Raw genomic sequence first — 115,343 nt, 5'->3', positions numbered from 1 at the left:
TATAATAGTATTTATGCATCGCCAGATAATTTTAAAAAAGACGTAAAAAAATTAGATTCGTTCCTTACTGAAATTACAGGTAAAAAGCCTAGTCATATTTTAAGATATCCTGGTGGCTCTAATAATACTATTAGTCACAGTTACGGTGGCATGGAAATAATGAGCACTGTAATTAGTGAAATGAATAAGGATGGTTATAAATACTTTGATTGGAATGTTGATTCTAGTGATGCTTCCGCTTTTTGTCAGCACAAACATAAGATTATAGAATCAGTTTTAACTCAATCTAGTCGGACTAAACACGCCATTATATTAATGCATGATTTAAATCCAAAAACCACAACAGTTGAAGCCTTACCTGAAATTATTGAGGGTCTTACAAATCAAGGTTTCATCTTTGATGTACTCTCTGAAAATACTTATCCACCACAATTTAAAGTAGTAAAATAGAAAATCTTACCTACTATTTATTTTGTTGAAAACGCCTAAATAACTTTATTTGCTACCTTGACATCTTTAGTGCAAGTGCTATAATTAATATAAATATAATAATTTAATTCTACGAAGAGAAAAGTAAGCCATGGCACATTTACAGAGAAAGGATACCTTAGCTGGAAGTATTCTTAAATGAAATTGGCTGAAGACTGCCTCTGAGTGACTTCAATAAAGTCCGGTAATTCCGTTATAATTATTAAGTGGTTTATTTTATAAACAATTTGGGTGGAACCGCGGGAAATTATAATCTCGTCCCAATTCTATAATTAGAATTGGGACGGGTTTTTTTTGTTTTATAAAAATATAGGTTTAAAGAATTGTGCATAATATTTATGCTAGTGTTATTTCTCAAATATGACTTAACCCTATAAGATAAAAGAAAGGAGCAATACATATGATAAACATTAAATTAAAAGATGGTTCAATTAAAACTTATGAATCTGAAATGACTGTAATTGAAATTGCGAAAGATATTAGTGAGGGCCTTGCACGAGTTGCTTGTGCTGGAATGGTTAATGATGAAATCGTAGATTTACGTTATAAAATCACTAAGGACTGCGATGTTAGTATATTAACCTTTGATAGCGAAGAAGGTAAAAAAGCCTTTAGGCATAGTGCTACTCATATTTTAGCTCAAGCAGTAAAGAGATTGTTCCCTAGTACAAAACTTGCCATCGGACCTGCTATAGATGGGGGTTTCTACTATGATTTTGATAAACAAGATTCTTTCTCAGCAGATGAAATTAAACAAATCGAAGTAGAAATGAAAAAGATTGTTAAAGAAGATCTTCCAATAGAAAGATTCGAGCTTGAAAGAGATGAAGCTATTGCTTTTATGGAAGAAAGAGATGAAAATTTCAAAGTTCAATTAATTGAAGACCTACCAGTTGACGCAAAATTATCATTCTACAAACATGGCGAATTTACAGATCTTTGTGCGGGACCACATTTAATGTCTACAAAGTATGTAAAGGCATTTAAACTTACTCAAGTTGCAGGAGCTTACTGGAGAGGTAACGAGAAAAACAAGATGCTTAGCCGTATATACGGAACTGCCTTCACTAAAAAATCCGATTTAGATGCTCATATAGAGAAGATGGAAGATGCTAAAAAAAGAGACCATAACAAGCTTGGCCGTGAACTAAAATTCTTTACAACATCAGATGTTATAGGTCAAGGTTTGCCTCTACTTATGCCTAATGGCGCAAGGGTAATCCAATTATTACAACGTTTTGTTGAAGATGAGGAAGAAAAAAGAGGTTATGTTTTAACTAAGACTCCTCTTATGGCTAAGAGCGATTTATATAAAATGTCTGGTCACTGGGATCATTATAAAGATGGAATGTTTGTCCTTGGTGATGAATCTAAAAATGAGGAAGTCATGGCACTTCGCCCAATGACATGCCCATTCCAATTTACAATTTATAATGCAGATCAAAAGAGTTATCGTGACCTTCCAATTAGATATGGGGAGACTTCAACTTTATTTAGAAATGAATCTTCCGGTGAAATGCATGGTCTTATGAGAGTACGTCAGTTCACTATTTCAGAGGGTCATTTAGTTGTTACCCCTGAGCAATTAGAAGAAGAATTTAAAGATGTTATAAATTTAATTAACTATGTAATGAAAACACTTGGAATCGAAAATGATATTACTTACAGATTCTCTAAATGGGATCCAAAAAATAAAGATAAGTATATTAACAACCCTGAGGCTTGGGCAGAAACTGAATCGAAGATGAAAGATATACTAGATCACTTAGGAATAAATTATAAAACAGCTATTGGTGAAGCTGCTTTCTACGGTCCTAAGCTTGACCTTCAATTCAAAAATGTTCATGGTAAAGAAGATACTATAATTACAGTGCAAATTGACTTCGCACTGCCAGATAGATTTGACATGACTTATATTGATAAAGATGGAGTTAAAAAGCGTCCATATGTTATCCATAGAACTTCTATTGGTTGCTATGAGCGAACACTTGCAATGCTTATAGAAAAATATGCTGGTGCCTTCCCAACTTGGCTTGCACCACTACAAGTTAAGGTATTACCTATTTCTGAAAAATATCATGATTATGCAGAAAAGGTAGTTGCAAAGCTTAAGGAATCAAGAATCAGATCCTCTGCAGACTTTAGAGCAGAAAAAATTGGCTACAAGATTCGTGAAGCTCGTAATGAAAGAGCCCCTTTCCTATTAATAGTTGGTGAAAAAGAGGCAGAACTAAATGAAGTCTCTGTTAGAAGCCGCAAAAATGGTGATGAAGGTGCAACTTCTTTAGACTCATTTATTTCAAGAATTAAAGAAGAAATAGAAACTAAACTATTATAATTAAAAAAAGCAAGTACAGGATAAAATCTTGTACTTGCTTTTTTTATTAACTTTTATTTATTAATTTTAAATGAACTTTTTAAAGATGCTATTCTGTTAAACACTATTTTATCATCGGTTGTGTATCTAGAATCTACATTAAAATATCCATGTCTGAAGAATTGAAATTTATCTTGTGGTTTTGAATTCTTCATATTTGGTTCTATAAACCCTTGTAATATTTCTATAGAATCCGGATTTATTTGATCTATGAAAGTTTTTCCTTCTTCTTGCTTCTCATCTAAAATTAAAGGCTCATATAACCTAAATTCTGCAGGCACTGCATTTACTACATCTACAAAGTGAATTGTTCCTTTAACTTTTCTCCCTGTAAATCCACTACCACTCTTAGTCTCTGGGTCATAAGTACAATGAATTTCACATATATTTCCGTCAGCATCTTTAATCATTTCATTACATTTTATAAAGTATGCTCCCTTAAGCCTTACTTCGTTACCTATGAACAATCTAAAGTATTTCTTAGGTGGATTTTCCATGAAATCTTCTCGTTCTATATATATTTCTCTTGAGAATGAGACTTGGCGAGTTCCCATTTCTGGATTTTCTTGATTATTCTCAATTTCAAGCATTTCCACTTGAGCTTCTGGGTAATTTGTAATAACTACTTTTAATGGTCTTAAAACTGCCATAGTTCTAAGCGCCTTTGGACTTAAATCTTCTCTTATAAAGTGCTCTAGCATTTGTCCATCTACAGTGCTGTTACCTTTTGCAACGCCAATTTCTCTGCAAAAATTGCGTATAGCTTCTGGTGTGTAGCCACGACGCCTTAGTCCTGCTATAGTTGGCATACGTGGGTCATCCCAAGCATCTACAATTCCTTCGTCTACTAATTGCTTAAGATTTCTTTTACTCATTACTGTATTTGTTATATTTAATCTTGCGAACTCTATTTGTCTTGGCTTACTTTCCATTTCGCATTGATTTACTACCCAATCATATAATGGACGATGGTCTTCAAATTCTAAAGTACAAATCGAATGTGTAATACCCTCAATTGCATCTTCTATTGGATGCGCATAATCATACATAGGATAAATACACCATTTATCTCCTGTATTATGATGCACCGCATGAGATATACGATAAATTATTGGATCTCTCATGTTTATATTAGGAGAACTCATATTAATTTTAGCTCTTAGAACCTTAGATCCATCAACGAATTCACCTTTTCTCATACGGTCAAATAGATCTAGGTTCTCTTCCACAGTTCTATTTTTGTATGGACTTTCTTTACCTGGCTCTCTTAAAGTACCTCTGTACTCTTTCATTTCCTCAGCTGTAAGATCGCACACATAAGCCATATTCTTTTTTATTAATAATACAGCACGTTTATACATTTCATCAAAATAGTTTGATGCAAAAAATAAATCATCCCACTTGAATCCAAGCCATTTTACATCTTCTTCTATAGATTTAACGTACTCTTTGTCTTCTTTTGCTGGGTTAGTATCATCAAAACGTAAGTTTGTCTTACCTTTAAATTCATCTGCTAATTCAAAATTTAAAATAATTGACTTTGCATGCCCAATATGCAAATATCCGTTTGGCTCTGGTGGAAAACGAGTAATTATTTTTTTGTGTTTTCCGCTTTCTATATCTTCCTTAACAATATTTCTTATAAAATTTGATGAAGTCGTTTTATTTTCCATATTTGACACCTTCCTTTTAATCTAGCATACTTTATGCTAATCATATCTTGTATGCTTATCATACCTTGTATACCTCACATACCTTGTAAGTCTTACCTATATGCTAATAAATATATCACAAAAACAGTTTTTTTTCTACGTAGCGCGGTATTAAATGTTATGCTTTTTAAGTATCCCGTTTTGTTTATAGTGGTTTAATGCCTATCTCCCATACACCTTATCAATTATTCTCTGGCATTTTAATGCATCTGAGAAATCGCCATCAATGCCATCGCTGCAATTATTATAAATTTTATTAGCAAAATTTATAAGTGAAGCTGTATGACAATTTTGGAAAAATCCTAGGGAGTTCCTTTTGTCAGCATAATATTTTAATAGACTATCTCCTGATGCTACATTTTTAATTTCTGTTGAGCTACTTTCATATCTATATATTTCAATTTCATAAGGATTATTAAAATTAATTTTTATACTACCTTTGCTACCATAAACTACGAAATCATCTGTTTGTTCTCTTTCAGTAAATACTCTTGAAACCTCTAGACTTCCGAAAGTTCCATCTTTTAATGTAAAATCACAATTTGCAATTTCATCAACCTCTGCTCTTTCCTTAAAATAAATCCTAGTCTTCGCTTCTACTTCTTCTATATCTCCCATAGTAAATTGTATCATGTCAATTAAATGAACACCTAAATCCAGTAGTGCTCCTCCGCCAGAATTTTTCCCAGTTCTCCAAGTGCCCTTTTTCTTTTCATTTAAATAACTGTCATGATAAGTTCTAACTTTAAAATCTATAATCTTCCCTATGGTCTCTTTTTCAAGTTCTCTTTTTAATAGAGAGAGAGCGGGCATAAATCTATAAACTAAGGCTACAGAATTTATTATATTATTTTTCTTAACAAGTCTCTCCATTTCCATAGCATCAAAAATATTCGTTGCTAGAGGCTTTTCACAGTAAATAGCTTTTCCATACGCAGCTGCTTTTTTTACAATATCAAAATGTGAATCATTCGGGGTACATATATCTATAAAATGAACTTGTTCATCCTTAAGGACCTCTTCAATGTCCGTAACATTTCTCACACAACTTATGGGTATGTTTGTAGGCTTTCTAGTTACAATATGTGTTAAATTTAACTCATAAGGGAGTGAAAACCTTACGTTAGCGTCGTAAACTGCTAATAAGTGAGTTTTTGCTATACCACCATATCCTATTATCGCAAAGTTTATTTTTTTCATAGATTTATACCCCGCTTTCATTTTATGTAAGCTCTACGTTTGTCTTTTCTACAATTTCCTCTGCAAACATAGTATCTCCACCTTACTATATATAATGTATACATAATGTAGCTCATATTATTTTTGATAGAACTTGTCTATCCCAAGATAGAACTGATCAATTATCACATAATCAGCGTTTTTTTTAATTTCCACAAAGGCATTCCCCATTACCACTCCAAGTCCTACATACCCAATCATTTGTTTATCATTCCCTAAAGCCCCTATGCATATAATTTCATGTGGCTTTATTTCTAATTCCCCTGCAAGCTTTTCTATGCCTGACCTTTTACTAGAGCTTTTGTTCATAACTTCTACAATAAAAGGTGCTACTTTTCAAACAGTGAATTTTGTAATTATATATTAAATTCTTGTTAGTTTAATTATACAATAGGAACAAACAATAGACTATAGACATCAAATAGTATATAAGGTTATCTGCTGATAACATTAAGAAATTAAAATTAATTAACCCCACCTTAATTAATCTAAGATGGGGTTAATTATTATTTTAAGCTATTATATATATTGGATAGATTTTCTTTCATACTCTCTATATATGTTTTATTTCCTTCATTACTTTCTATTGTGTATATTTTTTGCACCTTAGCACCTGAATCTTTTGCAATGGCTTCAGATACTCTTCCACTTGCAAGTTCTTCCATAAAAATAACTTTTATTTTATTTTTCTTGGAAAAATCTATTATCTCCTTTAATTTTTGAGGGGTAGGCTCACCTCCTGCAAATACACCTTCTACACTGTTTTGCTTTAAACCAAAATCTCTGCACAAATACCCAAAAGCAGCATGACTTGTAACAAAATTCTTATTTGTTACCGCATCAAATTTTACTTTATATTCGTTATAAAGCTTATCAAGTTCACCTGATAATTCTTGGAAATTTTTCTCATAAAAATCTTTATTTTTTGGATCAGCCTTAACTAATGCTTCTTTTATGTTTTTAGTTTGAATTTTCGCTTCTCTTAGACTCAGCCATATATGTGGATCATATTGACCATACTCCTTAATTTTTTCGCCCTCGTTTTTTATTGGATTTACCCCAATAGATGAATCAACTACAACTAAATTTTTATTATCTATAGCCGTTAAAGTTTTATCTACCCAGGATTCCATTCCAAATCCCGTATAGACGAACAAACTAGCTTTACTTATGTTTTCCATATCCTTTATTTTCGGTTCAAATTCATGTGGTTCAGAACCTTCCGGTACTATTGTTCTCACTTCTACTTTATCTTTTCCAATAGCCTGCACAAATCCCTTTAATGGATTAAAAGACACTACCACTTGTAGTTTTGACTGGTCACTTTGCTTACTGGTTGTAGCATTTGAACACCCAACTAATGTACCTATCATACATGTTAAAAGTATGGCATTAATAATTTTTCTCAATATTTTTTCACTCCTTAAACCTTCACCTGTAGTGCTGTTATATTATTGTTGCTTGTTGCAAATGATTTGCATTTACCTTTATACTATATCCAAGTATTTGCAATCTGTCAACATTTTATTCGACTTTAACAAAAAGTATATAAAAAAAAGTATGTATTATTATAATACATACTTTTTTACTTATTTAAATCATCTCCTGCGAAGCTGAACAGCTGCAACGGAGCTGAATTAACGACTTCAAAAGGAGATTTATACGCCCACTTATAAAAGTGGGCGACTTCCTTGTGAAATATCGTTAAAAATAAAGAACATAAAAATTTAGTTTTCTTAAATTTCCATTATTATTGGTATAATTATAGGTCTTCTCTTAGTTTTTATATATAAGAACTGGCCTAAAGCGTTTCTGATACTAGCTTTTATTACTACCCACTCTTTAATCTTATTATTTAAGCACTGTTCTAATTCTTTTCTCACAATGTCTCTGGCCTCATTAATAAGTTCATTGGATTCTTTCATATATACAAACCCTCTAGTTATTATATCTGGTCCTGCTACTATACTATAAGTTTCTCTTTCTATAGTAACTACCACGGTAAGTATACCTTCTTCTGCTAAATGCTTTCTATCTCGAAGAACGATATTCCCAACGTCCCCTACTCCAAGTCCATCTACCATTACGGCTCCCGTTTGAACTCTTCCTGCTATTCTACATTCGCTTGGGGATACTTCTAATATTTGTCCTGTTTCTGCAATAAAAATCTTTTCAGAATCCATTCCTAATTTCTCTGCAAGCAACGCATGTTGTTTAAGATGTCTATATTCACCATGAACTGGCATAAAATATTTAGGACGAACTAGCGTATGGATTAATTTTAATTCCTCTTGACACGCATGCCCGGAAACATGAATTTCCTCTGTAGTATTATATATTACATTAGCTCCCTTTTTGAATAGTTCATTTATAACATTGTATATGAACTTTTCATTCCCTGGAATAGGAGATGCAGATAAAATAATCAAATCACCTTTTTGTATTTGGATACTTCTATGAGTTGATGATGCCATTCTTGTTAATGCAGCTAGCGGTTCACCTTGACTACCAGTAGTTACTATTGTTACCTTATCATCAGGGTAATTATGAAGATCTGATACAGTAATTATAGCTTCCGGCGGTATATGTAAATATCCGAGATTCATAGCTACTTCAGAAATCCTCTCCATACTTCTTCCACTAAATGCTATTTTTCTTCCATTCGAAACTGCAGCATTAGCAATTTGTTGTATTCTATGAATATTTGATGCAAATGAAGCTACTATTACTCTGCCTTCTGCCTTATAAAATATTTTATTTAGAGTTTCTCCAATTACTTTTTCAGATATAGTAAATCCAGGGCGTTCTACATTAGTACTATCAGCCATTAGTAGTAGTACTCCTTGCCCACCTAATTTTGCAAATCGCTCTAAATCGATAACTTCTCCATCAATTGGAGTATAGTCTATCTTAAAGTCACCTGTGTGTATAATTCTACCAATAGGCGTGTGTATACAAATGGAGCAGGCATCTGCTATGCTATGACTAACTCTTATAAATTCTACACTGATTTTATCTAGCTTTATAATATCTCCCGATTTTACTACATTTAGGGTGCAATCTGCCAATATTCCATGTTCTTGCAACTTATTTTCTACAAGTCCGAGCGTTAGACGTGTTCCATACACTGGAACATTCATTTGTTTTAAAACATATGGTAATGCGCCTATATGATCTTCATGACCATGGGTTAGAAAAATCCCTTTTATCTTATCTTTATTCTCTAAAAGATATGTTATATCAGGAATTACTAAATCCACTCCATACATATCCACGTCTGGGAATGCTATTCCACAATCTATTATGATAGTTTCTTCTTTGTATTCTATCGCAGTAATATTTTTTCCAATTTCTCCAAGTCCACCTATTGGAATAACTCTAATTTTATTTTTACCTTTACTTTTATAATTATTATTCAATACTTCCCTGATTCCTAAATATTTGGCAATCTATCCATCCAATATTTTCGTTTTGTCGACTAAACATAATGACAGTATCACAGGACTCAACTACTTAGGTCAGTACCACTATACTAATATTAACTTACTATTCCAAGTATTCTCTTCCTATTACCTAGCCATAAATCAGGTTTTTCACCTACCTTTTCTTTTATATTTTTAATAAAATTATATTTCAAAGCGCCGCTTATTATATAAACACCACTCTCTTTATTTAACTATATATTTTATAACACTTTTCTTATCATACTAAACGTTAAATCATCTCCTGCGAAGCTAAACATCTTTGAAGAAGATGAATCGTCGACTCCGGAAGGATATTTATACTCCTACTGAAGTTTTCTATTTGTTAGGGTACGTAACTTCCACTTATAGAAGTGGGAGCCTCCCTTTTGAAATGTCGTTAAAATAATAAAATGTTTGTAATTTCCTAATAAATACATTAACCATGGTTACCTTTACTCTAGTTAAATATAATTATACCATATAACAATTGATTATATCCAATTATTATATAAAAAAGGTTGAGAAGTAATTTCTCAACCTTAAATCATCACCTACGGTGCTATTAAATTATCATCTTTGATGATGTTAGATCAATTTCGTTATTTTCTATTCTTTTCTTTAAGCTTTTAACCTTTTCTTCGATTATCTTCGCCACTATTATAAATTCTTCATCAGCTTTCCCAGTAGGATCTTCTAGACCCCAATCTTCCTCATACTTGTGTGCCATAATTGGACATGATACATTACATCCCATTTTTATTACAATATCAGCTTCTGGTATATCATCTATTAATTTTGATGCATGAGTTTCATTCATGTCTACATTGTATAAATTCTTTATTATTCTTACCGCATCTTGGTTAATTTGGGGCTTAGTTTCAGTACCTGCTGAATAAGCTTCAAACACAGATGACCCAAATATCTTTCCGAGCGCTTCTGCCATTTGTGATCTACAAGAATTATGAACACATATAAATGCTACTTTTAGTTTCATAACATCATTCTCCTTCTAAAATTTCTATATATAAATATAAGAAAATAACTAGCATAATCACTAGTCATTTTCTTAAAAAATTTTATTCTAAGTTAGTTATTTATCTAACATTATTTGCTTTTTAAATATACCGCCTTGCTTAGTGTAGTGCAAAATATATTCTTTGTCATAAACATTATGTATTTCTAAATTAATAATTCCTTTTGTTACTAGGACTAATTTTATTTTTTTAAATTCATCAAGTTCTTCTTTTTCAAGCATAGTGTAGATAAGCTTTTGTGAATACATAGCCCATGTTTTTAACAGGTCATCTGTTGGCGTGTTTACGTCTATATTCATTTACATTCCTCCTCGTATAATACTAATAATATTATTATATATATTATGATTTTTATCCTACACTCTATTATATATAATTGTTCATATATAATCAACTTTCATTGATATATTATATTGTATTTATTATAATATTTTTTTATAAAGTTAATAGTTATGGTACCCATTTATAATTATTAACCATATTTTTAAAAATAAAACAATTATTATTTAATTTTTATTCTAAAATCTATAAATAGGACGTCTTTTAAGGACATTTCAGAAGGAAAGTTTTCCACGTCTATAAGTGTGGGTTACCTACTCTAACAAATAGAAAACTTCAGTGGGATTATAAATCTCCTTCTGGAGTAGTCAATCCATCTTCTTTGAAGCTGTTCAGCTCCGCAGGAGATGATTTAACACAGTAGTAATATAAATATGAAATCTAGTCGTCTGGCAATAACTTTTCCCCTGCTACTTTAATACCTATAGCTCCAAGTGGTGCGGTTACAAATATGGACAATACAGCAATTGCCAATATAAGTTCTCCGGATTTAACTCCAGCAGCTAATGGTACTGCGCCCATGGCCGCCTGCACAGTCGCTTTAGGAATATATGAGATCACACAAAACAGTCTCTCTTTTGCATTTAAATCAGTACCCATTAATGATACTAATACCCCTATACTTCTTGCTACTAGTCCACCTGCAATAATAATTAAACCTAATACACCTGATGATGAGGCAACATATATATTGACCTCCGCTCCAACTAATACAAAAAGTAAAATTTCTGCAATTACCCAGACCTTTTTAAGTTTTAAAGATATTCTATTAGCTACTTTAGCGTATTTTTCTAAAAGGATAAAACCAATAGTCATTACGCCTAAAAGACTTGCAATGGGTACTATATTTTTAAAAACATCTTCAATTCCTGTTATCATAATTGCTGCAGCAATTATTATTAAAGTTTTTTTAGTATCTCTCATGTGATATTTTTCAAATGTCACTACTAATAAAGCTCCTACAATGACACCAATTGCAATCCCAATAAAAATAGATATGGGAATATCCAATATTTTCATTGGTATATTTACATTTTTACCGCCATATAAACCTAAGAAAGTTGAAAATATAGTTATTGCAAAAACATCATCAATAGAAGCTCCTGCGAGTATTATGGTTGGTATGCCTTTTTTTTCTCCTTTCCCTCTGGATATAAAATTAAGCATAGGTGGAACAACTACTGCTGGTGAAACTGCAGCTATTATAAATCCAAGCATTCCAGCCTCAATTTTTGTTATTCCAAGTACATAGCTTGCTATAAACATAATACTAAGCCCTTCAAAAATACCAGGTATGCAACTCATTTTTAAGGCAGGAACCCCGACTTTGTTTAAAGTATCCTTTTTAATCCCAAGGCCCGCTCTTAGCAGGATAATAATAAGTGCAATTTTTCTTAAATCTGGTGAAATTCTAAGTATATCCGAACTTATTATATTTGTACCATAAGGTCCTAGTAACACCCCCAAAATTAGCATTCCAAGCAGTCCTGGAAGTTTTAATTTTTCAAATAATTTATTGGCCATTAGTCCTAGAATAATTATAATCGCTAAACTCATTGCCATATTACAATCCCTCCCTTTTCTTTGATGTTTTTTACAAAACAAAAGACTCCTACTTAGCATAAACCACTAAGTAGGAGTCATTAATTGCAAAATTGCAATGGTTAAGGTGAACTCCATCACCTATCTTATAAATATATTATACTCCACAAATAAATTAAATCAATAGTTAGGCACATGAAAACGAATACCAATTCCACCAAAGTTCCTGATATCTAGAATTTATAGTAATAACTCATTTAACTTGTCACCTTTAATTTCATCAGGACTCCACGCGATGAGCGCAAATTTACCGTTTGCATGCGCATCAACCTTGTTAATCCATTCAATTTCATTGCTTGCCTTTGCGGCTAACAATTTATTGGTTGTACCTGTCGCATGTAGTGATGAGTTTATAACCCACCATTTTGTCGCAATTTTTGCACGTTTTAAATCTTCTTCAAGACGAATTGCTTCATATACAGGTGTAGCTTCAGCAAGAGTTACAATGATGACTTCAGTTTCATCAGCATTTCGGAGCCTTGGCAACAGTTTTTTCACAGATTGTGGAATATCGCCTTGTGAGCGTTTGATTTCTTGGTTATAGCTTTGAGTTGACTCAAGTAGCAGTAAAGTATGCCCTGTTGGAGCGGTATCGATGACAACGATCTGATCGACCGCTTTTTCTACTATTTCTGCAAAGGCTCTAAATACTGCAATCTCCTGTGTACATGGAGATCGGAGGTCCTCCTCAACATAGGCAATATCATCATCTGCCATAGTTTCTCTTGCCTTAGACAGCACTTCATCCTTATATTTTTTAAGTTCAGCCTGCTCATCAATGTGGCTCATCGTAATATTACTACTCTCATTAATAACAAATTTGAGATGGGCTGCAGGGTCAGTTGTGGTAAGATGTACTTTTTTGACCTTTGCCGATAATCCCAAAGCAATCGCCGCCGCAATTGTAGTTTTACCTACGCCACCCTTGCCCATAGCGAAGATTACCTTTTTGTTGCTTTTATACAGTTCTTCAATAACATCTTTTAACTGAGGAATGGTTTCAGCGTTTATCTTTTCATTGCTGACACTATAATTATCTTTGGTAAGAAGTGCCCTGACATTTTCCATCCCTGTTATATTGTAAGCCCTGAGGGGTACCATGTAGGCAGTAATTCCCTTAAGTCCCTGTGGCATTTCCTTAAGTGACTTTTGCTGTTTTTGATACAGCCTTTCGGACACACCGTCATCATAAGAACTCATCACACCATTAATTATCATTGTTTGATTGTTTACACCAATCTGCGAAAGTTCTTTTGATGCTCTTTCCGCTTCTTTAAGCGGTGTCATTTCAGGCCTAGAGATAATCATAAGTGTTGTTAATTCTCCATCGGATAATGTTTCTACTGCTTTTTTATAGATTTCTCTTTTACTCTCTAGACCAGAAAGCTGGCCTAAACAGGATGCACCATGTGTGTTTTCGCTAATAAAATTACTCCAAGCCGATGGTAATTGAAGCATTCTAAGTGTGTGACCAGTAGGCGCAGTATCAAATATAATATGGTCATATTCCTCCTGCAATCTTTCATCGGTTATGAATTTTGAAAATTCATTGAACGCTGCGATTTCAACAGTGCAGGATCCAGAAAGTTGTTCTTCCATGTTTTTAAGCACTGCATCTGGCAACTTACCACGGTAAGGTGCGATTACGCTCTCTCTGTGCTGGGCTGCCGCTTGAATTGGGTCAAGATTAGCAACAACGAGATTTGGAACTTCCTTAATTGGGATACCTTTATTTGTAAGCTCAGTGTTAAAAACATCCTGCAAATTTGACGCAGGATCAGTGCTTATAAGAAGCACCTTTTTCCCACCGTCTGCAAGGATGACTGCTGTAGCGCAAGCGGTTGAAGTTTTACCTACACCACCTTTGCCTGTGTAAAATAAATATTTTGTAAGTTTAATATTTTGCGGATTAAAAATTCCCATGTTTATTTACCTCCAGCTTCATTATTAAGTACTTTTGTAATTTGGCTTGTATTTGATACGCTTCGGTTACATTATTAAATCATCTCCTGCGGAGCTGCATATTAACGACTTCAGAGGAGATTTATACTCCCGCTGAAGTTTTCTATTTGTTAGGACATGTAACTCCCACTTACAGAAGTGGGAGACTTCCCTTCTAAAATGTCGTTAACAGCATTTCCCACCAGAACAGCCACAATCCCCTGATTTAGGAGTTACTTTTATTTTGAAAGTCTTTCGCTCTTGACCTAAAAAGCTAAATTCTATATTTAGAAATTTAACTAGTTCTTCATTGGTTGGGTACTTACCTATTAACACGATTTCACCGTCCAAAACAGTAACAGGCAACCCATCAATGCCTTTTTCATTTATAAAGTCATTAACTACTTTGTTATTCACAAATTCCTGTGGTGAACTTGTGAGGTTAAACCTCTCAACCTCAACTCCATTTTTCTTTAATGCACTAAGGACAGTCGAAATCCTAAGAAGCTCTGGATCTACGCCTACGCCGCAAAGTCCTGTTGAGCAACACATAGCTGGTTCAAATATTTGCATTTTTTTCATTAATAATCTCTCCAATCATTTTTATTATTTTAATACTTTTTATTATTTTATTACTTTTTATTATTATTATCACTTTTAATATTTTTAATATTCTTAATTATTATGAACTACTGGTTGTGGAAACCAATGCTTGGTTTTGTTTGCTATTCTTACAAGAATCAGCATTACTGGCACTTCAACTAACACTCCTACCACTGTAGCTAGAGCTGCAGGAGAATCCATGCCAAACAGAGAAATGGCAACAGCAACTGAAAGTTCAAAAAAGTTTGATGCCCCAATCATTCCAGCAGGTGCGGCAATATCATGCGTTAGCCTTAACTTTTTACTTGTTAAATAAGCAATAAAGAAAATCAGAAATGTTTGAATAGTTAGTGGTACAGCAATTAGTAAAATGTGCATTGGATTGTTTATTATAGTTTCACCTTGGAATGAGAATAACAATACCAACATAAGTAGCAATCCAACGGTAGTTGCATTATCAAACTTGTGGAGGAATGTATTTTCAAAGTACTCTGTGCCTTTTTTCTTTGTTACCGTAATTCTAGTTAAAATGCCTCCAACTAGTGGAACAACAACAAACAAAACAACTGATAAAATGAGTGTATTCCAAGGAACTGTGATGTTACTGACACCTAAAAGAAATTTCACGATAGGTATAAATGCAACCAGAATGATTAAATCATTTGTGGCTACTTGCACAACAGTATATGCAGGATTACCTCTAGTAAGGTGGCTCCACACAAATACCATAGCAGTACATGGAGCGGCCCCAAGTAATATGGTTCCTGCAAGATATTGTGTAGCTAGTTCCGGTGTTATAAATGCTTTGAATACTACAAAAAAGAAAAATGAAGCTATTGCATACATACTAAATGGTTTTATAAGCCAATTCGTTATCCATGTTACATATAACCCTTTAGGGTTCTTTCCTACATTTTTAACGCTTTGAAAGTCTACCTTCATCATCATGGGATAAATCATTACCCAAATGAGTATAGCAGTGGGGATGGAAACCCTGGAGTACTCAAACTTATTTAAGAATTCCGGAATCCCTGGAATAAACTTGCCAATAAGCACACCTACGCTCATACAAATAGCTACCCAAACAGTCAAGTATTTTTGAAAAAATCCAATCTCTGGTGTTTTAACTTCACTCATAATTAATCACTCCTCCTAAGATCATCACCTGTGGTACTGAAATGTCGTTAACTTTGTGTTTTACAATCACATAAATTTTGTAGTTTACATTTATCCCGTTTTTCACAATCGCTATTATAACAAGATATCTGTTTGAGTTCCTTTATTAAATAAGCAAATAAGTCTGGGTTTTTCTCTATAAATTTATTATCTATTTTGTAGTATGTCCATTGTGCCTTTTTGTAACTTTCTAATATCCCACACTTTTTAAGTGATGTTAAATGCCGTGAAACATTTGACTGCGTCATATTTAGACACTCTTCGATTTCGCATACACACATTTCACCTTGAATAATAAGTGCCATTATACGAAGTCTGTTTTCTTCCGCTAATGCTTTAAATATATCAACCACTCTTTTCCCTCCTACTTTTTCTTGTATCTTTATATGTTCCTATAATCATATAGTATGTCTCTAAAACCCCATTTGTTACAATGGGATCTAACCGAATATTATTTTGTTACTAATTCGTACATGAACATCTACTCATATACTATACCACATAGAATTTATTGTCAATAGCTTCTATGTGATTATTTAATACATATTAAATAATTTACTTTCCTAACATTCCCACAGTTGTCAATTATTTAACAATATAGTATAATCTAATATTGTCAGCATCGCTAAGCAAACCCAAAGCAAAAGGAAGGGGTTTTTAAATGAAAGTTTGTAAAATATGTATATTTATCTTAGCTTTATTTTTTATTATAATAGAATGTTCTATTAAGCCAAAAGAAGCACTAAAAATGACGGCACAGGTAGCTGTGCATACAACGGATCCCATTAATTGTAAGGTAAAAAAATTAGACTCATCAAATGCTATTTACGATAAGCCATTATCTAACCATATTCCTATTACAACTAAAAAAAACGAATATGAACTACTATTTGATTTACCAGATACAGGTGTTATGCAAGGGCTTACATTCCATAATGGATATTTTTATTGTAGTTTTGATTTAAAAAATGGAAGTGGGAAAATAGTTAAATATAATCTAACAGGAAATAAAATCTCTGAAACAGACCCTATGGCTATGGGTCATTCTGCCGAAATTGCATATAGAGCTAGTACAGGAAAAATTTATGTTGCAAATGGAGGCGGCATTAATCTAACTCATGTTTATGTAGTTGATTATGATTCAAGTACAATACAAGCTGATTTAAATTATTCAAGTTTAGGAACATCGGCATTACTTGCAATAGATAATGTCCATGATTATTTAATATTGCATACCGTTTTAAATGGTGGTGATAATGGAACCCCTATGTTTACTATTATAAATTTAGCTGATATGAGTACAGTGACTACCTTTCGTATTCCTAATCAAGGCGTTCCACAAGGTTTAGATGTTGATGGGATGTATATTTATTTATATACAGATAATAAAGTTACAGTATTTAACTATGAGGGTAAAATAATTACCTCTTATCCTATAAATAAAGCAGGAGAAAGTGAAGGCTTAACAATGGCAACAGATCACGGAACTTCATATCTAACTATGGGATATAATCACCCAAATAGAATTTATATTCTAAGAAGCAACGAAAATAAAAAACTTCATAATTCGCAAATACTTAATAAATCAACGCGAAAAATCTAAAGGAACATATCTTTAATTTATATCAATTTCCCTATTAAAATAGGGGTACTTAGACAACTAAGGGGTATTACTATGTCAAATGGAAATGATACTTTAGATACAGAAATAATTGTAAACGAAATATTAGAGCAAGGAGAGATTTTTAACGATATTGAAGAAGATCTATTGCATGACTTAATAGGAAATAAGATATCCAAAGATACTACGATTACTCATAAACAAACTCTTACTTTTGGAAACAAGATGGCTGATAAAATAGCCGCATCAGTAGGCAGCTGGGGTTTTATAATTGCAGCATTAGCAATTATAGGAATATGGATAGTATTAAATATCATCTTAAAGAATTCATTTGATCCCTTTCCATTTATACTTCTTAATCTAGTACTATCGTGTACTGCCGCTATACAAGCACCTGTAATAATGATGAGTCAGAATAGACAGGAAGATAAAGATAGAATAAAATCAAAAAATGATTATAAAATAAATCTGAAATCAGAGTTGATCGTTCAAGATTTGCATAAGAAAATAGATTTATTAATTGAAGATCAAAAAATGTTAGTTAAGAATCAATCTATAATGCTTGAATATATTGAAAGTTTACAAAAAACAAAATAACTGAGTAAAAACCCAAAATTTCTTGAAAGCGATACTCGCATTGTTGATACAAGTTTAGTTCAGTGTTTACTTTAAATCTATTGAATTCATATTTTGAGTTATATTTTAATTTTTAAAATCTTCATCAGATCTATTTTTTATAATTTTTTCAAGTTTGTCTGCACGTTCATTGTAATTACTACCAATTGTGTTTTTAACATAATAAGCAAACCGTTTTTTCATGCCTTTCTCATAGCCAATTCCATCCTCTGGATATTTATGATTGGTAATTTCAATTCCATTCTTACCATTCTTGATATATAGAACTACGGGAATTGCTATTCCACTTTCTAGGATTAGCTTATCTCCCTCTTTAAAATAACCTTCCTTTAATAACCAAATATATATTTTATCTTTATCTTTCCCCAGAACCGTAAATGCACTGTACATTTTCCCTTCTCTTGCTACATTAATATATGTCGTTAAATAATTTACACTGAATATTTATACATTACAACTACCAAGTCAAAGCGTGATATAGAACAACCCCCAAATTAATTAAATCAAAATGGGGGTTGTTTTTATTTTTTATATTAAGAATCCACGAAGGTTGCTACGGCATTTTTAATACTGCATCATTTGAAATGCTATTAATATTTTTCAGCGAATATTTCAAAATATGCTTGAGGATGTACACAAGCTGGACATATTTTCGGAGCACTTTTTCCCTCAAAAATATAACCACAGTTTCTACATTTCCAAATAACTGATTCTTCTTTATTAAATACTGTATTATTTTCTATATTACTTAATAGTTCTCTATATCTTTCTTCATGATGCTTTTCAACATCAGAAATTTTTCTAAAAACAAACGCGATATCATCAAAGCCTTCCTCCTGTGCAACTTTCGCAAATGCTGGGTAAAGATCTGACCACTCTTCATTTTCTCCATTTGCTGCTGACAATAAATTTGCTTTAGTATCTCCAAGACCTACAGGATATGTGGCATTAATTTCTACCACTTCTCCATTTAAACTTTCATTTAAAAACTTAAAAAATCTTTTAGCGTGTTCTTTTTCATTATCTGCTGTTTCTATGAATATATTAGCTATTTGTACATATCCCTCTTTTTTCGCTATAGATGAATAATAAGTATATCTATTCCTAGCTTGTGATTCACCTGCGAATGATTTCATAAGATTTTCAGCTGTTTTTGTACCCTTTAATGTTTTCATAAAATGCCTCCTTGTTTTTCTACTTAAAGAAAATAATTACCTCTATTAGAGTATACCCTAAATAGTATACTTTGCTTCTTTTAATCCATACTATTTTAAGAAAGTTTACTAAATTACCTATTAATTAAGTTTATTCTAAGTATGTACCTTATTTCCAAACATCAGTATCAACACCAATAGATTTTGATTTGAATTTAGTTCCATCGGTTTTTTTATAATTTTTCAATATTTTTAATGCATAGTTAGACCCAATTAATATAATTGGAACATTTACATAAACTAAAACAATATTTACAAAATCACCTATGTACCATAAATTTGTAAGTTCTAAACCAGCGAGAACTGTTAATGCGCCAAATGGAACAAAGAATAATGCACCAACCAAACGTATTCCCATAATAAATTTCTTATTTCTAGATATTAAATTTGCGGAGACTTCTGCAAACAATATTAAACCGAGCAATGTTGTAAATGCAAACATTCCATAGCATAGCGAAACAATAATTGTAACTGTTCCATCTAATGCAGTACCAGGAACTAAGTATTTGATTGAGGATAGGTAAACTGTAAGTTTTGACGCTTCTATACTTTCCCATGAAACCCCAGCGGTGCCTGTCCAAACATGTGCCATAACAATAACAAATCCAGTCATACTACATATTACCATTGTGTCAAGAAAAACTCCTAGACATTGTACAAAACCTTGTTCTGCAGGATGTTTATTCTCCGCTGTAGCAGCCGCCATTGTAATTGTTCCTTGCCCAGCTTCATTGGACATTAACCCACGCTTAATTCCTTGAGCTAAAGCTACACCAAATGCCCCACCAAATAATGCATTGGGCTTAAATGCTCCACCAATCACTTCTTTAAAGAAATACGGAACTTTATCTAAATTAACTAATATTATTAAAACAACTATAATTGTATAGATAACCGCCATAATAGGTACTATTATGTCTGTAACCGCCGTAACTCTTTTTATTCCTCCAATTACAGTCAAAAGAACAGTAATTATTAAGACTATTGCTATACCATAATAAACTGTGGATTGACGTCCAAAGGTTTTTCCAGCTATAGTATCAGCTATTGAACCGAAACTTGTAAATAAATGAAAAGCTTGAGATGGGATAACAAACAGTGCATATATTATAAAAAGTGAAGACAGTATAATACCTACCCACCGTTTATTTCCCAAAATCTTTTGACCATAAAATGGAAGTCCACCCACGAACTCCTTGCCATTTTTCTCTTTAAAAAGCTGTGCAAGTACAGATTCTACAAAAGCCGTGGACATACCAAAGAAAGCTGAAACCCACATCCAAAATAGTGCCCCTGGTCCGCCAACAGATATTGCACCTGTAACCCCCATAATATTACCTGGACCTACACGCATAGCAGAACTTAGTAAAAATGATGCTAATGAACTAACCCCAGTATCTGTTTCCTTTTTTGTAGCAAGAATCTTAATTCCTTTTTTAAATGCCATAACTTGAATAAATCCAGTTTTAAATGTAAGATAAATTCCTGTTCCTAAAAGTAAAATAACTGCAAAGGCAAAATTACCTAAAACCGGGATGTTTTGATACCACTTAAAATTAGTTGGAAATTCCCATAGAAAATCCGCAATAGGAACTATAAAATCAAAAAAATTATTTATTGCTTGAAATAATACACTCATTTTTAAACCTCCATATTATAATGTTATCCTTATTTGCATTTTAGAATTAATTACTCCAAAAATTATTTGCATACGGTAATTATACACTAATAAGGTATAAAATGAATTTTTTAAAAAATAAAAGTATAAAAATGTCGTTAAACTTTATGCTTTACTATAAAAAAATCATCTTACTTTCGACTATTACGCCCAAAGCAAAATGATTAATGGTTTTATATTTTTTTTAGAAAGCAGGAATTATATCTCCTTTATATTTATCTTCAATAATTTTTTTAACTTCTAGAGAATTTAATGCCTTTGAAAGTGCTTCTATATGAGGTTTAGTTTTATCTTCTTTTCTAACTGCAAGCACATTTGCATAAGGCGAATCTTTTGATTCAATTGCTAGTGCGTCTTTTGTCGGATTTAAATTGGCTTCTATTGCAAAATTTGAGTTTATAACTGCTGCATCCACATCTTTTAAAATCCTTGGAAGCTGAGGAGCGTCTAATTCAGTTATTTTAAAATTCTTTTTATTTTCAGTAATATCAAGTTTAGAAATAAGATCTCCACTTTTTAGTTTTAATAGCCCTTCCTTCTCAAGCACTCTAAGTGCTCTTGCTCCATTTGTAGGATCACTTGGAATGGCTATTTTAGCTCCATCTTTTAAATCACTTAGCTTTTTATATTTATTAGAGTACACACCCATAGGTTCAAGATGAACCTTTACAGTATAGTCTAGGTCCACTCCCTTTTCCTTACTAAAGGATTGCAAATAAGGAATATGTTGAAAGAAATTAGCATCTAATTGTCCCTCGGCTAGTGCAGTGTTTGGTGTTACATAGTCAGTAAATTCTACTATTTCGAGAGTATATCCCTCTTTTGCGAGAATCGGCTTTATAGCCTCTAATATTTCTTTATGAGGCACTGGTGACGCACCTACTTTAATGATTTTTTTCTCAGTTACATCCGCCTCTTTTTTTGCTCCACATCCACTCAGTGTAAAAATCACAACTATTGTTAATAATATGCTTAATATTTTTTTCATTTTTAATTTCCTCCTCTTATTTTTCTTTTAATATTTTTATAATTCAAAACTTATTTAATCATTTTTCTGTACAATATATTTCCTAAGGCTTGAATTACTTGCACAACTGCAATTAATATAATTACAGTGTATATCATGATATCTGACTTAAATCTATAGTAACCATATTTTACGGCTACATCTCCAAGTCCCCCTCCACCAATTGTCCCAGCCATAGCTGAGTAACCTATAATGTTTATTATTGTTAACGTAACTCCAAGAACTATAGACGGCATTGCCTCTTTTAACATAACCTTAAATATAATTTGATAGGTTTTTGCACCAAATGACTTAGCTGCTTCAACAATTCCATAATCCACTTCTAAAAGTGCAGATTCTATTATTCTTGCAGCAAAAGGTGCTGCACCAAGCGTTAGAGGAACTATAGCTGCATTAGTACCTATTGTTGTTCCAACTATAAGCTTAGTTAAAGGGAATATAGATATCATTAGTATAATAAACGGAAAAGACCTAAGTACATTTATTACTAAATTTAAGATTTTATAGATTAAAGTGTTTGGCCTTAGGCCAATAGGTCCAGTTATAATTAATCCTACTGCTGAAATAAACCCTAAAATAACTGTAAAAATCGTGGATAATGTTACCATATATATAGTTTCTTTTAGTGCAGGTAATAAAATATCTTTAAATAGCATTTATACTCTCTCCCTTGTGCTTCTCAAGCTGCACAGAATAATTAATGAGCTCCCACTCTATAGATTTTTCATCTAAATAATTTAATATCTTCTTCTTATTCTCTTTACTTGCATTTATTATGAGACTTCCCATTACGTTATCCCTAAATTTTTCAAGCCTGCCCCATACTATTGAAAAATCAATATTTAACTCCCTGGCAATTGATGTTATAAGGCAACTCTGGGTAATTTCCTTTGTAAAAAATATTTTAATGTTATATCCCGTGCTAGGCAGTAATTCTTCCTCTCCCATAAGTGTTTGCATTTCCTTTGTTGGCCTAATAAATAGTTCATCGGTAATGCCATGGCTTTTAATTTCCCCTCCTTCTAAAAGAATAAATTTATTACAAATTTCTTTTACCACTTCCATCTGATGGGTAACTACAATAATTGTTATATTAAATTTGTTATTGATAGCCCTTAAAAGCTCTAATATAGATTTTGTAGTTTTAGGATCTAGTGCAGAGGTAGCTTCATCACAAAGTAATATTTTCGGATTAAGTGAAAGCGCTCTTGCAATTCCAACTCTTTGCTTCTGCCCTCCGCTAAGTTGTTTTACATTGGTGTTTGCTTTATCCTTAAGTCCTACTAACTCTATTAAGCTATCTACTCTTTTTTTAATAAAATTTTTATCGTTTCCCCATATTTCTAGTGGAAATGCTATGTTTTCAAAAACATTTTTACTGTTAATAAGATTAAAACTTTGAAATATTATGCCTACATTTTTCCTAAACTCGCGAAGTTCTTTCAAACTTAGCTGTTTCACCCCTTTTTCCATTATATTAATGGTACCTGTATCATAGGTTTCAAGCCCATTAAAGCATCTAAGTAAAGTGGATTTACCAGCTCCACTGTGACCAATAACACCATAAATATCACCTTCCTCCACTGTAAATGAAACATCATTTAACACTTTAACCCCTGAAAAACTTTTACTTACACCTCGAACTTTAATCATGATATCCCTTCTCCTTTTCATTTCTTATAATTCATCTTTACCTTTTGATCCTTTCTTTAAACATCACTCTAAAAAAATAGAGCCCAAGAATAAACTTGGGCACTACTTCCAAACTTATTCTTATCTTGCAGCAATGCTGCAGGAATTAACACCATGTATCATAATATGATACTGGTTGTCGGGGTTCATAGGGCCAGTCCCTCCACCTCTCTTGATAAGACACTATTAAATTTTATTTACATCTATTCAAAAAAACAAAAACCTCTTTCATCATTATATAATGATGAAAGAGGTATAAAATTACAAAGACACCTCTCTCATCTTCCGCTAATTTACAATGAAATTAACGCAGGATTTAGCACCTATTCAGACAATACGTCTGATGGTTGCCGAGATGTCATCGGGCCAGTCCCTCTATCTCTCTTGATGAGAATTAACTTATTTATTAAATTAGATTTATAATATCACTATATGAATGCTATGTAAAGAAGTTTTTATATACACCTTCTCCAAACATCATACAACTGTCTAATGATGTTTCATCATAATATATATTTTGTTCATACTTTATATATAACATAAATATTCATGTTACATTATTTATGTTATAATATATTGTAATAATTATATTGTTCTAGGAGGATACATTGTATGGCTAATGTTTGAAATGCCAATAAGAAATAATTAACATCAATAGAAATCACATCATATAACTTAGTGTTATTGACAAAATTGTAAAATAATTGTATTATACACACATAAACTAAGCACTTTTTTAATAGTATAAGAGAGACCCATAAGGTCTCTTTTATGTGACCTAGTATTAGAATTCAGTAATAACAATTGAATATAGGACTAAAAACAGGAAAATACTTATGGCGACCAAGTAAGCCCCCCCTTTACGTATGTATGAAGCGTGGTCATCCAGGGCTAACCCTGGACATTTTTTGTATAATAAAAAAAGGAGGAGATATTAATGGATGATAATCAAAATGTAGAACCCATAAAAATAGCACCGGTTAAAAAGAAACTTTGGAAAAAAATCGTTAAAGGTTTATTGATATTTTCTGCAATAATTTTCGTATCGGCTACGATAACTTTAGGATATGGTTATATTAAATATGGGCCTAAAATAGAGGCAACTATAAAAGATGCTAACAATATAGCACAAACCATAAACGAAACCTCCTTTAATACCCGAAAACCAACACAATTTTTTGATACTAATGGTAAACTATTAAAAGAATTTAAGACCAATACATATTATTACACAAAAGAAGCAGACTTAAATCCCTATGTAGGTAAAGCTGTCACTTCAATAGAAGACCAAAGATTTTATAAACATGGTGGTATAGATTATAAAGGTATAAGGAGAGCTGTCTGGGTATATATAAAATCCAAGGGAGCTATCGTACAAGGTGGTTCAACAATAACGCAACAACTTGCAAGAAATGTATTCCTTACATTTGACGTAACCTTGTCGAGAAAATTGGAAGAGTCTGTTATAGCAAAGAAATTAGAAGAAAGATATTCAAAAGATCAAATATTAGAGTTTTATGTAAATAATATAAACTTCGGCAATGGATGCTATAGTATTGAAAGTGCTTCACAATTTTACTTTCAAAAGAATAATAAGGATTTAGATTTATCTCAAATAGCTATGCTTGTTTCAATACCTAATAATCCATCTGTTTATAACCCCGTGACTCAGCTTGACAATGTTATAAAGAGGAGAGACTTAGTCTTAGATAAAATGCTAAGCTTAGAACAAATTTCACAAAATGATTTTGATACAGCAAAAGCAGAAGTTATTAAATTAAATATTAAACCTCGTACAGCACCTGAACCTATGAGCTATGATATTCAATATGCTGTTCACAATGCAACCTTAAAGTTAATGGAGCAAAATGGTTTCGTTTCTAAATATTCTTTTAGTAATGATAATGATAGAAACACTTATTTCACTAAGTATAATGATGAATATGAGTCTAAAGAAAAACAACTTCTTAGTGGAGGATATAGAATAGATACATCTATTGATACTGCAAAACAAGAAAAATTACAAAGTGTAGTAGATAGTCATTTGGCTCAATATACAAGCACCAATAACAAAACAGATTTATATGAAAAGCAAGGTGCAAGCGTTACTATAGATAATAATACTGGAGAAGTAGTAGCTATAGTTGGAGGTAGAAGCCAAGATGGTAACACCTTTAACAGAGCCTTCTTAGGTGTAAGGCAGCCAGGTTCCGCTATAAAGCCATTAATCGCATATACCCCTGCATTTGAAAAAGGCTACATTCCCGCTAGTGAATATGAAGACAAAGCCTTTGATAATGGTCCCGCTAATGTTGATTTTAAATACAGAGGTTCTGTATCTTTAAGATATGCAGTTGAGATATCTATAAACACTATCCCGGTTAGATTAGTGGGAGAAATGGGCGTAAAGAATTCGTTGAAATATTTACAAAACATGGAGTTTAAATATACAACTCCTCAAGATATTTACCCTATAATTGCTATAGGTGGTTTTACAAAGGGTGTTACGCCAGTTGAAATGGCTTCAGGTTATTCAACCCTTGCAAGAAACGGCGAATTTATAAGTCCGACTAATGTACGTAAAATAACAAATACAATAGTTAATGAAGTATTATTTGAAAATAAACATAAGCAAACTACAGTGTATGATAGTGGTGCCTCTTATCTTATGACGGATACTTTAAAGGGTGTACTAACAAAAACAGAAAGTCATGCAAATTTAGCCCTTAGTAACTATCCCTTTACTGCAGGTAAAACAGGAACTACAGATCAATCAAAAGATGCTTGGTTTGTAGGATATACACCTTATTATACAACCTCTGTATGGGTAGGAGATGATATTCCAGCGCCACAAAACATGTATGGAGCTCAAGAACCAGGTCAGATATGGAAAGAATATATGGAGTACCTACACCAAGGTCTAGAACAAAAAGACTTTACTCGTCCTAATACAGTAGTTGATAGAAATGGGGTATTAATGAATACTCTATATATCAAATTAAATGAAAATGGTAAAATAAAAGCAGAAAAGAAAGTCATAGAAAAACCAAGTGATGATGATGTAAAAAAAGCAAGTGATGATGCTGCAAAAAAAGCAAGCGATGATGCTGCAAAAAAGACAAGCGATGATGCTGCAAAAAAAGCAAGCGATGATGCTGCAAACAAAGCAGCTGCGGATAAAGCAGCAGCAGACAAAGTAGCTGCTGACGCAGCAGCTGCAAATGAAGCCGCAGCAAAAGCAGCTGCAGACAAAGCAGCTGCAGACAAAGCGGCTGCAGACGCAGCCGCAAATGAACAACCACCAGCCCCAACCCCAGCTCCAGACCCAGCTCCAGCCCCAACCCCAGACCCAACCCCACCCCCTGCACAATAAACCAGCGCGAACGTTAAATCATCATCTACGCTGCTGCACTATTAATGACTTTCCTTCTGAAGTGTCATTAATCAGTAATTATATTTTATTTTAAAAGAGGGGAAGTATTTAAAAATACTTCCCCTCTTTTTTTACCACTATATTTAAGCATACCGTTGACATCCTATATACAAATCCTTTCTTAAACAATCGTATTGGAAGATTATGAGTTTGCCTTCTTTTCTCAAAATTTTATTAGTTTCCGCCACCTACTTTGTTCTATAAGCCAACCAGCTAGAAAATCTTCCTATATTTTTAAAAGAAACTATATTGCACAAGATCTCAGTTAGTTTTCCAAATTTTCTATAACAAAAATTAAATGTTAAAAATGGAATCCATTGTTTTTTGGATTTCGGCAGTCTTTTCATTATGTTTTTAAACGTGTACACCTCTTTATATATCCATAGATAGCCATTATATAATTCTTCTGCTGTCATACTCCTGGGTTTATATACAACTTGGGCAGTATTATAATTAGACAAATTAAAATCTACTATTCTATTTTCCTCGAATAATGATAAGTATAACTTTGTGCCAGGATAGGGGGTAAGAATATGGGATGTTACCGTTTCTATCTTATTTTTAACTACCCATTCTAATGTACTCTTAAATATTGAGGCATCATCTTCATCTAATCCGAAAACAAAACTAGCATTTATCATTATTCCTCTTTTATGAATTTCATCCACAAGCTTCTCATATCTATTCACACTATTTTGTACTTTATGAACACTTTTTAATGACTTACTGTTTATACTTTCAAAACCTATAAAAAGGCTTTGACAGCCTGCCGCCTTCATTTCATCTAATAGTTCAGGCATGTCAACTATATTAGAAGTAACTGCTGCATTCCACTTTAATTTAAGAGGTTTCATTTCCTTTAATAATTTTTTTGTCCATTTTGGATTTCCAACAAAATTATCATCAATAAACATTATATGTCTTGTTTTTAATTTATTTATATCTTTAATTACATCATCTATAGGTCTATTAATATAGGTTTTAAGTACATTTTTGCAACTATTATAGCAGAAATCACATTGAAATGGGCATCCCCTGCTTGTACTAATTATATTAGTATATAAATATTTTTTATTATCAATAATATCATAATTAGGTGATACTATTTCTTCTCCGAAAATATTTTCCATATCATAATATATCTTTTTAAGCGAATTGTTTTCTTTATCCTTAAGTATCTTTACCCAAACTCTCTCAGCCATTCCCACACTTATTGCGTCAAAACTATCAACAGTTCCCTCTGGATCTGATGTTATGTGTATCCCCCCCGCAATTACTGTTACACCACGCTTTTGGAACTCCTTTGATATTTCTACTGCTCTATTCATAACATCTACAGTAACAGTTATAACCACCAAATCTACCGGTTCATTGAAATCTATCTTTTCAACATTTTCATTCTCAATATTAACTTCATGCTCTTTTGGCGTAAGATTTGCTATTGTTAATAAAGCTAACGAAGGAGACATTCTTGTTTTTAATTTTGTATCCATAGGTCTTTGTACCATTGCAGGTTGAATTAATTTGATTTTCATATAATCCTCCTCAAATAAAGCGATATCGCATAATATTCTACGCTAGTGAGACGACCCTAATAAATTATACCATTACATACCATAATTAACTTACTATTTTTTCTATTTACCCCGCCCGTATAACTTTCTCCTGCGTGACTCCAAATAAGAGATTGAAATGTGGAATTTCTGCTCTTCTTATTTGGAGTCACTTCTTGAGTATGTATTAATCTTGTTTTCAAAGTTAAAATAGGGATAAGTCTTTAGAAAATCTTTAGAATTACCCCAACATTATCTTTAAAAGTTAAGAGTATCATAAAGATATGAAATTGAGAGAGGTGATAAGAAAATAATTATAAAATGAAAAAAATAACTATATAGAATGTAATTGGTACATATTATGCATGATATTGTATAATTAAGATATTATCATAGAAAGAGGTATGTGAAATGAATATATATAATATTTTAGTTGTGGAAGATGAAAGAGATATAGCAGTTGGAATACAAGATTATTTAGCAAATCAAGGGTATAAGGTTTTTATTGGGGCAAATGGCCTAGAAGGTTTAGAAATAGTAGGAAAAGAGAAAATACATCTAGCAATTGTAGATGTGATGATGCCTAAGATGGATGGAATAACCTTCACAATTAAGCTTAGGGAGAACCATGAGTTTCCAGTAATAATGCTATCTGCAAAATCTGAAGAGGTTGATAAGATAATGGGACTAAATATTGGAGCAGATGATTATGTGACAAAGCCATTTAGACCCCTTGAGCTTTTAGCAAGGGTAAATTACTGTACATTTAAAACTATTATTTCTTCCGGATATTAATACTCCCGGTATCGCTACTAATCTTTAATCTATTATTCCCAATACCAATCGTTCCCTCTTTTTTTTCTTCTGTATCTACCTCTAATTTTAAGTCATCCAAATGTACTGAAACATCTTTAGAATTACTTTTAACATTTAATTTTAATGATGTTGGTTTAATTTTATATGAAACACTAATATCACCTGAACCAGTGTTTATATCAGAAGCTTGATGTTCTGTAAGATCTTTAAAAACTATCTCCCCGGAGCCCGTACTTGCATATGTCTCATTGTCGGATACATTGGTAAAATATAGACATCCAGATTTTGATTCAGCTTGCAATTTTTTTATTGAACTATCTTTTATTGTTGTATCAGCAGATTCTGATGTTATACTGGCATGCTCTAATTTCGCATTAATAATTTTTTGATCTCCGGATGAATTGGTAAGTTTCAAATCACTAAACGACACATTTTCCATCGTTATATCACCGTTTTTATTTTCTACATTTATAGGACTACTCAAACCTTTTGGCACATACACTATAATTTTGTTTCGGCTTCCAAATGTAAATCCCCCTGTAAAACTATCAGAAGCATCATTTTGAGTAATATGCATCACCCCATTTTCCAAACCGATATCAACCCCATTTTCTGACTTATCACCTTTACAGCTTGTTTCCACATGCATTTCATCATCATGCGAGCTTTTAAACAACAAGTCCCATGAATTATTATTTATTTTTATTTTTTTAACTTTTTCCATAGAAAAGTCCTGCGTAAGATTTGTTTTTTGTTTGCCACAGCTTGCTAACCCAAAGAAACCGATACTAATAAAAAGTATTAAACAAATAAATTTCTTCATTGAACACACCCCTATTTAAAAAATTTTCAACCCAAATCCTTATTATCTATATTCCAATAAGATAGATATCCGATTAACACTCCCACAATGCAAAGGATTAATGGTACCACTACTATCTGTCCTAAACTAACTGAAGAATTTCCATTTGACACCATTCCATTTAAAAGAAAACCTATAATGACAGATGACGTAATAGTAGTAGCTGTTGATTTATGTCTCATACCAAAAAACATAGGAATTAAACTAATACCTGCACACGTTATAGAAGCTAAAATCACTGATGGTATCGTATTTAATATATTTGATAAGTTAACAGGGGTTTTGAAAAAATGTAAAATAGGATTCAAATAAAATACAAGTACATTAATAATGAAAGTTGTAATCATGATATTACAAAAACAAAAAATCATTACGATAAGTAGTTTGGACTTAATTATTTTTTTCTTTGAAATAGGGTATGAAAAAGCAATACCTATTGTATTATTTTTAAATTCATCTATCACAATACTGGCTATCATCGTTCCGCTAAGAATAATAAAAGTGATTTTTACTAATATGTTGGTTAACGACATAAATGACAGATAATCTTCAAACATAGGCTCCCCCATGCGATTAGATGATAAAGACATAAATGCAATTGCAGCCACTATACAAATCATACAAATAATAGCGTGAAAAATATATACCTCAACTTTATTCTTTTTCCATTCTAATTTCATAAGATTAATCAATTTTATTACCCTCTTTCTATTGTTTAATATTATTTATAAAGTATTCTTCTAATGTAATATGTTTCTTTACACTTCCTATTACATCCAGCCCATTATTAATTAATTCTTTATTCACTTCCTTTTGTGAAATATTCTTGTCATATATTTTCAAGGTATTATTTTTAGTCTCATATTTTTTTATTTGCAAAGCTTTCTCAAGAACTGAAATAGCTTTCTTCGCATTATCAACTTCTAATTCCAGATACTCCAAGTTTCCTTTTATAATATCATCCATTTTTACTTCCTTAATTAAATTCCCGTTGTCTATAATTCCGATAGTATCTGCTATTGATTCTATCTCTGAAATGATGTGACTGGATATTAATATTGTGATTTTAAATTTTTTCTTCAGTTTTAATAATAATTCCCTAACATCTTTAATTCCCAAAGGATCCAGTCCATTGATTGGCTCATCTAATATAAGTAGTTTCGGTTTTGAAATTATAGCTCTTGCAATACCAAGCCTTTGTTTCATACCCAAAGAAAGCTCACTCGCTTTCTTTGGTCCAATTTCTTTTAACCCCATAGTATCTAATGCCCAATCAATTAATGAATAATCGGTGATTCCTAAATATTCGCAATGCAATTCTAGATTTTCCACAACAGTCAACTTATTATAAAACACCGGATACTCAATTATGCTACCTATTCTCCCCAGATAATCATAAGAGTTCTTTTTTATCTTCTCACCAAAAATAAAAATATCACCGGATGTAGGTTTAACTTGATTAAGGAGCATTTTCATGATTGTAGTTTTTCCGGCTCCATTTGGACCTAAAAACCCATATATTTCTCCTTCATTTATATTCATAGATACGTTTTTTATTACTGCCTGTTTCCCCCTTGATTTACATAAATTTTTACTTTTTATAATTGTGTTTATTTTAATATACTCCTCTCATATATAATCACTATAGATGTTTGCAAAATGCCACAACCTGTATAAATACGGGATATTTACATTTCTTAAAAGGACTGTGCTTATCCGGGTGTTCTCCGTGGAACTGATAACTGTTGTTAATGACAGATTCATCATCTTGAGCTTATTAAAGTGCACTTTCTTATTCTCTTTTACGAGAAATTCTGTATTGTAGAATTTCTTCTATATTTGAAATTAGTATACATATTTATCCTACAAATTGATGGTTCTATACCAGTGGCTTTCTCCAGTTGTTTTATATGCATTTTTATCAAAACCTGACATTCCAAATCCTATAAAGGATATAATCAGTCCCGTAAGTGTTAGAATAAAACTTAATTTTAAACAAAATTTTTTTATATTTATAATTTTCATATTCTCACCATCTTCTTTCTAAATGTATAAGAGATTTTCTGTATAAAGAATTTTGTAACATTAAAAAATTTTATAAATGTAAATTGTGTTATCAATGCACATAAAACACCTATCCCTAATAATAAAAATCCAAATCCTATTTGCGTAACAACAATATGAACTCCCTGCTTTAAGCAAAAGAAAGAGCCTGCTATACTCCATAATCCTCCCCCAAAACCTGCAAGTGCTATTATTCCTGTAACCAAAGGTATACACAAAAATATTACACATCCACATAATACTAATAAGATTATTACCGAAAGTATAGATCCCCATAATGGAAATCCAAGAATCAACAGTGCTATCTGAAGGAACTTTCTTCCTACAGATGATTCTCTTAATATAATATTTCCTTGATCTTCTATAATATTTTTAGCAATACTCTTATGGTCACCGATCTTGTCTATGGCTTGATTTTCGGTATATCCATCTTCTATATAATCATCAATCATCTCACCATAATACGTCGTAAATTTATTGCATTCAGTCTCTCCCAAAGAGGATAGCTGTTTCATCAAATCGCTTAGAAATTCTTCCTTATTCAATACTCTTACCTCCTATAAAAAAATATATATCCATAATTTTCTTCCAATCACATAAAAAGAAATCTTCTATATGCTTCTCACCACTAGGAGTTATATGATAATATTTTCTTAATCTGCTGTTATGCTCTATAGAATATGTCTCATTATACCCATTTACTTCTAACCTTTTTAGAATTGGGTATAATGTAGATTCAGATATTTCTATACATTCAGAAATATCTTTTATAATTTGGTAGCCATATGAGTCACCCTTTTTTAATACAGCAAGAATACAGATTTCTAGTAACCCCTTTTTTAATTGTATGTTCATTATTATCTCTCCTAACCCATTATTAAACTCTACATTATCTTTATAAGGATTATGCTAGAGGTAGTGCAGGTGGACTGTCTTTAATTTTTTTCTATATAATTTATCAACATCATTAGCTTAAATGAATGTCCTCCTAAATCATAAAAAGAATCGCTTATACTCACTTTTTCTATTTCCTGAGTCCTTTTTTCCGAACTTCTATTGTTAACTCTTTCAGTCTCATTTCCTAAGTTGTAAAATTATTAATATTTATACTTATTATTACATCTCCTTATGTATTATACTATACAATACGATGTATTATGTGTCAAGATGTATTTTCTATTTTTAAAAATTATTATAGAACTAGGTAAGCAGTGGAGAAAATAGCGTATGTGAAAGAATGAACGGATTGTTTTAATAATCTATCCAATGCTGAAACAAGAAGCTGCTTCGAAAAAGGTATAAATACTGGCTTAATCTGTGATTGGAAGCAGGAAGTAACGAAAATTAATTCTCTTTGCCTCCTAATAATCAACCTAAAAACTGAGTATCACATTAAAAAGCTTATAAATAGCTTTTTAATGTGATACCCAGTTTATTTTTCTAAATCCTTAATTTATTTTCTTATATATAACTTTTTATAAACTAAATAAAACACTATCTGAAAGAAAAAATATATGAGACTAATTAAAATCGAATATGTTAAAGTAATTATCTCTCCTCCTTGTTTAACAGGCAAGTTGATAATATATATGGCACAAAAAATAATACTTTAAAATCCAAGAGTCAAAATAATAATATGAACGCATAAAGATTATAAGTTTGTATTAGATAAACAAAAAGTTTTTATATTATTTAATGATGACATGAAAGCTTGTTGGATGAGGTAACTTTTAAATGGAAATCATCCACAATAAACCCCCTCTTTATAGGCCTGATGTGTACAATTTTGTTGATACCTACATTTGTGTTTGGGTGGGTGTTGATAGTTTTGTACATCATTATTTAATCTATCACGCCTTGAATCTAATCTTGTTGGTAAGACTATTCGATAATGGGAATAAAAAAATGAAGGAGTGCAGGTCGGGTCACCTGCATTTCCTTCATTTTTGGGGACATCTTTAATATTCTTGGACAGAGTTTGTTGTTTGTGTACAATACATGTATATCATCTATTTTTTCTTATTCCACCGTTACTGATTTTGCAAGATTTCTTGGCTTATCAACATCGCAACCCTTTTGAATTGCCATGTAGTAAGATAATAATTGTAGTGGAATTACTGAAATTACTGGTGCTAATATATCCATTACTTTTGGTATATAAGTTACGGAGTATACTGATTTTTCAATTTCAGTGTGTCCTTCTGGCGCAAAAGCAAATACTTTTGCTCCTCTAGTAGCTACTTCTTTTATATTACTTACCATCTTATCAAATAATTCTTCTTGAGTAGCTAGTGCTATAACTATAGTTCCTTCTTCCATAAGCGCTATAGGACCATGCTTTAACTCTCCTGCCGCATAGGCATCTGAATGGATATATGATATTTCTTTAAGCTTTAATGAACCTTCCATTGCAACTGCATAGTCAAGTCCACGGCCTATAAAGAACATATCTCTATGCATATAAGTTTTCGCTGTGAATTTTTGAACAGTTTCCTTATTTTTAAGCACCTGCTCTGCCTTTTCTGGAAGCTCTAGCATAGCTGCTTTAATTTCTTCTAATTCATCTACGCTTAATGTTTCGTTATTCTGAGCAAAGAATAATGCTATTATATACATCGCTATAAGCTGAGTTACATAAGCTTTAGTAGATGCAACTGCTATTTCTGGTCCAGCCCAAGTGTATAGTACGTCGTCTGCTTCTCTTGAAGCTGCGCTACCGACTACATTAGTTACTGCTATAACTCTAGCACCTTTTGACTTTGCAAGCCTTAAAGCGGACATAGTGTCTGCAGTTTCTCCTGATTGACTAATAACTATCATCAATGTATTTTCGTCCATTATTGGGTCTCTATATTTAAACTCAGAAGCTATATCTAATTCTACTGGTATTCTTGCAAGTTTTTCTATAACATATTTACCTACAACTCCTGCATGGTATGCAGTTCCACATGCTACTATATATATTTTATTTAAATTTTGAATTTGCTCTTTAGTTATAGTTATTTTATCTAGAGATATTGGCTCTCCTAGAACTACTCTTGAAGTCATTGTGTCTCTGATTGCCTTTGGTTGTTCATGGATTTCTTTTAGCATAAAGTGCTCATATCCACCTTTTTCAGCGGCTTCTGCATCCCAAGTTACATGGAATACTTCTTTCTCTATAACTTCGTTTTCAGCATTAATAAGCTTTATTCCATCACTTGAAATTACAACAAATTCGTTATCTTCCAATAAATATACTTCTCTTGTGTGGTTTAATACTGCTGGTATATCTGAAGCTACAAAAAATTCATCTTTGCCAATACCTACTATTAACGGACTATCTTTTCTTACTGCCACTAATTTATCTGGTTCATCACTTGATATTACTGCTATTGCATAGCTACCTTCCATTTTAGTAGTAGCCTTCATTACCGCTTCAACAATATTTCCATCAAAGTAGAAATCTATAAGATGTGGTATTACTTCTGTGTCAGTTTCAGATGTAAATTTATATCCTTTTGACATTAACCATTCTCTTAACCGTATATAATTTTCTATAATCCCATTGTGAACTACACTAATAGTTCCTTTTTCATTAGTATGTGGGTGAGAATTTTCATCTGATGGTTTACCATGAGTGGCCCATCTAGTGTGTCCTATACCCACTTGTCCAATAAGCGGCTCTTCTAATAATTGAGCCTCTAAATTTGCAAGTCTTCCTTTGCACTTTGTAACGCTTAAAACTCCATCATTTATAATTGCGATTCCTGCTGAATCGTATCCTCTATATTCTAATTTACTAAGACCTTCTACCAAGATTGGTGAAGCCTGTTTTTTCCCAAAATATCCAACTATTCCGCACATATTCATCTTCCTCTCAAATTTAAAATTTTACACAAATCAACACTAAAGTGCTTTATTACCTTTAGTGCTATTCGTAATATTTATAAAGGTTTTAACACCAGATTGATCTTGTAACGAAAATCACTAATCGCTTTTATCAACCATTAACGGTAGTGCGCTACCGCGGGGCATCCGCCGAAGATTCGATACTCCCCATCCTCGTCAACTCATAATGCATAATAACTACTAATGCTCATTATGAGTCCTGGCGCTTTAAAATCATCTAATTCTCTCTATCCTCCTTTACCATAATATTTACATTCACAAATACGTAAACTGAAAGCTTATGAACCTTTCACATAAGCTTTCAGTCTATTATATTCATTTTATAGCCTAAACGTCAATGCTTTTAATGATAAGTTAACTTAATAGTTACTTTTTTCTACTATAATTCATGTTATTTTCCATATTATTTAGTAATCATGAAATTTTATACTATCTTACTTATTTGCTTTTTCCTGGATTAATTTCGCAAGAGCATGCGCCATTACATCTAATTCACTTTGTACTTTACCCTCGAGCATTACTCTCACTAAAGGCTCTGTACCTGAAGGCCTTATAAGCACTCTTCCACAACCATCTAATTTTTCTTCTATTTTTCTAATCTCTTCAACTATTTCACTATCAGTTTCATGTATGTCCTTTTTATCATTAGGTACTGTTGCGTTAACTAATACTTGCGGAAGTTCTGTCATCATTGCTGCAAGCTCCGATAATGGTTTTCCTGATTCTTTAATAACAGTGGCTAATTGAAGTCCTGATACAAGTCCATCCCCTGTAGTATTAAAATCCAGGAAAATTACATGTCCTGATTGCTCTCCACCTAGGCTATAACCCTCTTCTTGCATTTTCTCAAGTACGTACCTATCTCCTACTTTAGTTTTAACTGTAGTTATGTTTTCTTCCTTCATCGCAATATCAAGGCCCAAATTACTCATAACTGTTACTACTACTGTATTTTTAGTTAATTTACCAATATCCTTTAAGTGTTTAGCACAAATAGCAATTATAAAATCTCCATTTATGAGATTTCCTTTCTCGTCTACAGCTAAACATCTATCTGCATCACCATCAAACGCTAGTCCTAAATCGCAATTATTTTCTTTAACAAAAGCCATTAAATGCTCAGGATGAGTAGATCCACAGTCTCTATTTATATTTATGCCATCTGGATCATTGTTAATAACTAAAACCTCAGCTCCTAGATCTCTTGTAGCTTTTACTGAAGTAATATGCGAAGCCCCATTAGCACAATCTAATGCTATTTTAAGTCCTTTTAAGTCTCCTGAAATAGTAGATTTAGCAAATTCTATATAATCCTCTACAGCACTGTGATTAACTGTTTTCTTACCTAAATCACCTGCTATTGGTGATGGTACTCCTTTAAAATCACTTTCTATGACTGCTTGTATTGTATCCTCTAATTCATCAGACAGCTTGAACCCATTGTTGTTAAAAAATTTTATTCCATTATATTCTACCGGGTTGTGAGAAGCTGAAATAACAACCCCTGCATCTGCTCCATATTTTCTAGTTAAATATGCTATAGCGGGTGTAGGAACTACTCCAAGACATATTGCCTCTGCCCCTACCGATAAAATCCCTGCAACTAAGGCCGATTCTAACATATCTCCCGAAACTCTTGTATCCATTCCTACTAAAATTTTAGGTTTATGAGCTCCGCTTGTTAATACAAACGCTCCTGATCTTCCTAACTTATATGCAAGCTCCACTGTTAATTCTGTATTTGCTATACCACGTACTCCATCTGTCCCGAACATTCTACTCATATTTTTCTACCTCTTTCTCAATATTATATGGATTTATTACAGGTCATCCTAAACAAAACAACTAATCAATTTGCTAGTGTTTTATTTTTAAACCCTCATTGGCCTTTTTTTATTTATATTAATTCACTGAAAACTACTTTCTAACTTAAATTATATTTATGCGGAAAATTCATTGTTTTATTTTACTATTTATGTACATATATATCAAAGCTTTTTTTGCATAAATGAATAAAACTTAATCATATTATACTACAGGTATAAGTATTTGTAAAAAAAGTCTCAGTATTTTACAATATACTTATCAAAAAAATAGCCCAACTCACTTATTTGGGTTGGGCTAAATCATCTCCTGGGTAGCTTCACAGCTTCTAAGAAGCTGGCTTATTCTATAACAATCTCAACTGCGTCTCCATCTCCACTTTTTATATCTACAATTTTCCCATCCATTCCATTATCTATGGCATCTAATATACTTTGAGTCATTGCATCCATATCTACATTTTCCATGCCATCTACATTTACGTTTGGAATTCTTCCAAATGTTTTTATCATACCGCTTACAAATTTCAGTGGAATGTTAATATTTGCATTGTCATTTCCCTTAGATTTTATCCTTATTTTAAGCATTTTAGCATGTGTTCTGCCTTTAGTGTGGCTATTATTTGCTGCTACTTTATCCAAAATAATAAATTCTTTACTTTCTCCATTTAAAGCGTCTATAAGCTGCATAGCTTCTTCTGAATTAATTTTACCTTCTTCAACCATTCTTAATATTCTTGAGATTTCTTCATTCATTATTTCCCCTCCTTTTTCTGAAATGTTGTTAGCATTATTAATGCTTCATCAGCAGTAATTTCACCTTTGTCTAACATATCTAATACATCCTTTTTATCAGTGGCTGGTTTTTGCTTTAAAAAAGTATACCCAAGTGCTTCAATAACCTCATCTAGCTTTGCTGTAACTGCCTGATATGCTATGCCAAGCTCTTTTTCCATATCCTTAATGTTTCCTCTAGCTTTTAAGAATACTTCAACAAAATTTAACTGTTCACTATTTAAATAATCAAATCTAGATAATTCAAATTGGTTTTCTACCACAGTATTACATCCATCACATTTCAATCTAGTTGCTTTTAATCTAGAGCTACAAACTGGACATTTACTTAATATTTTGCATGCCATGTTTTACCACCTTCTTCCATTGTATTCATTATATTATCATTAATTGAAATATTCAACATAGAAATTAATTATTCCAGTATTTTTAACGATATTTCAGAATGAAAGTCTCCTACTTCTATAAGTTGGAATTATATGCCCTAACAAATAGAAAACTTCAGTGGGAGTATAAATCTCCTTCTGAAGTCGTTAATTCATCTTCTTCATAGCTGTTCAGCGACCCAGGAGATGATTTAAGGCAGGTGTTACAAAAAAATAACTAGCTGGTATGCTAGTCAATTTTTTTGGAGCTGCCTATATAGATTATTTTATAAAGCTAGAAAACAAACCACGCTCTAAGCCACTTACTAAGGATGAGCTCTTATTCAGGTTTCCATTTCTTCATTATACTTTCTGCTGTTTTTAATCCATCAACTGCCGCAGAAATTATTCCACCCGCATATCCCGCTCCTTCTCCTGCTGGGTATAATCCTTCTAGAGATATACTTTGTAATTCCTCATTTCTATCAATTCTTACTGGCGCCGATGTTCTTGTTTCAATACCAGTCATAACTGCGTCTTCTCTTGCAAAACCCTTTATTTTATAATCAAATTTAGGTAAAGCCTCTTTTATAGCATCTGTTACATAACTAGGCAAACACCCAGTAAGATCAGCAAATTTATATCCCGGTGTATAGCTTGGTTTTATACTCCCTATTTTGTTACTGTCTATTCCTTTAAGGAAATCTCCAACTAATTGCACGGGTGCATTATAGTTTGATCCTCCAATTTTATAAGCTAGTGCTTCATAATGCCTCTGAAACTCAATACCAGCAAGTGGGTCGTCTGTTCCAAAGTCTTTAGGTCCTACAGATACCACTACAGCTGAGTTTGCATTAGCCTTATCTCTCTTATATTCACTCATACCATTTATTGCAAGGCATCCCTGCTCTGAAGCTGCCGAGACTACTTGTCCGCCTGGGCACATACAAAAACTATATACTGCTCTTCCAGATTTTCCACTTGTATAAGTAAGCTTGTAATCAGCACCTTTTAACCTTGGGTGGTTAGCATATTTTCCATATTGATTTTCATTGATCATATCCTGAGGATGCTCTATTCGAACCCCCATTGCAAATGGCTTACTAGACATAAATACGCCTTTTTTATATAACATTTCATATGTATCCCTGGAACTATGTCCTGGAGCTAAAATTAAGCTATCACAAGGCAACTCTTCCCCATTTACTATTATGCTTTTCACCTTTTTATCTTTAATTTTTATATCGGAAAGCTTACTATTAAATCTTACTTCTCCACCTAGTTTAATAATACTTTCCCTTATATTTTTCACAACTTCTTTTAACACATCTGTACCTATGTGAGGCTTGCCAATATACAATATTTCCTCAGGTGCACCAGCTTTCACAAATTCCTCTAATATGTAGTCACATCTAGTGTCCTTTATTCTTGTAGTTAGCTTTCCATCTGAAAAGGTTCCCGCTCCACCTTCACCAAATTGCACATTTGATTCTGTATTGAGCACCGCCCTAGTCCAAAATTTGTTTATGCTTTTTGTTCTAAGCTCTACCTGTTCTCCTCTTTCAATAATTAGAGGCTTGTATCCCTTTTGCGCCATAAGAAGCCCAGCAAACATACCTGCTGGACCCATTCCTACGATTATAGGTCTATGCTGCATCTCACTCGTTCCAAATTCAAACTCAGCATTATACTTAACTTCTTCAAGTTTAACATCTTTATGATTTGCCCTCTCTACAATTTTTAATTCATCATCCATTTTAATACAAGCAGCATAATTAAATTTAATGTTATTTTTTTTCCTAGCATCTATGGATTCTTTAGCTATTCTAAAATCTTTTATTTCGTTCTCATCAACTCTCATTATTTTTGCTGCCTTTGTTTTTATAGTATCTATAGTATCGTCTATATCTAGGACTATGTTATTCACTCTTATTGTCATTTCCTGTCATTACCTCCGTTTGTTTCTTCGTAATAGTTACTAATATTTTATCTTGGTCTTGTGATATTAAATTTACTCCTTCTGGCATACTTGCCACTACTTTCACAGAGTGTTCTCCTTCTACTAAATTAGCTAAATCTACTACGGCGCTAATTTTTGTCAAATCCAAAGAATCCATAACGGCCTGCGTACCTGAAACCAGTAGTGAGTCATTATTTTTTTCGAGTTTCACTTGATATTTTTCATCTAAATTAATATATTTGATGTCTTGACTTAGTTTTTTTTGCACTACCTCATCTATATTCTTTTTCACTACCTCATCTAAATTAATCTCAGCCTTAACTAAAGCAGTACCACTAACTAAACTTAATCCACCTGGAATTAATACTTTAACATTCATCGTAGTACTTTTGTTTATTTTACTTAGGTCAATAGCTTCCGTGTTTAAATTTTCCACTTGTTTAAGTGCATCTACACTTCCTGTTACATCAAACCGTTCTGGTTGCACTTTTATGCTCTTTAGCGTAAAATTAGGATTCAAAACTCCTATGGTTTTCACCGTTACTCCTACAGACTTAGTCTTCCTTATAGGAATCTTAACATCTATCTGAACTGGGTTTACAACCACTCCTTTTACTTCCTTACCTTCTTCATCTACTGGTTTAAGCGTGTATGTTTTTGCAATATTTGATTCCACGTCTTGTATATTAACTTCTACTAATATTTTTTTCACTACATTTACAAACTTTGACCCACCTACTACTTTAGCATTACTTTGGGATATTTCTGGTTCAGATGCATAGAAGCCTTCTTTGGGTTTTCCACTTGTAATTACATTTATAGGTAGATTAGATTCAATCCGTTTATCTAAGTTTACCTTTATAAAAAGACCATTACTATTTACCACTGTTATATTATTAGGGCTTTTTCTTATTTCAATAGGAATCATTTGTTCTCCAGTTTTAAGAGCATATGCACTTAAATCTGCAACTAATGTGAAATCTTCTGCTTTCTTACCCAAAATTATACTAGTACTAGCCCCTTTGATATTTATGGATGTTGTTAAATCTTGCCCTGGTACTAAAACGAGATTTGACTGGGTTAATACATTTGTATTTAAAAGCTGTACAGGTATGTTTTGAAGCTTATAAGCAGTAAGTGGATTTTCTGTGCTTGATATAAAAAGCCATAAAGCAAAGGCAGCTATTACGCAGCAAATTTTAATTATAAATTCTTGTTTTCCGTTTTTATCCATGCCTTTACTCTCTCCTTTAAGGTTATTTTTTTAGTTTGTCTTCTTTTTATTATTTGAAGAAGTATTTTTTTAAGCTTATCCTTGTCATAGTTCCTTAGCAATCTTCCATTCATTGCTATAGATATAGTTCCTGTTTCTTCTGATACTATTATTGTTAGAGCATCTGAAGTTTCTGTTATTCCTATTGCCGCTCTATGCCGCGTCCCTAGTTTCTTACTTATTACATCATTATTTGTTAAAGGCAGAAAACATCCTGCCGCGATTATTCTATCATTTCTAATTATTGTAGCCCCATCATGAAGGGGGGTATTAACTACAAATATATTTTCTAGTAAAGCTGTAGATATTACAGCATCCAATGCGGTTCCTGTTTTAATAATTTCTGCAATACCTGTCCTTTGTTCTATTACTATTAGTGCCCCTGTTTTACTTTTTGATAAAATTTCAACGGCATTGACAATTTCAGTTATAACCTTCTCCATTATTTGTTCATCTTCAAATACGTGTTTATCAGCAAAAGCGGTCCTTCCGATGTGCTCTAACGCCCTTCTTATTTCTGGTTGAAAGATGATAACAATAGTCAAAACACCAATTGTTATTGTCTTATTTAAAACCCAATTTAATACTGTTAAATTAAGCAATTGGCTTATCGGAATAAGCACAAAAATAAAAATCATTCCTTTTAATAACTGTATAGCTCTTGTTTCTTTCATTAGCATGTAACTTTTATAGAATATAAACGCCACCACTAATATATCCAAAATTGAAAATATGCTTATATTTTTGATTGTGCTTATCATTAATTTAAATACTTCCATAAAGCCCACACCCCTCTACTAAAACTCCTATTTACAATTATACACCATGATTTGCTTTATTAGTATATATTATAATTTAATTTTATTATAACAATTAAGCACACATTTCAAAGTAATTTTATTATAACAATTAAGCACACATTTCAAAGTAATTTTATTCAACATATACCACTTTTACATTCTAAGAGTATAATTCTGTAACTAAACTAGAATAATATATGTATTAAATTAATATATGAATACAAGACAAATAATAAGGGAGTGAGTTTTTTTGAACGAGCAAAAAGAAAATGTAGATATTATAGATACTAGTAACAAAAGAAAAACATTTAAAATCATACTTTTTCTATCTATTATCATGATCTCCATAGGTATTTCCTTAACTATCTATTACAAATCTATAAATAAGGTATATGATTCCTATAAAACTGCCTTAATAACTAATATTAATATTATTAATACGGTTAATAACAATACAGGACGGTTTAATAGTGGCCAAACAATAGATGTTGGTTATGCCAAAGAACAATTGCCTAGTATTATTAAAGATTTAGCTAAGCTCCGCGATAATTTATCAAATTCAGAACCTACCGCGAAATATAAAAAAGATCATGAAAATTTAAAATCAGGCTTAGACAAAAACCTATTAATATACAGACAAACACTAGCAATTTTAAATAATCCTTCTGGTCGAGATGTAGAAAAATCCGTGGAGGATCTTAAAACCTTTAGAAATGATTGCATGAATTTTTACTCCTTAGTAGATATTCGTAATATTGAAATAACACTGCCAAGAACATCTTTAGTCTTCATTGATAATGTACTTAATTACAGTTATAGCGCCGTAATGATAAGAAAAGAAACAGATATTAAATCGGAACAAACTCAGGAATTTATCAATAAAACTGATAGCTTATCCGTGGATTTTTTAGATGCTAAAACTGATTTTTACTCAAATGTAATAAAAGCGAGAAAAAAAGAGATATCCTATGATGACCTTTTGTCGCTAGTAGATAGTGATTTTACAAAATTAAGCGAAATGCAAACTACATTTAAAGGTTTATCTGTGCCTCCTGCGGCTATTACTACTTATGAATCCTTCAAACTTTTATTAGATAACCAGGAAAGCTATTTAAGGGATTTTAAACTTGCGCTAACAAGTGAGAAAGTTCAAACTTTAAGTACGGCTGTAGACACCGCCGCATTAGATGCTCTATACAATTCTTCTAATGTGCTATTTACACAAGTGGAACGTTCTTATAATGATTTTATTAAAGTCTATACTCAGCTAAAGAATAATAAATAAATACGTATATATTTTATAACTTCATTGTTTTTCGTTATAATATAAAAATTTAGCGTATTATTTTCGTACTCTTGGTCACACTATTATTAGCCGAAGTAAAAAATACGGAGGAACCAAGCATTTGGGGTGAATCACTTATTGTGTAGGTTAAACCTTTCCCGAACCCGTCAGCTAACTCCGTAGGCAAAAGGAGAGATACTATGAAAAAATTTGCTTTTTTATCTTGTATGCTAACATTATTATTAGTATTGCCTAGTTTAAGAGTAAATGGTAAAAATTTATACTCATTTGATTCAGAAATTAAAGATTTATATAACGATAAACTAGAAGCAGTCGCAGTATTTAAACAGTCAAATAGCTCAATTTACATTACTGATAACGACATTTATTTAATGTCGCAAGTTGTATACGCCGAGAGTTGTGGTGAACCTGATATCGGCAAACTCGCAGTAGCATCCGTTATACTAAATCGTGCTCGTGATGGTCATTTCCCAAAATCTATTTCTGGTGTTATAAATCAAAAAAACGCTTTTTCTTGTGTTAAAGATGGGAAAATAATTCACAATGGCAAAGCGAATGTTATTCCCGATTCTGCTTGTTACACTGCTGTATTAGATGCATTAAAAGGTAAAGATCCTACATATAATGCTGTTTTCTTTTATAACCCTGAAATATCTACTTCTCAGTGGATGATAGGTATAAAAAAAACAAATGTAAAAACTATAGGAAATCATGTTTTCTTTGTAGTTAAATAAAAAAAAACTGTAGTTATAAGCTACAGCCAGGTAGCTCACTTTAGTTAATTCTAGCTACAGCTAGTTCTAACTACAGTTAGCTACCTAATTTTATTGTTAATAACATAAAAATAAATAGTCAGCATCTATCTTATTTATTTTTATGTTCTTTATCTAAATAGGTAACTGCACTTAATGCTGCTACTAATCCTTCACCTGCAGCCTTAATATACTGATATGGCTTACCTATGCAGTCGCCTGCTGCAAAACATCCTTCTATATTGGTTTTCATACTTCTATCAACTTTTATATGTCCCTCTTCGATTTCAAGACCTGGCACCAATTGACTAGGAGACACACTATCTCTTAGCATGAAAATTCCATCTGTAGTTATCTCGCCCTTCTCTAAAATAACCTTAGTTACCACATCCTCACCAACTATTTCTAAAGGCTTATTTTTTATTATCTCCACGTTAGAATTTAAATCGTATTCCCCTTTGTACATAGGGATATAATATGTTTTTCCACTCAATTCACTTACATAATTAGTTTCTTCTTCACTTTCTTTATTATATCCGACTATAACAACTGTTTTTCCTTTATATAATGGAGCATCGCAAGTAGCACAGTACCCTACTCCTTTTCCTAAAAACTCTTCTTCTCCTTTTAATGCTTTCGTGTATTCTATCCCCGTAGCTAAAATTATTGCTTTAGCCTCATATATTTTTTCATTTACCATCAAAGCAAAATAATCCCCCATGGCATAAACATTATTTATTCTCTCATTTACAATACCTATCCCCATGGCAGCAACATGTGCTGCAAATTCATTCTTAAGGTCCTTTCCTGAAACGTTATAGAACCCTAAAAAATTGTTTACCTTTGCTGCTTTTACTAGCTTTGGACTTAATTCTTTGCTTCCAAAAATTATTATGTTTTTATTTCTAATTTTAGCACTAATAGCTGCTTCAAGGCCTGCTGGGCCTGTTCCAATTATAGCTATATCATATCTCTCACCCATAATTTCTCCTCCTTATGTTTTTATCCTAGTATCTGCCATTCTACTTATTTGTCCCTATGATAAATAAAAATTCTTCACTTAGAAAATGGAGATATTTATTTAAATTATAAAAATTTAAAATATCTATCTCCAAACATTTCTATTTAATACTTACATTACTTTATTTAACTTTATTACCATATCAATCATCATTTTTAGTGCTGTAATATTTTATATATGATTTTCTATTATTTTCTTTAAGTCTGCTTTAGGTCTGAATCCTACCATAGTTTCTTTAACTGCTTCTTTGCTAAATACCATAACTGTTGGAATACTTGAAATTTTATACTTTGATGATATCATAGGACTCTCATCTACATTTACTTTTGCAAATTTAACTTTTGTTCCCATTTCCTTTGCTAATTCTTCAATTACTGGAGTCAACATTTTACAAGGTCCACACCAAGGTGCCCAAAAATCAACTACAACTATATTATCTGAATTTCCAATTTCCTCATTAAAATTTTTATCATTAACTTCTTTAATCATATTATTACCTCCAATTATTATACCCCACCAGGGTATATTTATAGCTTAATTGTATACCTTATTATTTTACTAGTCAATAATATTTCAAACTTAAATCTGTTGAATTTAAATTTTTTTTGTATAACTGTCATTGTTGTAAAATTTCTAAATTTATATACACATTTCAGAATTAGTATACCCAAACCAAATCTTAAAAATGTCCGAAATACCTTTGTATTGTTATTTATTTTTATGTTCCTAATATCTTTTTCACTATAGCGTTATTATATTGTGTTTTTTTATTCTTACTTATACTTTGATTGTACTTATGATTAATCTAATTATATCACAGGATTTATTTTTTTTAATATAATTAGATTAATAATAATACAAAATATATTATTATTTTGTATTAAAATTTTAATTATTTCATATTATGATATTAATGCCACTAATTATAAAGAGGTTCTCTGAATAAAGAAAATCTCGTTAATCTTCTAATAATTTTACTACTTACGACCTGTTCCTAGTTAAATAAGACTATTAAAATATTATATATAGACACTATGGGAGGACCTTATGGCAAAGAAAAATTTTACTTTTATCATATATTTTTTAAGTTCTATTTTAGTATTAGTTCTTTCACTATTTGTTTATAGGTTTACTATGCATATTTGTTACCTTAATTTACATGATCAAATAACTACACCAAAATATACAGGTGAAAGAGTTTCTAAAACTTATTCTGCCCAGCTCAAAAAAATTGCAACTTTTATTAATACTACTAATGAACCATCTATTAAGGGACTTAGTAATGCAGATTTGATCCTTGAGTTTTTAAGTAAGTCTAATGGCCTTACTTATAAAGCTATGTTTAGCCAAGAAAGTGCTAAAAATGTTAGTTCAACAATTAATTTAAAAGATTATTGTAATTCATATTTACCAGTATTAAAATTTTCCAATAACGTTGAAACAAAAGCCCTTAAAGGTATCAATGCAACTTCCATTTTTATAAGTTTTAATGAAGATTCATCTTCAAATTTTTTATATCGAAATGGAGAGTATTATCATTATAGAGGCTTAAACATTGATAATGATAATAATACTCCTGTAAAGCTAACTAATGTTATTGTGCAATTTGTACACGGTAACATTGTAAATGATGAAACCTTAGCTTCATCTGAATCTTGTGGCACCGGATTATTGTTTTGTAGCGGAAAAGCTCAAGATATTAAATGGGATAGGAAGAATAATTCTAAAATAAATATTACAGACCGAAAAGGAGACCCTATTTCACTAATGCCAGGCCCTACATGGTGGACTTTTATTGATGAAACCTCTTCTATAGCCTACGATTAGCAATTAAATTATCCTTTTTAAATCTGTTCATCGTCATCTTCAAAGCTGTATTATTATGAAAATTTAATTACAAACCAAAAAGCATATTTCTAAAATAATATGCCTTTTTAGGTTACCCACATTTAAATAAGTATTATTATTCAAACTATTCCAAACTTGCTCCATTATACTTATTTACTCTTTTGGATTACTTTTAAAAAACTCGTCTACAGATTTGCTTATGGAGTCTGCAATTTTTCTTTGATATTCATCTGACTTTAATTTTTGTTCTTCTTCATTGTTTGATAAAAATCCACATTCCACTATAACGCTTGGCATATTGTCATTCACCCTTAATAACTTGTAAGCATTTTTAGCAGGCTTCTGTATTCTCTTATTATTGGGATCCAAATCTACCCTAAGGTTTTTTTGAATTGTACTAGCTAATGTAACGCTATCTTTATAATCTGAGTACCATACTTGTGCTCCATAATATTTACTCTGTGAAAAATAATTTAAATGAACGCTAATTAACATATCACAATTACTTGATTTCTTTAAATCACATCTATTTTTTAAATCTTCATTGTAATTTGACCTTATAGTTCCACTTTTTGAATAAGATCCTGTATCTTCTTCTCTTGTCATAACTACCTCATATCCTGCTTTTTTTAAGCTCTCTTTAAGCTTTTTTGCTATACTTAAATTTATATCTTTTTCTACAGTACCATTTTGAGAGCTTGTGCCACCATCCATCCCTCCATGTCCGGCATCGATGAGTATTTTTTTATTCCCTTTACTAGCATTCATAGTTTCTTTTGAAAAGCTTAGATTTACGCCTATAAAGCCTACCATCCCTACAATGATTACTATGATAATTGCTACTAATTTGTTATTTTTATACCTCAATTCATCCACCCTTTTATTTATTAATATATGTTAACTTTATTCAACTTGCAGATGATTTATTAGTATTTTCATATTTGCTTTAGATCCTTTTTTATAAAAATCTATATGCAGTATTTATATTTACAATTTAACGGAAAACAAAAAGCACCCGCTAAAAATTATAGCGACTGCTTTCTGCTTTCCTCAAGTTATATGTAAATATATTTCACTTATATAAATTATGATTATTTGTTTATTACCACTTCTGCGATATTGGTTGCATGATCTCCTATTCTTTCAAAATTGCTAATAATATCTAGGTACATTGTCCCAACTGTAGCCCCGCATCCGCTACTATTTAATCTTCTTATATGTGATGATCTTAATTCGTTTTCTAAACTGTCAATTCTACTTTCTATTGCCATAACGGATTCTGCTTTCATAATATCATTGTTTTCAAAACTCTCAATACTAATTTCTAGGGCATTTACTATGTATTTATACATTCCATCTAACTCTTCTATAGCTTCTTTTGAGAATTTCAAATTCTTTTGAATCTTTTCACTAGTTAAATCCACTAAATTTTCAGCATGATCTCCTATACGCTCTATATCATTTACTACATTGAACATAGAAGTTACTATTTTAGTTTGTTCCTCCGATAATTGTGTTGATGAAAGCTTTACTAAATATGATGTAATTTCATCTTCAAGTAAGTTTATTAATTTTTCATTTTCATAAACAGTTCTTATATTACTTTCGTTATTGTTAGTAAAACACTCCATAGCAAGCTGTACATTTTCTTTTGCTAAGTTAGCCATTCTAACTACCTCTTGCGATGTTTGCCCAACCGCAATAACTGGTGTCTCTAGTAATCTATCATCTATATACTTAACCCCCATTATTACAACTTCATCTTCTCCAGGTATAATCTTGTTAACAAGTAAAACGAGATATCTAATAAATGGCACCATAATTATGGTATTTGTTATATTAAATATTGTATGGGCATTCGCAATTTGTCTTTTTATACCTATACTCCCACCCGGTGTTATAACTTGTACAAGTTGTATTACTGGGTTTATTAGTGGAATAAAAATTAATGTACCAAATATATTAAAAAACAGATGTATTAGAGCTGCTTTCTTTGCTGTTTTAGACGTTCCTATACTCGATAATAAAGCCGTTATACATGTGCCTATATTATTACCAAATAAAATTGGTACCGCCACTCCGAGTGGCAGTGCTGATGTAGAAGCTAATGCTACTAAAATACCCGTGGACGCAGAAGAACTTTGGAGTACTGAAGTCATAAGTACTCCTGTTAAAATTGCTAAGATAGTATTTCCTTCCAATTTCATTATTAAAGTTGCAAAAGCTGGCGAATTAGCTAGTGGAGACATAGCATTCTTCATTAATTCCATTCCTAAGAAAAGAATACCAAAGCCTAATATAATATTGCCTGTTTCCCTACCCTTTTTATCTTTTGAAAATAATATTGTTAAAGAACCTATTCCTAAAAATACTGGCATTATATTATCAAGTTTAAATGCAATTAGCTGCGCTGTTATAGTGGTTCCAACATTCGCTCCCATAATTACCGCCGCTGCCTGATATAGGTCCATAAGTCCTGCATTAACAAAACCAACTACCATTACTGTAGTTGCACTACTGCTTTGAATAACTGCTGTTATTGCAGCTCCTGTAGCTACACCTTTAATAGGATTAGATGTTATTTTATCAAATATCTTTTTGAGTTTTTCACCTGATGCATTTATTAACCCATCACCCATCATTTTCATTCCATATAAGAATAACCCGACGCCTCCGAAAAGGCCTATAACCATATTTATAGCCTGCATAAAATTCCTCCATGTCTAATGTATTATAAGTATTTTAATCATTCACACAAATAATACTATAGGTTTATACTTTATGTTAAGTAATTTACGACATATTTAACATAGACTTTAAAAAACTTAACACAAACATAACATATGAGGTATTTACTTTTAACGACATTCCAGAGGGGAAGTCTCCCACTTCTATAAGTGGTAGTTATATACCCTAACAAATAAAAACTTCAGTGGGAGTATAAAGCTCCTTCTAAAGTCGTCAATGCAGCTTCTTCAAAGCTGTTGCAGCTCCACAGGAGATGATTTAACTATCCATATAAAATAATATTATAATAAATTTCCATTACATATCATATAATTAAAATATAATGGAATAAAATATTTTATAGAGGTGATCTAATGTACAATTTAAAGCCTTACATTTTTGATTTTAAATCGGTGAATGGCTTTTCCAAGAAGCAGCTAGATGAGCATTACAAACTATATTCGGGTTACGTAAGCAAATTAAATGAAATTTGGAACATTCCCTATATACCCGGTAATTATACTGATAGCAATGCCACTTATTCCAAAATGCGCAGTTTAAAACTGGGCGAAACATATGCACTGAATGGGGTAAAGCTTCACAACCTTTATTTTGAAAACATGACTGGGGGAAGTAACACCCCTTATGGTCCCATATTTAATGCTATAATAAATCAGTTTGCGACCTATGATGATTTTATCTCCTATCTTACAAATGTAGGATTATCCATGAGAGGTTGGGTAGTTCTCTCTATTGATTCGCTTGATAGCAAATTACACATAATAGGAAGCGATTCACACGATACTGGAGCAGTATGGCAATCTTTCCCCATATTAGTAATGGATGTTTATGAGCATGCATATTTCATGGATTTTGGAACAGATAAGAAAAAATATATTTCTACGTTTATTGAAAATATAAATTGGAGTATTTTAAATGACAGATTCGAAAAATACGTTTTTTCAATTAGATCGGCGAATATGAACCAACATAGATATTATCCATATAGTCTTTTTTAATAGATAACTTTCTAAACATTTGTCAGTTATAGGTGATTTTAAATCATTTTATAAGTTTAAAAGAAATAAAATCCCCCAAACATGATTGTTTGAGGGATTTTTGACTTTATAAAGACTATCTCTTTGAGAACTGAGATGCTTTTCTTGCTTTTTTAAGGCCGTATTTCTTTCTTTCTTTCATTCTTGGATCTCTTGTTAAAAATCCTGCTTTTTTAAGCTCTGGTCTTAAAGTTTCGTCAGCTTTTAATAAAGATCTAGAAATACCGTGTCTTATTGCTCCAGCTTGACCTGTATATCCACCACCATTTACATTAACTAGAATATCAAATTTATCTTTAGTTCCAGTTAATACTAAAGGTTGGTTAACTATAAGAATTAAAGTTTCTAATCCAAAATAATTTTCTATGTTTCTTTTGTTTATAACAATTTTACCTTCGCCAGGTACAAGTCTTACTCTAGCAACTGATTTTTTTCTTCTTCCTGTTCCTATATATTGAACCTTTGCCATTATGTATCCTCCCTCCGAATCTAATTAGTATTTAAGCACTAGTGGTTCTGGATTTTGTGCTTCATTTTTATGTTCTGATCCTCTGTATACAGTTAATTTTTTAAGTGTTTGACGACCTAATGGTCCCTTTGGAAGCATTCTTCTTACTGCTTCTTCAAAAATAAACTCAGGTTTTTTAACTATTGCTATTCTATATGGAACTTCTTTTAATCCACCTGGATAAAAAGAGTGATGTCTTAACATTTTTTGGTCTAATTTCTTACCAGTTAAAACTATCTTATCAGCATTTATTACAATTACAAAGTCACCTGTATCAACATGTGGTGTAAATGTTGGTTTGTGCTTTCCTCTTAATATAGCTGCTATTTGACTAGCTGCTCTTCCTAAAACTTTTCCTTCTACATCTACAACGAACCATTTTCTTTCTACTTCTAGTGGTTTTGCTAAGTATGATTTCATTATTTTCCCTCCCTGAACTTTTAACAATTAACTTCCTATGCTAAAGATCCGGGGCTAGTGGATCTTATACACGATATTTTATACAAACATTAATAAGTATAATACATTCTACCGGGTGTGTCAATGTTTTTACACGTGCTGTTTGAATTTTATTGATTTTTATTTTAATAAAAAACTTCCTCCAAACATAATCCCCCGGGTGGAGCAGATTTTCCAGCCTTTGCTCTCTCTTTTGACTCAATTATATCTTTAATTTCATTAGGTTTAATTTTTCCTTCTCCAACCCTAATTAGCGCTCCAACTATTATTCTAACCATATTATAAAGGAATCCGTCAGCAGCAATATATATTTTTATAAGTTCTTCATCCTTTATTATATCTAGTTGCGAAATAGTTCGTACAGAAGTTTTAACCGAACTGCCCAGATTTTTGAATGCAGAAAAATCATGAGTACCTATAAAATATAACGCCCCTAGTTTCATAGCATCTACATCTAATATCTCTTTATGGTTATATATGTAATTACGTCCTACGGCAACAGACTCTCGCCTATTAAGTATAGTGTAACTGTACCGCTTCCCTTTACTATTATACCTTGAATGAAACTCATATGGAACCTCAATAGAATGTAAAATCACAATATCTAAGGGGAGCTTACTATTTATAGCTCCTGTGAATTTTTCCGCAGATATTTTACTATCAGTATAAAAGTTTCCTGTATACCCTTTTGCATGAACTCCGGCATCTGTTCTACTAGACCCCGTAATTTGAGTTTTTTCACCTGTAATCTCTTCAATAGCAAGCTCTATTTTTTCTTGAATAGTTCTAACATTATTTTGCTTTTGCCTTTGCCAACCTGAATAGTTTGTTCCATCGTATTCTATTATGAGCTTTATATTTTTCACTATTCCACGTCCTTTTCTATTTATACCTAGGATTTAATAATCCTTTGCACTTTAGTAGAATATTATGTTCTACTAACAATAGTAATAATAAACAACAGTGTAAAAGCAAAACTTGCAACATAATCTTTTTTTGTTATCTTTAGTTGTTTCATTCTAGTTCTTCCTTCTCCACCTTTGTAACATCTTGATTCCATAGCCATTGCTAATTCATCAGCCCGCCTAAAAGAACTTATAAACAAGGGTACTAAAATAGGGATTAAACTTTTTGCTCTACTTATCAAATTCCCAGACTCAAAATCAGCACCTCTTGCCATTTGTGCTTTCATAATTTTATCAGTCTCATCCATAAGAGTGGGAATAAATCTTAATGCAATAGTCATCATCATTGCTAACTCATGGGCTGGCACGCCTATTCTTTTAAATGGATTTAAAAGATTTTCTATGCCATCTGTTAACTCTATTGGGGATGTAGTTAATGTCAATATTGATGTTCCCATAATTAAAAACACAAGTCTAAGAATCATAAACGCTGCAACTATTAGACCTTCTTTATAAACATTTATAAACCCATAGTGAAAAATTAAATTTAACTCTTTCCCGCTAGTCATAAAAATGTTTAATACTGCTGTAATAAGTAATAAAACTAAAATAGGCTTTAACCCATTATAAATGTACTTAAATGACAAATTAGCTATTATTATTGTGGCTAAAAGAAATATAATTATAAATAGATAGCCTATAAAATTATTTACCAAAAATAGGTCCACAATAAACAAAAGGGATATTAGTATCTTAAATCTTGGATCTAATTTATGTACAAAAGACTCCCCTGGTATATATTGACCTATTGTAATATCTTTGATCATACAAATTCCTCCACTGTGCTGAAAGAAGCACATATTACTGCTTTATATATGATGTCTTCTTAATACAAAAAATTTATACTAATTCTTTTTTAATATTCTAAGCAATTCTTGTTTAGCTTTTTCTAAGGTAAATATATCTTGTGATAAATCGAATCCTTTATTACGTAGTTCCCTAATTAAGTATGTTGCCTGTGGCACTGCTAGACCTACACTTTCTAATAATTCTATTTCACTAAATACCTTCTGTGGCGACCCGTCTAGAATACACTTTCCTTTATCCATTACTACAATTCTATTAGCAACCTTGGCCACATCTTCCATACTATGCGATACTAAAATTATAGTCATGTCATTTTGGTTGTACAATTCAACAAGCTTACTTAAGATATCGTCTCTTCCTTTTGGATCGAGTCCTGCAGTTGGTTCATCTAAAATTAAGACCTTTGGCTGCATAGCCACTACTCCTGCAATAGCTACTCTTCTCTTTTGACCACCACTTATTTCAAAAGGTGATTTGTCCTTATACTCTTCATAATCCAGTCCAACAATTTCCATAGCTCGCTGAACTCTTTTGTTTATTTCATCATTATCTAAGCCTAAATTTTGTGGCCCAAAAGCAATGTCTTTTTCAATAGTTTCTTCAAAAAGTTGATATTCAGGATACTGAAATACTAGTCCAACCTTTTTTCTTATGTTTGTCAATTTCACATTTTTGTTTGTTATATCTATGTCGTCTACTAATATTCTACCTGATGTTGGTTTTAACAGTCCGTTTATATGTTGTATTAGGGTAGATTTCCCTGAACCTGTATGCCCAATTAGTGCTACAAATTCCCCTTGCTTTATTTCTATAGATACATTATCTATAGCTTTTTTTTCGAAAGGAGTTTTTGGCATATATATATACGTTAAGTTTTCTATTTTAATTGACATAATGCATTCACCATCTCATTTATAGTTAATATATCTGTTTCTATATTAATACCACTTTGCTTAAGTTCATACGCGAGTTCTGTCACCATTGGAACATCTAAACCTATTTTTTTCATAACAGGTACATTTCTAAATATTTCTTTAGGTTTTCCATTCATTACGATTTTGCCATTATCCATAACTACAATTCTATCAGCTTCTACTGATTCTTCCATGTTGTGGGTTATTAAAATTATTGTTATGCCATGTTTTTTGTTTATTTCTTTAATAGTTCTAATAACTTCTTTTCTCCCAAATGGATCAAGCATAGCTGTTGGTTCATCAAAAACAATACACTTCGGCCTCATAGCAAGAATACCAGCGATAGCTACCCTTTGTTTTTGACCACCTGAAAGTAAATGTGGAGCATGTTTTGTATATTCGTACATTTTTACATTTTTTAATGATTCATCCACTCTTTGTCTAATTTCTTTAGGATCTAGGCCTAAGTTCTCTGGACCAAATGCTACATCTTCTTCTACAATCGTTGCAACAATTTGATTATCTGGATTTTGAAATACCATGCCAGCTACATTCCTAATTTTCCATAGATTAGATTCTACAGAGGTTTGCAATCCATCTACATAGATTTCCCCTTCAGTTGGTATTAAAAGTGCATTTACATGTTTAGCAAAGGTAGATTTTCCTGAGCCGTTATGACCTAATACTACTAAAAATTCACCCTTGTTAACCTCTAAATCTAATCCATCTATGGCTACTTTAGGTTGTTCATCTTCACTTCGAGGGTACTTATAAACAAGTTTATTACATATAACCATTTTTTCACCCATAAGTGTCACTCCCTACGTTTATAAATATGAATATGAAAATGGGGATTAAGTTTGTTCCCACTTAATCCCCTTTTCTCAAACTATACTAATTCTATTATGCTCATTTCTGCTGCGTCGCCTCTTCTTGGACCCATTTTCATTATCCTAGTATATCCGCCGTTTCTCTCAGCATACTTGGGTGCAATATTCTCAAATAAATCTTTAACAACGCTTTCTTCAGTAATAAATGCAAGTGCTTGCCTTCTAGCATGAAGATCTCCTCTTTTTCCAAGAGTTATCATTCTTTCAGCAAATTTTCTAGTTTCTTTTGCTCTAGTTACTGTAGTTTCAATTTTTCCATATTTCAACAAATTAGTTGCAAGACTTCTAAACATTGCAATTCTTTGATCAGTGGCGCGTCCTAATTTACGATATTGTGCCATGTGTTCTCCTCCTTACTCTTCAGTTAGTTTTAAGTTCAAACTCAAAGCTTGAAGTTTCTGTTCAACTTCTTCAAGTGATTTCTTACCTAAATTTCTAACTTTCATCATATCATCCATTGATCTTTCTGTTAGTTCTTGAACTGTATTAATTCCAGCTCTTTTTAAGCAATTATAGCTTCTAACGGAAAGGTCAAGTTCTTCAATAGTCATCTCAAGAACTTTTTCTTTCTTATCTTCTTCTTTTTCAACCATTATTTCAACATTATCAGCATGATCTGTTAATGTCATAAATAACTTAAAGTGTTCGATAAGGATTTTAGCTGATAAACCAATAGCTTCATCTGGTCTAATTGTTCCATTAGTCCAAATTTCAATAGTTAATTTATCATAATCAGTAATCTGGCCTACTCTAGTGTTTTCAACAGCAAAATTTACTCTCTTAACTGGAGTGTAAATTGAATCTACTGGTATTGTAGCTATTGGCAATTCATCTGTCTTGTTTTTACTCATAGACACATATCCTCTACCTTTGTTAACAGTTAGTTCCATGTATAATTTAGCATCATCATCTAATGTTGCTATATGTAAATCGGTATTAACGACTTCTATATCTCCATCAGTATTAATATCTGCTCCAGTAACTACTCCAGGTCCTTTAGCATCAATATAAATTGTTTTAGGACCTTCTCCCTCCATTTTAAGTGCTAAGCTTTTGATGTTTAGAATTAATTCTGTAACATCTTCTTTAACACCTTTAACAGTGGAGAATTCGTGAAGTACTGTATCAATCTTAACTGCACTTGTAGCAACTCCAGGTAATGAAGAAAGAAGAATTCTTCTTAATGCATTCCCTAAAGTTATACCATAGCCTCTTTCCAATGGTTCAATTACGAATCTACCATAAGAACCATCTTCAGCTGTTTCTACACATTCTATTTTTGGCTTTTCTATCTCTAACATAATAAACCCTCCTCTTTTTTAATTGGCAACCTATTATGAGGGCAACTGATTCTATATTAATGACTATTTGCTGTATAACTCGACGATTAACGTTTCATTAACAGGAACATCTATATCTTCCCTAGTTGGTTGTGCTAAAACTTTTCCTTCAAATTTCTCTAAGTTAGCTTCTAACCAATTTGGTAAAGCTTTAGGATTTTCAATGAAAACCTTAAACTTCTCAGTAGCTCTGCTCTTTTCACATGCAGATACTACTTCATTTGCTGTTAAACTGTAAGAAGGAATATCTACCTTTTTACCATTAACTAAGAAATGTCCGTGAGTTACTAGTTGCCTAGCTTCTTGTCTTGAATTTCCGTAACCCAATCTATAAACTACATTATCAAGTCTAACTTCTAAAAGTCTTAATAAGTTTTCACCTGTTATTCCTCTTAACTTGTCAGCTTTTTCATAGTATCTTCTAAATTGACTTTCAAGCACTCCGTATATTCTCTTAGCCTTTTGTTTTTCTCTCAATTGTAATCCATAATTAGACATTTTTTTCTTACTCTGTCCATGTTGTCCTGGTGCATAGCCTCTTCTGGCAAATGCACATTTATCTGTAAAGCATCTATCACCCTTAAGGTTTAGCTTCATGCCTTCTCTTCTACAAAGTCTACAAGTAGCTCCAGTATATCTTGCCATTCAAATTACACCTCCTATTTACTCTACTAATTAATTTACTAATTACTATATTAAGTACTATACTCTTCTTCTTTTCGGTGGTCTACATCCATTATGTGGAATTGGAGTAACGTCTTTGATTAATGTAATTTCTAATCCAGCCGCTTGAAGTGATCTAATTGCCGCTTCTCTACCTGCTCCTGGTCCTTTAACGAATACGTCAACACTCTTTAATCCGTGCTCCATAGCTGCTTTTGTAGCAGCTTCTGCTGCCATTTGAGCTGCAAATGGAGTACTCTTTCTTGATCCTCTAAAACCTAATCCACCTGCACTTGCCCAAGATAAAGCATTACCAGCTGCATCTGTAAGTGTAACGATGGAATTATTGAAAGTAGACTTTATGTGTGCACAACCGTGCTCAACATTTTTTCTTTCTTTTTTTCTTCTACTTCTTTTAACTTTTTGAGCCATTACATTCCCTCCTTACTATTTCTTCTTACCCGCCATTGTTTTCTTAGGGCCTTTTCTTGTTCTAGCATTAGTTTTAGTTTTTTGTCCTCTTACTGGAAGACCTTTTCTATGTCTTATTCCTCTATAACATCCAACTTCCATTAACCTTTTTATATCTAGTGCAACTCTTCTTCTTAAGTCACCTTCAATAATAAAGTTCTTAGTGATGTATGTTCTTAATTCATTAACTTCTTCTTCAGTTAAGTCCTTAACTCTTGTGTCAGGATTTACTCCTGTTGTTTTAAGGATTCCCTGTGATTTAGTTAAACCAATACCAAATATATATGTTAAACCTATTTCAATTCTTTTTTCCCTTGGTAGGTCAATACCTGCTATTCTTGCCATTTACTGTTTACACCTCCCACGTAATTGTTGTTATAATTTATCACATCTATAATTAAAAACGATATGATAAACATTTATTAATATATTAGCTTTGATATTTAATTCAATATCATTTGTAAATAAAACCGATTAACCTTGCTTTTGTTTATGTTTAGGATTTTCACAGATAACCATTACTCTTCCTTTTCTCTTTATAACCTTACATTTTTCACACATAGGTTTAACTGATGGCCTTACTTTCATAGCTAACCCTCCTTATTACTTGTCTCTCCAAGTTATTCTCCCACGAGTCAAATCATATGGGGAAAGTTCTACTGTAACCTTGTCTCCTGGTAATATTCTTATGAAATTCATTCTTAACTTTCCTGAAATATGAGCTAATATTTTATGCCCACTCTCAAGCTCAACTTGAAATATTGCATTGGGCAAAGTTTCTAATACCACACCTTGCATTTCAATTATATCATCTTTTGACATAAGGTAATTAAACCTCCTTACCAATATCTGCAGACTGCAAAAATATTTTAATTTTAGAATTAGTAACCTCTTTATTAGATAAAATTATATCTCTAATTTCCTCAGCTACTGTGTGAGTAAATTTTAGATGTTTAACCTTCTTTTTCTTAGGCTTCTCAATCTTTCTTAACTCTCCATCAGAAATATACACATATTCGTTATTTAGTATTCCTACCACAATAAAATTTCTATGCATATCCCTTCCCGCTTTAGAATGTACTACCTTACCTATAAGGCTATTTTTCTCCAAATCATTCACCTCTATTAGTTCAAAGTTAATATTTCAGGACCATTTTTTAAAATAGCAACAGTATTTTCATAATGTGCAGATAAACTGCCATCTCGCGTTACTACCGTCCACTTATTAGACTTTACTTTGACATAATGCTTTCCTATATTTATCATAGGTTCAATTGCAAGTACCATACCATGAACTAACTTAGGTCCTCTATTTGGAACACCATAATTAGGAATTTCTGGTTCCTCATGCATTGACTTACCAATTCCATGACCTACAAAATCCCTAACCACAGAATATCTATGGCCTTCAGCATAACACTGAATTTGCGCAGATATATCTGATAATCTATTACCGATTATAGCTTTTTCAACACCCTTAAAGAAACTGTTTTTAGTGACCTCAATGAGCATTGTAGCTTCATTGGATACTTTTCCTACTGGAAAAGTTCTAGCAGCATCTCCATGATAGCCATTTAATATGGCACCACAATCTATGCTAATTATGTCTCCTTCAAGTAAAATACGGTTAGATGGAATCCCATGAACCACTTCATCATTAACAGATGTACATATGGAAGCTGGAAATCCACAATAACCCTTAAAAGATGGTTTAGCACCTTGTTTTACTATGAACTCTTCAGCTAATTTATCCAGTTCTGCAGTGGTTATTCCAGGTTTTATTACCTGTTCAATTATTACAAGAGCTTCTGAAACCACTTTACCCGCACTTCTCATGTATTGAATTTCCATATCACTTTTTATGTTTATCATTTTTTTATTTCTTCTAAGATACCACAGATACTTTCAAACACGCTGTTAATTTCTAGCGTCCCATCAACTACTGATAGTAAGTTTTTATCATCATAGTACTTTATCAATGGTTGTGTTTGAGCCTCATATATGTCTATCCGTTCATTAACGGTTTCTTCAGTGTCATCAGCTCTTTGTACAATATCACTTCCACACAAATTACATTTTCCGTCCACTTTCGGCGGATTGAATGTAATATGATAGCTAGCACCGCATGTAAGACAAACCCTTCTACCAGTCATTCTACCTAGAATAAATTCTCTAGGCACCTTTATTAATAACGCTGTATCAAGGGTGTTACCCTTTCCGTCTAATAAAGTTTTTAAGGCTTCACCTTGATTAACAGTTCTAGGATAGCCATCTAGTAAAAATCCATTACTACAATCTTCATTATTTAACCTATCCTTGATTATATCTATAGTCAATTCATCTGGGACTAAGTGCCCCTTATCAATATGTTTCTTAGCTTCAATTCCAAGAGGGGTTTTTTCTGAAATATTCTTCCTGAATATGTCCCCTGTTGATATATGTGGTATGGAAAATTTATTACTTATGGATTTTGCTTGCGTTCCTTTTCCGGCTCCCGGAGGACCTAACAAGATTATTCTCATAGTATCATCTCCTGGTAATAATTTATTTAAGGAATCCTTGGTAATGCCGCATTACTAATTGTGATTCAAGTTGTCTTAAAGTTTCAAGAGCAACATTCACCATAATTAATAACATTGTACCTCCAAAATATATTCCCTTAAAGTGAGTATATCCCTCTATAAAAATAGGGAATATTGCTATAACAGCGGCAAAAGTTCCTCCCAGTATCGAAACCTTAGTCAATACCTTATCGATATAAGTTGCTGTATTCTCACCCGGTCTAATTCCTGGTATGAAACCTGATGATTTATGCATATTTTCAGCCATTTCATCTGGTTTAAATGTTACCTGAGTATAAAACCATGTAAAGAATACTATTAATACAAAATACACCAATGAATACTTCCAACTGTTTTTTTCAAATATGCTCCAAGGACTTCCTACAATGAACTTTGCAATTGAAGATGTCGGTTTAAGCTGTGCTATTGTTTCTGGGAATGTCATTACTGACATTGCAAAAATTATACCGATAACTGCAGATGCAGTTACACCAATTGGAATATGAGTTGATTGTCCTTTAAAAACCTTGTTTCCAACAGCTTTTCCGGCATATTGAACTGGAATTCTTCTTTCACCTAAACTTGCTATTACTACTGCAACTAATAATGCTATAGCAACTACAATAAACATTATAACCTCTACAAAATTTACAGTGCCTGCCTTCTGAAGTTCAGAAATTTTATACACTGTTGAAGGTAATCCAGATACCATATTAATAAAAATTATTAATGAAATACCATTACCTATACCTTTACCTGTGATTTGTTCACCTATCCACACCAAAAATGTTGATGCAGTAGTCATCGTTAGTATCACTAAAAATATGGCTAAACTAGATGTATCTGTGAATGCTCCAGTACCTGCAATAACTGCATACATACCGAGGGCCTGTAAAGCACCCAGCACTATTGAAACATATCTAGTAAGGTCTTGTATTCTCTTACGTCCTTCAACCCCTTCTTTAGAAAGTTGCTCTAAATACGGGACTGCTATTACAAGTAACTGCATTATGATTGATGCGGTTATGTACGGACCAACACCCATAGCAAAAATACTAAATTTACTTAATGCGCCACCCGACATCAAATCATAAAAACTAATTAATGTTCCACCATTACTAGTTAAGTCTACAAGTTTGCTAGCATCTACACCTGGAACAGGAATGTAAATACCCATCCGCATAATTGCAACCATAAGTAGCGTGAATATCATACGCTTTTTTAAATCAGGAACTTTCCAGGCATTACGTAGGGTTGATAACATTTATATCACCTCAACTTTTCCTCCAGCTGTTTCAATTTTCTCAGCTGCTCCTTTAGAAAATCTTGATACTTTTACAGTTAATTTCTTTTCTAAATCACCATTTCCAAGTATCTTAACTCCGTCATATGCTTTTCTTATGACTCTTCTCTCTAATAGCAATTCTGTTGTAACTTCTGTACCATCTTCGAACATATTCAGTCTATCTACATTTATACAAGAATATTTTTTCGCAAAAATATTTGTGAACCCTCTTTTAGGTAATCTTCTGTATAAAGGCATCTGACCTCCTTCAAATCCTGGTCTTGTTCCTCCACCTGATCTAGAGTTTTGTCCATCTTGACCTCTTCCTGCAGTTTTTCCCCATCCTGAACCAGTACCTCTACCGATTCTCTTAGGAGATTTTTTGGAACCTTCCGCAGGTCTTAAATCTTGAAGTTTCATGTCAACACCTCCTCTTTTTTATACTTGCTCTACTTTTACTAGATATATAATTTTGTTTATCATACCTTTGATCTGAGGAGTTTCCTCGTGCTCAACACTATTTCTTATTTTTTTTAATCCTAAAGCATTAACTGTAGCTATGTGTTCTTTCTTTCTACCTATTAAGCTTTTAACCAATGTTATTTTAACTTTAGCCAAGGTTTTCCCCTCCTATCTTAAAATTTCTTCTACGGTCTTGCCTCTTAATTTAGCAACGTCTTCTACTGTTCTTAAACCTGCTAAACCTTCGATAGTAGCATTAACCACATTTCTTGCATTACTAGAGCCTAAAGATTTAGCTCTAACATCCTTTAATCCTGATAATTCTAGAACTGCTCTAACTGGACCACCAGCTAAAATTCCTGTACCTTCAGCACCTGGCATTATGTGTATAACCGAAGTACCAAACTTTCCATCAATAGTATGTGGAATAGTTGTTCCAACCATAGCTACATTTATTAAGTTCTTTTTAGCATCTTCTATTCCTTTTCTAATTGCTTCAGGAATTTCTACAGATTTACCCATTCCAACGCCAACGTGTCCGTTTTCGTCTCCAACAACAACTAGTGCGCTGAATCTGAAGTTTCTTCCACCTTTAACAACCTTAGCAACTCTGTTTATATTAACTACTTTTTCTTTAAGATCTAATGTGCTAGGATCTATTTTCATGTGTTTCCCTCCTTCTCTTAGAATTTAAGTCCAGCTTCTCTTGCTCCCTCAGCGAGAATTTGCACTCTACCGTGGTATACATATCCGCCTCTATCAAATACTACTTCTTCTATTCCTTTTTCAAGCGCTCTTTCAGCAATCATTTTTCCTACTAATTTAGCAGCATCTTTATTGCTTCCTATCTTTTGTTCAAAAGCTTTATCTACGCTTGAAGCAGAAACTAGTGTGATTCTTGCAACATCATCTATTACTTGAGCATATATGTTCTTTTCACTTCTATATACAGCTAATCTAGGTCTTTGTGCTGTACCAGAGATCTTTTTACGAACTCTAAGATGACGCTTAACTCTTGACTTTTGTCTATCTTCCTTCTTGAACACATCATTCACTCCTTCCTACTTTATTTACCTGTTTTACCTTCCTTACGTCTGACAACTTCGCCAGCATATCTAATTCCTTTTCCTTTGTAAGGTTCTGGTTTTCTCCAAGCTCTTATTGTTGCTGCAACAGCTCCAACTAATTGTTTATCAGTACCTTTTACTATAATTTTGTTAGCATCAGGTAATTCAAATTGGATTCCTGCAACTGCATCTATTTCAACTGGATGTGAATATCCAAGACTTAATGTTATTTTAGTGCCTTTTAACTGAGCTCTATAACCAACACCAACTAACTCAAGCGTTTTTTGGTATCCCTCTGTTACTCCAATAACCATATTGTTTATCAATGATCTTGTTAATCCATGAAGAGCTCTATGTTCTTTTACATCGCTTGGTCTTGTAACTACTACAGTATTATCTTCCATAGCTATATTCATTTTAGTACTCATGCTTTGAGTTAACTCACCTTTTGGTCCTTTTACATTTACAACATTCATTGGTGAAACTGCAACAGTCACTCCATTAGGTATAGCTACTGGAAGTCTTCCGATTCTCGACATACTTACACCTCCTGTATTCTTTTTAGACACATAACAATTATTAATTGCTACGTCTCGTATGTTCCTTTTAAATACTAACCAATTCTTAATTGTTTAGTCTCTATCTTACTTTAGGCACATAACAATTTTGTTTTTCCATGAATTATCTATTATTACTATGTACATAATAACTCAATACTGTTATGCATCAAAATTATTATATTACCAAATGTAACAAATAACTTCTCCGCCTAAACCTAATTTTCTAGCATCTCTATCTGCTACTAGACCTTTTGAAGTTGATATTATAGCAACTCCTAATCCGTTTAGTACCTTTGGAATATCCTCATTTTTAGAATATACTCTTAAACCTGGCTTAGATATTCTCTTAAGTCCAGTGATAACTCTTTCCTTGTTTTGACCATACTTCATTGCAAGTCTCATCATTGGAACAACGCCATCATTATACTCTTCAATGTTTTTAAGATATCCTTCTTGAAGCAATATATTTGCAATTTCCTTCTTTATAGTTGAAGAAGGTATTTCTACTATTTCATGTCTAACAACATTTGCATTTCTTATACGTGTTAGCAAATCTGCGATTGGGTCAGTCATAACCATTTTTCGTGCCTCCTTTCATTAGAATGTTCTAATTACCAACTTGCTTTTCTGCAACCAGGAATTTCTCCCTTGTGTGCAAGCTCTCTAAAACAGATACGGCATATACCAAATTTTTGTAAAACAGAATGTGGTCTTCCACAAAGTCTACATCTTGTATAAGCTCTAGTTGTAAATTTAGGTTCTTTTTTCCATTTTTCTATTAAAGCCTTACGTGCCATATGTTTCCCTCCCTATTATTGAGCAAATGGCATTCCAAGGAATCTTAATAACTCTCTTGCTTCCTCGTCTGTCTTTGCTGTAGTAACAAATATTATATCCATTCCTCTAATTTTATCAATTTTATCATAATCTATTTCAGGAAATATAAGTTGTTCTTTAATCCCTATAGCGTAATTCCCTCTTCCGTCAAATGCTTTAGAAGAAGCTCCTCTAAAATCTCTAACTCTAGGTAATGCAACGTTCATTAATTTATCTGCAAATTCGAACATTTGAGTTTTTCTTAATGTAACTTTACAACCTATTGGAGTATTTTCTCTTAACTTGAAGTTAGCTATTGACTTCTTCGCTCTTGTTATAATTGGTTTTTGACCCGCTATAATCTGCATATCGCTAAGAGCTGCATCTAAAACTTTAGAATTGTCTTTAGCTTCTCCAACTCCCATATTTAAAACAATTTTTTCAAGCTTTGGTACTTCCATTATATTTTTATAACCGAATTTTTCCATTAGCGCTTGAACTACTTCATTATCATATTTTTCTTGTAGTCTTGAACTCATATGTTAAACCTCCTTTCAGGAATTAAAATGTTTCTACACATTTCTTACAAACTCTTACTTTAGTTCCATCTTCTAGAATTTTGCTACTTATTCTTGTTACATTTTTGCATTTTGTACAATATAACATAACTTTTGAACTATTTATAGCTGCTTCTCTGTGAGTTATTCCACCTTGCATATTTTGTTTGCTTGGTTTTTGATGTTTTGTAATTACACTAACATCTTTCACTAAAACTTTACCAGTTTTAGGGTATACAGCTAAGACTTCGCTTATTTTGCCTTTGTCTTTACCTGATATAACCATTACTGTATCTTTTTTTCTTACGTGCATTTTTTTAACTGCCATGTTAGACACCTCCTATCTTATAGAACTTCAGGCGCTAATGATAAGATCTTACTGAAGTCTTTATCTCTTAACTCCCTTGCAACAGGTCCGAATATACGAGTTCCCTTTGGGGTTTTGTCGTCTTTTATGATAACAGCTGCATTATCATCAAATTTAACGTATGATCCATCCGCTCTTCTTAATCCTTTTACTGATCTAACTATAACTGCCTTAACTACTTCACCTTTTTTAACAACTCCACCTGGTGTTGCACTTTTTACGCTAGCAACTATTGTATCGCTGATGTTTCCCCATTTTCTCTTAGAACCACCTAATACTCTAATACACATAATTTCCTTTGCACCAGAATTATCCGCAACTTTTAATCTCGATTGCTGTTGTATCATATCAAATACCCTCCTTTCAGTTGTTAGACCGAAATACTATTTAGCTTTTTCAACTATTCCAGTAATTCTCCATCTTTTATCTTTAGACAATGGTCTAGTTTCCATAATTGTAACTTTATCATTGATTTTAGCTTCATTTTTTTCATCATGAGCTTTAAATTTTGTTGTTGTGTTAAGTATTTTTCCGTATAGTGGGTGACGAACTTTTGTTTCAATTGCAACAACTATTGTCTTATCCATTTTATCAGAAACTACTTTACCTGTTCTTGTTTTTCTATTATTTCTTTCCACAAGAGCAACCTCCTTTCAGTTTTACTGTTCAAAAGCTTTTATTTCTTCTTGCCTAAGAATGGTCTTAATTTGGGCTATAGATTTTTTCACTTGTTTAATTCTCATAGGGTTTTCTAGTTGCCCTGTAGCTAACTGAAATCTAAGGTTAAATAATTCTGCCTTTAGATCAGACATTTTCACTAGCAAATCTTGAGGATTACTTTGTCTTAATTCTTTTAATTCATTAGCCTTCAATGACTTCACCACCCATTTCCTCAAAATCTTTTCTAGATACAAACTTAGTTTTAATTGGAAGTTTGTGTGAAGCAAGTCTCATTGCTTCTCTAGCAGCTTCTTCTGTTACTCCTGCAATTTCAAATAAGACTCTACCTGGTTTAACAACTGCTACCCAATATTCTACTGATCCTTTACCAGATCCCATACGAGTTTCAGCCGGTTTTTCAGTTACTGGCTTATCAGGGAAGATTTTTATCCAAACCTTTCCGCCTCTTTTTACTTCTCTATTGATAGCAACTCTGGCAGCTTCTATTTGATTACTTTTAACCCAGCCACATTCCATAGCTTGTAATGCATACTCACCATATGCAATAAAGTTTCCTCTTGTAGCTTTTCCTCTCATTCTACCACGTTGAACCTTACGATGTTTAGATCTCTTAGGCATTAACATGTCTTATTCCTCCTTCCTTACACTTCTACGCTTTTATTTCTTCCTTAACGATTTTCTTTGTAGGAAGAACTTCGCCTCTATATACCCAAACTTTTACGCCAATTTTACCATATATTGTATCTGCTTCTGCAAATCCATAGTCTATATCAGCTCTCAAAGTTTGTAATGGTATTGTACCTTCATGATAGTGTTCAGTCCTAGCTATTTCTGCTCCGCCAAGTCTTCCTCCACATGAAATTTTAACACCTTTTACGCCAGATCTCATAGCTCTTTGAATTGTTTGTTTCATTGCTCTTCTAAAAGAAATTCTCTTTTCTAATTGCGAAGAAACATTTTCAGCCATTAATTGAGCGTTGTTTTCAGCTTGTTTTACTTCTACTATGTTAATTAAAACATTCTTATCTGTTATAATTTTTTTCATGTCTAACTTTATAACTTCAATTCCAGAGCCACCTCTACCAATAACCATTCCTGGTTTAGCAGTGTGTATGTTGATTTTAACTCTTTTAGCAGCTCTTTCAATTTCAATTTTAGAAATTCCAGCTGTGTAAAGTTTACTTTTTAAGAATTCTCTAATCTTAAAATCTTCAACAAGATTATCTGCAAAATTCTTTTTATCTGCATACCATTTAGAACTCCAGTCTTTTATTACACCAACCCTAAAGCCGTGTGGATGTACTTTTTGTCCCACGCTAAAACCCTCCTTCTTATGATCTTTCCGTAACTATAATAGTTATATGGCTAGATCTTTTTCTTATTCTATAAGCTCTTCCTTGTGCACGCGGTCTAAATCTCTTAAGTGTTGGACCCTGACATGCATAAGCCTTAGCAACGTATAGTCTATTGATATCTAAATTTAAATTGTTCTCTGCATTTGCTACAGCTGATTTTAGTACTTTAGTTACTACTTCAGCTGCATTTTTTGGAGTGTATTGTAATATAGCAAAAGCTTCATTTACATTTTTATCTCTTATTAAATCAAGAACAATCCCGATTTTCATTGAGGACGTTCTCACATATTTAGCTATAGCTTTAGCCTCCATGATTGTCTCCTCCTTCCACACTATTTTACTCTGCTTGTTTTTTCTCTAACAATGTGTCCTTTAAATGTTCTAGTTAAAGCAAATTCGCCTAATTTATGTCCTACCATATCTTCTAAAACATAAACTGGTACATGTTTTCTTCCATCATGTACTGCGATAGTATGCCCTATCATTTGCGGGAAAATAGTAGAACTTCTTGACCAAGTCTTTATTACTTTTTTCTCGCCATTTTTATTCATTTCGTTAATTCTGTTTAACAAAACTTCTTGTACATAAGGTCCTTTTTTAACTGATCTACTCATTTTTGTGGCCTCCCTTCATACACCGTAACCATTGTTTTAAAAAGAATTTAAATTCTCTTCAAACTATTTTCTATTTTTTCCCTTGACAATAAATTTGTCAGAGTATTTTTTGGTTTTCCTAGTTTTATATCCTAGTGCCGGTTTACCCCATGGAGTCATCGGACTAGCGTGACCTATAGGAGATTTACCTTCTCCACCACCATGTGGATGATCGCAAGGATTCATTACTGAACCTCTGACTGTAGGTCTAAACCCTAAGTGTCTTTTTCTTCCTGCTTTACCTATGTTAACAATACCATGAGTTACATTAGAAACCGTTCCTATAGTAGCTCTACAATTTACTCTAACATATCTTACTTCACCACTTGGAAGTCTTACTTGAGCATATTCTCCTTCTTTAGCCATAAGTTGCGCTGAAGAACCTGCTGATCTTACAAGTTGAGCACCTTTTCCAACCTGTAGTTCTATATTATGAATCGTAGAACCTGTTGGTATATTAATTATTGGAAGAGTATTCCCAACTTTTATATCAGAATCAGCACCGGATACAATTACATCTCCAACTTTTAATCCAACTGGAGCAATTATGTATCTTTTTTCACCATCAGAATATGCAACAAGAGCTATGTAAGCAGATCTATTTGGATCGTACTCAATTGTAGAAACTTTTGCTGGAATATTATCTTTAGTTCTCTTGAAATCTATTAGTCTGTAACTTTGTTTTGCTCCACCACCTCGGTGACGAACAGTTATTTTACCTTGATTATTTCTACCACCTGATCTTTTTGTGCTTACAAGAAGTGATTTTAATGGCTTATCTGTTGTTATTTCTGCGAAATCAGCCATAGTCATATTTCTTCTTGAAGGTGTGGTCGGTCTAAATTTCTTAATTCCCATGTGACTTTCCTCCTTCTTTCTCGCTTATCTGGCCTCTGCCAATACCTGCTTAATAATTACATTCCATCAAAAAACTCAATTGTCTTGCTTTCTGTTGTTAAAGTAACAATAGCTTTTTTGAAGTCAGCTCTTTTTCCAATGTGAACCCCAACTCTTTTAGTTTTACCTATATTTCTTAGTGTTCTTACATTTTCAACTTTAACTCCAAATACTTCTTCTACTGCTTTTTTAACTTGAGTTTTATTTGCATGAATATCAACTATAAAGGTGTATTTTTTTTCCGCCATTACAGCCATACTTTTTTCAGTAATTATCGGTTTTCTTATAATATCATGGCTAGTTAGCTTCATTATATATACACCTCCTCAATTTTAGATACAGCATCCTTTGTAACTATGAATTTTTCATACTTTAGTATGTCATAAACATTCAAATTATTTACTGGTGATACTTGTACTCCAGGTATGTTTCTTGCTGATTTATAGATATTTTCTTCTGACTTTTCAACAACTATTAAAGTTTTTTTAGCATCAAAAGCTTTTAAAACCTCTAACATTGCTTTAGTTTTTGGTGAGTCAAATTCTAAACTATCTATAACTATCATTTCATTTGAAGCTACCTTAGCTGATAAAGCTGATTTGAAAGCAACTCTTCTCATTGTCTTCGGTACAGACATACGGTAATCTCTTGGCTTTGGAGCAAATACTATACCACCATGTATCCATTGTGGTGCTCTTATAGAACCTTGTCTTGCTCTACCAGTTCCTTTTTGTCTCCAAGGCTTTATACCACCGCCTCGAACCTCAGCTCTAGTTTTAGCTGATTGAGTTCCTTGTCTTTTATTTGCAAGTTGTGCTACTACAACTTGATGCATAGCATCTGTGTTGACTTCAACTCCAAATATATTTTCATTTAGTTGAATATCTCCAACCTTTTGTCCTTCTTTACTAAATAAATCTAATGTAAGCATTCTGCATCCTCCTTTCTTTAAAGTTACGCTTTAACAGCATTTCTTATTACAACTGTGCCTTTGTTAGGTCCCGGTATACCACCTTTAACTAATATAATGTTCTTTTCAGGCATTACTTTAACTATTTCAAGGTTTATTACTGTTCTACTAACATTACCCATATGACCTGGCATACGTTTGTTTTTAAACGTTTTTGATGGATCGGAAGATGCTCCCATTGATCCAACTGCTCTATGGAATTTAGATCCATGACTCATTGGTCCTGTATGCTGATTCCATCTTTTAATACAACCTTGGAATCCTTTTCCCTTAGATATTCCTGATACGTCAATTTTATCTCCAGCAGCAAATATATCTGCCTTAAATTCTTGACCTACTTCATAAGCACTTATATCTTCCATTCTAAATTCTTTTACGAATCTTTTTAAAGATGTTCCTGCTTTAGCAAATTGTCCTTGCATTGGTTTGTTAACTAACTTTTCTCTTATGTCACCAAAGCCAACTTTAATTGCATTGTAACCATCATTTTCGATAGTTTTCTTTTGAATAACAACACATGGACCTGCTTCAACAACTGTTACTGGAACAACTCTTTTATTTTCATCAAATATTTGAGTCATACCAAGTTTTTTACCCATTATTGCTTTTTTCATGAAAATACACCTCCTACTTATTAGCGGACCACATTAGTGATCATAACAGTTAGTAATATTAATTTAATGCTTACGTACAGTAATTATACTTATACGCTTAATCGCACTTATATGTACGCTTATAGTTTTATTTCGATATCAACACCAGCTGGTAAGTCTAATCTCATTAAGGCATCAACAGTTTTAGGTGATGGACTAATTATATCTATTAGTCTCTTATGAGTTCTTATTTCAAATTGTTCTCTTGAATCTTTATACTTGTGTGGAGCTCTCAACACTGTAATTACATCTTTTTCTGTAGGTAGCGGTACTGGACCAGCTACTTTAGCTCCTGTACTTTTAGCTGTTTGAACAATTTTCTCAGCTGATTGATCTAATATGTTGTGATCAAAAGCCTTTAATCTAATTCTGATTTTTTGTTTTATCATTATTATTTCCTCCTTTTCATCGCACGCTCTACTTCTTACGTGCAACAGCGGATGTTCTGTAAACTGCTCCGGGTGTTTCATGTAATAAATGCATGAAACAATCGTAGGAACCCCGTCGTCCGATTCAAGATCAGGACATGCTCGGTGAAGAATTACCCGGAAGTCCGGCAACCTCTTACCTCATCACTGTTACCACAATACAACTTCTAAAGTATACAACACTTCTTTTGCTTTGACAAGTATTTTTTCACTATTATTTCATAATTTTTATATTTGTGGTTCCTGCTTATATTTATACAAAAGTTTTATTGTATTTAAAAGGAGAAGAGCGTCCTCTTCTCCTTAATAATAAAAGCTTTTATTATTATTGAAATTCATCAATTGATGGTTATAAATACATTGTAAATTATTATTTAACTATTGAAGTAACAACTCCTGAACCTACTGTTCTTCCACCTTCTCTGATTGCGAATCTTAATCCCTCATCCATTGCTACTTGAGTGATTAGTTCAACATTCATGTCTATGTGATCTCCTGGCATTACCATTTCCATTCCGTCTGGTAATTTTATTGATCCAGTTACATCAGTTGTTCTGAAATAAAATTGTGGTCTATATCCGTCGAAGAATGGAGTATGTCTTCCGCCTTCTTCTTTTTTAAGTACATATACTTGACCTACAAATTTATCATGTGGATGTATTGAACCTGGCTTAGAAAGCACTTGACCTCTTTGAATATCTGTTCTTTGTACTCCTCTTAGTAATGCTCCGATGTTGTCTCCGGCCATTGCTTGATCTAAAAGTTTTCTGAACATTTCAACTCCTGTACATACAACTTTTCTTTTATCTTCGCTAAGTCCTACGATTTCTACTTCTTCTCCAACCTTAAGTATCCCAGCTTCAACTCTTCCTGTAGCAACTGTTCCTCTACCTGTGATTGTGAATACATCTTCTACTGGCATTAAGAATGCTTTATCTGTTGCTCTTGTTGGTGTTGGAATGTAGCTATCTACTGCTTCCATTAATTCAGCTATGCATTTTGATGCTTCTTCATCAGTTGGGTTTTCTAATGCTTTTAATGCTGATCCTGTTACTACTGGAATGTCGTCACCAGGGAAGTCATACTCACTTAATAATTCTCTTACTTCCATTTCAACAAGTTCTAATAATTCTGGATCATCTACCATATCTGCTTTGTTTAAGAATACTACTATATATCCTACTCCAACTCTGCTTGCTAATAGTATATGCTCTCTTGTTTGAGGCATTGGGCCATCTGCTGCACTAACAACTAGAATTGCTCCATCCATTTGTGCTGCGCCTGTGATCATGTTCTTTACATAATCTGCATGCCCTGGGCAATCAACATGTGCATAATGTCTATTATCTGTTTCATACTCAACATGTGATGTATTTATTGTAATTCCTCTTTCTCTTTCCTCAGGTGCTTTGTCAATTTGGTCAAACCTAGATACTTCTGCTAAACCTTTAGTTGCGAGTACTGCTGTTATTGCAGCTGTTAATGTTGTCTTGCCGTGATCTACGTGCCCTATTGTTCCAATGTTTACGTGTGGTTTGCTTCTTTCAAACTTTGCCTTTGCCATTTTGTATTCCTCCTTATATTTGCATATTATCTTATATTTTGCTTGTTATTTACTTCCTATAACTTGTTCTTGAATACCCTTTGGAACTGGTTCGTATGCAGCAAATTCCATACTGTATACTCCTCTACCCTGAGTTCTTGATCTAAGCGTCGTAGCATATCCAAACATTTCTGATAATGCAACCATTGCTCTAATTACTTGAGCGCCTGATTGAGCTTCCATTCCTTCTATTCTACCTCTTCTTGAATTAATGTCTCCCATAACGTCTCCCATGTACTCTTCTGGCACTGTTACTTCGACCTTCATTATTGGTTCAAGCAAAACTGGATCTGCTTTTGCCATACCGTTCTTGAATGCCATTGAACCAGCAACCTTAAATGCCATTTCGTTTGAGTCAACATCATGGTATGATCCATCAACTACTTTAACTTTAAAGTTAAGAACTGGGTATCCACCAAGAATACCATTCTTTGATGCTTCTTTAATTCCGTTCTCAATTGGAGATATAAATTCTCTTGGAATAGATCCACCAACCGTACAATTTTCAAATGAGTAAGGTTCAGTAGTTGGTATTAACTCTATCCAACAGTGACCGTATTGTCCACGTCCACCTGATTGTTTAATGTATTTACCTTCTGCTTTAACTGCTTTTCGTATTGTTTCTTTATAAGCTACTTGTGGTTTTCCTACATTACATTCAACCTTAAATTCTCTTTGAAGTCTATCAACAATAATTTCTAGATGAAGCTCGCCCATACCACCAATTATTGTTTGACCTGTTTCTTGATCAGTATAAGTTTGAAAAGTAGGATCTTCTTCAGAAAGCTTTGCAAGAGACATACCCATTCTTTCCTGACCAGCTTTTGTTTTTGGCTCAATAGCTACATGGATAACTGGATCTGGGAAGTCCATGGTTTCAAACAATATTGGATGATCTTCATCACATAAAGTTTCTCCAGTAGTTGTGTTTTTAAGTCCAATTACTGCACCTAATTCTCCTGAACGTAATTCTTCAACTTCTTCTCTGTGATTAGCATGCATTTTAACTAGTCTACCAACTCTTTCTTTTTTACCTTTGTTAGCATTTAATACATATGTACCAGTTTTCATTACGCCTGAGTAAACTCTTGTAAACGCAAGTCTGCCAACAAAGGGATCTGTAGCTATTTTAAACGCTAATGCTGCCATTGGCTCATCATCACTTGGGTGTCTTTCCATTTCTTCACCAGTATCAACATCTTGTCCTTTGGTAGCTGGTATATCAAGTGGTGACGGCATGTATTCTATAACAGCATCTATCATCATTTGAACGCCTTTATTTTTATATGAAGAACCACAAATTACAGGTACTATTTCATTCTTAATTACACCTTTTCGTAATGCTGCTTTTAATTCTTCTTCACTTATTTCTTCACCATCAAGATATTTCATCATAAGCTCTTCATCTAGTTCAGCTATTGCTTCAACCATAGCCGATCTGTATTCTTCTGCTAACTCTTTCATATCTTCTGGAATTTCTATTTCTTCTATTTGTGTTCCTAAATCATCCCTATAGACTTCTGCAACATTTCTAACTAAATCTATAATACCTAGGAATCCTTCTTCTTTACCTATTGGAAGCTGTATTGGAACTGCATTAGCATGAAGTCTTTCTCTCATCATGTCTACAACGTGATAGAAGTCTGCACCCATTATATCCATTTTGTTAACATATGCCATTCTTGGTACCTTATATTTAGTCGCTTGTCTCCATACTGTTTCTGATTGTGGTTCTACTCCGCCTTTTGCACAGAATACAGAAACTGCACCATCAAGTACTCTTAAAGATCTTTCAACTTCAACTGTGAAATCTACGTGCCCTGGTGTATCAATGATATTTATGTTATAACCCTTCCAGAAACAAGTTGTAGCCGCAGAAGTTATTGTTATACCTCTTTCCTGTTCTTGTACCATCCAGTCCATAGTAGCTCCACCATCATGAACCTCACCAATCTTGTGTGTTTTTCCTGTATAGAATAATATACGCTCAGTTGTTGTTGTTTTACCAGCATCAATATGAGCCATAATACCTATATTACGGAATTTTTCTAAAGAATATTCTCTACCCACTATTTGCGCCTCCTGTCAACGAGTGATTTTAAATTTGACAAAACTGTCTTGGCAAAGCCAAAACAGTTTTAATATTAATACCTGTAATGAGCAAAAGCCTTGTTAGCTTCAGCCATTTTATGAATATCTTCTCTCTTCTTTACTGCTGCTCCAGTATTGTTTGCAGCTTCGAGTAATTCGTTAGCAAGTTTTTCTCTTGCATACTTCTCTCCTCTATTATCTGCAGCAATAAGCAACCATCTTAGTCCTAATGTCTGTCTTCTCTCAGGTCTAACCTCGATAGGCACTTGATAATTAGCTCCACCTATTCTTCTAGCTTTTACTTCAAGTAATGGCATAACATTATTTAATGCTTCTTCAAAAACCTCTAAAGGTTCTTTGCCTGTTTTTTCTTTGATTATGTCAAAAGCCTCATAGCATATTTTTTGTGCTACTCCTCTTTTACCATCCTCCATTACATTGTTTATTAACTTTGTAACGACTTTGCTGTTGTACATAGGATCTGGTAATACATCTCTTTTTGCAATATATCCTTTTCTCGGCACTTTACTTCCCTCCTTAACAATTTTAATTAACTCATAGGTACTCGATATCTCTACCGCAAAGTACTCTGTACTCCTGCAAATGTATGTAAATATAAATTTTCATATATATAAATGCTGAAGACATTGCACCTTAATTCAAAGCATTATTTTTTTTGCTTTGGTCTCTTAGTACCGTATTTAGATCTACTTTGTAGTCTGCCCGCAACTCCAGCAGAGTCTAATGTCCCTCTGATGACGTGGTATCTAACTCCTGGTAAATCCTTAACTTTTCCACCTCTTATAAGTACAACACTATGTTCTTGTAAATTGTGGCCTACACCTGGTATATAAGCAGTAACTTCGTATCCGTTTGTAAGTCTAACTCTTGCTACTTTTCTTAATGCTGAGTTTGGCTTTTTAGGAGTTGTTGTTTTAACTACTGTACAAACTCCTCTTTTTTGCGGACAGTTCTTCAATGCTGGTGCAGCTGATTTTGTTGCTAATGTCTTTCTGCCTTTTCTTACTAATTGATTGATAGTTGGCATGATTTCACCCCCTCATTTTTGTAAGCTGTTCTTCATTTATATCAATGCAGCGTAACATAACTAAATGGCAATGTTACCGCATGGATATATCTATATTATTTAGTTGCTAGCATTAATTTAATCTTCGAAACGCAATGCTGTTGCTGATGCAACATCTATATCACAAAGATTTCCTAATTCTTTCATTGTGTCTACAAATATTATTTGTAGGGAATTAACCTTGGCTAGTTTTAGAATAGGATCAGTAATACTACTATCAGCATCTTTGGCTATATACAAAACTTTACCCCGACTATTCTTTAACGCTTTTAGGGTTTGTTTAACTCCAACGACTTTCTGACCTACAATTTTACCTACCATTTCTAACCCCCTTCACAATTATAATCAAAAGATTTACCTAATTAAGATGCATCTACTCGATTTAAATCACACACAAGGTGTATTTTATCATTTTACTATCACCCTGTCAACTAGTTACAACCTATACTTCCAAATCATTTTCAATTTCTACCTTTTCATCATCTTCAGTATTGATTTTTATTGTTCTATATCTTGTCATTCCAGTACCCGCAGGTATCAGTTTACCAATTATTACATTTTCTTTTAATCCAAGCAATGGATCAATTTTACCCTTAATAGCCGCATCAGTAAGTACTCTTGTTGTCTCCTGGAATGATGCTGCTGACAAGAATGATTCTGTTGCAAGTGCCGCTTTAGTTATACCTAATAGAGAAATTTTCCCCTGAGCAGGTACTCCACCTTCAGCTTCAATTTTTGCATTAGCATCTTCAAAAGCAAATATATCTACTAAGTTCCCTGGAAGTAGTTCAGTATCTCCAGATTCCTCAACCTTTACTTTTCTTGTCATCTGTCTCACAACAACCTCTAAATGTTTATCATTTATATCAACACCTTGAAGTCTATAAACTTTCTGTACCTCTGACGATAAATAATTTTTAACTCCGTTAACGCCTTTTATTCTTAAAATATCGTGCGGATTAACTGAACCTTCAATTATCTCATCTCCGGCCTCAATTCTATCACCATTTGCAACTTTTAATCTTGATCCAAAAGGTATATCATAACTTAGTTCTTCCCCTGCATCACCAATTACAATGACAACTCTCTTTTTCTTAGTATCTTCCATTTTAACGCTACCGCATACATCACTTACTATTGCGAGTCCCTTTGGTTTTCTAGCTTCAAATAATTCCTCAACTCTTGGAAGACCTTGGGTTATATCTGATCCTGCTACTCCACCTGTATGGAATGTTCTCATTGTAAGTTGTGTACCCGGTTCTCCTATAGATTGAGCTGCAATTATGCCTACGGCTTCGCCAATGTTAATCTTTTGAGACGTTGCCATATTCATTCCATAACATTTAGAACAAACTCCAATTTTAGCCTTACATGTAAATACCGATCTAATCATAACTTTTTTCACACCAGACTTTTGAACTTCTTCTGCTAACTTAATATCCATATACTCATTCTTAGGAACTATTACTTTGCCTGTTTTTGGATGAATAATATCTTCAGCGGAATATCTTCCAGTCAATCTTTCAACTAACTGTTCAATTACTTCACTTCCATCACGAATCTCTGAAACTTCAAAACCTTCATCCGTTCCACAATCTTCGTGTCTTACGATAACATCCTGGCATACATCAACAAGCCTTCTTGTTAAATAACCTGAGTCAGCTGTTTTAAGTGCTGTATCTGCGTTACCTTTTCTAGCTCCATGTGTTGAAATAAAGTACTCTAATACACTTAGTCCATCTCTAAAGGATGCTCTAATAGGCAACTCAATTATCTTACCAGATGGATTAGCCATAAGGCCTCTCATACCTGCTAATTGTTTGATCTGACTCTTAGACCCTCTGGCACCTGAATCTGCCATCATGAATATCGGATTGAATTTATCCAAACTATCCATTAGTGCATTTGCCACATCTTCTGTAGTTTTAGTCCATTTTTCTATTACTCTTTGGTATCTTTCTTCCTCGGATATAAATCCTCTTCGATACATCTTCTCAATTTTTTCAACAGTTTCATCCGCATCTTTTAACAATGCTTTTTTAGCCTCTGGAACCACCATGTCAGATGTAGCAACCGTAATTGCTCCAATTGTTGAGTAATGATATCCCTTAGCCTTTATTTTGTCTAGCATCTTAGAAGTTTCTGAAGGCCCATATTTTAAGTAGCATTTATCAATAATACTACCAAGATTCTTTTTACTTACCAAGAAGTCTATCTCAAATTTCAATTCATTTCCAGGAATGCTTCTATCAATAAACCCTAAATCTTGAGGTATAGTTTCATTGAAAATTAGTTTTCCAGGTGTAGTTTCTATAATTGAAGTTATACTTACACCATCAACGGTGCCAAATAACTTAACTTTAATTTTAGCATGAATATCAATATCCTTTACTTGATAAGCCATTATTACTTCATCTGGCGATGAGAATGATCTTCCCTCACCTTTAGCACCATCTTTATCAATAGTTAAATAGTAAGCTCCTAAAACCATATCTTGAGTAGGTACGCAAACCGGTTTACCATCTGATGGTTTCATAATGTTATGTGCAGCAAGCATTAAGAACCTTGCTTCAGCTTGAGCTTCAACAGATAGAGGTACATGTACCGCCATTTGATCTCCATCAAAGTCAGCATTATAAGCCGTACATACAAGCGGATGTAGTTTAATAGCCCTACCTTCTACAAGTATAGGTTGGAAAGCTTGAATTCCTAGTCTATGAAGTGTAGGTGCACGATTTAATAGTACTGGGTGATCAGCTATTACTTCTTCAAGTACATCCCATACTTGAGGCATAACTCTCTCTACCATTCTCTTAGCACTCTTAATATTATGCGCTACTCCACTTCCAACTAGCTTTTTCATAACAAAAGGCTTAAATAATTCTAAAGCCATCTCTTTTGGAAGACCACATTGATACATTTGTAACTCTGGTCCAACAACTATAACTGAACGGCCTGAGTAATCAACACGTTTTCCAAGTAAATTTTGCCTGAATCTTCCTTGCTTTCCTTTTAACATGTCAGATAGAGATTTTAAAGGTCTGTTCCCTGGTCCCGTAACTGGCCTTCCTCTTCTTCCATTATCAATTAATGCATCTACAGCTTCTTGGAGCATTCTTTTTTCATTTCTAACAATTATATCTGGAGCACCTAAATCTAGAAGTTTTTTTAGCCTATTGTTACGGTTTATTACCCTTCTATACAAATCATTTAAATCAGATGTAGCAAATCTTCCTCCGTCTAATTGTACCATCGGTCTTAAATCAGGAGGTATAACTGGTATTACATCGATTATGATCCATTCAGGTTTGTTTTTAGATTTTCTAAATGATTCTGACACATCTAGTCTTCTTATACTTCTGATTCTTTTTTGTCCTGTACTCGTTTTTAGGTCTTCTTTTAATTCCTTAGATAATTCTTCTAAGTTTATATCTTGTAAAAGTACTTTCACAGATTCTGCACCCATACCAGCTACAAAACTATCATTTCCAAATTTATCAATAGCTTCTCTATACTCTTTTTCACTAAGGATTTGTTTTTTAAGTAGTGATGTTTCTTTTGGATCTAATACTACATAAGAAGCAAAATAAAGAATCTTTTCTAGAGATCTAGGTGACATATCTAAAATAAGTCCCATACGAGATGGTATTCCTTTAAAATACCAAATGTGAGATACTGGGGCAGCAAGTTCGATATGCCCCATTCTTTCACGTCTTACTTTAGATTTTGTAACTTCAACACCACATCTATCACAAACTATTCCCTTATATCTTACTCTCTTGTATTTTCCACAGTGACATTCCCAATCTTTAATTGGTCCAAATATTCTTTCACAAAACAACCCATCTCTTTCAGGTTTTAAAGTTCTATAGTTTATAGTCTCTGGTTTTTTTACTTCACCTTTTGACCATTCTCTGATCTGTTCCGGTGATGCTAATCCTATTTGAATAGCATCAAAATTATTAAATTCAAACAAGGGTTCATCCTCCCTTCATATTAATGTTCATCATTAAAATCATTTAATTCTAAGTCTTCACCAAATTCTTCTGCCGGTATTTCATCATAATTTATATCAATGTCCAGTTCTTCATCTTCATCGATAAGCTCAATGTACTCTTCCGTTGGTGCTTCAGGAATTATATCTTCTGATCCTTCTATGTTAACATTTAAATTTAATTCTTCCATTTCATCATCAACTGATTCCTTCAGTTTAATTTCTTCTAATTCATCAGTAAGAACTTTAACATTTAAACACAACGCTTGTAATTCCTTTATAAGAACTTTAAAGGATTCAGGCACACCAGGTTCTGGAATATTCTCGCCTTTTACTATTGCTTCATATGTTTTAACTCTTCCTACAACGTCATCGGATTTAACTGTTAAAATCTCTTGTAATGTATGAGCTGAACCATAAGCTTCTAATGCCCAAACTTCCATTTCTCCAAACCTTTGGCCACCAAACTGTGCTTTACCACCTAATGGTTGCTGAGTTACGAGAGAATATGGACCTGTAGATCTAGCATGTATTTTGTCATCTACTAAATGATGTAACTTTAAGATATACATATATCCAACAGTAACTCTGTTGTCAAATGCTTCTCCTGTTCTTCCATCATATAAATCAGTTTTTCCATCTGTATTATATCCTGCTTTTTCCAAGCACGCTTCAATTTCTTCTTCAAGCGCACCATCAAATACTGGCGTTGCAATATGCCAACCTAATTCACTAGCTGCCCATCCTAAGTGGACCTCTAATACCTGGCCTATATTCATACGAGAAGGAACACCTAGTGGATTTAAGCATATTTGAAGTGGCCTTCCATCAGGTAAAAACGGCATATCTTCTACTGGTAATACTCTAGATATAACCCCTTTATTACCATGTCTTCCTGCCATCTTATCGCCTACAGATATCTTTCTCTTTTGAGCTATATAACATCTAACTAGTTCATTTACACCTGGTGGAAGTTCATCACCATTTTCTCTAGTGAACACTTTAACGTCAACTATTATTCCAGCTTCGCCATGTGGCACTCTAAGTGATGTATCTCTTACTTCTCTTGCCTTTTCTCCAAATATTGCCCTTAATAATCTTTCCTCTGCGGTAAGTTCTGTTTCTCCCTTTGGAGTTACTTTTCCAACTAGAATATCTCCAGATCTTATCTCAGCACCTATTCTTATTATTCCGCCCTCATCTATATCTTTAAGTGCATCTTCGCCAACATTAGGAATATCCCTAGTTATTTCTTCTGGTCCAAGCTTTGTATCTCTTGCATCTGATTCATATTCTTCAATGTGCACCGATGTAAATATATCATCACGAACAAGTTCTTCAGATATTAACATCGCATCCTCATAGTTATAACCTTCCCAAGTTACAAACCCAATACGGATGTTCTTACCTAATGCTATTTCTCCAAGGTCAGTTGAAGGTCCATCTGCTAAAACAGTATTTACTTCAACTTTTTCGCCTTTATTAACTATAGGTTTTTGATTTATACACGTACCCTGATTAGATCTTTTAAACTTTAGAATTTTATAAACATCTAATCCACTATCTGAATCTCTTCTTACCTTAATTTCGTTAGCACTTACATACTCAACTGTGCCGGCGTTTTTAGCTTTCGGAAGTACACCAGAATCTACTGCAGCTCTATATTCTATTCCAGTAGCTACAATTGGCGATTGTGATTTAAGTAGTGGTACTGCTTGACGTTGCATGTTGGAACCCATTAGCGCACGACTAGCATCATCATTTTCAAGGAATGGAATCATTGCTGTAGCAACAGAAACTATCTGTCTTGGCGATATATCCATAAGATCTACTTCTTCTTTTGGAACAACCATTACTTCTTCTTTAGCTCTTACAGTTACTTTTTCATCTACAAAAGTACCATCTTCGCTAATTGGTTCACTTGCCTGTGCTACTAGATATGCATCTTCTTCATCCGCAGTCATATACACAATTTCGTTTGTAACTACTGATGTTTTCTTATCTACAATCCTATATGGTGTTTCAATAAACCCATATTCGTTAACTTTAGCGTAACTCGCAAGTGAATTAATAAGTCCTATATTGGGTCCTTCTGGAGTTTCTATAGGGCACATTCTGCCATAATGCGAGTAATGAACATCTCTAACCTCAAACCCAGCTCTCTCCCTAGAGAGACCGCCTGGTCCTAGTGCAGATAATCTTCTTTTATTTGTAAGTTCTGATAATGGATTTGTTTGGTCCATAAACTGAGAAAGTTGTGAACTTCCAAAGAATTCTTTTATAGCTGCGGCTACAGGCCTTATGTTTATAAGCGCCTGAGGCGTTATTCCTTCTTGGTCTTGGATTGTCATTCTTTCTTTGACAACTCTTTCCATTCTAGATAAACCAATTCTAAATTGATTTTGTAAAAGTTCACCTACAGATCTAATTCTTCTGTTTCCTAAATGATCAATATCATCAATATAACCGATATCGTAAGTTAGTCCTAACTCGTAGCTCACTGTAGCATACATATCATCTTTAATTATATGTTTAGGTATTAATCTAGTTTTATTAGCTTTTATTTGTTCTTTAATTGATTCTTCATCACTAAAATTATCCAATATCTCTTTTAATGTTGGATAATGGACCATTTCCCTAATATTAAGATCAGAAATATCAAAGTTAACTACTTTATTAATGTTAACAAAGTGATTTCCTATAACTCTTAACACCTTATCCTCTACTTGAAGATCTACTACATTAATTCCTAAGTTTTGAATTTCTAGAGCAACTTCTCTATCTATCTTTTGACCTTTTTCAACTATAACTTCGCCAGTTGTAGGGTTAACAATATTTTCAGCAGCAATTTTGTTTGCAATTCTGTGATTAATTGATAACTTCTTATTAAATTTATATCTACCAACTCTTGATAAATCATATCTCTTAGCATCAAAGAATAGTGAATCAATAAGAGATACCGCACTATCCACTGTAGGTGGTTCGCCTGGCCTTAATCTCTTATATATTTCTATCAAAGCTTCTTCTCTTGTTTTAGTATTATCTTTTTCTATTGTAGCTTTTAGTCTTTCTTCTTCACCTAATAATTGATGTAAGTCTAAATCGCTACCATTATCCATCATAGCTCTGGCCAAAATACTTATAGGCAGTTTTCTTGTCTTGTCAATTCTAATATATACAATTTCATTAGAATCTGTTTCATACTCGAGCCATGCTCCTCTGTTTGGGATTACCGTTGCAGAGTAAAGTTTTTTTCCAGTTTTATCAACAGAATAATTGTAATAAACCCCTGGTGATCTAACCAATTGACTTACTATAACTCTTTCTGCTCCATTTATAACAAATGTTCCTTGTGGTGTCATCAGTGGGAAGTCTCCCATAAAGACTTCTTGTTCCTTAATTTCACCTGTTTCATTATTACGCAATCTAACCTTAACTTTTAACGGTGCTGCGTAAGTTGTATCTCTTTCCTTACATTGTTCTTCAGTATACTTAATGTTATCTGTATCAAGTTTGTATCCTACAAACTCTAGAACAAGATTCCCAGTATAGTCTTGAATAGGATTTATATCGTCAAAAACCTCTTGAAGTCCTTCTTTTAAAAACCAATTATAAGAGTCTAACTGTATCTCAATTAAATTTGGCATATCAGTTACTTCACCTATTTTTGAAAAACTCATTCTTGTTCTTTTACCTAATTGGACAGGATGTACCATCAGCTTTCACCCCTTGTATAAACTAAAATAACCAAAAACACACTTTCCCCTAGGACCTTATGCTTTTGGATTCACATATTTATTATGTTATTATAACCATTTTTGTTAATTCAATTCACATTAACCAGTAATTTCTTTTTTAACGTTAAACTACTAGTTTTAATGCATTACGCTATATTATCATAAGTATAATTCTATGTCAACATAACATTTTAAAAAAGGGCACTCTTATCTAAAAGTACCCTGTTTATGATAAAATTATTTTATTTCTGCTGCGCCGCCAACTTCTTCTATTTTAGCTTTTAATGCTTCTGCATCTTCTTTGCTTATAGCTTCTTTAATTGCCTTAGGTGCTCCATCAACTATATCTTTAGCTTCTTTTAATCCTAATCCAGTTATTTCTCTAACAACTTTAATAACTTTAATTTTGCTAGCGCCTGCACTAGTTAAAATTACGTCAAATTCAGTTTTTTCTTCAACAGCTGCTGTAGCAACTCCTGCAACTGCAACTGGTGCAGAAGCACTCACTCCAAATTCTGTTTCACACTCTTTTACTAATTCATTTAATTCTAAAACACTCATATCTTTTATAGCTTGAATAATTTCTTCTCTTGTCATTATAAATGCACCTCCGAATTTTTTTCATATAAATATTGTTTTGTACTTACCTTTTAAAAAAGGCATGATTTGAATCAATTAAAAATCGCTATGTAGTTCAGCTTAATATTTGAAATATTATTGAGCTGATTCCTTTTGCTCTTTAACTGAATTCAATAGGTATGCAAGATTTGATAATGGAGCTTTGAAGCTTCCAAGTAATTTTGCAATAAGAACATTTCTTGGTGGTATTGATGCAAGAGCATTAACCTCGGCACCATCGAATATTTTACCTTGAATTATGCCTGCTTTAAGCTCTAACTTTTTATGAGTTTTTGCAAATTCATTTAAAACTCTAGCTGCAACAGTTGCATCTTCATATCCAAATGCCATTGAAATAGATCCTTGTAGGTGAGTTTCTATACCTTCAATTCCTAATTCCCTAGCCGCTAGAATAACTAAAGTGTTTTTATAAACTTTATATTCTACCCCAACTTCTCTAAGGTTTTTTCTTAGTTGCGTATCTTCTTCTACATTTAGACCTTGATATTGACTAAATACTACACCTTGAGCTTTTGCTAATTTTTCTTTTATTTCTGCTACTTTTGCTTCTTTTACTTGTCTATTATTGCTTAACACTATATATCCACCTCCTAACAGTTTTTAACTGCTTTATAAAAAATTAAAATCTCTCCGTAGACACGAAGAGACCTAATATATGTATACAAGTATACTTATAGGAATCCTCGGTAGGCATGTTGTCTTTTACGCTTTCGCACCTACTATCTACGGAATATCATTTATTTCACTCTGGAAATTGTATCATGTTTAACCCTATTTGTCAATACTAGTCTAATACTTTAGCTTGATTGACTTTTATTCCAGGTCCCATAGTGCTTGAAACTGATACTGATTTTAAGTATTGTCCTTTAGCTGCTGATGGTTTAGCTTTAACTACTGCTTCCATTAAAGCATGAAAGTTTGCAACTAATTTGTCAGCACCAAAAGATTTTTTACCAAGCGGTACATGAATTATAGAAGTTTTATCAACTCTATACTCAACTTTACCAGCTTTTATTTCATTTATTGCTCTAGCAACATCAAATGTAACTGTTCCTGACTTTGGATTTGGCATTAATCCCTTAGGTCCAAGTACTCTACCTAATTTACCAACAACACCCATCATATCTGGAGTAGCAACAACTATATCAAATTCAAACCAATTTTCTTTTTGTATTTTTTCAACTAATTCATCAGTTCCAACGAAGTCTGCTCCTGCAAGTTCCGCTTCTTTAGCTTTCTCGCCTTTAGCAAAAACTAAAACTTTAACTGTTTTACCTGTTCCATGAGGAAGTACTACTGCACCTCTAACTTGTTGGTCTGCATGTCTTGGATCAACACCAAGGCTTACAGCGAGTTCTATAGTTTCATCGAACTTAGCTTTAGATGTTTTCACCACAAGTTCCATAGCTTCTGTTGGTGTATATAGAGCATTTTTATCTATAAGCTTAGCGCTTTCTATGTAATTTTTTCCCATAATAGTATCCTCCTTCGTGGTAATAACGGTTTTTACCTCCCACGTAATTAATTTAAAATTATTCTTCTACAACTATTCCCATACTTCTTGCTGTTCCAGCTATCATACTCATTGCAGATTCAATTGATGCTGCATTTAAATCTGGCATCTTAAGTTCTGCTATTTCTCTTACTTTAGCTTTAGAAACTGTAGCAATTTTGGTTTTGTTTGGAACACCAGAACCGCTTTCTAATCCAACTGCTTTCTTTAACAATATTGCTGCTGGTGGAGTTTTCAGTATGAAACTAAAAGATCTATCTTGATATACTGTTATTACTACTGGTATTATCATACCTGCTTGATCCGAAGTTTTCGCGTTGAATTCTTTACAGAATCCCATGATATTAACTCCGTGTTGTCCAAGTGCTGGTCCAACTGGTGGTGCTGGGGTAGCTTTTCCTGCAGGAAGTTGAAGTTTTATCATCCCTGTTATTTTCTTAGCCATGAATTTATACCTCCTATATTGTGGTAAACGGATTAAAAATCCTCCCACTTACTAAAACTTTCGTTTTATTAAGTATCTAGTCTAGTTTTTGTATTTGATTGAATTCTAGTTCAACAGGAGTTTCCCTGCCAAACATATTTATAAGTGCTTTAATTTTTTGCTTTTCCAAATGAATTTCTTGTATTAAAGCAACAAATCCTTCTAATGGTCCAAATGTCACCTGAATATTCTCACCTATTTCGTAGTCAACAACTATAGTTTTTTCTGCTATACCCATAGTTCTAACTTCATCTTCAGTAAGAGCTACCGGTTTAGAACCCGGTCCTACGAACCCAGTTACACCTCTGGTATTTCTAACTATATACCAAGATTCATCTGTCATAAGCATTTTAACCATAACATAACCTGGAAACACCTTTTTTAAAGTTATTTTCTTTTTTCCATCCTTTACTTCAACTACTTCTTCCATAGGTACTTGAATATCATGTACATATTCTTCAAGATTTCTATTTTCGATCGCTTTTTCTAGGTTGACTTTAACTTTATTTTCATAACCAGAATATGTATGTACAACATACCATTTAGCTTTATCTGCCATAGCTCAAGGGGTGGAGTATTCCGTCCCCCTACCTCCTTCCTTTACCTTATTTAAAGATTAGTTTATAGAGGTTCTTAAAACCATAATCCAACAAACCTATTAAAATCACAAAAATAAAACAAAAACTTGTCACTGCAAAAGTTGCCTTTTTAACATCTTGTTTTGAAGGCCAAGTTATTCTTTTCGCCTCTGCCTTAAGTTCATTGAAAAACTTCACTATACCTTTTTGGTTTGATTTTTCCTTTACTTTAACATTCCCAGTAACAGCCATTTTATTCACATCCCTACTGTTTTGTGTTTAATGCTGTATTATTTTGTTTCTTTATGAAGTGTATGTTTGTGGCAGAACTTACAGTATTTCTTCATTTCTATTCTGTCTGGGTTATTTTTTTTGTTTTTCATTGTATTGTAATTTCTCTGTTTGCAATCAGTACAAGCTAAAGTTACTTTTACTCTCACAATCTACACCTCCCGGTTTTCCATCTATTTAAGAAAGCTCATACTTATTAAGCGCTAAGCTATCTTTAGCATTTTTGTTATACTTAAATAAGTTATCACAATTTAATACATATGTCAATGAATTAGTTCAAGGTGTTTTTTTATTAAACAATTTTCTTTCTTCTAATTCATAATGCATTTTTTTGTTTGTATTATTTAACTATTGAAGTAACAACTCCTGAACCTACTGTTCTTCCACCTTCTCTGATTGCGAATCTTAATCCCTCATCCATTGCTACTTGAGTGATTAGTTCAACATTCATGTCTATGTGATCTCCTGGCATTACCATTTCCATTCCGTCTGGTAATTTTATTGATCCAGTTACATCAGTTGTTCTGAAATAAAATTGTGGTCTATATCCGTCGAAGAATGGAGTATGTCTTCCGCCTTCTTCTTTTTTAAGTACATATACTTGACCTACAAATTTATCATGTGGATGTATTGAACCTGGCTTAGAAAGCACTTGACCTCTTTGAATATCTGTTCTTTGTACTCCTCTTAGTAATGCTCCGATGTTGTCTCCGGCCATTGCTTGATCTAAAAGTTTTCTGAACATTTCAACTCCTGTACATACAACTTTTCTTTTATCTTCGCTAAGTCCTACGATTTCTACTTCTTCTCCAACCTTAAGTATCCCAGCTTCAACTCTTCCTGTAGCAACTGTTCCTCTACCTGTGATTGTGAATACATCTTCTACTGGCATTAAGAATGCTTTATCTGTTGCTCTTGTTGGTGTTGGAATGTAGCTATCTACTGCTTCCATTAATTCAGCTATGCATTTTGATGCTTCTTCATCAGTTGGGTTTTCTAATGCTTTTAATGCTGATCCTGTTACTACTGGAATGTCGTCACCAGGGAAGTCATACTCACTTAATAATTCTCTTACTTCCATTTCAACAAGTTCTAATAATTCTGGATCATCTACCATATCTGCTTTGTTTAAGAATACTACTATATATCCTACTCCAACTCTGCTTGCTAATAGTATATGCTCTCTTGTTTGAGGCATTGGGCCATCTGCTGCACTAACAACTAGAATTGCTCCATCCATTTGTGCTGCGCCTGTGATCATGTTCTTTACATAATCTGCATGCCCTGGGCAATCAACATGTGCATAATGTCTATTATCTGTTTCATACTCAACATGTGATGTATTTATTGTAATTCCTCTTTCTCTTTCCTCAGGTGCTTTGTCAATTTGGTCAAACCTAGATACTTCTGCTAAACCTTTAGTTGCGAGTACTGCTGTTATTGCAGCTGTTAATGTTGTCTTGCCGTGATCTACGTGCCCTATTGTTCCAATGTTTACGTGTGGTTTGCTTCTTTCAAACTTTGCCTTTGCCATTTTGTATTCCTCCTCAATATAAATAATTACACTTTTGTGCAAGTAAACTCATCCTAGTGTATTGTACGGATTTAATAGTTATGGAGCCCATAACCGGAATTGAACCGGTGACCTCCACCTTACCAAGGTGACGCTCTGCCGACTGAGCTATATGGGCATTAAATTTTGGAGCGGGAAACGGGTATCGAACCCGCGACACCCAGCTTGGGAAGCTGGTGCTCTACCACTGAGCTACTCCCGCCGACGTACAACTTAAAGCTATACACCAATTATTGATTATACTACTGTTTATTTTTTTGTCAATGTATTTTCACCTTTTGCTTAGACATTTTTCTAATTTTCTTTTTACTCTTTGTAGCGCATTATCAATAGACTTTGCATGCCTATCTAAATCACAAGCAATCTCTTGATAAGATTTACCATCTAAGTATGACATCAACACTTCCATCTCTAGTTCTGAAAGAACTTCCCCAATTTCATTTTGAATGCTTATTACTTCTTCACGGCTTATAACTAGCTCTTCGGGATCAGTAATTTTAGCACCTGATAACACATCCAATAATGTTCTGTCTGATTCCTCGTCATATATTGGCTTATTTAAAGATATATATGTATTAAGGGGAATGTGTTTTTGGCGAGTAGCTGTTTTTATTGCTGTAATTATCTGTCTTGTAACACAAATTTCTGCGAAAGCCCTAAAAGAAGATAATCTATCTGCCTTAAAATCTCTAATGGCCTTATAGAGACCTATCATTCCTTCTTGATAAATATCTTCTTTATCAGCCCCAATCAAAAAATACGACTTAGCCTTGGCTTTAATAAAATTCCTGTATTTATTAATTAAATATTCTTGTGCTCTAACATTTCCATTTTGTGCTTCAATGACTACTTCTTCATCCAATCTTTCTTCAAAGCATGAAGTATCCATACTAGCTCTAATGATTTTTTCCAACAAATATCCCCTCCACACCAAACATGTGTCATATAGATGATTATACCTTAGTGCAATTTCTATAGTCAAGAAAATTCAATGGCTCCTGCGTATTTTTTCAAGTTTTTTTAATGTTTTTTCATCTATTCTCTCTTCTAACCAATTTCTTTTTCCTAAATGCTTTTTTTCGATATTTATTTGAATCTCTTTTTGTGTACTAATTACTTCGTGATAAAATTCAATGGAAGACATTCGAGTGGCCCCTCTTTGAAAGGTAACTTGCTGCTCTAGCGAGTCTGACGTGACAACGCAGACTTCGGATTTTCGTCCTATATTATTGACCATTCTCTCAATATAATCATCTGCCGTTTCGCCCTCTTTTGTAAAAATCACAACTAAATTTCCTTGTCTTTCTTTTTTTTGAAGGCTACCTTTAACCATTTGTGCATCAAAAACTATAAATATTTTATACCCTTTAAATCCCGAGTGATTTTGAAGAGTGTCAATAAGCTGCAGGCGTGAAGATTCGTAACTAAAATCTTTAATCTTTTTAAGATTTGGCCAGCTATTTATAACATTATACCCATCAACAAAAACTGTTTTCACTTTTTACCTCATTTAATCTTTTGCTTCATAATTTCATACATTATTATACCACCTGCAACCGATGCATTTAAAGATGTTATTTTCCCTGCCATGGGTATTTTTACTAGAACATCACATTTTTCTTTTGTAAGTTTAGAAATGCCTCTACCCTCACTTCCAATAACAAGGGCTACCGCACCAGTTAAATCAGTATTAAAAACATAATTTTCGGCATCCATATCCGCACCATAAACCCATACTCCGAGTCCTTTTATTTCTTCAATAGTTGCATTTATATTAGTTACTTTTACTATTTTCATATGTTCAATTGCACCAGCTGATGTTTTATACACTGTTGGTGTAACTCCCACATTTTTTCTCTTAGGTATAATTATTCCGTGAGCTCCGCATACCTCTGCAGTTCTTATGATAGACCCAAAGTTATGTGGATCTTCAATTTCATCTAGTATAATTATAAAAGGCTTTTCTCCTCTTTCTCGCGCATATTCAAATATGTCATTTAATTGAAAATATTTGTAAGGTGTTACTATAGCAATAACTCCTTGATGTGATGAAGTTTGTGATATTTCATCTAGTTTTCTTCTATCTACTTCTTTCGTAACAATTCCTTTTTCTTTGGCTAATGCTAGTACCACGCTTATAGATCCTACCATATCACCTTTGGCAATAAGAATGTACTCTATGGTTCTATCTGATTTTAGCGCTTCTATAACTGCATTTCTTCCTTCAACTAAATCCTCTCTAATGATTTTAGTCTCAACTTCTTTATTAACATTGCTATTCTTAGGGCTTATTTCAGTTCTTTCCCTAGCAAATTTTTTGTTTTCTGGTGCATTCTCTTCACTTTGTTTGTTTCTTTTATTACCTACTCTGCCTTTATCTTCTCTACTTTCTTTTGTACCCTGCTCGTCACCTCTAAATCTTCTGGAAGACGCTCCACCTTTATCATATTTACTACTTGAAAACCCTCTACTTTCTTTCGCACCTTTTTCGCTCGTCCTAACCCTTTTAGACCCTGTTCCAGTTTTCTCTTCCCTACTACTTCCAAATCCACTGTTTCCTTGATATTTTTTATTATCGCTCATTTCAAATACCTCTCTCTTTATCTATTTAACTTCATATTCTTTTCTTATTTCCATCATTTTTCCACAACTCATACCGCCTTCAGGGCATGGTCCACTAACACAACTTGGCCCTGCATATTTAAAAAGTACAGGTGCTACACTCCTCGCTTGCATCAGCATTGTTTTTGCCATTTGACGTATTTCCCATTGAGCTCTAGTACAACATCTCTGATTAAAGAAATGAATTAATTCTCTAGCATTCATAGTAACTATCATTTTAGTTTCACAAGCATTTGGAAATACATATCTCGCATCTTCGATAGCCTTTTTCTCAGCTTTGCCCTTAATAATTGTATATTGTTTTTTCTCAATTTCTTCAGTATTTATTAATTTTTCATCCTTTAAATATTCTTTTAAAAGATTAGCCAATTCATTTCTACACAATATCTCTACTAACTGATTATACTCCTCTTGAATGCGCTTCATAGATTCTATGAATATTATTTTTGCTTCTTCATCTTTTTCAATATTGGGAGGAATTATATATTCAAATTGTTCAAGCTTTACATATCTCTGACTCTGTTGAGAATATGATGCCACCCTATGTCTCACTAATTGATGGGTCAAACTTCTAGATATGCCCTCAATTGCAAAAGTAAAGCTCACATGTTCTATTGGCGAATGATGGCCATAAGTCATTAACATGTCTAACAACTTTTGTGTTTTTTGTTCATTCAAACCTTCTAGTATTTCATCAACCCCAACTTGACTATAACAGAGTTTAGCTGCCGCTGCTATAATTTTTTCTGGATTAGGCGTATGTTCAATTAATTTAACCTTAAGCACAATTACTCAGCCCCCAAATCGTGGTTTATAATCTTCTCGAAAATATAGTTTAGTCTTTCATTCTTTTCACTTAAATATAGAAATCCCACTAAAGCTTCAAACCCCGTAGCCCATTTATATTCATTTAAATCTCCATTTTTAGGTGTTGTGCCACTTTTAGAGTTTCTAGCTCTTTTAAATATACTGAGCTCTTCTTCATTTAGATTTTCTATAAAGAATTTCATATACTCACTTTGCGCATGTGCTTTTACATGTTCAACTGTTTTAATATGAATTTTATGAACATTCATATTTCTATTTTTTTCCACAAGATAGGTTCTAATAAATACCTCATAAACTGCATCTCCAACTAATGCAAGCACTAGTGGATTTATCTGTTTAACTTGTTCTACTGTAAATTTACCCTTTAGCATATTAAATTCCATGCTTATTCTCCTTTTTATTTATTAGACATTTCTATGATAAAAGGTAGTAGCCATTGTATGGTGGCTTATAACACGGCTACTACTTTTTATCGTTATAGGTATTTCTATATCAATGTACTTACTAAGGTCCTGCCCATCTTTACCGCTTATATCTTTTATCCTTGAATTTATTATTTACATGATACACATTTAAAATAAAAAACATCAAAAAAATGATAAAGCTCACCCTGTTTTAGGGCGAGCTTTATCACGGTACCACCTAAATTTGTACTCATTTTTTAACGGTTATTCTACCGGTAGTTTTGCTACAGCTCCGAAACGGGTTAAAAACTTTGAAAGTCTCTCAACCTACTATTTAATTTAGATTTAATATTTTTTATAGTTATTAATCAATATACACATTAAATATGCTACTGTCAATAGTAAAACCATCATCTAAGTTGTCACTAATAGCTTATAACATATTCGTTTATAAATGTTCTAGACCCATCATTAATAAGTACAATAGCATCGTTTTTACTTATAAAAAAGTTACTCACACAATATGACTAACTTTTTACCAAAGAATCCTTATTTTTAGCAAAAATCATTCTACCTGCTGCCGTCTGAAGTACTGATGTTACAATAACAACTATATTTTCACCAATATATCGTCTTCCACCTTCAACAACAATCATTGTACCATCATCTAAATAAGCTATCCCTTGGCCCGATTCTTTTCCATCTTTCATCACTTGAATTTTCATTTCTTCCCCTGGTAGAACTACTGGCTTTACTGCATTTGCAAGTTCATTAATATTTAAAACTGGAACTCCTTGGAATTCAGCTACCTTGTTAAGATTAAAATCGTTAGTAATTACTTTACCATTCAAAACTTGAGCTAACTTAAGAAGTTTGCTATCTACTTCTGCAATATTGGGAAAGTCTTTCTCCCAAATTTCAACTTCTATATTTAATTCCTTTTGAATTTTGTTTAGTATATCTAATCCTCTTCTGCCTCTATTCCTTTTAAGCCCATCTGATGAATCAGCTATATGCCTAAGCTCCTCCAATACGAAAGTTGGTATTACTAGTGGCCCTTCAACAAAACCCGTTTGACAAATATCAAATATTCTACCATCAATTATTACTGATGTATCTAGCACCTTAGGATTTTCATTAGTAAATCCTTTGATTTTCTTATCTTTGAATCCATCTTTCCTTTTAATGCTTGTAAAGAAGGATAATATTTCATCTCTTTTTCTAGCGCAAATATCTGCTCCTAAAGCTGCCATTATAACAGTAAAAATAACTGCAATAATATTCCATATAAGAGATTGGTACTTAAATAATCCCGCAAACAAAGATGCTATTACAAGCCCTATTATTGCCCCTCCTGTACCAAAAATAATTTGAGAAGTCGGCATTTTTTGTGTGCTTTTCTCCACATGATCCATAAACTTCATTATAAAAGATACGATTATAGGAGATATTAGAAATAAAATAACTCCAAAAATTAAAGTAGAAAAAATAATGAATATTATTCCTTGAATTGTACCATTTTTTAAATAATTAAGCCCACCTAAATAGCTTGTGCTTAGAAGCATATCTCCTATTAAGTACCCCAAAATTAGTCCTATGATTGTAAAAAGTCCTCTCAAAATTTTTTTTAACAAAAAATTTCACCTCCTTCTAAATTATTAACACTTATTTGGATTTATATCCTGTTATTATCTAATATATACTATAAAGTTGTGCATTTCAATAAAATGCACCCTAGAATTAACAATTTGTTAAACGAAATCCCTTATTTTGTTTAACGCTTGTTCCATATTAAGTTCAAACACTAACATTATTTCACTGGCTACCATCCCTTCAACTCTTTCTAGAATCTTTAACTCACCCGGTGGAAGCATATCTTTCTTCTTTAAATAATATAAATCCCTAAGTACCTCGCACATTTTTAGAGCATTACCACTTTGGATTTTTTTCTTGTTAAATCTATATCTATTATTCCAATTACTTTCTATACAATTGGACCTATTTGATATTGTATTTAAAACTGTTTCTAATTCTACTTTATTTGAAATGTTTCTTATTTTATGTTTCTCTATTTTATCTATCGGAATCATAAAATTCATATTATCTAATAAAAGATATATATTTATATATTTACATTTTATATTATACAATTCTTCACTGTTTATATTCTGTACATACCCAGCACCATAATATGCTACAAATATTTTTTGGCCAATATTTAACATAACACGCCCCCTATTAATAAAACTCCTGTTGCTTTATTATATATTCATAAGGTTAAATGCGTACTTAATTTATTGACAAAAACGTAATGTAAATCCTATAATAAAGATAGTATAGCTACTTAAATGATTAAAAGGAGTTGAACTTAATGAAAGATTGTATTTTTGATAATTTTCAAAACTCTGTGGATGAGTCCCTATTACGACATAAAAGTATTTTGGATATAATCACCAAACTTCAAGAGTCTCAGGCTAGAGTTAACAGAGCTGTTGCAAAGTCTGTTACCAATTGTGGTTGTATTGGCGTGGAAGCAAAGAAGCAATATACTCCTGCTGATATAGATGATTTAGATTTGGATACTCTTAGTGCTTCACTTGATACCCACATGCTAGGTAATCTTTGTGAAAACTGTAGAGAAGTCTTAGAAAAAGAATTAGGAAACAACCTTTTTTATATTGCTTCTTTATGTAATCTTGTAGACTTAAACTTATATGATATTCTTTTAAAAGAGTATAACAAAATAAGTACCTTAGGTAAATATACTATGCGTTAGTAAATATAGCATAAAATAAGTTAAAACTTATTTTATGCTATATTTGCTTATCTAACATAAATTGCTCTTTTAACCTTCTTAACCCATTTTTAATAGCTTTAGCCCTTGCTTCCCCAATACCTTCTACGCTATCAAGTTGTTGATAAGAAGCTTCCATTGTAGTTTTTAATTCTCTAAAGTGCTTAACTAAATTTTCTATAACATTTACAGGTATTCTAGGTATCTTACCAAGCATTCTATATCCTCTTGGAGAAATTAGAGTATCTACTAACGGAACACCTATATATCCAATAATCCTAGAAATAAAATCTAAATCCATGAGCTCTTCAGAACTCATATTTTCTATTTGGCTATATATTTGCGTATAATCCATACCACTTTGACAATAATCCCTTATTAAGAGTATCCCATCCTCCTCAACACTTCTAATTAACTCATTTAGTTGCATTGAAATTAGTCTGCCCTCATTTCCTAGTTCACATATATGCCTTTCAATTTCACCAACTATCCTCATAACCATTTCTGTTCTTTGTATTGCTGATATTACATCAAACAAGGTTGCTAAATCTTGAAATTCTAAAAGATTTAGATTACTTACTACTCGCTCAAGAACTGAAACATACTTTTCTAATGTCTGAATAGCTTGATTTGCCTTCGCTAAAATAATACTACTATCTCTTAAAACATATTTTATATCATCTTTGTATACAGTTATGATGGTTCTTCTTTGTGATATTGCAACAACAGCATACCCAGTCTGCTTAGCTATTCTTTGAGCTGTCCTATGCCTTGTCCCTGTTTCAAAAGTGGGTATTGTAGGGCTTGGCATGAGCTGAGTATTAGCATATAATATTTTTTTCAAATCACTGCTTATTACTATGGCTCCATCCATCTTTGCTAGTTCATATACATAAGCAGGGCTATAGTCCGCATTTATTCGAAATCCGCCATCTACGATGTCTAATATTTCCTTACTGTCTCCTAAAACAATAAGCCCTCCCGTTTTAGCTCTTAAGATATTTTCAAGTCCTTCCCTAAGCGTCGTTCCAGGGGCCATTCTTTTTAATATATTCATAAGTTCCTTGCTTTTTTCTTCTCTCATCTTTTTCTCCCTACTTAATAAATAGTGCCATTAAAAAATCTTATAATATCTTTTAATGAAGCCGTCCCTATAATATTAATATCCTTAGCATTAATTTTCTTTTCGCACTTATACAATAATTGTTTGTCGAGCTTTATTTCCTTACTTTTCACGCTAGACAATACCAAGCCCTAACTCTCCAGAAGTCCCATCTAAATTTAGTCGCCCTACTACATTAACATAAATATCACAATTATAAAAAGTAACCCTTTATTTTTTTCTAAACTAGTCTCTTAAATAAAAAAACTAGAAGCATTTAATATTTGAGTAGGCCTTCTTGTCTCATTATAATATTATACAAGATTAAATAAATTCTTACAAATAAAATAAATTATATTATTTATATTTGCATAAGGTTGTACACCCTATAAAACCGAAATAATAAAATAGTTTTAACGAAAAAATATTCTTGATTATTAAAGATAAGAATGGTATTATAAATATAATATTTTTTTAAGGAGAGATTAATTATGAAAAACTTATTAAATCAAAAAATACAATTTGTCTTTAGTCGCCAATTTACATAGGATTTGTACCTAAAAATTAAACATAGGTACAGGTCCATTGATGCTTGCATCAAATGATTTGTATCTATGTTGACTATGATTATAAGTTTTTCATAAGTTATATGAAAAAAGTCACATAGATATTCTATGTGGCTTTTTTTTGTATTTTAAATATCTTTTCTTAATTTTACAAAGGAGGATTTTGATGGAAGTCGCAACAGGAATATTAGTACAAAGCTTAATTTTATCAATCATGGTATTGGGGGTGTATATAAGCTATAAAATTTTGGACTTTCCGGACTTATCTGCTGATGGAAGTTTTTCCTTAGGGGCAGCAATAATAGCTGTAACCTTAAAAAGTGGAATTTCTCCTATTTTAGGCTCAGTGCTTGCGCTAGCTTCTGGGTGTATAGCGGGGTTATTAACGGGAATACTCCATGTTAAATTTAAAATATCAAACTTACTTTCAGGCATTCTAGTAATGGGGATTTTATATTCTCTAAACCTACGGATTATGGGAAAGGCAAACATTGCCCTCTTTAATGATGAAAATATTTTTTATGATTTCAACCCTTTAATTGTAGCTTTAATCTTAGTTGTAATATTTAAAGTTGCTATCGATATGTTTTTAAAAACAGGATTAGGATATGCATTGAAAGGTGTGGGCGATAACCCACAAATGATTAAATCTTTAGGCGTAGAAATAGGTAAAATAAAAATATTAGGACTTATGATATCTAATGGACTTATAGCTTTTTCTGGAAGTATGATGGCTCAATATCAAGGATTTTCGGATATATCTATGGGCATAGGTACATTAATTTTAGGTATAGCTTCTATAATCATTGGATCATCTATTATTAAAAACGGCAAGTTTATAAAACAGACAAGTAGTGTAATTATAGGCACTCTAATCTACCAAATTACCATATATTTAGCTATGAATTTTGGACTTACACCTGTGGATTTAAAAATGGTCACATCTTTTGTAATAATTTTATTTATAACAGTTGGTGGTAGAAGTAATAGTGAAAGTAACAAATCTATACGGGGGTGGTTATTAAATGTTAAAAATACAAGATTTATCAAAAATTTTTTATAATTCTTATTTAGGTGAAAATGTGTTATTTAAGGGCATTAATTTAGACATTAACGAAGGGGATTTTATAAGCATAATTGGTAGCAATGGAACAGGTAAGTCCACATTATTAAATATAATTTCTGGATTAGTTAAAGAAAGCTCAGGTAATATTTTTCTTGAAGGAAATGATTTAACTAAAATGCCTGAACATAAAGTAACAAGAATTGTAAGCAGGGTTTTTCAAAACCCATCCTTAGGAACATGTCCATCCATGACCGTTAGAGAAAATTTATCTCTGGCTTTAAATAAGGGTAAATTAATTAATTTTAAATATTGCCTTAGATATAAAACTAAAGAACTGGAAGCTCTTTTAAATGGAATATCATTAGATCTAAAGAAGCTTTTAGATGTGAATGTAAATTATTTATCAGGGGGACAAAGACAAGCTCTATCATTGATAATGGCAAGCCTATCTGCTCCTAAGTTACTGTTGTTAGATGAACATACTGCAGCATTAGATCCAAAGACATCTAATGAGATAATGGAGTTAACTCAAAAGATTGTAAAAGAAAAAAATATTACTACATTAATGATAACTCATAATTTAAAGGATGCACTTCAGTATGGTAATAGGCTAATAATGCTACATAAAGGTGAAGTTATTTTAGATTTAAATGAATCCGAAAAGAAAAAATTAACAATAGAAAGTATATTGAAAAAATTTGAATACGCGGTATAAAGGAGGTATTATTGTGAAAAAAATGTTAGCTACTACACTAATAATTACATGCATATTAACCGGATGTACAAAAACGAATGAAAAGAAGAAAGTTATAAAAATAGGTATAAGTCAAATAGTAGAGTATGTTGCACTAGATCAAAGTAGAGAAGGATTTATAAAAGCACTAGAGGATAATGGTTATAAGGAGGGAGACAATATAGATATTGATTATCAAAATGCCCAAGGAGATATAACTACGACCCAAACTATCGGCAAAAAGTTTGCATCTGGAAAGAAGGATTTAATTTATGCAATAGCTACCCCTTCAGCACAGGGGTCATATAATGCTACAAAAAAAATTCCAATAATAATTACGGCCGTTACTGATCCTGTGCAAGCTGGAATAATAAAGTCTTTAGATAAGCCAGAAACTAATGTTTCTGGGACTTCAGATTATTTACCAGTGAAAAAACAATTGGAGTTAATAAAGGAATTGATGCCCAATGCTAAAAGAATAGGAATTTTATATAATACAAGTGAAGTAAATTCACAAGTACAGGTAAATGAGCTAAAAAAAGCAGCTAAAGGTTATGAAATTGTTACTTCCGGAGTAACAAGCACTAATGAAGTTAATAGTGCCATAAGTAGCTTACTTGCGAAAATAGACGTTTTATATGTACCAACTGATCAGTTAATAGTGTCATCCATGCCTATAATAGTAAAAAATACATTGGAGGCAAAAATACCTGTTATAGCATCGGAAAAAGGCTCCGTAGAATCTGGAGCATTAGCTACTGTAGGAATAGATTATTATAAGTTAGGATATGAAGCAGGTAACATGGCAGTTGATGTACTAAAGGGTAATGATATATCTAATATGCCAATTAAAATCTCTGAAGAAACAGAAGTGTATATAAATAAAGATACATTAAAATCATTGAATATATCTATGCCAGAGATTAAAAATGTTAAATATATAGATAATAAATAAGCATTTTTATATAAAATATTAATGTGCCTATGTTGTTTATGAAAAATCTTTTATTATTTAAATTGTAGAATTACATTACCATAATCCAATAGTTAGCGATACAACTGATTCACATGTTGTGTATAACAGAATATAATTGCATATCCTGAATAAAACTAAGAAAAACCGTATACCTCTTGTGTGCAGTTTTCCTTAGTTTTATTTATTCGTAAGTTTAGTTATAAACTGAAAGTAAAAAAAATTATGTTTTTTAAGCATATCCTACACATAAACAACATTAAATATGTAAAGTCTTAAAAATCAATTCACTATTTTTCATAAGAACACTTACATTATCACCTTTATTAATATTACCCTTAAGTATTTCTTCAGAAAGCTTATCTTCCACAGTATTAGTTATTTCTCGCCTTAGTGGTCTAGCTCCATAAGTAGTATTAAGTCCCGCCTTAGCTAAATGCTTCTTAGTTTCCTCATCAAAAGTAATATTAATTTCAAGATCTTTAAGACGCTCTTTTACTACCTTAAGCATTAATCCTACTATTTTATATAAATCTTCATGTTCTAGCGAATGAAATACGATAATCTCATCTATTCTATTTAAAAATTCAGGTCTAAATGAATGTTTTAGCTCTTCCATTATATTTTCTTTCATCTTTTCATATTTAGAGCTTGCTTCATTATCCTTTATATCGAAACCTAGAGACCTCTGTTTTTTTATACTAGACGCGCCTACATTTGATGTCATTATAATTACTGTATTTTTAAAATCTACTGTTTTCCCTTTTCCGTCTGTTAGCCTTCCATCCTCTAATATCTGTAACAAAATATTAACTACGTCTGGATGAGCTTTTTCAATTTCATCAAAAAGTATAACTGAATAAGGGTTCCTCCTCACCTTTTCCGTTAATTGACCACCTTCATCAAAACCTACATATCCTGGTGGCGAACCCATAAGCCTTGAAACAGTGTGCTTATCCATATATTCTGACATATCTATTCTTATCATGTTATTTTCATCACCAAACATGGCATCTGCTAAAGCTTTAGACAATTCTGTTTTTCCTACACCAGTGGGACCTAAAAATATAAAAGATCCTATAGGTCTCTTTGGATCCTTTAACCCTACCCTTGCACGTCTTACAGCTCTTGAAATAGATTTCACTGCCTCACCTTGTCCTATTACTCTCGTGTGGAGTACCTCTTCTAACTTTAGTAGCCGTTCCGATTCTTTTTCAGTCAATTTTTCTATAGGTATATTAATCCACCTTGATACCACATTAGCAATTTCAAGCTCTGTAACTATTAGCTCATCCGCTTGATTTTGAGTTTTCCAATTGTTTTTTGAATTATACAATTTATCCTTTAATTGTTTTTCGATATCTCTAATCTTAGCTGCTTTTTCAAAGTCCTGCACTGATATAGCATCAGCTTTCTCTTTACAAATTCCATCTATTTTTTCTTCTAAATTTTTCAAATTTTCTGGAGCAGTTAAATTTTGAATTCTTACTTTTGCACCAGCCTCGTCTATAAGATCTATTGCTTTATCAGGTAAGTATCTATCTGATATATATCTATGTGATAAGCTAACAGCTGCTTCTATTGCACTATCCGTAATCTTTACTCTATGATGTGCTTCATACTTATCTCTTAATCCTTTTAATATTTCAACAGCTTCATTTTTGCTTGGTTCTCCTACAATTATAGGTTGAAATCTCCTCTCGAGTGCTGCATCTTTTTCAAAATGCCTTTTGTATTCATCTATAGTTGTTGCCCCTATGCATTGAAGTTCTCCTCGAGCGAGGGCCGGTTTTAATATATTAGATGCATCAATAGCTCCTTCAGCTCCTCCTGCCCCAATGATAGTATGAATTTCATCTATAAATATAATAACATTTCCTGCGACGACTATCTCTTGCATAACCTTTTTAAGCCTTTCCTCAAACTCTCCCCTGTATTTAGAACCTGCCACCATTGAGGATATATCCAAAGTTATAACCCTTTTGTCTTTTAAAATTTCAGGAATGCTACCGGAAGCTATTCTTTGTGCTAGTCCCTCTGCTATAGCTGTTTTCCCTACGCCTGGTTCTCCTATAAGGCATGGATTATTCTTCATTCTTCTGCATAAAATTTCTAAAAGTCTTTGAGTTTCATTACCTCTACCTATAACAGGATCAAGTTTACCTTGTCTTGCCATCTCAGTTAAGTCTTTACCAAAACGTTCTAAGTTTGGAGTACCCTGTTTTTGCTTTTCTTTTGATAAACTACCTTTTGGAGTATCTTCAGAACACCAATTATTTAGTATACCATTTCTAAGTTTATTAAAGTCCGCTCCTAAATTAGCCAAAATTGTATATGCAACACCTTCTTCTTCTCTAATCAAGGCTAACAAAATATGCTCTGGACTAATATAATTATGATTCAAATTTCTAGCTTCCAGAAGACTTAGTTCTAGTAGCCTTTTTGTTCTTGGAGTTAGAGGTATCTCGCTACTTCGCATTTCTATGTCTCCTTCTCCCTCATACTCCATTACTAATTTCTTTACTCCCTCAGACGAAATTTTCATATCATCCAATGATTTTTTACATACTCCGTCTTCATCCTTTAGAATTCCTAGCAATATATGCTCTGTCCCTACATAACCATGCTTTAATTGCTTTGCCTCCTCTTGAGCATATACTAAAATCTTTTGTGATCTTTCTGTAAATTTATTAAACATCATGTTAAAACACCTCACTTGCAATGGATTTACTTCTTCCTTTAATTATGACCAATTGCACCCAGTTTTATCCTAAAAATACCAATATCGAAGTGAGTTTCATACTTTACTATCTATAAGAATAAAAAATAAGCATAAATAACACAGTACTCTATTTAATAACTCCTATAAAATCAAAAACAAATTTCGGAAAGTTTTATTTCCTAATTTGTTTTTTTAAAATATTCAAACATTAATAGTGATGGCCTTCTTAAATATATTATGCAAATAGCTCACTTACATAATTGCTCTTAATTTCCTCTTTACCTTCCCTTTTGTGATGTGATGTAATATTTGCCATTTTCTTTATCTCCTTGTGTTACAACGGTAAAAGAATTATTTTCCAACATTTCACATAATATTTTCATTTCATCAGCATTTTTCATTTTTGAAATAATTGTGAACTTATCATTTCGCTCTATTATGCCCATATAATCATGAATGCTGCTGTAATCACTTAAGTTAATTTCTCCAGGAATGTCTAATTTATATTCAGACATTTAATTCTCCCCTCTTTACTATATTTCACATTAGGTTTTGTAATTTTGAGCAAAATATGCGCATTTATTATAATTTACTTTTATTCTTTTTCTATACCTAAAAATTCATAATTAAATCATCTCCTGCGGAGCTGCACAGCTTCGAAGAAGATGAATTGACGACTTCAGAAGGAGATTTATACCCTCACTTATATGAGTTGGGAGACTTTCCTTCTGAAATGTCGTTAAAACAAAGAAATAAAACCGTAGCTACCTATGGTTTTATTTCTTTATTTTATTTCTATTCCAGGTTCTTGCTAGCTTCAATTATTTTATCAATTCCATCCTGAGGCACTTCTTCATATCTTTCAAACTTGACTCTAAAATTTGCCCTAGCACCAGTCATTGAGCGTAAATCTGTTGCATAATCAAATAATTCTGATTGAGGTACTTCTCCTATGACTTTCTGACCTCTTTCAACAGACTCCATCCCCAAAATTCTACCTCTTTTCTTGCTTATATCCGTAATAATATCGCCCATATAGTCCTCTGGACATGTGACCTCCACATGCATAATTGGTTCTAATAAAACAGGATCTGATTCCTTAAGGCCCTTCTTGTAAGCTAACGACGCTGCCATTTTAAATGCCATTTCAGAAGAATCTACAGCATGATACGAACCATCATGTAACGTTGTTTTAAGTCTTATAACTGGGAATCCTCCAAGTACACCATGCCTAATGCATTCCCTTAACCCTTTTTCAACAGCAGGTATATACTGCCTTGGAACTGTTCCACCAACCACCGCATCAATAAATTCTAAATCATCTGCACCGTCTATTCTAGGCTCAAATTTAATCTTTACATCACCATACTGGCCATGTCCTCCGGATTGCTTTTTATGTTTTCCTTGGACATCAGAAGTTCTTTTAATTGTTTCTCTATAAGCAATCTTTGGAATTTCTAATGATACTTCAACTCCAAATTTATTTTTCAATTTACTAACTATAACCTGCAAGTGGGTAGATCCTAATCCTGAGATTATAGTTTGTGCATTTTCTGCGCTCCTAGATATTGAGAATGTAGGATCTTCTTCTAACAATTTTGTTAATCCATTAGATATTTTATCTTCATCACCTTTAGCTTTAGTTACAATAGCTCTTGAAAAAACTGGTTGTGGGAACTCCATAGTATCAAACATTATTAGTTTCGCTCTATCACAGAGAGTATCTCCAGTAGTCGTGCATTGAAGTTTTGCAACTGCACCTATATCCCCTGCCGCAATTTCTCGAGTTTGAAATTGTTGTTTTCCTTTTAAAAAATACATAGCACCTATTTTTTCTTCTTTATTTTTATTAGTATTATATACTATTGTGTCACTTTTAGCTTTTCCAGTAATAACACGGAACATAGATAATTTACCTACAAAAGGATCTGCAATAGTTTTAAATACTAATGCTGAGAATGGACCCATATCATCAATTTTGACTTGCGTATATTTATTGTTTTTCATACCTTTTGCAATGTACATAGTTGTTTCAATTGGAGAAGGGAAGCATTCAACCATATCTTCTAGCAACGTATTCATTCCTATACCAAGTAAAGCAGATCCACACATTATAGGTGTAATTTCTCCCATAGAAGCTCCTTTTATAAGACCTTGATATATTTCTTTTTCACTTATAGAACCCTCATTGAAATATTTTTCTAATAGAACTTCATCTGTTTCAGCAACTGCTTCCATAACCATCTGTTTACACTCATCCACTTTATCTATTAATTCTTCTGGAATATCACTATCTTCCATCCCATGTGTTTTAGGATTAAATATTTGAGCCCTTCTAGATATGACATTTATTACGCCGCTAAAATTTTCTTCACTACCTATAGGATATTGAATTGGTACTGCGGATATTCCAAATGTTTCTTTTATCTGTTGCAAAGCAACTTGAAAATTACTATTTTCCCTATCTAGCTTATTAATAAAAAATGCTCTAGGTAGCTTATGATCATTGATATATTCCCAAGCCTTCTCAGTTCCAACTTCTACACCTGATACCCCACAAACAGTTATCATTGCCATATCTACAGCTCTTAGCCCCTCAATCATTTCTCCTTCATAATCAAAATATCCAGGCATATCTACTAAATTTAATTTTATATTTCCCCATTCACTTAAAGCCACTGATGTAGAAATAGACGTTTTTCTTTTCTTTTCTTCAATATCGTAATCACTAATTGTAGTACCATCATTAACTTTTCCGAATCTATCTATAGCTTTAGTGTAATATAATATTGATTCCATTAATGTGGTTTTTCCTGAACCACTATGTCCAACAATTCCTATATTTCTTAGATTTTTGCTTATATATTCTTTCATATACGATACCTCCTAGCTTTTCGTTAGATATATATTCATATATTCTACCTTTAAATAAAAAGCCTTTGTATATAGCTGAATTTTATAATTATTACTTTCTAAAAAAGATAAAAGTACCAATAAAATAAATTTATTGATACTTAATTATATATTTAAACTAAATATAAGTTATTACTAAAGCTCATATCTATTTTTTAAAATTTGTATATTATTTATTATAATTTTTCAAAAAATAAAAAAAAGCTAATAATTAGCTTTGTATACTTTAAATAAAAATGGCTCCGCGAAAAGGATTTGAACCTTCAACCTATCGGTTAACAGCCGAGTGCTCCACCGTTGAGCTATCGCGGAACATTACCTAGCGACAACCTACTCTTCCACAAGGTCACCCCTGCAGTACCATCGGCGCATTGAAGCTTAACCTTCGTGTTCGGTATGGGAACGGGTGTTACCTTCATGCCATAATCACTAGATTGAGAAAATAAATATTCTCTCAAAATTGCACAGTGAACTAGTCTTCTCGCTTACGCTTGAAGTATCGCTTTATTTCTAATTATATATTTAGGTCAAGCCCTCGACTTATTAGTATTAGTCAGCTGAACATGTTACCATGCTTACACCTCTAACCTATCAACCTGGTGGTCTTCCAGGAGTCTTACTAACACCGCACTTACGTGCGAGTTATGGGAAATCTCATCTCAGGGTGGGCTTCACGCTTAGATGCTTTCAGCGTTTATCCCTTCCAAACATAGCTACCCAGCGATGCCACTGGCGTGACAACTGGTGCACCAGAGGTTTGTCCATCCCGGTCCTCTCGTACTAAGGACAGCTCCCTTCAAATTTCCTACGCCCGCGACGGATAGGGACCGAACTGTCTCACGACGTTCTGAACCCAGCTCGCGTGCCGCTTTAATGGGCGAACAGCCCAACCCTTGGGACCTACTTCAGCCCCAGGATGCGACGAGCCGACATCGAGGTGCCAAACCTCCCCGTCGATGTGGACTCTTGGGGGAGATCAGCCTGTTATCCCCGAGGTAGCTTTTATCCGTTGAGCGATGGCCCTCCCACGAGGTACCACCGGATCACTAAGCCCGACTTTCGTCCCTGCTCCACTTGTAAGTGTCGCAGTCAGGCTCCCTTCTGCCTTTGCACTCTTCGCGCGATTTCCAACCGCGCTGAGGGAACCTTTGGGCGCCTCCGTTACTTTTTTGGAGGCGACCGCCCCAGTCAAACTGCCCACCTAACAATGTCCTGTGACCAGATTCATGGCCTCCAGTTAGAACCTCAGTACTGTCAGGGTGGTATCCCAAGGATGACTCCACACAGGCTGACGCCCATGTTTCTCAGTCTCCCACCTATCCTGTACAGACAATACCGAAATTCAATGCTAAGCTACAGTAAAGCTCTACGGGGTCTTTCCGTCCAATCGCGGGTAGCAAGCATCTTCACTTGCACTACAATTTCGCCGGATGTGTTGTTGAGACAGTGCCCAAATCATTACGCCATTCGTGCGGGTCGGAACTTACCCGACAAGGAATTTCGCTACCTTAGGACCGTTATAGTTACGGCCGCCGTTTACTGGGGCTTAAGTTCATACCTTCGCTTGCGCTAAGTAATCCCCTTAACCTTCCAGCACCGGGCAGGCGTCAGCCCCTATACATCAGCTTTCGCTTTAGCAGAGACCTGTGTTTTTGCTAAACAGTTGCTTGGGCCTATTCTCTGCGACCTACTTACGTAGGCACCCCTTCTCCCGAAGTTACGGGGTCAATTTGCCGAGTTCCTTAACAACAATTCTTCCGATGGTCTTAGGATTCTCTCCTCACCTACCTGTGTCGGTTTGCGGTACGGGCACCAATATCCTCGATAGAGACTTTTCTTGGCAGCGTGGAATCAGATACTTCGGGAATAAATTCCCTTCCCCATCACATCTCAGCGTTAAGAGCAAACGGATTTGCCTGCTTGCTCCGCCTAAATGCTTAGACACACATCCAATAGTGTGCACATCTTATCCTCCTGCGTCATCCCATTTCTAATAACGTCCATTGGTGGTATCGGAATATCAACCGATTGTCCATCACCTACGCCTTTCGGCCTCGGCTTAGGTCCCGACTAACCCTGAGAGGACGAGCCTTCCTCAGGAAACCTTAGGTTTTCGACCGTTAAGATTCTCACTTAACTCTCGCTACTCATGCCAACATTCTCACTTCTGTACCGTCCACCACTCCTTACGGTATGACTTCAGCCAGTACAGAAAGCTCCTCTACCGCGTACACAATTGTGTACACCCATAGCTTCGGTGGTAAGTTTTAGCCCCGGACATCTTCGGCGCAGGATCTCTTGACTAGTGAGCTATTACGCACTCTTTAAATGAGTGGCTGCTTCTGAGCCAACATCCTAGTTGTCTTAGAAATCCCACATCCTTTTCCACTTAACTTACACTTTGGGACCTTAGCTGATGGTCTGGGCTGTTTCCCTTTTGACTACGGATCTTATCATTCGCAGTCTGACTGCCGAAATAAAAGTATATGGCATTCGGAGTTTGATAGGGTTCAGTAACTGTTGTCAGCCCCTAGCCCATTCAGTGCTCTACCTCCATTACTCAATTAATCGACGCTAGCCCTAAAGCTATTTCGAGGAGAACCAGCTATCTCCGAGTTCGATTGGAATTTCTCCGCTATCCACAGCTCATCCCATGGTTTTTCAACACCAACGTGGTTCGGACCTCCACGGAATTTTACTTCCGCTTCATCCTGGCCATGGATAGGTCACCCGGTTTCGGGTCTACGACATGCAACTATGCGCCCTATTCAGACTTGGTTTCCCTTCGGCTCCGTACCTTAAGTACTTAACCTTGCTACATATCGTAACTCGTTGGCTCGTTCTACAAAAAGCACGCCGTCACACATATAAAGTGCTTCGACCGGTTGTAGGCACACGGTTTCAGGTTCTATTTCACTCCCCTTCCGGGGTTCTTTTCACCTTTCCCTCACGGTACTTCTTCACTATCGGTCACTAGGTAGTATTTAGCCTTGGGAGGTGGTCCTCCCAGCTTCCCACAAGGTTTCACGTGTCTCGTGGTACTCTGGATTAGATCTGACTGTTTTTCCTTTTCATTTACAGGCCTATTACCTTCTGCGGAGCAGCTTTCCAGCTATCTTCAATTAAGGAATTGCAGTATTTATGATCTATCCTCAACCCCCAGATCAAAGACCTGGGTTTGGGCTCTTTCCCTTTCGCTCGCCGCTACTTAGGAAATCGATGTTTCTTTCTCTTCCTCCGGGTACTTAGATGTTTCAGTTCCCCGGGTCTACCTCTGCATACCTATTTATTCAGTATGCAGTACATAGTTGTTACTATGTGGGTTCCCCCATTCGGAAATCTTTGGATCACAGGCTATTTGCGCCTACCCAAAGCTTATCGCAGCTTAACGCGTCCTTCTTCGGCTCCTAGTGCCAAGGCATTCGCCATGCGCCCTTTGTAGCTTGACCTTGATTCTGTCTATTTACATAGACGGTTATATTAATTTTGCGAAATTGTATTAAATCAATTTATAAACTACTTGCGTAGTTTTAATTTTTTTAAAACAACTTTTTTCACTGTGCAATTTTCAAAGAACATTTTAAGAAAAACTATTCATTATCTAACTCCTAAGAGTTAGATAAAATTAGTCTCTCAAAATTAAACAGAGAACTAGGTACGATTAATTACAATAGATATTTTTGAAGAACAAATTAATATTCTTCTATTGCATCGACCGAAGTCAATACATCTACTCCCTAGAAAGGAGGTGATCCAGCCGCAGGTTCTCCTACGGCTACCTTGTTACGACTTCACCCCAATCATCAATCCCACCTTCGGCCGCTGGCTCCTTACGGTTACCTCACGGACTTCGGGTGTTACCAACTCTCATGGTGTGACGGGCGGTGTGTACAAGGCCCGGGAACGTATTCACCGCGACATGCTGATTCGCGATTACTAGCAACTCCGGCTTCATGTAGGCGAGTTGCAGCCTACAATCCGAACTGGGATGAGTTTTTGAGTTTGGCTCCACCTTGCGGTCTTGCATCTCTTTGTACTCACCATTGTAGCACGTGTGTAGCCCTAGACATAAGGGGCATGATGATTTGACGTCATCCCCACCTTCCTCCCGGTTAACCCGGGCAGTCTCACTAGAGTGCTCAACTTAATGGTAGCAACTAATGATAAGGGTTGCGCTCGTTGCGGGACTTAACCCAACATCTCACGACACGAGCTGACGACAACCATGCACCACCTGTCACCCTGTCCCGAAGGACTTCGCCCATCTCTGGGTTATGCAGGGGATGTCAAGTCTAGGTAAGGTTCTTCGCGTTGCTTCGAATTAAACCACATGCTCCGCTGCTTGTGCGGGCCCCCGTCAATTCCTTTGAGTTTTAATCTTGCGATCGTACTCCCCAGGCGGAATACTTAATGTGTTAACGGCGGCACCGAGGTTCGACCCCCGACACCTAGTATTCATCGTTTACGGCGTGGACTACCAGGGTATCTAATCCTGTTTGCTCCCCACGCTTTCATGCCTCAGCGTCAGTTACAGTCCAGTAAGTCGCCTTCGCCACTGGTGTTCTTCCTAATCTCTACGCATTTCACCGCTACACTAGGAATTCCACTTACCTCTCCTGCACTCTAGACACCCAGTTTCAAATGCAGCACCCAAGTTAAGCTCGGGTATTTCACATCTGACTTAAATGTCCGCCTACGCATCCTTTACGCCCAGTAAATCCGGACAACGCTTGCCACCTACGTATTACCGCGGCTGCTGGCACGTAGTTAGCCGTGGCTTCCTCCTCTGGTACCGTCATTATCGTCCCAGAAGACAGAACTTTACAACCCGAAGGCCTTCATCATTCACGCGGCGTTGCTGCGTCAGGGTTTCCCCCATTGCGCAATATTCCCCACTGCTGCCTCCCGTAGGAGTCTGGACCGTGTCTCAGTTCCAATGTGGCCGATCACCCTCTCAGGTCGGCTACGCATCGTCGCCTTGGTGAGCCGTTACCTCACCAACTAGCTAATGCGCCGCGGGTCCATCTCAAAGTGGAATTTTCCGAAGAAAAATCCTTTGATGTTTCGATCATGCGACCAAAACATATTATGCGGTATTAATCTCCCTTTCGGGAGGCTATTCCCCTCTTTGAGGCAGGTTACCCACGTGTTACTCACCCGTCCGCCGCTAATCCACCCCGAAAGGTTTCATCGCTCGACTTGCATGTGTTAGGCACGCCGCCAGCGTTCGTCCTGAGCCAGGATCAAACTCTCAATTTAAAAGTTTACACTTTTTTAGTTGAAATGATTAATCTGCGACAACTGTTAAGTTGTTACGCAAGCTCATTACATACTTTTAGTCTTACGACTAAATTTTACTTTATACTAAAGTAATTAACTGGTTTAGCGAAATATTATTTCGCTATCTTTACCTATTTCTCTGTTTAATTTTCAAAGACCAATTTGCTTTGTCATCATGTGACGACTTCTACTATTCTACTAGGCATTTCTTGTTTTGTCAACAACTTTTTAAAAATTATTTTCATTTGAAAATATATTAAATAGTTATCAACAGTTAGCTTATCGTGCCACTTGTTTGTGACGACAAGGAATATTGTATCATAATAATAAAGTTGTATATTTGTTTTTTTTGTTATATATCCACGTTATTCTCCATTTACTCATTCTTTCATTATAATCCTTTGTTTTATATATATTGACACGCATGGTCAAGTATATAAGAAATTGTTTGTATTTAAGCATTTTATTTATTTATTTATTTATTTATTTATAAACGTTATTAAGAATTTTTATATTATAGAATTTCTAACAACATTAATAATCCACTTAAATCATCTCCTGCGGAGCTGCAATCTTGGAATAAAATCAGCCGCTGCACAGGAGATGATTTAACCCAGTTTTTTTACTAACAACTTATTTATCTCCACAAAAAAAACAGCCCATATTGGACTGTTCTTTGGTGGAGATAAAGGGAATCGAACCCTTGACCCCCTGCGTGCAAGGCAGGTGCTCTCCCAGCTGAGCTATATCCCCACATATGGTGGACCTTCAGGGACTCGAACCCCGGACCGACCGGTTATGAGCCGGTAGCTCTAACCAGCTGAGCTAAAGATCCATATTTACCTGGCGACAACCTACTCTTCCACAAGGTCACCCCTGCAGTACCATCGGCGCATTGAAGCTTAACCTTCGTGTTCGGTATGGGAACGGGTGTTACCTTCATGCCATAATCACCAGATTTATTAATATCCGTCATATGTTATTATATTTTAAAAAATGGCTCCGCGAAAAGGATTTGAACCTTCAACCTATCGGTTAACAGCCGAGTGCTCCACCGTTGAGCTATCGCGGAACATTACCTAGCGACAACCTACTCTTCCACAAGGTCACCCCTGCAGTACCATCGGCGCATTGAAGCTTAACCTTCGTGTTCGGTATGGGAACGGGTGTTACCTTCATGCCATAATCACTAGATTGAGAAAATAAATATTCTCTCAAAATTGCACAGTGAACTAGTCTTCTCGCTTACGCTTGAAGTATCGCTTTATTTCTAATTATATATTTAGGTCAAGCCCTCGACTTATTAGTATTAGTCAGCTGAACATGTTACCATGCTTACACCTCTAACCTATCAACCTGGTGGTCTTCCAGGAGTCTTACTAACACCGCACTTACGTGCGAGTTATGGGAAATCTCATCTCAGGGTGGGCTTCACGCTTAGATGCTTTCAGCGTTTATCCCTTCCAAACATAGCTACCCAGCGATGCCACTGGCGTGACAACTGGTGCACCAGAGGTTTGTCCATCCCGGTCCTCTCGTACTAAGGACAGCTCCCTTCAAATTTCCTACGCCCGCGACGGATAGGGACCGAACTGTCTCACGACGTTCTGAACCCAGCTCGCGTGCCGCTTTAATGGGCGAACAGCCCAACCCTTGGGACCTACTTCAGCCCCAGGATGCGACGAGCCGACATCGAGGTGCCAAACCTCCCCGTCGATGTGGACTCTTGGGGGAGATCAGCCTGTTATCCCCGAGGTAGCTTTTATCCGTTGAGCGATGGCCCTCCCACGAGGTACCACCGGATCACTAAGCCCGACTTTCGTCCCTGCTCCACTTGTAAGTGTCGCAGTCAGGCTCCCTTCTGCCTTTGCACTCTTCGCGCGATTTCCAACCGCGCTGAGGGAACCTTTGGGCGCCTCCGTTACTTTTTTGGAGGCGACCGCCCCAGTCAAACTGCCCACCTAACAATGTCCTGTGACCAGATTCATGGCCTCCAGTTAGAACCTCAGTACTGTCAGGGTGGTATCCCAAGGATGACTCCACACAGGCTGACGCCCATGTTTCTCAGTCTCCCACCTATCCTGTACAGACAATACCGAAATTCAATGCTAAGCTACAGTAAAGCTCTACGGGGTCTTTCCGTCCAATCGCGGGTAGCAAGCATCTTCACTTGCACTACAATTTCGCCGGATGTGTTGTTGAGACAGTGCCCAAATCATTACGCCATTCGTGCGGGTCGGAACTTACCCGACAAGGAATTTCGCTACCTTAGGACCGTTATAGTTACGGCCGCCGTTTACTGGGGCTTAAGTTCATACCTTCGCTTGCGCTAAGTAATCCCCTTAACCTTCCAGCACCGGGCAGGCGTCAGCCCCTATACATCAGCTTTCGCTTTAGCAGAGACCTGTGTTTTTGCTAAACAGTTGCTTGGGCCTATTCTCTGCGACCTACTTACGTAGGCACCCCTTCTCCCGAAGTTACGGGGTCAATTTGCCGAGTTCCTTAACAACAATTCTTCCGATGGTCTTAGGATTCTCTCCTCACCTACCTGTGTCGGTTTGCGGTACGGGCACCAATATCCTCGATAGAGACTTTTCTTGGCAGCGTGGAATCAGATACTTCGGGAATAAATTCCCTTCCCCATCACATCTCAGCGTTAAGAGCAAACGGATTTGCCTGCTTGCTCCGCCTAAATGCTTAGACACACATCCAATAGTGTGCACATCTTATCCTCCTGCGTCATCCCATTTCTAATAACGTCCATTGGTGGTATCGGAATATCAACCGATTGTCCATCACCTACGCCTTTCGGCCTCGGCTTAGGTCCCGACTAACCCTGAGAGGACGAGCCTTCCTCAGGAAACCTTAGGTTTTCGACCGTTAAGATTCTCACTTAACTCTCGCTACTCATGCCAACATTCTCACTTCTGTACCGTCCACCACTCCTTACGGTATGACTTCAGCCAGTACAGAAAGCTCCTCTACCGCGTACACAATTGTGTACACCCATAGCTTCGGTGGTAAGTTTTAGCCCCGGACATCTTCGGCGCAGGATCTCTTGACTAGTGAGCTATTACGCACTCTTTAAATGAGTGGCTGCTTCTGAGCCAACATCCTAGTTGTCTTAGAAATCCCACATCCTTTTCCACTTAACTTACACTTTGGGACCTTAGCTGATGGTCTGGGCTGTTTCCCTTTTGACTACGGATCTTATCATTCGCAGTCTGACT

114 protein-coding genes, 6 tRNA genes, 6 rRNA genes, 1 pseudogene, 4 riboswitches and 2 other annotated features (2 of these 133 running past the window's edge) are annotated in these 115,343 nt (G+C 33.7%); of the genes and pseudogenes, 14 read left to right on the top strand and 113 right to left on the bottom strand.

Annotated features, from left to right (window positions below; all coding sequences use genetic code 11):
- Together ACWJJ2_RS15565 and thrS are read left to right on the top strand one after the other, a co-directional pair.
- Nucleotides 1–450, top strand: partial view of a polysaccharide deacetylase family protein gene (locus ACWJJ2_RS15565; RefSeq protein ID WP_220286314.1) — the 3' portion only. The gene continues 447 nt to the left of window position 1, outside the view; the window shows 450 of its 897 coding nt (coding positions 448–897); its start codon lies off the left edge, out of view; its stop codon occupies nucleotides 448–450.
- Between the two features lie 102 nt (nucleotides 451–552).
- Nucleotides 553–755: a binding site (T-box leader), on the top strand.
- 134 nt (nucleotides 756–889) lie between these two features.
- Complete coding sequence (gene thrS, locus ACWJJ2_RS15560; RefSeq protein ID WP_165413831.1) at nucleotides 890–2,827, top strand: threonine--tRNA ligase; 1,938 nt, start codon at nucleotides 890–892, stop codon at nucleotides 2,825–2,827.
- A gap of 53 nt (nucleotides 2,828–2,880) precedes the next feature.
- Here thrS and ACWJJ2_RS15555 read toward each other — a convergent pair whose 3' ends face one another.
- The 12 genes from ACWJJ2_RS15555 to ACWJJ2_RS15500 all read right to left on the bottom strand — a co-directional run bounded on the left by ACWJJ2_RS15555 (nucleotide 2,881) and on the right by ACWJJ2_RS15500 (nucleotide 16,329).
- Nucleotides 2,881–4,539 (bottom strand): glutamine--tRNA ligase/YqeY domain fusion protein, encoded by a 1,659-nt coding sequence (locus tag ACWJJ2_RS15555; RefSeq protein WP_216302407.1) that lies wholly within the window; start codon nucleotides 4,537–4,539, stop codon nucleotides 2,881–2,883.
- 201 nt (nucleotides 4,540–4,740) lie between these two features.
- Nucleotides 4,741–5,778 (bottom strand): Gfo/Idh/MocA family protein, encoded by a 1,038-nt coding sequence (locus ACWJJ2_RS15550; RefSeq protein ID WP_216302406.1) that lies wholly within the window; start codon nucleotides 5,776–5,778, stop codon nucleotides 4,741–4,743.
- A gap of 117 nt (nucleotides 5,779–5,895) precedes the next feature.
- Nucleotides 5,896–6,126, bottom strand: a complete 231-nt coding sequence (locus tag ACWJJ2_RS15545) for an HAD family hydrolase (protein WP_462953461.1) — start codon at nucleotides 6,124–6,126, stop codon at nucleotides 5,896–5,898.
- Between the two features lie 197 nt (nucleotides 6,127–6,323).
- On the bottom strand, nucleotides 6,324–7,229 hold the full coding sequence (locus ACWJJ2_RS15540; protein ID WP_462954348.1) for a metal ABC transporter substrate-binding protein: 906 nt from the start codon (nucleotides 7,227–7,229) through the stop codon (nucleotides 6,324–6,326).
- 324 nt (nucleotides 7,230–7,553) lie between these two features.
- Nucleotides 7,554–9,236 (bottom strand): ribonuclease J, encoded by a 1,683-nt coding sequence (locus tag ACWJJ2_RS15535; RefSeq protein ID WP_165413835.1) that lies wholly within the window; start codon nucleotides 9,234–9,236, stop codon nucleotides 7,554–7,556.
- A 607-nt stretch (nucleotides 9,237–9,843) separates the two neighbouring features.
- Entirely contained in the window at nucleotides 9,844–10,275 is a 432-nt protein-coding gene (locus ACWJJ2_RS15530) for an arsenate reductase/protein-tyrosine-phosphatase family protein (protein WP_462952686.1), read from the bottom strand.
- A 96-nt stretch (nucleotides 10,276–10,371) separates the two neighbouring features.
- A complete protein-coding gene (locus tag ACWJJ2_RS15525) occupies nucleotides 10,372–10,614 on the bottom strand; it encodes a hypothetical protein (RefSeq protein WP_165413837.1) in 243 nt (80 codons plus the stop codon).
- A gap of 421 nt (nucleotides 10,615–11,035) precedes the next feature.
- On the bottom strand, nucleotides 11,036–12,217 hold the full coding sequence (locus ACWJJ2_RS15520) for a cation:proton antiporter (RefSeq protein WP_462953460.1): 1,182 nt from the start codon (nucleotides 12,215–12,217) through the stop codon (nucleotides 11,036–11,038).
- A 64-nt stretch (nucleotides 12,218–12,281) separates the two neighbouring features.
- Nucleotides 12,282–12,347, bottom strand: a riboswitch (Fluoride riboswitch).
- Nucleotides 12,348–12,436: 89 nt separating this feature from the next.
- Nucleotides 12,437–14,179 carry an arsenical pump-driving ATPase gene (arsA, locus tag ACWJJ2_RS15515; protein WP_462953459.1) on the bottom strand — a complete coding sequence of 581 codons (1,743 nt, stop codon included), beginning with the start codon at nucleotides 14,177–14,179 and terminating at the stop codon, nucleotides 12,437–12,439.
- A gap of 204 nt (nucleotides 14,180–14,383) precedes the next feature.
- The gene (gene arsD, locus ACWJJ2_RS15510) at nucleotides 14,384–14,779 is read right to left on the bottom strand and encodes an arsenite efflux transporter metallochaperone ArsD (RefSeq protein ID WP_462953458.1); all 396 of its coding nucleotides are present in this window, start codon (nucleotides 14,777–14,779) and stop codon (nucleotides 14,384–14,386) included.
- 93 nt (nucleotides 14,780–14,872) lie between these two features.
- Complete coding sequence (gene arsB, locus ACWJJ2_RS15505) at nucleotides 14,873–15,937, bottom strand: ACR3 family arsenite efflux transporter (protein ID WP_216302400.1); 1,065 nt, start codon at nucleotides 15,935–15,937, stop codon at nucleotides 14,873–14,875.
- A gap of 47 nt (nucleotides 15,938–15,984) precedes the next feature.
- On the bottom strand, nucleotides 15,985–16,329 hold the full coding sequence (locus ACWJJ2_RS15500; RefSeq protein WP_216302399.1) for an ArsR/SmtB family transcription factor: 345 nt from the start codon (nucleotides 16,327–16,329) through the stop codon (nucleotides 15,985–15,987).
- A 308-nt stretch (nucleotides 16,330–16,637) separates the two neighbouring features.
- On the opposite strand from ACWJJ2_RS15500, the gene ACWJJ2_RS15495 reads away from it, so the two are divergent.
- Together ACWJJ2_RS15495 and ACWJJ2_RS15490 are read left to right on the top strand one after the other, a co-directional pair.
- Nucleotides 16,638–17,579 (top strand): YncE family protein, encoded by a 942-nt coding sequence (locus ACWJJ2_RS15495; RefSeq protein ID WP_462953457.1) that lies wholly within the window; start codon nucleotides 16,638–16,640, stop codon nucleotides 17,577–17,579.
- Between the two features lie 72 nt (nucleotides 17,580–17,651).
- A complete protein-coding gene (locus ACWJJ2_RS15490) occupies nucleotides 17,652–18,194 on the top strand; it encodes a DUF1003 domain-containing protein (RefSeq protein WP_216302397.1) in 543 nt (180 codons plus the stop codon).
- A gap of 105 nt (nucleotides 18,195–18,299) precedes the next feature.
- Here ACWJJ2_RS15490 and ACWJJ2_RS15485 read toward each other — a convergent pair whose 3' ends face one another.
- From ACWJJ2_RS15485 to ACWJJ2_RS15460, 6 genes are all read right to left on the bottom strand, one after another.
- On the bottom strand, nucleotides 18,300–18,623 hold the full coding sequence (locus tag ACWJJ2_RS15485) for a hypothetical protein (RefSeq protein WP_216302396.1): 324 nt from the start codon (nucleotides 18,621–18,623) through the stop codon (nucleotides 18,300–18,302).
- 200 nt (nucleotides 18,624–18,823) lie between these two features.
- A complete protein-coding gene (rbr, locus tag ACWJJ2_RS15480) occupies nucleotides 18,824–19,408 on the bottom strand; it encodes a rubrerythrin (RefSeq protein WP_462953456.1) in 585 nt (194 codons plus the stop codon).
- 148 nt (nucleotides 19,409–19,556) lie between these two features.
- Nucleotides 19,557–21,086 (bottom strand): alanine/glycine:cation symporter family protein, encoded by a 1,530-nt coding sequence (locus ACWJJ2_RS15475; RefSeq protein ID WP_462953455.1) that lies wholly within the window; start codon nucleotides 21,084–21,086, stop codon nucleotides 19,557–19,559.
- 223 nt (nucleotides 21,087–21,309) lie between these two features.
- On the bottom strand, nucleotides 21,310–22,113 hold the full coding sequence (locus ACWJJ2_RS15470; RefSeq protein WP_216302394.1) for a MetQ/NlpA family ABC transporter substrate-binding protein: 804 nt from the start codon (nucleotides 22,111–22,113) through the stop codon (nucleotides 21,310–21,312).
- A 50-nt stretch (nucleotides 22,114–22,163) separates the two neighbouring features.
- The gene (locus tag ACWJJ2_RS15465) at nucleotides 22,164–22,808 is read right to left on the bottom strand and encodes a methionine ABC transporter permease (protein WP_216302393.1); all 645 of its coding nucleotides are present in this window, start codon (nucleotides 22,806–22,808) and stop codon (nucleotides 22,164–22,166) included.
- Nucleotides 22,798–23,805, bottom strand: a complete 1,008-nt coding sequence (locus ACWJJ2_RS15460; protein WP_220286305.1) for a methionine ABC transporter ATP-binding protein — start codon at nucleotides 23,803–23,805, stop codon at nucleotides 22,798–22,800. Before ACWJJ2_RS15460 ends, ACWJJ2_RS15465 begins: the two co-directional genes overlap by 11 nt.
- Nucleotides 23,806–23,922: 117 nt before the next feature.
- A riboswitch (SAM riboswitch) is annotated at nucleotides 23,923–24,026 on the bottom strand.
- Between the two features lie 93 nt (nucleotides 24,027–24,119).
- A riboswitch (SAM riboswitch) is annotated at nucleotides 24,120–24,238 on the bottom strand.
- A 543-nt stretch (nucleotides 24,239–24,781) separates the two neighbouring features.
- Here ACWJJ2_RS15460 and ACWJJ2_RS15455 point away from each other — a divergent pair.
- On the top strand, nucleotides 24,782–27,217 hold the full coding sequence (locus ACWJJ2_RS15455) for a transglycosylase domain-containing protein (protein ID WP_462953454.1): 2,436 nt from the start codon (nucleotides 24,782–24,784) through the stop codon (nucleotides 27,215–27,217).
- Nucleotides 27,218–27,465: 248 nt separating this feature from the next.
- On the opposite strand, the gene ACWJJ2_RS15450 is transcribed toward ACWJJ2_RS15455, so the two are convergent.
- The gene (locus ACWJJ2_RS15450) at nucleotides 27,466–28,812 is read right to left on the bottom strand and encodes a B12-binding domain-containing radical SAM protein (protein ID WP_462953453.1); all 1,347 of its coding nucleotides are present in this window, start codon (nucleotides 28,810–28,812) and stop codon (nucleotides 27,466–27,468) included.
- A gap of 429 nt (nucleotides 28,813–29,241) precedes the next feature.
- On the opposite strand from ACWJJ2_RS15450, the pseudogene ACWJJ2_RS15445 reads away from it, so the two are divergent.
- Nucleotides 29,242–29,586, top strand: a pseudogene (locus ACWJJ2_RS15445) (response regulator transcription factor); the annotation flags it as partial.
- 19 nt (nucleotides 29,587–29,605) lie between these two features.
- Here the strand turns inward: ACWJJ2_RS15445 and ACWJJ2_RS15440 are convergent.
- The 14 genes from ACWJJ2_RS15440 to cdaA form a co-directional block, all read right to left on the bottom strand.
- Complete coding sequence (locus ACWJJ2_RS15440; protein ID WP_462953452.1) at nucleotides 29,606–30,469, bottom strand: DUF4097 family beta strand repeat-containing protein; 864 nt, start codon at nucleotides 30,467–30,469, stop codon at nucleotides 29,606–29,608.
- Nucleotides 30,470–30,495: 26 nt separating this feature from the next.
- Nucleotides 30,496–31,188 (bottom strand): ABC transporter permease, encoded by a 693-nt coding sequence (locus ACWJJ2_RS15435; RefSeq protein WP_462953451.1) that lies wholly within the window; start codon nucleotides 31,186–31,188, stop codon nucleotides 30,496–30,498.
- A gap of 28 nt (nucleotides 31,189–31,216) precedes the next feature.
- Complete coding sequence (locus ACWJJ2_RS15430) at nucleotides 31,217–32,050, bottom strand: ABC transporter ATP-binding protein (protein ID WP_462953450.1); 834 nt, start codon at nucleotides 32,048–32,050, stop codon at nucleotides 31,217–31,219.
- Between the two features lie 321 nt (nucleotides 32,051–32,371).
- The gene (locus tag ACWJJ2_RS15425; RefSeq protein ID WP_462953449.1) at nucleotides 32,372–32,533 is read right to left on the bottom strand and encodes a hypothetical protein; all 162 of its coding nucleotides are present in this window, start codon (nucleotides 32,531–32,533) and stop codon (nucleotides 32,372–32,374) included.
- A complete protein-coding gene (locus ACWJJ2_RS15420) occupies nucleotides 32,530–33,117 on the bottom strand; it encodes a DUF1700 domain-containing protein (RefSeq protein WP_462953448.1) in 588 nt (195 codons plus the stop codon). The genes ACWJJ2_RS15425 and ACWJJ2_RS15420 overlap by 4 nt, the downstream gene beginning before the upstream one ends.
- A complete protein-coding gene (locus ACWJJ2_RS15415; RefSeq protein WP_165414275.1) occupies nucleotides 33,110–33,427 on the bottom strand; it encodes a PadR family transcriptional regulator in 318 nt (105 codons plus the stop codon). Before ACWJJ2_RS15415 ends, ACWJJ2_RS15420 begins: the two co-directional genes overlap by 8 nt.
- Before the next feature lie 80 nt (nucleotides 33,428–33,507).
- A complete protein-coding gene (locus tag ACWJJ2_RS15410; RefSeq protein ID WP_462954347.1) occupies nucleotides 33,508–33,591 on the bottom strand; it encodes a phosphopantetheine-binding protein in 84 nt (27 codons plus the stop codon).
- 1,000 nt (nucleotides 33,592–34,591) lie between these two features.
- Nucleotides 34,592–36,418: a glutamine--fructose-6-phosphate transaminase (isomerizing) gene (glmS, locus tag ACWJJ2_RS15405; protein WP_165414276.1), complete on the bottom strand. Its 1,827-nt coding sequence runs from the start codon at nucleotides 36,416–36,418 to the stop codon at nucleotides 34,592–34,594.
- 479 nt (nucleotides 36,419–36,897) lie between these two features.
- Complete coding sequence (glmM, locus tag ACWJJ2_RS15400) at nucleotides 36,898–38,247, bottom strand: phosphoglucosamine mutase (protein ID WP_220286300.1); 1,350 nt, start codon at nucleotides 38,245–38,247, stop codon at nucleotides 36,898–36,900.
- 381 nt (nucleotides 38,248–38,628) lie between these two features.
- Nucleotides 38,629–39,042, bottom strand: a complete 414-nt coding sequence (locus tag ACWJJ2_RS15395; RefSeq protein WP_165414278.1) for an SHOCT-like domain-containing protein — start codon at nucleotides 39,040–39,042, stop codon at nucleotides 38,629–38,631.
- On the bottom strand, nucleotides 39,042–39,428 hold the full coding sequence (locus tag ACWJJ2_RS15390; protein WP_220319776.1) for a DUF2089 domain-containing protein: 387 nt from the start codon (nucleotides 39,426–39,428) through the stop codon (nucleotides 39,042–39,044). The genes ACWJJ2_RS15395 and ACWJJ2_RS15390 overlap by 1 nt, the downstream gene beginning before the upstream one ends.
- 358 nt (nucleotides 39,429–39,786) lie before the next feature.
- Nucleotides 39,787–41,385, bottom strand: a complete 1,599-nt coding sequence (locus ACWJJ2_RS15385; protein WP_216302386.1) for an NAD(P)/FAD-dependent oxidoreductase — start codon at nucleotides 41,383–41,385, stop codon at nucleotides 39,787–39,789.
- Nucleotides 41,366–42,640, bottom strand: a complete 1,275-nt coding sequence (locus ACWJJ2_RS15380; RefSeq protein ID WP_220319775.1) for a CdaR family protein — start codon at nucleotides 42,638–42,640, stop codon at nucleotides 41,366–41,368. The genes ACWJJ2_RS15385 and ACWJJ2_RS15380 overlap by 20 nt, the downstream gene beginning before the upstream one ends.
- Nucleotides 42,610–43,458, bottom strand: coding sequence for a diadenylate cyclase CdaA (cdaA, locus tag ACWJJ2_RS15375; protein WP_165414282.1), 849 nt, complete (start codon nucleotides 43,456–43,458; stop codon nucleotides 42,610–42,612). Before cdaA ends, ACWJJ2_RS15380 begins: the two co-directional genes overlap by 31 nt.
- A 271-nt stretch (nucleotides 43,459–43,729) precedes the next feature.
- Here cdaA and ACWJJ2_RS15370 point away from each other — a divergent pair, with 271 nt between their 5' ends.
- Both ACWJJ2_RS15370 and ACWJJ2_RS15365 read left to right on the top strand, forming a co-directional pair.
- Nucleotides 43,730–44,764, top strand: coding sequence for a hypothetical protein (locus ACWJJ2_RS15370; protein WP_462953447.1), 1,035 nt, complete (start codon nucleotides 43,730–43,732; stop codon nucleotides 44,762–44,764).
- Nucleotides 44,765–44,842: 78 nt separating this feature from the next.
- A riboswitch (cyclic di-AMP (ydaO/yuaA leader) is annotated at nucleotides 44,843–44,964 on the top strand.
- Nucleotides 44,965–45,519 (top strand): cell wall hydrolase, encoded by a 555-nt coding sequence (locus ACWJJ2_RS15365; RefSeq protein ID WP_216302383.1) that lies wholly within the window; start codon nucleotides 44,965–44,967, stop codon nucleotides 45,517–45,519.
- A 130-nt stretch (nucleotides 45,520–45,649) separates the two neighbouring features.
- Here ACWJJ2_RS15365 and ACWJJ2_RS15360 read toward each other — a convergent pair whose 3' ends face one another.
- Entirely contained in the window at nucleotides 45,650–46,519 is an 870-nt protein-coding gene (locus tag ACWJJ2_RS15360; protein WP_216302382.1) for an NAD(P)/FAD-dependent oxidoreductase, read from the bottom strand.
- Nucleotides 46,520–46,729: 210 nt separating this feature from the next.
- The gene (gene trxA / locus ACWJJ2_RS15355; RefSeq protein ID WP_216302381.1) at nucleotides 46,730–47,047 is read right to left on the bottom strand and encodes a thioredoxin; all 318 of its coding nucleotides are present in this window, start codon (nucleotides 47,045–47,047) and stop codon (nucleotides 46,730–46,732) included.
- A gap of 558 nt (nucleotides 47,048–47,605) precedes the next feature.
- Here trxA and ACWJJ2_RS15350 point away from each other — a divergent pair.
- Nucleotides 47,606–48,385: a DUF3048 C-terminal domain-containing protein gene (locus ACWJJ2_RS15350; RefSeq protein WP_462953446.1), complete on the top strand. Its 780-nt coding sequence runs from the start codon at nucleotides 47,606–47,608 to the stop codon at nucleotides 48,383–48,385.
- Between the two features lie 174 nt (nucleotides 48,386–48,559).
- Here the strand turns inward: ACWJJ2_RS15350 and cwlD are convergent, their stop codons facing one another.
- Together cwlD and ACWJJ2_RS15340 are read right to left on the bottom strand one after the other, a co-directional pair.
- Nucleotides 48,560–49,273, bottom strand: a complete 714-nt coding sequence (cwlD, locus tag ACWJJ2_RS15345; RefSeq protein ID WP_220286298.1) for an N-acetylmuramoyl-L-alanine amidase CwlD — start codon at nucleotides 49,271–49,273, stop codon at nucleotides 48,560–48,562.
- Nucleotides 49,274–49,497: 224 nt separating this feature from the next.
- Entirely contained in the window at nucleotides 49,498–51,114 is a 1,617-nt protein-coding gene (locus tag ACWJJ2_RS15340; RefSeq protein WP_216302378.1) for a Na/Pi cotransporter family protein, read from the bottom strand.
- Nucleotides 51,115–51,507: 393 nt separating this feature from the next.
- Between ACWJJ2_RS15340 and ACWJJ2_RS15335 the strand changes: the two genes are divergently transcribed.
- Nucleotides 51,508–52,152, top strand: coding sequence for a superoxide dismutase (locus ACWJJ2_RS15335; protein ID WP_216302377.1), 645 nt, complete (start codon nucleotides 51,508–51,510; stop codon nucleotides 52,150–52,152).
- Between the two features lie 115 nt (nucleotides 52,153–52,267).
- Here the strand turns inward: ACWJJ2_RS15335 and rpsI are convergent, their stop codons facing one another.
- From rpsI to ACWJJ2_RS15025, 62 genes are all read right to left on the bottom strand, one after another.
- Nucleotides 52,268–52,660: a 30S ribosomal protein S9 gene (gene rpsI / locus ACWJJ2_RS15330; protein ID WP_165414269.1), complete on the bottom strand. Its 393-nt coding sequence runs from the start codon at nucleotides 52,658–52,660 to the stop codon at nucleotides 52,268–52,270.
- A gap of 24 nt (nucleotides 52,661–52,684) precedes the next feature.
- Nucleotides 52,685–53,119 carry a 50S ribosomal protein L13 gene (gene rplM / locus ACWJJ2_RS15325; protein WP_165414268.1) on the bottom strand — a complete coding sequence of 145 codons (435 nt, stop codon included), beginning with the start codon at nucleotides 53,117–53,119 and terminating at the stop codon, nucleotides 52,685–52,687.
- 164 nt (nucleotides 53,120–53,283) lie between these two features.
- Nucleotides 53,284–54,024 (bottom strand): tRNA pseudouridine(38-40) synthase TruA, encoded by a 741-nt coding sequence (truA, locus tag ACWJJ2_RS15320; RefSeq protein WP_165414267.1) that lies wholly within the window; start codon nucleotides 54,022–54,024, stop codon nucleotides 53,284–53,286.
- A gap of 62 nt (nucleotides 54,025–54,086) precedes the next feature.
- The gene (locus ACWJJ2_RS15315) at nucleotides 54,087–54,890 is read right to left on the bottom strand and encodes an energy-coupling factor transporter transmembrane component T family protein (RefSeq protein WP_216302376.1); all 804 of its coding nucleotides are present in this window, start codon (nucleotides 54,888–54,890) and stop codon (nucleotides 54,087–54,089) included.
- 78 nt (nucleotides 54,891–54,968) lie between these two features.
- Nucleotides 54,969–55,823: an energy-coupling factor transporter ATPase gene (locus ACWJJ2_RS15310; RefSeq protein ID WP_220286295.1), complete on the bottom strand. Its 855-nt coding sequence runs from the start codon at nucleotides 55,821–55,823 to the stop codon at nucleotides 54,969–54,971.
- Nucleotides 55,808–56,653 (bottom strand): energy-coupling factor transporter ATPase, encoded by an 846-nt coding sequence (locus ACWJJ2_RS15305; protein ID WP_220286294.1) that lies wholly within the window; start codon nucleotides 56,651–56,653, stop codon nucleotides 55,808–55,810. Before ACWJJ2_RS15305 ends, ACWJJ2_RS15310 begins: the two co-directional genes overlap by 16 nt.
- 80 nt (nucleotides 56,654–56,733) lie before the next feature.
- Nucleotides 56,734–57,075, bottom strand: coding sequence for a 50S ribosomal protein L17 (gene rplQ, locus ACWJJ2_RS15300; protein ID WP_165414263.1), 342 nt, complete (start codon nucleotides 57,073–57,075; stop codon nucleotides 56,734–56,736).
- A 12-nt stretch (nucleotides 57,076–57,087) separates the two neighbouring features.
- Nucleotides 57,088–58,035: a DNA-directed RNA polymerase subunit alpha gene (locus ACWJJ2_RS15295; protein ID WP_216302374.1), complete on the bottom strand. Its 948-nt coding sequence runs from the start codon at nucleotides 58,033–58,035 to the stop codon at nucleotides 57,088–57,090.
- A 63-nt stretch (nucleotides 58,036–58,098) separates the two neighbouring features.
- Nucleotides 58,099–58,719, bottom strand: coding sequence for a 30S ribosomal protein S4 (rpsD, locus tag ACWJJ2_RS15290; protein ID WP_165414261.1), 621 nt, complete (start codon nucleotides 58,717–58,719; stop codon nucleotides 58,099–58,101).
- 57 nt (nucleotides 58,720–58,776) lie between these two features.
- Complete coding sequence (gene rpsK / locus ACWJJ2_RS15285; RefSeq protein ID WP_165414260.1) at nucleotides 58,777–59,169, bottom strand: 30S ribosomal protein S11; 393 nt, start codon at nucleotides 59,167–59,169, stop codon at nucleotides 58,777–58,779.
- A gap of 15 nt (nucleotides 59,170–59,184) precedes the next feature.
- Nucleotides 59,185–59,553 carry a 30S ribosomal protein S13 gene (rpsM, locus tag ACWJJ2_RS15280; protein WP_216302373.1) on the bottom strand — a complete coding sequence of 123 codons (369 nt, stop codon included), beginning with the start codon at nucleotides 59,551–59,553 and terminating at the stop codon, nucleotides 59,185–59,187.
- Nucleotides 59,554–59,682: 129 nt separating this feature from the next.
- A complete protein-coding gene (rpmJ, locus tag ACWJJ2_RS15275) occupies nucleotides 59,683–59,796 on the bottom strand; it encodes a 50S ribosomal protein L36 (protein ID WP_021122033.1) in 114 nt (37 codons plus the stop codon).
- 15 nt (nucleotides 59,797–59,811) lie between these two features.
- On the bottom strand, nucleotides 59,812–60,030 hold the full coding sequence (gene infA / locus ACWJJ2_RS15270; RefSeq protein ID WP_125002904.1) for a translation initiation factor IF-1: 219 nt from the start codon (nucleotides 60,028–60,030) through the stop codon (nucleotides 59,812–59,814).
- Nucleotides 60,031–60,037: 7 nt separating this feature from the next.
- Nucleotides 60,038–60,319, bottom strand: a complete 282-nt coding sequence (locus ACWJJ2_RS15265; RefSeq protein ID WP_216302372.1) for a KOW domain-containing RNA-binding protein — start codon at nucleotides 60,317–60,319, stop codon at nucleotides 60,038–60,040.
- 14 nt (nucleotides 60,320–60,333) lie between these two features.
- Nucleotides 60,334–61,080, bottom strand: coding sequence for a type I methionyl aminopeptidase (gene map, locus ACWJJ2_RS15260; protein ID WP_216302371.1), 747 nt, complete (start codon nucleotides 61,078–61,080; stop codon nucleotides 60,334–60,336).
- A complete protein-coding gene (locus ACWJJ2_RS15255) occupies nucleotides 61,077–61,730 on the bottom strand; it encodes an adenylate kinase (RefSeq protein WP_216302370.1) in 654 nt (217 codons plus the stop codon). Before ACWJJ2_RS15255 ends, map begins: the two co-directional genes overlap by 4 nt.
- Nucleotides 61,731–61,752: 22 nt before the next feature.
- A complete protein-coding gene (gene secY, locus ACWJJ2_RS15250; RefSeq protein WP_216302369.1) occupies nucleotides 61,753–63,033 on the bottom strand; it encodes a preprotein translocase subunit SecY in 1,281 nt (426 codons plus the stop codon).
- Nucleotides 63,034–63,474 (bottom strand): 50S ribosomal protein L15, encoded by a 441-nt coding sequence (gene rplO, locus ACWJJ2_RS15245; RefSeq protein ID WP_165414254.1) that lies wholly within the window; start codon nucleotides 63,472–63,474, stop codon nucleotides 63,034–63,036.
- An 18-nt stretch (nucleotides 63,475–63,492) separates the two neighbouring features.
- A complete protein-coding gene (gene rpmD, locus ACWJJ2_RS15240) occupies nucleotides 63,493–63,672 on the bottom strand; it encodes a 50S ribosomal protein L30 (RefSeq protein WP_216302368.1) in 180 nt (59 codons plus the stop codon).
- A gap of 12 nt (nucleotides 63,673–63,684) precedes the next feature.
- Nucleotides 63,685–64,182 carry a 30S ribosomal protein S5 gene (rpsE, locus tag ACWJJ2_RS15235; RefSeq protein ID WP_165414252.1) on the bottom strand — a complete coding sequence of 166 codons (498 nt, stop codon included), beginning with the start codon at nucleotides 64,180–64,182 and terminating at the stop codon, nucleotides 63,685–63,687.
- 17 nt (nucleotides 64,183–64,199) lie between these two features.
- Nucleotides 64,200–64,562: a 50S ribosomal protein L18 gene (gene rplR, locus ACWJJ2_RS15230; protein WP_165414251.1), complete on the bottom strand. Its 363-nt coding sequence runs from the start codon at nucleotides 64,560–64,562 to the stop codon at nucleotides 64,200–64,202.
- A gap of 20 nt (nucleotides 64,563–64,582) precedes the next feature.
- Nucleotides 64,583–65,122: a 50S ribosomal protein L6 gene (gene rplF / locus ACWJJ2_RS15225; RefSeq protein WP_216302367.1), complete on the bottom strand. Its 540-nt coding sequence runs from the start codon at nucleotides 65,120–65,122 to the stop codon at nucleotides 64,583–64,585.
- A 201-nt stretch (nucleotides 65,123–65,323) separates the two neighbouring features.
- Nucleotides 65,324–65,722 (bottom strand): 30S ribosomal protein S8, encoded by a 399-nt coding sequence (gene rpsH / locus ACWJJ2_RS15220; protein WP_165414249.1) that lies wholly within the window; start codon nucleotides 65,720–65,722, stop codon nucleotides 65,324–65,326.
- Nucleotides 65,723–65,754: 32 nt separating this feature from the next.
- Nucleotides 65,755–65,940, bottom strand: a complete 186-nt coding sequence (locus ACWJJ2_RS15215) for a type Z 30S ribosomal protein S14 (protein WP_165414248.1) — start codon at nucleotides 65,938–65,940, stop codon at nucleotides 65,755–65,757.
- 15 nt (nucleotides 65,941–65,955) lie between these two features.
- Nucleotides 65,956–66,498 carry a 50S ribosomal protein L5 gene (rplE, locus tag ACWJJ2_RS15210; RefSeq protein WP_165414247.1) on the bottom strand — a complete coding sequence of 181 codons (543 nt, stop codon included), beginning with the start codon at nucleotides 66,496–66,498 and terminating at the stop codon, nucleotides 65,956–65,958.
- A 22-nt stretch (nucleotides 66,499–66,520) separates the two neighbouring features.
- The gene (gene rplX, locus ACWJJ2_RS15205; RefSeq protein ID WP_216302366.1) at nucleotides 66,521–66,844 is read right to left on the bottom strand and encodes a 50S ribosomal protein L24; all 324 of its coding nucleotides are present in this window, start codon (nucleotides 66,842–66,844) and stop codon (nucleotides 66,521–66,523) included.
- Between the two features lie 17 nt (nucleotides 66,845–66,861).
- Nucleotides 66,862–67,230, bottom strand: a complete 369-nt coding sequence (rplN, locus tag ACWJJ2_RS15200) for a 50S ribosomal protein L14 (protein WP_165414246.1) — start codon at nucleotides 67,228–67,230, stop codon at nucleotides 66,862–66,864.
- Nucleotides 67,231–67,266: 36 nt separating this feature from the next.
- Nucleotides 67,267–67,521: a 30S ribosomal protein S17 gene (rpsQ, locus tag ACWJJ2_RS15195; RefSeq protein WP_165414245.1), complete on the bottom strand. Its 255-nt coding sequence runs from the start codon at nucleotides 67,519–67,521 to the stop codon at nucleotides 67,267–67,269.
- Between the two features lie 21 nt (nucleotides 67,522–67,542).
- The gene (gene rpmC, locus ACWJJ2_RS15190; RefSeq protein ID WP_165414244.1) at nucleotides 67,543–67,755 is read right to left on the bottom strand and encodes a 50S ribosomal protein L29; all 213 of its coding nucleotides are present in this window, start codon (nucleotides 67,753–67,755) and stop codon (nucleotides 67,543–67,545) included.
- Complete coding sequence (rplP, locus tag ACWJJ2_RS15185; RefSeq protein ID WP_165414243.1) at nucleotides 67,745–68,188, bottom strand: 50S ribosomal protein L16; 444 nt, start codon at nucleotides 68,186–68,188, stop codon at nucleotides 67,745–67,747. The genes rpmC and rplP overlap by 11 nt, the downstream gene beginning before the upstream one ends.
- Before the next feature lie 25 nt (nucleotides 68,189–68,213).
- The gene (gene rpsC, locus ACWJJ2_RS15180) at nucleotides 68,214–68,879 is read right to left on the bottom strand and encodes a 30S ribosomal protein S3 (protein ID WP_216302365.1); all 666 of its coding nucleotides are present in this window, start codon (nucleotides 68,877–68,879) and stop codon (nucleotides 68,214–68,216) included.
- Nucleotides 68,880–68,895: 16 nt separating this feature from the next.
- Nucleotides 68,896–69,231, bottom strand: a complete 336-nt coding sequence (gene rplV, locus ACWJJ2_RS15175) for a 50S ribosomal protein L22 (RefSeq protein WP_165414241.1) — start codon at nucleotides 69,229–69,231, stop codon at nucleotides 68,896–68,898.
- A gap of 20 nt (nucleotides 69,232–69,251) precedes the next feature.
- Nucleotides 69,252–69,533 (bottom strand): 30S ribosomal protein S19, encoded by a 282-nt coding sequence (gene rpsS, locus ACWJJ2_RS15170; RefSeq protein WP_165414240.1) that lies wholly within the window; start codon nucleotides 69,531–69,533, stop codon nucleotides 69,252–69,254.
- 63 nt (nucleotides 69,534–69,596) lie between these two features.
- Nucleotides 69,597–70,430, bottom strand: a complete 834-nt coding sequence (gene rplB, locus ACWJJ2_RS15165; protein WP_165414239.1) for a 50S ribosomal protein L2 — start codon at nucleotides 70,428–70,430, stop codon at nucleotides 69,597–69,599.
- 56 nt (nucleotides 70,431–70,486) lie between these two features.
- Nucleotides 70,487–70,780, bottom strand: coding sequence for a 50S ribosomal protein L23 (gene rplW / locus ACWJJ2_RS15160; RefSeq protein ID WP_165414238.1), 294 nt, complete (start codon nucleotides 70,778–70,780; stop codon nucleotides 70,487–70,489).
- The gene (rplD, locus tag ACWJJ2_RS15155; protein ID WP_216302364.1) at nucleotides 70,780–71,400 is read right to left on the bottom strand and encodes a 50S ribosomal protein L4; all 621 of its coding nucleotides are present in this window, start codon (nucleotides 71,398–71,400) and stop codon (nucleotides 70,780–70,782) included. Before rplD ends, rplW begins: the two co-directional genes overlap by 1 nt.
- Nucleotides 71,401–71,423: 23 nt before the next feature.
- Entirely contained in the window at nucleotides 71,424–72,053 is a 630-nt protein-coding gene (gene rplC, locus ACWJJ2_RS15150; protein ID WP_165414236.1) for a 50S ribosomal protein L3, read from the bottom strand.
- Between the two features lie 119 nt (nucleotides 72,054–72,172).
- The gene (gene rpsJ / locus ACWJJ2_RS15145) at nucleotides 72,173–72,481 is read right to left on the bottom strand and encodes a 30S ribosomal protein S10 (RefSeq protein ID WP_071614633.1); all 309 of its coding nucleotides are present in this window, start codon (nucleotides 72,479–72,481) and stop codon (nucleotides 72,173–72,175) included.
- A gap of 409 nt (nucleotides 72,482–72,890) precedes the next feature.
- Entirely contained in the window at nucleotides 72,891–74,084 is a 1,194-nt protein-coding gene (tuf, locus tag ACWJJ2_RS15140) for an elongation factor Tu (RefSeq protein WP_216302359.1), read from the bottom strand.
- 45 nt (nucleotides 74,085–74,129) lie between these two features.
- The gene (gene fusA, locus ACWJJ2_RS15135) at nucleotides 74,130–76,193 is read right to left on the bottom strand and encodes an elongation factor G (RefSeq protein ID WP_216302363.1); all 2,064 of its coding nucleotides are present in this window, start codon (nucleotides 76,191–76,193) and stop codon (nucleotides 74,130–74,132) included.
- Nucleotides 76,194–76,267: 74 nt separating this feature from the next.
- Nucleotides 76,268–76,738, bottom strand: a complete 471-nt coding sequence (gene rpsG, locus ACWJJ2_RS15130; protein ID WP_165414408.1) for a 30S ribosomal protein S7 — start codon at nucleotides 76,736–76,738, stop codon at nucleotides 76,268–76,270.
- Nucleotides 76,739–76,881: 143 nt separating this feature from the next.
- On the bottom strand, nucleotides 76,882–77,262 hold the full coding sequence (gene rpsL / locus ACWJJ2_RS15125; protein WP_165414407.1) for a 30S ribosomal protein S12: 381 nt from the start codon (nucleotides 77,260–77,262) through the stop codon (nucleotides 76,882–76,884).
- A 117-nt stretch (nucleotides 77,263–77,379) separates the two neighbouring features.
- A complete protein-coding gene (locus ACWJJ2_RS15120; RefSeq protein WP_165414406.1) occupies nucleotides 77,380–77,622 on the bottom strand; it encodes a ribosomal L7Ae/L30e/S12e/Gadd45 family protein in 243 nt (80 codons plus the stop codon).
- A 121-nt stretch (nucleotides 77,623–77,743) separates the two neighbouring features.
- The gene (rpoC, locus tag ACWJJ2_RS15115) at nucleotides 77,744–81,277 is read right to left on the bottom strand and encodes a DNA-directed RNA polymerase subunit beta' (RefSeq protein WP_216302362.1); all 3,534 of its coding nucleotides are present in this window, start codon (nucleotides 81,275–81,277) and stop codon (nucleotides 77,744–77,746) included.
- Between the two features lie 20 nt (nucleotides 81,278–81,297).
- Nucleotides 81,298–85,011 (bottom strand): DNA-directed RNA polymerase subunit beta, encoded by a 3,714-nt coding sequence (rpoB, locus tag ACWJJ2_RS15110; protein ID WP_165414404.1) that lies wholly within the window; start codon nucleotides 85,009–85,011, stop codon nucleotides 81,298–81,300.
- Nucleotides 85,012–85,269: 258 nt separating this feature from the next.
- On the bottom strand, nucleotides 85,270–85,629 hold the full coding sequence (gene rplL, locus ACWJJ2_RS15105) for a 50S ribosomal protein L7/L12 (protein WP_165414403.1): 360 nt from the start codon (nucleotides 85,627–85,629) through the stop codon (nucleotides 85,270–85,272).
- Between the two features lie 117 nt (nucleotides 85,630–85,746).
- Nucleotides 85,747–86,247: a 50S ribosomal protein L10 gene (rplJ, locus tag ACWJJ2_RS15100; protein WP_165414402.1), complete on the bottom strand. Its 501-nt coding sequence runs from the start codon at nucleotides 86,245–86,247 to the stop codon at nucleotides 85,747–85,749.
- A 34-nt stretch (nucleotides 86,248–86,281) separates the two neighbouring features.
- Nucleotides 86,282–86,418, bottom strand: a sequence feature (ribosomal protein L10 leader region).
- Nucleotides 86,419–86,455: 37 nt separating this feature from the next.
- Nucleotides 86,456–87,145: a 50S ribosomal protein L1 gene (rplA, locus tag ACWJJ2_RS15095; protein WP_216302361.1), complete on the bottom strand. Its 690-nt coding sequence runs from the start codon at nucleotides 87,143–87,145 to the stop codon at nucleotides 86,456–86,458.
- A gap of 58 nt (nucleotides 87,146–87,203) precedes the next feature.
- Complete coding sequence (gene rplK / locus ACWJJ2_RS15090) at nucleotides 87,204–87,629, bottom strand: 50S ribosomal protein L11 (protein ID WP_071614644.1); 426 nt, start codon at nucleotides 87,627–87,629, stop codon at nucleotides 87,204–87,206.
- A gap of 76 nt (nucleotides 87,630–87,705) precedes the next feature.
- Nucleotides 87,706–88,227, bottom strand: a complete 522-nt coding sequence (gene nusG, locus ACWJJ2_RS15085; RefSeq protein WP_216302360.1) for a transcription termination/antitermination protein NusG — start codon at nucleotides 88,225–88,227, stop codon at nucleotides 87,706–87,708.
- Between the two features lie 46 nt (nucleotides 88,228–88,273).
- The gene (gene secE / locus ACWJJ2_RS15080) at nucleotides 88,274–88,498 is read right to left on the bottom strand and encodes a preprotein translocase subunit SecE (protein ID WP_165414399.1); all 225 of its coding nucleotides are present in this window, start codon (nucleotides 88,496–88,498) and stop codon (nucleotides 88,274–88,276) included.
- A 38-nt stretch (nucleotides 88,499–88,536) separates the two neighbouring features.
- On the bottom strand, nucleotides 88,537–88,686 hold the full coding sequence (rpmG, locus tag ACWJJ2_RS15075; protein ID WP_125002828.1) for a 50S ribosomal protein L33: 150 nt from the start codon (nucleotides 88,684–88,686) through the stop codon (nucleotides 88,537–88,539).
- Between the two features lie 191 nt (nucleotides 88,687–88,877).
- Nucleotides 88,878–90,071: an elongation factor Tu gene (gene tuf / locus ACWJJ2_RS15070; protein ID WP_216302359.1), complete on the bottom strand. Its 1,194-nt coding sequence runs from the start codon at nucleotides 90,069–90,071 to the stop codon at nucleotides 88,878–88,880.
- A gap of 81 nt (nucleotides 90,072–90,152) precedes the next feature.
- Nucleotides 90,153–90,228 (bottom strand) — tRNA-Thr (locus ACWJJ2_RS15065).
- A gap of 9 nt (nucleotides 90,229–90,237) precedes the next feature.
- Nucleotides 90,238–90,312: transfer RNA gene (locus ACWJJ2_RS15060), tRNA-Gly, on the bottom strand.
- A 69-nt stretch (nucleotides 90,313–90,381) separates the two neighbouring features.
- Complete coding sequence (gene sigH, locus ACWJJ2_RS15055; protein ID WP_165414377.1) at nucleotides 90,382–90,999, bottom strand: RNA polymerase sporulation sigma factor SigH; 618 nt, start codon at nucleotides 90,997–90,999, stop codon at nucleotides 90,382–90,384.
- A gap of 99 nt (nucleotides 91,000–91,098) precedes the next feature.
- Nucleotides 91,099–91,608: an NYN domain-containing protein gene (locus ACWJJ2_RS15050; RefSeq protein WP_216302358.1), complete on the bottom strand. Its 510-nt coding sequence runs from the start codon at nucleotides 91,606–91,608 to the stop codon at nucleotides 91,099–91,101.
- A gap of 8 nt (nucleotides 91,609–91,616) precedes the next feature.
- Entirely contained in the window at nucleotides 91,617–92,402 is a 786-nt protein-coding gene (gene rlmB / locus ACWJJ2_RS15045) for a 23S rRNA (guanosine(2251)-2'-O)-methyltransferase RlmB (RefSeq protein WP_258280778.1), read from the bottom strand.
- A 312-nt stretch (nucleotides 92,403–92,714) separates the two neighbouring features.
- The gene (gene thyX, locus ACWJJ2_RS15040) at nucleotides 92,715–93,521 is read right to left on the bottom strand and encodes an FAD-dependent thymidylate synthase (protein WP_220286395.1); all 807 of its coding nucleotides are present in this window, start codon (nucleotides 93,519–93,521) and stop codon (nucleotides 92,715–92,717) included.
- On the bottom strand, nucleotides 93,521–93,943 hold the full coding sequence (locus ACWJJ2_RS15035; protein WP_216302356.1) for a Mini-ribonuclease 3: 423 nt from the start codon (nucleotides 93,941–93,943) through the stop codon (nucleotides 93,521–93,523). Before ACWJJ2_RS15035 ends, thyX begins: the two co-directional genes overlap by 1 nt.
- Before the next feature lie 548 nt (nucleotides 93,944–94,491).
- Nucleotides 94,492–95,598 (bottom strand): PIN/TRAM domain-containing protein, encoded by a 1,107-nt coding sequence (locus tag ACWJJ2_RS15030; RefSeq protein WP_216302355.1) that lies wholly within the window; start codon nucleotides 95,596–95,598, stop codon nucleotides 94,492–94,494.
- Nucleotides 95,599–95,715: 117 nt separating this feature from the next.
- On the bottom strand, nucleotides 95,716–96,189 hold the full coding sequence (locus tag ACWJJ2_RS15025; RefSeq protein WP_216302354.1) for a CarD family transcriptional regulator: 474 nt from the start codon (nucleotides 96,187–96,189) through the stop codon (nucleotides 95,716–95,718).
- Between the two features lie 146 nt (nucleotides 96,190–96,335).
- Here ACWJJ2_RS15025 and ACWJJ2_RS15020 point away from each other — a divergent pair, with 146 nt between their 5' ends.
- Complete coding sequence (locus ACWJJ2_RS15020; protein WP_216302353.1) at nucleotides 96,336–96,740, top strand: nucleoside triphosphate pyrophosphohydrolase family protein; 405 nt, start codon at nucleotides 96,336–96,338, stop codon at nucleotides 96,738–96,740.
- A gap of 37 nt (nucleotides 96,741–96,777) precedes the next feature.
- Here the strand turns inward: ACWJJ2_RS15020 and disA are convergent, their stop codons facing one another.
- A complete protein-coding gene (gene disA, locus ACWJJ2_RS15015) occupies nucleotides 96,778–97,842 on the bottom strand; it encodes a DNA integrity scanning diadenylate cyclase DisA (protein WP_216302352.1) in 1,065 nt (354 codons plus the stop codon).
- 750 nt (nucleotides 97,843–98,592) lie between these two features.
- Between disA and ACWJJ2_RS15010 the strand changes: the two genes are divergently transcribed.
- The 3 genes from ACWJJ2_RS15010 to ACWJJ2_RS15000 are packed head-to-tail and all read left to right on the top strand — an operon-like array spanning nucleotide 98,593 to nucleotide 101,180.
- On the top strand, nucleotides 98,593–99,489 hold the full coding sequence (locus tag ACWJJ2_RS15010) for an ABC transporter permease (RefSeq protein WP_220319770.1): 897 nt from the start codon (nucleotides 98,593–98,595) through the stop codon (nucleotides 99,487–99,489).
- Complete coding sequence (locus tag ACWJJ2_RS15005; RefSeq protein ID WP_216302349.1) at nucleotides 99,452–100,207, top strand: ABC transporter ATP-binding protein; 756 nt, start codon at nucleotides 99,452–99,454, stop codon at nucleotides 100,205–100,207. The genes ACWJJ2_RS15010 and ACWJJ2_RS15005 overlap by 38 nt, the downstream gene beginning before the upstream one ends.
- Nucleotides 100,208–100,220: 13 nt before the next feature.
- Entirely contained in the window at nucleotides 100,221–101,180 is a 960-nt protein-coding gene (locus tag ACWJJ2_RS15000; protein WP_216302348.1) for an ABC transporter substrate-binding protein, read from the top strand.
- A 277-nt stretch (nucleotides 101,181–101,457) separates the two neighbouring features.
- On the opposite strand, the gene ACWJJ2_RS14995 is transcribed toward ACWJJ2_RS15000, so the two are convergent.
- From ACWJJ2_RS14995 to ACWJJ2_RS14935, 13 genes are all read right to left on the bottom strand, one after another.
- Nucleotides 101,458–103,899 carry an ATP-dependent Clp protease ATP-binding subunit gene (locus tag ACWJJ2_RS14995; RefSeq protein ID WP_462952676.1) on the bottom strand — a complete coding sequence of 814 codons (2,442 nt, stop codon included), beginning with the start codon at nucleotides 103,897–103,899 and terminating at the stop codon, nucleotides 101,458–101,460.
- Nucleotides 103,900–104,198: 299 nt separating this feature from the next.
- A complete protein-coding gene (locus ACWJJ2_RS14990; protein ID WP_216302346.1) occupies nucleotides 104,199–104,435 on the bottom strand; it encodes a hypothetical protein in 237 nt (78 codons plus the stop codon).
- A 280-nt stretch (nucleotides 104,436–104,715) separates the two neighbouring features.
- The gene (gene fusA, locus ACWJJ2_RS14985) at nucleotides 104,716–106,794 is read right to left on the bottom strand and encodes an elongation factor G (RefSeq protein WP_216302345.1); all 2,079 of its coding nucleotides are present in this window, start codon (nucleotides 106,792–106,794) and stop codon (nucleotides 104,716–104,718) included.
- Between the two features lie 276 nt (nucleotides 106,795–107,070).
- A tRNA-Asn gene (locus ACWJJ2_RS14980) sits at nucleotides 107,071–107,145 on the bottom strand.
- A gap of 5 nt (nucleotides 107,146–107,150) precedes the next feature.
- Nucleotides 107,151–107,267 (bottom strand): 5S ribosomal RNA (rrf, locus tag ACWJJ2_RS14975).
- 89 nt (nucleotides 107,268–107,356) lie between these two features.
- Nucleotides 107,357–110,282 (bottom strand): 23S ribosomal RNA (locus ACWJJ2_RS14970).
- A 292-nt stretch (nucleotides 110,283–110,574) separates the two neighbouring features.
- Nucleotides 110,575–112,092: ribosomal RNA gene (locus ACWJJ2_RS14965) — 16S ribosomal RNA — on the bottom strand.
- 698 nt (nucleotides 112,093–112,790) lie between these two features.
- Nucleotides 112,791–112,866, bottom strand: a tRNA-Ala gene (locus ACWJJ2_RS14960).
- Nucleotides 112,867–112,871: 5 nt separating this feature from the next.
- Nucleotides 112,872–112,948, bottom strand: a tRNA-Ile gene (locus tag ACWJJ2_RS14955).
- 6 nt (nucleotides 112,949–112,954) lie between these two features.
- Nucleotides 112,955–113,071, bottom strand: a 5S ribosomal RNA gene (gene rrf, locus ACWJJ2_RS14950).
- A 39-nt stretch (nucleotides 113,072–113,110) separates the two neighbouring features.
- A tRNA-Asn gene (locus ACWJJ2_RS14945) sits at nucleotides 113,111–113,185 on the bottom strand.
- A gap of 5 nt (nucleotides 113,186–113,190) precedes the next feature.
- Nucleotides 113,191–113,307, bottom strand: a 5S ribosomal RNA gene (gene rrf / locus ACWJJ2_RS14940).
- An 89-nt stretch (nucleotides 113,308–113,396) separates the two neighbouring features.
- A 23S ribosomal RNA gene (locus ACWJJ2_RS14935) occupies nucleotides 113,397–115,343 on the bottom strand (it continues 979 nt past the right edge of the window).
- The 16S, 23S and 5S rRNA genes sit together here with 4 tRNA genes alongside, the layout of an rRNA operon.

It is taken from the genome of Clostridium sp. CM039 (genome assembly GCF_055081075.1).
Note: the sequence above shows the minus strand (reverse complement) of the source record. Positions and strands in the feature narration are given on the sequence as shown.

What these genes read in the sequence shown, in the direction of transcription:
- thrS (WP_165413831.1), top strand. Translation starts at nt 890, where the DNA reads ATGATAAACATTAAATTAAAAGATGGTTCAATTAAAACTTATGAATCT.
- ACWJJ2_RS15555 (WP_216302407.1), bottom strand. Translation starts at nt 4,539, where the DNA reads ATGGAAAATAAAACGACTTCATCAAATTTTATAAGAAATATTGTTAAG.
- ACWJJ2_RS15550 (WP_216302406.1), bottom strand. Translation starts at nt 5,778, where the DNA reads ATGAAAAAAATAAACTTTGCGATAATAGGATATGGTGGTATAGCAAAA.
- ACWJJ2_RS15545 (WP_462953461.1), bottom strand. Translation starts at nt 6,126, where the DNA reads ATGAACAAAAGCTCTAGTAAAAGGTCAGGCATAGAAAAGCTTGCAGGG.
- ACWJJ2_RS15530 (WP_462952686.1), bottom strand. Translation starts at nt 10,275, where the DNA reads ATGAAACTAAAAGTAGCATTTATATGTGTTCATAATTCTTGTAGATCA.
- ACWJJ2_RS15525 (WP_165413837.1), bottom strand. Translation starts at nt 10,614, where the DNA reads ATGAATATAGACGTAAACACGCCAACAGATGACCTGTTAAAAACATGG.
- ACWJJ2_RS15520 (WP_462953460.1), bottom strand. Translation starts at nt 12,217, where the DNA reads ATGGCAATGAGTTTAGCGATTATAATTATTCTAGGACTAATGGCCAAT.
- arsA (WP_462953459.1), bottom strand. Translation starts at nt 14,179, where the DNA reads ATGGGAATTTTTAATCCGCAAAATATTAAACTTACAAAATATTTATTT.
- arsD (WP_462953458.1), bottom strand. Translation starts at nt 14,779, where the DNA reads ATGAAAAAAATGCAAATATTTGAACCAGCTATGTGTTGCTCAACAGGA.
- arsB (WP_216302400.1), bottom strand. Translation starts at nt 15,937, where the DNA reads ATGAGTGAAGTTAAAACACCAGAGATTGGATTTTTTCAAAAATACTTG.
- ACWJJ2_RS15495 (WP_462953457.1), top strand. Translation starts at nt 16,638, where the DNA reads ATGAAAGTTTGTAAAATATGTATATTTATCTTAGCTTTATTTTTTATT.
- ACWJJ2_RS15490 (WP_216302397.1), top strand. Translation starts at nt 17,652, where the DNA reads ATGTCAAATGGAAATGATACTTTAGATACAGAAATAATTGTAAACGAA.
- ACWJJ2_RS15485 (WP_216302396.1), bottom strand. Translation starts at nt 18,623, where the DNA reads ATGTACAGTGCATTTACGGTTCTGGGGAAAGATAAAGATAAAATATAT.
- rbr (WP_462953456.1), bottom strand. Translation starts at nt 19,408, where the DNA reads ATGAAAACATTAAAGGGTACAAAAACAGCTGAAAATCTTATGAAATCA.
- ACWJJ2_RS15475 (WP_462953455.1), bottom strand. Translation starts at nt 21,086, where the DNA reads ATGAGTGTATTATTTCAAGCAATAAATAATTTTTTTGATTTTATAGTT.
- ACWJJ2_RS15470 (WP_216302394.1), bottom strand. Translation starts at nt 22,113, where the DNA reads ATGAAAAAAATATTAAGCATATTATTAACAATAGTTGTGATTTTTACA.
- ACWJJ2_RS15465 (WP_216302393.1), bottom strand. Translation starts at nt 22,808, where the DNA reads ATGCTATTTAAAGATATTTTATTACCTGCACTAAAAGAAACTATATAT.
- ACWJJ2_RS15460 (WP_220286305.1), bottom strand. Translation starts at nt 23,805, where the DNA reads ATGATTAAAGTTCGAGGTGTAAGTAAAAGTTTTTCAGGGGTTAAAGTG.
- ACWJJ2_RS15455 (WP_462953454.1), top strand. Translation starts at nt 24,782, where the DNA reads ATGGATGATAATCAAAATGTAGAACCCATAAAAATAGCACCGGTTAAA.
- ACWJJ2_RS15450 (WP_462953453.1), bottom strand. Translation starts at nt 28,812, where the DNA reads ATGAAAATCAAATTAATTCAACCTGCAATGGTACAAAGACCTATGGAT.
- ACWJJ2_RS15440 (WP_462953452.1), bottom strand. Translation starts at nt 30,469, where the DNA reads ATGAAGAAATTTATTTGTTTAATACTTTTTATTAGTATCGGTTTCTTT.
- ACWJJ2_RS15435 (WP_462953451.1), bottom strand. Translation starts at nt 31,188, where the DNA reads ATGAAATTAGAATGGAAAAAGAATAAAGTTGAGGTATATATTTTTCAC.
- ACWJJ2_RS15430 (WP_462953450.1), bottom strand. Translation starts at nt 32,050, where the DNA reads ATGAATATAAATGAAGGAGAAATATATGGGTTTTTAGGTCCAAATGGA.
- ACWJJ2_RS15425 (WP_462953449.1), bottom strand. Translation starts at nt 32,533, where the DNA reads ATGAAAATTATAAATATAAAAAAATTTTGTTTAAAATTAAGTTTTATT.
- ACWJJ2_RS15415 (WP_165414275.1), bottom strand. Translation starts at nt 33,427, where the DNA reads ATGAACATACAATTAAAAAAGGGGTTACTAGAAATCTGTATTCTTGCT.
- glmS (WP_165414276.1), bottom strand. Translation starts at nt 36,418, where the DNA reads ATGTGCGGAATAGTTGGATATTTTGGGAAAAAACAGGCTTCACCAATC.
- glmM (WP_220286300.1), bottom strand. Translation starts at nt 38,247, where the DNA reads ATGAGTAGAATGTTCGGGACAGATGGAGTACGTGGTATAGCAAATACA.
- ACWJJ2_RS15395 (WP_165414278.1), bottom strand. Translation starts at nt 39,042, where the DNA reads ATGAATGAAGAAATCTCAAGAATATTAAGAATGGTTGAAGAAGGTAAA.
- ACWJJ2_RS15390 (WP_220319776.1), bottom strand. Translation starts at nt 39,428, where the DNA reads ATGGCATGCAAAATATTAAGTAAATGTCCAGTTTGTAGCTCTAGATTA.
- ACWJJ2_RS15385 (WP_216302386.1), bottom strand. Translation starts at nt 41,385, where the DNA reads ATGACAATAAGAGTGAATAACATAGTCCTAGATATAGACGATACTATA.
- ACWJJ2_RS15380 (WP_220319775.1), bottom strand. Translation starts at nt 42,640, where the DNA reads ATGGATAAAAACGGAAAACAAGAATTTATAATTAAAATTTGCTGCGTA.
- cdaA (WP_165414282.1), bottom strand. Translation starts at nt 43,458, where the DNA reads ATGGAAGTATTTAAATTAATGATAAGCACAATCAAAAATATAAGCATA.
- ACWJJ2_RS15365 (WP_216302383.1), top strand. Translation starts at nt 44,965, where the DNA reads ATGAAAAAATTTGCTTTTTTATCTTGTATGCTAACATTATTATTAGTA.
- ACWJJ2_RS15360 (WP_216302382.1), bottom strand. Translation starts at nt 46,519, where the DNA reads ATGGGTGAGAGATATGATATAGCTATAATTGGAACAGGCCCAGCAGGC.
- trxA (WP_216302381.1), bottom strand. Translation starts at nt 47,047, where the DNA reads ATGATTAAAGAAGTTAATGATAAAAATTTTAATGAGGAAATTGGAAAT.
- ACWJJ2_RS15350 (WP_462953446.1), top strand. Translation starts at nt 47,606, where the DNA reads ATGGCAAAGAAAAATTTTACTTTTATCATATATTTTTTAAGTTCTATT.
- ACWJJ2_RS15340 (WP_216302378.1), bottom strand. Translation starts at nt 51,114, where the DNA reads ATGCAGGCTATAAATATGGTTATAGGCCTTTTCGGAGGCGTCGGGTTA.
- ACWJJ2_RS15335 (WP_216302377.1), top strand. Translation starts at nt 51,508, where the DNA reads ATGTACAATTTAAAGCCTTACATTTTTGATTTTAAATCGGTGAATGGC.
- rpsI (WP_165414269.1), bottom strand. Translation starts at nt 52,660, where the DNA reads ATGGCAAAGGTTCAATATATAGGAACAGGAAGAAGAAAAAAATCAGTT.
- rplM (WP_165414268.1), bottom strand. Translation starts at nt 53,119, where the DNA reads ATGAAATCATACTTAGCAAAACCACTAGAAGTAGAAAGAAAATGGTTC.
- ACWJJ2_RS15315 (WP_216302376.1), bottom strand. Translation starts at nt 54,890, where the DNA reads ATGATCAAAGATATTACAATAGGTCAATATATACCAGGGGAGTCTTTT.
- ACWJJ2_RS15310 (WP_220286295.1), bottom strand. Translation starts at nt 55,823, where the DNA reads ATGTCAATTAAAATAGAAAACTTAACGTATATATATATGCCAAAAACT.
- ACWJJ2_RS15305 (WP_220286294.1), bottom strand. Translation starts at nt 56,653, where the DNA reads ATGGGTGAAAAAATGGTTATATGTAATAAACTTGTTTATAAGTACCCT.
- rplQ (WP_165414263.1), bottom strand. Translation starts at nt 57,075, where the DNA reads ATGGCACAATATCGTAAATTAGGACGCGCCACTGATCAAAGAATTGCA.
- ACWJJ2_RS15295 (WP_216302374.1), bottom strand. Translation starts at nt 58,035, where the DNA reads ATGTTAGAGATAGAAAAGCCAAAAATAGAATGTGTAGAAACAGCTGAA.
- rpsD (WP_165414261.1), bottom strand. Translation starts at nt 58,719, where the DNA reads ATGGCAAGATATACTGGAGCTACTTGTAGACTTTGTAGAAGAGAAGGC.
- rpsK (WP_165414260.1), bottom strand. Translation starts at nt 59,169, where the DNA reads ATGGCTCAAAAAGTTAAAAGAAGTAGAAGAAAAAAAGAAAGAAAAAAT.
- rpsM (WP_216302373.1), bottom strand. Translation starts at nt 59,553, where the DNA reads ATGGCAAGAATAGCAGGTATTGACCTACCAAGGGAAAAAAGAATTGAA.
- rpmJ (WP_021122033.1), bottom strand. Translation starts at nt 59,796, where the DNA reads ATGAAAGTAAGGCCATCAGTTAAACCTATGTGTGAAAAATGTAAGGTT.
- infA (WP_125002904.1), bottom strand. Translation starts at nt 60,030, where the DNA reads ATGTCAAAAGATGATATAATTGAAATGCAAGGTGTGGTATTAGAAACT.
- map (WP_216302371.1), bottom strand. Translation starts at nt 61,080, where the DNA reads ATGATAAACATAAAAAGTGATATGGAAATTCAATACATGAGAAGTGCG.
- ACWJJ2_RS15255 (WP_216302370.1), bottom strand. Translation starts at nt 61,730, where the DNA reads ATGAGAATAATCTTGTTAGGTCCTCCGGGAGCCGGAAAAGGAACGCAA.
- secY (WP_216302369.1), bottom strand. Translation starts at nt 63,033, where the DNA reads ATGTTATCAACCCTACGTAATGCCTGGAAAGTTCCTGATTTAAAAAAG.
- rplO (WP_165414254.1), bottom strand. Translation starts at nt 63,474, where the DNA reads ATGAAACTTCAAGATTTAAGACCTGCGGAAGGTTCCAAAAAATCTCCT.
- rpsE (WP_165414252.1), bottom strand. Translation starts at nt 64,182, where the DNA reads ATGAAAATAGATCCTAGCACATTAGATCTTAAAGAAAAAGTAGTTAAT.
- rplF (WP_216302367.1), bottom strand. Translation starts at nt 65,122, where the DNA reads ATGTCGAGAATCGGAAGACTTCCAGTAGCTATACCTAATGGAGTGACT.
- rpsH (WP_165414249.1), bottom strand. Translation starts at nt 65,722, where the DNA reads ATGGTTATGACTGACCCAATCGCAGATTTGCTAACACGTATAAGAAAT.
- ACWJJ2_RS15215 (WP_165414248.1), bottom strand. Translation starts at nt 65,940, where the DNA reads ATGGCACGTAAGGCTTTAATAGAAAAATGGAAAAAAGAACCTAAATTT.
- rplE (WP_165414247.1), bottom strand. Translation starts at nt 66,498, where the DNA reads ATGAGTTCAAGACTACAAGAAAAATATGATAATGAAGTAGTTCAAGCG.
- rplX (WP_216302366.1), bottom strand. Translation starts at nt 66,844, where the DNA reads ATGGCAGTTAAAAAAATGCACGTAAGAAAAAAAGATACAGTAATGGTT.
- rplN (WP_165414246.1), bottom strand. Translation starts at nt 67,230, where the DNA reads ATGATACAACAGCAATCGAGATTAAAAGTTGCGGATAATTCTGGTGCA.
- rplP (WP_165414243.1), bottom strand. Translation starts at nt 68,188, where the DNA reads ATGTTAATGCCTAAGAGATCTAAACATCGTAAGGTTCAACGTGGTAGA.
- rplV (WP_165414241.1), bottom strand. Translation starts at nt 69,231, where the DNA reads ATGGAGGCTAAAGCTATAGCTAAATATGTGAGAACGTCCTCAATGAAA.
- rpsS (WP_165414240.1), bottom strand. Translation starts at nt 69,533, where the DNA reads ATGAGTAGATCAGTTAAAAAAGGACCTTATGTACAAGAAGTTTTGTTA.
- rplB (WP_165414239.1), bottom strand. Translation starts at nt 70,430, where the DNA reads ATGGGAATTAAGAAATTTAGACCGACCACACCTTCAAGAAGAAATATG.
- rplW (WP_165414238.1), bottom strand. Translation starts at nt 70,780, where the DNA reads ATGAAGCTAACTAGCCATGATATTATAAGAAAACCGATAATTACTGAA.
- rplD (WP_216302364.1), bottom strand. Translation starts at nt 71,400, where the DNA reads ATGCTTACATTAGATTTATTTAGTAAAGAAGGACAAAAGGTTGGAGAT.
- rplC (WP_165414236.1), bottom strand. Translation starts at nt 72,053, where the DNA reads ATGAAAAAAGCAATAATGGGTAAAAAACTTGGTATGACTCAAATATTT.
- rpsJ (WP_071614633.1), bottom strand. Translation starts at nt 72,481, where the DNA reads ATGATAAAACAAAAAATCAGAATTAGATTAAAGGCTTTTGATCACAAC.
- tuf (WP_216302359.1), bottom strand. Translation starts at nt 74,084, where the DNA reads ATGGCAAAGGCAAAGTTTGAAAGAAGCAAACCACACGTAAACATTGGA.
- rpsL (WP_165414407.1), bottom strand. Translation starts at nt 77,262, where the DNA reads ATGCCAACTATCAATCAATTAGTAAGAAAAGGCAGAAAGACATTAGCA.
- ACWJJ2_RS15120 (WP_165414406.1), bottom strand. Translation starts at nt 77,622, where the DNA reads ATGGTAGGTAAAATTGTAGGTCAGAAAGTCGTTGGAGTTAAACAAACC.
- rpoB (WP_165414404.1), bottom strand. Translation starts at nt 85,011, where the DNA reads ATGGTACATCCTGTCCAATTAGGTAAAAGAACAAGAATGAGTTTTTCA.
- rplL (WP_165414403.1), bottom strand. Translation starts at nt 85,629, where the DNA reads ATGACAAGAGAAGAAATTATTCAAGCTATAAAAGATATGAGTGTTTTA.
- rplA (WP_216302361.1), bottom strand. Translation starts at nt 87,145, where the DNA reads ATGGGAAAAAATTACATAGAAAGCGCTAAGCTTATAGATAAAAATGCT.
- rplK (WP_071614644.1), bottom strand. Translation starts at nt 87,629, where the DNA reads ATGGCTAAGAAAATAACAGGGATGATAAAACTTCAACTTCCTGCAGGA.
- nusG (WP_216302360.1), bottom strand. Translation starts at nt 88,227, where the DNA reads ATGGCAGATAAAGCTAAATGGTATGTTGTACATACATATTCTGGTTAT.
- secE (WP_165414399.1), bottom strand. Translation starts at nt 88,498, where the DNA reads ATGGCTGTTACTGGGAATGTTAAAGTAAAGGAAAAATCAAACCAAAAA.
- tuf (WP_216302359.1), bottom strand. Translation starts at nt 90,071, where the DNA reads ATGGCAAAGGCAAAGTTTGAAAGAAGCAAACCACACGTAAACATTGGA.
- sigH (WP_165414377.1), bottom strand. Translation starts at nt 90,999, where the DNA reads ATGGATACTTCATGCTTTGAAGAAAGATTGGATGAAGAAGTAGTCATT.
- ACWJJ2_RS15035 (WP_216302356.1), bottom strand. Translation starts at nt 93,943, where the DNA reads ATGGAATTTAATATGCTAAAGGGTAAATTTACAGTAGAACAAGTTAAA.
- ACWJJ2_RS15025 (WP_216302354.1), bottom strand. Translation starts at nt 96,189, where the DNA reads ATGTTAAATATTGGCCAAAAAATATTTGTAGCATATTATGGTGCTGGG.
- ACWJJ2_RS15020 (WP_216302353.1), top strand. Translation starts at nt 96,336, where the DNA reads ATGAAAGATTGTATTTTTGATAATTTTCAAAACTCTGTGGATGAGTCC.
- disA (WP_216302352.1), bottom strand. Translation starts at nt 97,842, where the DNA reads ATGAGAGAAGAAAAAAGCAAGGAACTTATGAATATATTAAAAAGAATG.
- ACWJJ2_RS15010 (WP_220319770.1), top strand. Translation starts at nt 98,593, where the DNA reads ATGGAAGTCGCAACAGGAATATTAGTACAAAGCTTAATTTTATCAATC.
- ACWJJ2_RS15005 (WP_216302349.1), top strand. Translation starts at nt 99,452, where the DNA reads ATGTTAAAAATACAAGATTTATCAAAAATTTTTTATAATTCTTATTTA.
- ACWJJ2_RS14995 (WP_462952676.1), bottom strand. Translation starts at nt 103,899, where the DNA reads ATGATGTTTAATAAATTTACAGAAAGATCACAAAAGATTTTAGTATAT.
- ACWJJ2_RS14990 (WP_216302346.1), bottom strand. Translation starts at nt 104,435, where the DNA reads ATGTCTGAATATAAATTAGACATTCCTGGAGAAATTAACTTAAGTGAT.
- fusA (WP_216302345.1), bottom strand. Translation starts at nt 106,794, where the DNA reads ATGAAAGAATATATAAGCAAAAATCTAAGAAATATAGGAATTGTTGGA.